100 protein-coding genes and 9 pseudogenes are annotated in these 112002 nt (G+C 71.3%); 47 read left to right on the top strand and 62 right to left on the bottom strand.

Features of this window, described 5'->3' with window-relative positions:
* Nucleotides 1-86: 86 nt before the first annotated feature.
* The 4 genes from ACIRJT_RS17805 to ACIRJT_RS17790 all read right to left on the bottom strand — a co-directional run bounded on the left by ACIRJT_RS17805 (nucleotide 87) and on the right by ACIRJT_RS17790 (nucleotide 2645).
* A complete protein-coding gene (locus ACIRJT_RS17805; protein ID WP_403910195.1) occupies nucleotides 87-581 on the bottom strand; it encodes a DUF6099 family protein in 495 nt (164 codons plus the stop codon).
* A gap of 124 nt (nucleotides 582-705) precedes the next feature.
* The gene (locus ACIRJT_RS17800) at nucleotides 706-1065 is read right to left on the bottom strand and encodes a nucleotide pyrophosphohydrolase (RefSeq protein ID WP_403910192.1); all 360 of its coding nucleotides are present in this window, start codon (nucleotides 1063-1065) and stop codon (nucleotides 706-708) included.
* Between the two features lie 184 nt (nucleotides 1066-1249).
* Complete coding sequence (locus ACIRJT_RS17795) at nucleotides 1250-1651, bottom strand: cell division protein SepF (RefSeq protein ID WP_403910189.1); 402 nt, start codon at nucleotides 1649-1651, stop codon at nucleotides 1250-1252.
* Nucleotides 1652-1847: 196 nt separating this feature from the next.
* Nucleotides 1848-2645, bottom strand: a complete 798-nt coding sequence (locus ACIRJT_RS17790) for a DeoR/GlpR family DNA-binding transcription regulator (protein WP_403910185.1) — start codon at nucleotides 2643-2645, stop codon at nucleotides 1848-1850.
* Between the two features lie 229 nt (nucleotides 2646-2874).
* On the opposite strand from ACIRJT_RS17790, the gene ACIRJT_RS17785 reads away from it, so the two are divergent.
* Both ACIRJT_RS17785 and ACIRJT_RS17780 read left to right on the top strand, forming a co-directional pair.
* Nucleotides 2875-3762, top strand: coding sequence for an SIS domain-containing protein (locus ACIRJT_RS17785; protein ID WP_403910182.1), 888 nt, complete (start codon nucleotides 2875-2877; stop codon nucleotides 3760-3762).
* Nucleotides 3763-3776: 14 nt separating this feature from the next.
* On the top strand, nucleotides 3777-4442 hold the full coding sequence (locus ACIRJT_RS17780) for a DedA family protein (protein ID WP_403910179.1): 666 nt from the start codon (nucleotides 3777-3779) through the stop codon (nucleotides 4440-4442).
* A 73-nt stretch (nucleotides 4443-4515) separates the two neighbouring features.
* Here the strand turns inward: ACIRJT_RS17780 and ACIRJT_RS17775 are convergent, their stop codons facing one another.
* From ACIRJT_RS17775 to ACIRJT_RS17755, 5 genes are all read right to left on the bottom strand, one after another.
* On the bottom strand, nucleotides 4516-5094 hold the full coding sequence (locus ACIRJT_RS17775) for a hypothetical protein (protein ID WP_403910176.1): 579 nt from the start codon (nucleotides 5092-5094) through the stop codon (nucleotides 4516-4518).
* Between the two features lie 58 nt (nucleotides 5095-5152).
* Complete coding sequence (locus ACIRJT_RS17770; protein ID WP_403910173.1) at nucleotides 5153-6229, bottom strand: FecCD family ABC transporter permease; 1077 nt, start codon at nucleotides 6227-6229, stop codon at nucleotides 5153-5155.
* The gene (locus tag ACIRJT_RS17765) at nucleotides 6226-7263 is read right to left on the bottom strand and encodes a FecCD family ABC transporter permease (protein WP_403910170.1); all 1038 of its coding nucleotides are present in this window, start codon (nucleotides 7261-7263) and stop codon (nucleotides 6226-6228) included. The genes ACIRJT_RS17770 and ACIRJT_RS17765 overlap by 4 nt, the downstream gene beginning before the upstream one ends.
* Nucleotides 7264-7313: 50 nt before the next feature.
* Entirely contained in the window at nucleotides 7314-8366 is a 1053-nt protein-coding gene (locus tag ACIRJT_RS17760) for an iron-siderophore ABC transporter substrate-binding protein (RefSeq protein WP_403910167.1), read from the bottom strand.
* A 340-nt stretch (nucleotides 8367-8706) separates the two neighbouring features.
* Nucleotides 8707-9708, bottom strand: coding sequence for a hypothetical protein (locus ACIRJT_RS17755; RefSeq protein WP_403910164.1), 1002 nt, complete (start codon nucleotides 9706-9708; stop codon nucleotides 8707-8709).
* 158 nt (nucleotides 9709-9866) lie between these two features.
* On the opposite strand from ACIRJT_RS17755, the gene ACIRJT_RS17750 reads away from it, so the two are divergent.
* Nucleotides 9867-10091, top strand: a complete 225-nt coding sequence (locus ACIRJT_RS17750; RefSeq protein ID WP_403910161.1) for a hypothetical protein — start codon at nucleotides 9867-9869, stop codon at nucleotides 10089-10091.
* Here the strand turns inward: ACIRJT_RS17750 and ACIRJT_RS17745 are convergent.
* Nucleotides 10071-10907 carry a helix-turn-helix domain-containing protein gene (locus ACIRJT_RS17745; RefSeq protein ID WP_403910158.1) on the bottom strand — a complete coding sequence of 279 codons (837 nt, stop codon included), beginning with the start codon at nucleotides 10905-10907 and terminating at the stop codon, nucleotides 10071-10073. The genes ACIRJT_RS17750 and ACIRJT_RS17745 overlap by 21 nt on opposite strands.
* Nucleotides 10908-11023: 116 nt before the next feature.
* Here ACIRJT_RS17745 and ACIRJT_RS17740 point away from each other — a divergent pair, with 116 nt between their 5' ends.
* Nucleotides 11024-11464, top strand: a complete 441-nt coding sequence (locus ACIRJT_RS17740) for a hypothetical protein (RefSeq protein ID WP_403910155.1) — start codon at nucleotides 11024-11026, stop codon at nucleotides 11462-11464.
* Nucleotides 11465-11548: 84 nt separating this feature from the next.
* Entirely contained in the window at nucleotides 11549-13066 is a 1518-nt protein-coding gene (locus tag ACIRJT_RS17735) for a cryptochrome/photolyase family protein (RefSeq protein WP_403910153.1), read from the top strand.
* Between the two features lie 85 nt (nucleotides 13067-13151).
* Here the strand turns inward: ACIRJT_RS17735 and ACIRJT_RS17730 are convergent, their stop codons facing one another.
* A complete protein-coding gene (locus tag ACIRJT_RS17730; protein ID WP_403910150.1) occupies nucleotides 13152-14495 on the bottom strand; it encodes a PLP-dependent aminotransferase family protein in 1344 nt (447 codons plus the stop codon).
* A gap of 198 nt (nucleotides 14496-14693) precedes the next feature.
* On the opposite strand from ACIRJT_RS17730, the gene ACIRJT_RS17725 reads away from it, so the two are divergent.
* The gene (locus ACIRJT_RS17725) at nucleotides 14694-15338 is read left to right on the top strand and encodes a LysE family translocator (RefSeq protein WP_403910147.1); all 645 of its coding nucleotides are present in this window, start codon (nucleotides 14694-14696) and stop codon (nucleotides 15336-15338) included.
* A 1-nt stretch (nucleotide 15339) separates the two neighbouring features.
* On the opposite strand, the gene ACIRJT_RS17720 is transcribed toward ACIRJT_RS17725, so the two are convergent.
* From ACIRJT_RS17720 to ACIRJT_RS17690, 7 genes are all read right to left on the bottom strand, one after another.
* Nucleotides 15340-16398 (bottom strand): vWA domain-containing protein, encoded by a 1059-nt coding sequence (locus ACIRJT_RS17720; protein WP_073743049.1) that lies wholly within the window; start codon nucleotides 16396-16398, stop codon nucleotides 15340-15342.
* Between the two features lie 167 nt (nucleotides 16399-16565).
* On the bottom strand, nucleotides 16566-19145 hold the full coding sequence (locus ACIRJT_RS17715; RefSeq protein WP_403910144.1) for a collagenase: 2580 nt from the start codon (nucleotides 19143-19145) through the stop codon (nucleotides 16566-16568).
* 297 nt (nucleotides 19146-19442) lie between these two features.
* The gene (locus ACIRJT_RS17710; RefSeq protein ID WP_403910142.1) at nucleotides 19443-20474 is read right to left on the bottom strand and encodes an ABC transporter ATP-binding protein; all 1032 of its coding nucleotides are present in this window, start codon (nucleotides 20472-20474) and stop codon (nucleotides 19443-19445) included.
* Complete coding sequence (locus tag ACIRJT_RS17705) at nucleotides 20471-21544, bottom strand: ABC transporter ATP-binding protein (protein ID WP_403910139.1); 1074 nt, start codon at nucleotides 21542-21544, stop codon at nucleotides 20471-20473. The genes ACIRJT_RS17710 and ACIRJT_RS17705 overlap by 4 nt, the downstream gene beginning before the upstream one ends.
* 1 nt (nucleotide 21545) lies before the next feature.
* Entirely contained in the window at nucleotides 21546-22532 is a 987-nt protein-coding gene (locus ACIRJT_RS17700) for an ABC transporter permease (protein ID WP_403910136.1), read from the bottom strand.
* Nucleotides 22529-23500, bottom strand: a complete 972-nt coding sequence (locus ACIRJT_RS17695) for an ABC transporter permease (RefSeq protein WP_403910133.1) — start codon at nucleotides 23498-23500, stop codon at nucleotides 22529-22531. Before ACIRJT_RS17695 ends, ACIRJT_RS17700 begins: the two co-directional genes overlap by 4 nt.
* Before the next feature lie 20 nt (nucleotides 23501-23520).
* A complete protein-coding gene (locus ACIRJT_RS17690; protein ID WP_403910130.1) occupies nucleotides 23521-25266 on the bottom strand; it encodes an ABC transporter substrate-binding protein in 1746 nt (581 codons plus the stop codon).
* Nucleotides 25267-25732: 466 nt separating this feature from the next.
* On the opposite strand from ACIRJT_RS17690, the pseudogene ACIRJT_RS17685 reads away from it, so the two are divergent.
* A pseudogene (locus ACIRJT_RS17685) lies at nucleotides 25733-26577 on the top strand (M24 family metallopeptidase); the annotation flags it as partial.
* 182 nt (nucleotides 26578-26759) lie between these two features.
* Here ACIRJT_RS17685 and ACIRJT_RS17680 read toward each other — a convergent pair.
* Nucleotides 26760-27146 (bottom strand): annotated as a pseudogene (locus tag ACIRJT_RS17680) (IS5/IS1182 family transposase); the annotation flags it as partial.
* 286 nt (nucleotides 27147-27432) lie between these two features.
* On the opposite strand from ACIRJT_RS17680, the gene ACIRJT_RS17675 reads away from it, so the two are divergent.
* Complete coding sequence (locus tag ACIRJT_RS17675) at nucleotides 27433-28143, top strand: GntR family transcriptional regulator (RefSeq protein ID WP_403910127.1); 711 nt, start codon at nucleotides 27433-27435, stop codon at nucleotides 28141-28143.
* A 78-nt stretch (nucleotides 28144-28221) separates the two neighbouring features.
* Here ACIRJT_RS17675 and ACIRJT_RS17670 read toward each other — a convergent pair whose 3' ends face one another.
* The 7 genes from ACIRJT_RS17670 to ACIRJT_RS17640 are packed head-to-tail and all read right to left on the bottom strand — an operon-like array spanning nucleotide 28222 to nucleotide 35090.
* On the bottom strand, nucleotides 28222-29199 hold the full coding sequence (locus ACIRJT_RS17670) for an ornithine cyclodeaminase family protein (RefSeq protein ID WP_403910124.1): 978 nt from the start codon (nucleotides 29197-29199) through the stop codon (nucleotides 28222-28224).
* Nucleotides 29196-30296 (bottom strand): proline racemase family protein, encoded by a 1101-nt coding sequence (locus ACIRJT_RS17665; protein WP_403910121.1) that lies wholly within the window; start codon nucleotides 30294-30296, stop codon nucleotides 29196-29198. Before ACIRJT_RS17665 ends, ACIRJT_RS17670 begins: the two co-directional genes overlap by 4 nt.
* Nucleotides 30293-31294, bottom strand: coding sequence for a proline racemase family protein (locus ACIRJT_RS17660; protein WP_403910118.1), 1002 nt, complete (start codon nucleotides 31292-31294; stop codon nucleotides 30293-30295). Before ACIRJT_RS17660 ends, ACIRJT_RS17665 begins: the two co-directional genes overlap by 4 nt.
* A gap of 1 nt (nucleotide 31295) precedes the next feature.
* On the bottom strand, nucleotides 31296-32204 hold the full coding sequence (locus ACIRJT_RS17655) for a dihydrodipicolinate synthase family protein (RefSeq protein WP_403910115.1): 909 nt from the start codon (nucleotides 32202-32204) through the stop codon (nucleotides 31296-31298).
* Nucleotides 32205-32213: 9 nt separating this feature from the next.
* Nucleotides 32214-33677 carry an FAD-dependent oxidoreductase gene (locus ACIRJT_RS17650; RefSeq protein ID WP_403910112.1) on the bottom strand — a complete coding sequence of 488 codons (1464 nt, stop codon included), beginning with the start codon at nucleotides 33675-33677 and terminating at the stop codon, nucleotides 32214-32216.
* Nucleotides 33670-33933: a (2Fe-2S)-binding protein gene (locus tag ACIRJT_RS17645; protein ID WP_402024084.1), complete on the bottom strand. Its 264-nt coding sequence runs from the start codon at nucleotides 33931-33933 to the stop codon at nucleotides 33670-33672. Before ACIRJT_RS17645 ends, ACIRJT_RS17650 begins: the two co-directional genes overlap by 8 nt.
* Nucleotides 33930-35090, bottom strand: coding sequence for an NAD(P)/FAD-dependent oxidoreductase (locus tag ACIRJT_RS17640; protein ID WP_403910109.1), 1161 nt, complete (start codon nucleotides 35088-35090; stop codon nucleotides 33930-33932). Before ACIRJT_RS17640 ends, ACIRJT_RS17645 begins: the two co-directional genes overlap by 4 nt.
* Nucleotides 35091-35235: 145 nt before the next feature.
* Between ACIRJT_RS17640 and ACIRJT_RS17635 the strand changes: the two genes are divergently transcribed.
* Nucleotides 35236-36960, top strand: coding sequence for an aldehyde dehydrogenase family protein (locus ACIRJT_RS17635; protein ID WP_403910106.1), 1725 nt, complete (start codon nucleotides 35236-35238; stop codon nucleotides 36958-36960).
* Here the strand turns inward: ACIRJT_RS17635 and ACIRJT_RS17630 are convergent.
* Nucleotides 36944-37250, bottom strand: a pseudogene (locus tag ACIRJT_RS17630) (FAD-dependent oxidoreductase); the annotation flags it as partial. The gene ACIRJT_RS17635 and the pseudogene ACIRJT_RS17630 overlap by 17 nt on opposite strands.
* On the opposite strand from ACIRJT_RS17630, the gene ACIRJT_RS17625 reads away from it, so the two are divergent.
* The 8 genes from ACIRJT_RS17625 (at nucleotide 37237) to ACIRJT_RS17590 (ending at nucleotide 45127) form a co-directional block, all read left to right on the top strand.
* Nucleotides 37237-37875: a TetR/AcrR family transcriptional regulator gene (locus ACIRJT_RS17625; RefSeq protein ID WP_403910103.1), complete on the top strand. Its 639-nt coding sequence runs from the start codon at nucleotides 37237-37239 to the stop codon at nucleotides 37873-37875. The pseudogene ACIRJT_RS17630 and the gene ACIRJT_RS17625 sit on opposite strands and share 14 nt — an antisense overlap.
* Before the next feature lie 103 nt (nucleotides 37876-37978).
* Nucleotides 37979-38626 carry an RNA polymerase sigma factor gene (locus tag ACIRJT_RS17620; RefSeq protein WP_403910100.1) on the top strand — a complete coding sequence of 216 codons (648 nt, stop codon included), beginning with the start codon at nucleotides 37979-37981 and terminating at the stop codon, nucleotides 38624-38626.
* Nucleotides 38623-39654: a CU044_5270 family protein gene (locus tag ACIRJT_RS17615; protein WP_403910097.1), complete on the top strand. Its 1032-nt coding sequence runs from the start codon at nucleotides 38623-38625 to the stop codon at nucleotides 39652-39654. The genes ACIRJT_RS17620 and ACIRJT_RS17615 overlap by 4 nt, the downstream gene beginning before the upstream one ends.
* A gap of 180 nt (nucleotides 39655-39834) precedes the next feature.
* Entirely contained in the window at nucleotides 39835-40356 is a 522-nt protein-coding gene (locus ACIRJT_RS17610; protein ID WP_403910094.1) for a PadR family transcriptional regulator, read from the top strand.
* Nucleotides 40357-40534: 178 nt separating this feature from the next.
* Nucleotides 40535-41845, top strand: a complete 1311-nt coding sequence (gene rfbH, locus ACIRJT_RS17605) for a lipopolysaccharide biosynthesis protein RfbH (RefSeq protein WP_403910091.1) — start codon at nucleotides 40535-40537, stop codon at nucleotides 41843-41845.
* Nucleotides 41842-43239, top strand: a complete 1398-nt coding sequence (locus tag ACIRJT_RS17600; protein ID WP_403910088.1) for an NDP-hexose 2,3-dehydratase family protein — start codon at nucleotides 41842-41844, stop codon at nucleotides 43237-43239. The genes rfbH and ACIRJT_RS17600 overlap by 4 nt, the downstream gene beginning before the upstream one ends.
* Entirely contained in the window at nucleotides 43236-44219 is a 984-nt protein-coding gene (locus ACIRJT_RS17595) for a Gfo/Idh/MocA family protein (protein WP_403910085.1), read from the top strand. Before ACIRJT_RS17600 ends, ACIRJT_RS17595 begins: the two co-directional genes overlap by 4 nt.
* A complete protein-coding gene (locus ACIRJT_RS17590) occupies nucleotides 44216-45127 on the top strand; it encodes an NAD-dependent epimerase/dehydratase family protein (protein WP_403910082.1) in 912 nt (303 codons plus the stop codon). The genes ACIRJT_RS17595 and ACIRJT_RS17590 overlap by 4 nt, the downstream gene beginning before the upstream one ends.
* Here ACIRJT_RS17590 and ACIRJT_RS17585 read toward each other — a convergent pair.
* The 3 genes from ACIRJT_RS17585 to ACIRJT_RS17575 all read right to left on the bottom strand — a co-directional run bounded on the left by ACIRJT_RS17585 (nucleotide 45102) and on the right by ACIRJT_RS17575 (nucleotide 48576).
* Nucleotides 45102-45605: a hemerythrin domain-containing protein gene (locus tag ACIRJT_RS17585; RefSeq protein WP_403910079.1), complete on the bottom strand. Its 504-nt coding sequence runs from the start codon at nucleotides 45603-45605 to the stop codon at nucleotides 45102-45104. The two genes, ACIRJT_RS17590 and ACIRJT_RS17585, sit on opposite strands and share 26 nt — an antisense overlap.
* A 78-nt stretch (nucleotides 45606-45683) precedes the next feature.
* Complete coding sequence (locus ACIRJT_RS17580) at nucleotides 45684-47219, bottom strand: MFS transporter (protein WP_403910076.1); 1536 nt, start codon at nucleotides 47217-47219, stop codon at nucleotides 45684-45686.
* A gap of 52 nt (nucleotides 47220-47271) precedes the next feature.
* The gene (locus ACIRJT_RS17575; protein ID WP_403910073.1) at nucleotides 47272-48576 is read right to left on the bottom strand and encodes a DUF6365 family protein; all 1305 of its coding nucleotides are present in this window, start codon (nucleotides 48574-48576) and stop codon (nucleotides 47272-47274) included.
* A gap of 243 nt (nucleotides 48577-48819) precedes the next feature.
* Between ACIRJT_RS17575 and ACIRJT_RS17570 the strand changes: the two genes are divergently transcribed.
* On the top strand, nucleotides 48820-49221 hold the full coding sequence (locus ACIRJT_RS17570; protein WP_403910070.1) for a VOC family protein: 402 nt from the start codon (nucleotides 48820-48822) through the stop codon (nucleotides 49219-49221).
* Nucleotides 49222-49628: 407 nt separating this feature from the next.
* Here the strand turns inward: ACIRJT_RS17570 and ACIRJT_RS17565 are convergent, their stop codons facing one another.
* From ACIRJT_RS17565 to ACIRJT_RS17555, 3 genes are all read right to left on the bottom strand, one after another.
* The gene (locus ACIRJT_RS17565; protein ID WP_403910067.1) at nucleotides 49629-49880 is read right to left on the bottom strand and encodes an acyl carrier protein; all 252 of its coding nucleotides are present in this window, start codon (nucleotides 49878-49880) and stop codon (nucleotides 49629-49631) included.
* A 113-nt stretch (nucleotides 49881-49993) separates the two neighbouring features.
* The gene (locus ACIRJT_RS17560; protein ID WP_403910064.1) at nucleotides 49994-51019 is read right to left on the bottom strand and encodes a beta-ketoacyl-ACP synthase III; all 1026 of its coding nucleotides are present in this window, start codon (nucleotides 51017-51019) and stop codon (nucleotides 49994-49996) included.
* A gap of 60 nt (nucleotides 51020-51079) precedes the next feature.
* Nucleotides 51080-51331, bottom strand: coding sequence for a hypothetical protein (locus ACIRJT_RS17555; RefSeq protein WP_403910061.1), 252 nt, complete (start codon nucleotides 51329-51331; stop codon nucleotides 51080-51082).
* A 163-nt stretch (nucleotides 51332-51494) separates the two neighbouring features.
* Between ACIRJT_RS17555 and ACIRJT_RS17550 the strand changes: the two genes are divergently transcribed.
* Both ACIRJT_RS17550 and ACIRJT_RS17545 read left to right on the top strand, forming a co-directional pair.
* Nucleotides 51495-52520: a methyltransferase gene (locus ACIRJT_RS17550; protein WP_403910058.1), complete on the top strand. Its 1026-nt coding sequence runs from the start codon at nucleotides 51495-51497 to the stop codon at nucleotides 52518-52520.
* Nucleotides 52521-52543: 23 nt separating this feature from the next.
* On the top strand, nucleotides 52544-54052 hold the full coding sequence (locus tag ACIRJT_RS17545; RefSeq protein ID WP_403910056.1) for an FAD-dependent monooxygenase: 1509 nt from the start codon (nucleotides 52544-52546) through the stop codon (nucleotides 54050-54052).
* Nucleotides 54053-54121: 69 nt separating this feature from the next.
* Here ACIRJT_RS17545 and ACIRJT_RS17540 read toward each other — a convergent pair whose 3' ends face one another.
* Nucleotides 54122-55120, bottom strand: a complete 999-nt coding sequence (locus ACIRJT_RS17540) for an aldo/keto reductase (protein WP_403910053.1) — start codon at nucleotides 55118-55120, stop codon at nucleotides 54122-54124.
* A 208-nt stretch (nucleotides 55121-55328) separates the two neighbouring features.
* Here ACIRJT_RS17540 and ACIRJT_RS17535 point away from each other — a divergent pair, with 208 nt between their 5' ends.
* From ACIRJT_RS17535 to ACIRJT_RS17520, 4 genes are all read left to right on the top strand, one after another.
* A complete protein-coding gene (locus ACIRJT_RS17535) occupies nucleotides 55329-56270 on the top strand; it encodes an SRPBCC family protein (protein ID WP_403910051.1) in 942 nt (313 codons plus the stop codon).
* Between the two features lie 20 nt (nucleotides 56271-56290).
* Entirely contained in the window at nucleotides 56291-57244 is a 954-nt protein-coding gene (locus ACIRJT_RS17530; protein ID WP_403910048.1) for an aromatase/cyclase, read from the top strand.
* Nucleotides 57237-59516 (top strand): AMP-binding protein, encoded by a 2280-nt coding sequence (locus ACIRJT_RS17525; RefSeq protein WP_403910045.1) that lies wholly within the window; start codon nucleotides 57237-57239, stop codon nucleotides 59514-59516. Before ACIRJT_RS17530 ends, ACIRJT_RS17525 begins: the two co-directional genes overlap by 8 nt.
* 228 nt (nucleotides 59517-59744) lie before the next feature.
* The gene (locus tag ACIRJT_RS17520; RefSeq protein WP_403910585.1) at nucleotides 59745-60350 is read left to right on the top strand and encodes a DNA-binding response regulator; all 606 of its coding nucleotides are present in this window, start codon (nucleotides 59745-59747) and stop codon (nucleotides 60348-60350) included.
* Nucleotides 60351-60405: 55 nt separating this feature from the next.
* On the opposite strand, the gene ACIRJT_RS17515 is transcribed toward ACIRJT_RS17520, so the two are convergent.
* Entirely contained in the window at nucleotides 60406-61461 is a 1056-nt protein-coding gene (locus ACIRJT_RS17515; protein WP_403910042.1) for a methyltransferase, read from the bottom strand.
* A gap of 167 nt (nucleotides 61462-61628) precedes the next feature.
* On the opposite strand from ACIRJT_RS17515, the gene ACIRJT_RS17510 reads away from it, so the two are divergent.
* The 3 genes from ACIRJT_RS17510 to ACIRJT_RS17500 all read left to right on the top strand — a co-directional run bounded on the left by ACIRJT_RS17510 (nucleotide 61629) and on the right by ACIRJT_RS17500 (nucleotide 64930).
* The gene (locus tag ACIRJT_RS17510) at nucleotides 61629-63275 is read left to right on the top strand and encodes an FAD-dependent monooxygenase (protein ID WP_403910040.1); all 1647 of its coding nucleotides are present in this window, start codon (nucleotides 61629-61631) and stop codon (nucleotides 63273-63275) included.
* 97 nt (nucleotides 63276-63372) lie between these two features.
* The gene (locus ACIRJT_RS17505; RefSeq protein WP_403910037.1) at nucleotides 63373-64140 is read left to right on the top strand and encodes an SDR family oxidoreductase; all 768 of its coding nucleotides are present in this window, start codon (nucleotides 63373-63375) and stop codon (nucleotides 64138-64140) included.
* Nucleotides 64141-64159: 19 nt separating this feature from the next.
* Nucleotides 64160-64930 (top strand): cyclase family protein, encoded by a 771-nt coding sequence (locus ACIRJT_RS17500; RefSeq protein WP_403910034.1) that lies wholly within the window; start codon nucleotides 64160-64162, stop codon nucleotides 64928-64930.
* Nucleotides 64931-64990: 60 nt separating this feature from the next.
* On the opposite strand, the gene ACIRJT_RS17495 is transcribed toward ACIRJT_RS17500, so the two are convergent.
* From ACIRJT_RS17495 to fabG, 7 genes are read right to left on the bottom strand one after another with little or no spacing between them, the layout of a single operon-like run.
* Nucleotides 64991-65800 (bottom strand): sugar nucleotidyltransferase, encoded by an 810-nt coding sequence (locus ACIRJT_RS17495; protein ID WP_403910031.1) that lies wholly within the window; start codon nucleotides 65798-65800, stop codon nucleotides 64991-64993.
* A 30-nt stretch (nucleotides 65801-65830) separates the two neighbouring features.
* The gene (gene rfbB, locus ACIRJT_RS17490; RefSeq protein ID WP_403910028.1) at nucleotides 65831-66826 is read right to left on the bottom strand and encodes a dTDP-glucose 4,6-dehydratase; all 996 of its coding nucleotides are present in this window, start codon (nucleotides 66824-66826) and stop codon (nucleotides 65831-65833) included.
* 33 nt (nucleotides 66827-66859) lie between these two features.
* On the bottom strand, nucleotides 66860-68491 hold the full coding sequence (locus ACIRJT_RS17485) for an FAD-dependent oxidoreductase (protein WP_403910026.1): 1632 nt from the start codon (nucleotides 68489-68491) through the stop codon (nucleotides 66860-66862).
* Nucleotides 68492-68550: 59 nt separating this feature from the next.
* Complete coding sequence (locus tag ACIRJT_RS17480) at nucleotides 68551-69567, bottom strand: acyltransferase domain-containing protein (RefSeq protein WP_403910023.1); 1017 nt, start codon at nucleotides 69565-69567, stop codon at nucleotides 68551-68553.
* A gap of 20 nt (nucleotides 69568-69587) precedes the next feature.
* Complete coding sequence (locus tag ACIRJT_RS17475) at nucleotides 69588-70838, bottom strand: FAD-dependent monooxygenase (protein WP_403910020.1); 1251 nt, start codon at nucleotides 70836-70838, stop codon at nucleotides 69588-69590.
* The gene (locus tag ACIRJT_RS17470) at nucleotides 70835-71497 is read right to left on the bottom strand and encodes an antibiotic biosynthesis monooxygenase (protein ID WP_403910017.1); all 663 of its coding nucleotides are present in this window, start codon (nucleotides 71495-71497) and stop codon (nucleotides 70835-70837) included. The genes ACIRJT_RS17475 and ACIRJT_RS17470 overlap by 4 nt, the downstream gene beginning before the upstream one ends.
* Before the next feature lie 57 nt (nucleotides 71498-71554).
* Nucleotides 71555-72337: a 3-oxoacyl-ACP reductase FabG gene (gene fabG / locus ACIRJT_RS17465; RefSeq protein WP_403910014.1), complete on the bottom strand. Its 783-nt coding sequence runs from the start codon at nucleotides 72335-72337 to the stop codon at nucleotides 71555-71557.
* Nucleotides 72338-72597: 260 nt separating this feature from the next.
* Here fabG and ACIRJT_RS17460 point away from each other — a divergent pair, with 260 nt between their 5' ends.
* The gene (locus ACIRJT_RS17460; protein WP_403910013.1) at nucleotides 72598-73095 is read left to right on the top strand and encodes a nuclear transport factor 2 family protein; all 498 of its coding nucleotides are present in this window, start codon (nucleotides 72598-72600) and stop codon (nucleotides 73093-73095) included.
* A complete protein-coding gene (locus ACIRJT_RS17455) occupies nucleotides 73092-74234 on the top strand; it encodes a cytochrome P450 (RefSeq protein ID WP_403910011.1) in 1143 nt (380 codons plus the stop codon). Before ACIRJT_RS17460 ends, ACIRJT_RS17455 begins: the two co-directional genes overlap by 4 nt.
* A 216-nt stretch (nucleotides 74235-74450) precedes the next feature.
* Here the strand turns inward: ACIRJT_RS17455 and ACIRJT_RS17450 are convergent, their stop codons facing one another.
* The 4 genes from ACIRJT_RS17450 to ACIRJT_RS17435 all read right to left on the bottom strand — a co-directional run bounded on the left by ACIRJT_RS17450 (nucleotide 74451) and on the right by ACIRJT_RS17435 (nucleotide 78586).
* Nucleotides 74451-74708: an acyl carrier protein gene (locus ACIRJT_RS17450; protein WP_403910008.1), complete on the bottom strand. Its 258-nt coding sequence runs from the start codon at nucleotides 74706-74708 to the stop codon at nucleotides 74451-74453.
* A 46-nt stretch (nucleotides 74709-74754) separates the two neighbouring features.
* Nucleotides 74755-75969, bottom strand: a complete 1215-nt coding sequence (locus ACIRJT_RS17445; RefSeq protein WP_403910006.1) for a ketosynthase chain-length factor — start codon at nucleotides 75967-75969, stop codon at nucleotides 74755-74757.
* On the bottom strand, nucleotides 75966-77237 hold the full coding sequence (locus tag ACIRJT_RS17440; protein ID WP_403910004.1) for a beta-ketoacyl-[acyl-carrier-protein] synthase family protein: 1272 nt from the start codon (nucleotides 77235-77237) through the stop codon (nucleotides 75966-75968). The genes ACIRJT_RS17445 and ACIRJT_RS17440 overlap by 4 nt, the downstream gene beginning before the upstream one ends.
* Nucleotides 77238-77353: 116 nt before the next feature.
* Nucleotides 77354-78586 (bottom strand): sensor histidine kinase, encoded by a 1233-nt coding sequence (locus ACIRJT_RS17435; protein ID WP_403910001.1) that lies wholly within the window; start codon nucleotides 78584-78586, stop codon nucleotides 77354-77356.
* A gap of 633 nt (nucleotides 78587-79219) precedes the next feature.
* On the opposite strand from ACIRJT_RS17435, the gene ACIRJT_RS17430 reads away from it, so the two are divergent.
* Complete coding sequence (locus tag ACIRJT_RS17430) at nucleotides 79220-80017, top strand: BTAD domain-containing putative transcriptional regulator (protein WP_403909997.1); 798 nt, start codon at nucleotides 79220-79222, stop codon at nucleotides 80015-80017.
* A 131-nt stretch (nucleotides 80018-80148) separates the two neighbouring features.
* On the opposite strand, the gene ACIRJT_RS17425 is transcribed toward ACIRJT_RS17430, so the two are convergent.
* Nucleotides 80149-80520, bottom strand: a complete 372-nt coding sequence (locus ACIRJT_RS17425; protein ID WP_403909995.1) for a hypothetical protein — start codon at nucleotides 80518-80520, stop codon at nucleotides 80149-80151.
* Between ACIRJT_RS17425 and ACIRJT_RS17420 the strand changes: the two genes are divergently transcribed.
* Nucleotides 80519-81493, top strand: coding sequence for a DUF6615 family protein (locus ACIRJT_RS17420; protein WP_403909992.1), 975 nt, complete (start codon nucleotides 80519-80521; stop codon nucleotides 81491-81493). The two genes, ACIRJT_RS17425 and ACIRJT_RS17420, sit on opposite strands and share 2 nt — an antisense overlap.
* A gap of 705 nt (nucleotides 81494-82198) precedes the next feature.
* Here ACIRJT_RS17420 and ACIRJT_RS17415 read toward each other — a convergent pair.
* Nucleotides 82199-82351, bottom strand: a pseudogene (locus ACIRJT_RS17415) (chorismate synthase); the annotation flags it as partial.
* A gap of 433 nt (nucleotides 82352-82784) precedes the next feature.
* On the opposite strand from ACIRJT_RS17415, the gene ACIRJT_RS17410 reads away from it, so the two are divergent.
* Together ACIRJT_RS17410 and ACIRJT_RS17405 are read left to right on the top strand one after the other, a co-directional pair.
* A complete protein-coding gene (locus ACIRJT_RS17410; protein ID WP_403909989.1) occupies nucleotides 82785-83018 on the top strand; it encodes a hypothetical protein in 234 nt (77 codons plus the stop codon).
* Nucleotides 83015-84030, top strand: a pseudogene (locus ACIRJT_RS17405) (MFS transporter). The gene ACIRJT_RS17410 and the pseudogene ACIRJT_RS17405 overlap by 4 nt, the downstream one beginning before the upstream one ends.
* Before the next feature lie 85 nt (nucleotides 84031-84115).
* Here the strand turns inward: ACIRJT_RS17405 and ACIRJT_RS17400 are convergent.
* Nucleotides 84116-84976 (bottom strand): annotated as a pseudogene (locus ACIRJT_RS17400) (helix-turn-helix transcriptional regulator).
* 362 nt (nucleotides 84977-85338) lie between these two features.
* Between ACIRJT_RS17400 and ACIRJT_RS17395 the strand changes: the two are divergent.
* Nucleotides 85339-85470, top strand: a complete 132-nt coding sequence (locus ACIRJT_RS17395) for a hypothetical protein (RefSeq protein ID WP_403909987.1) — start codon at nucleotides 85339-85341, stop codon at nucleotides 85468-85470.
* Between the two features lie 77 nt (nucleotides 85471-85547).
* Here the strand turns inward: ACIRJT_RS17395 and trxB are convergent.
* A pseudogene (gene trxB / locus ACIRJT_RS17390) lies at nucleotides 85548-86538 on the bottom strand (thioredoxin-disulfide reductase).
* A complete protein-coding gene (locus tag ACIRJT_RS17385) occupies nucleotides 86535-86948 on the bottom strand; it encodes an arsenate reductase ArsC (protein ID WP_403909984.1) in 414 nt (137 codons plus the stop codon). Before ACIRJT_RS17385 ends, trxB begins: the two are co-directional and overlap by 4 nt.
* A gap of 92 nt (nucleotides 86949-87040) precedes the next feature.
* On the opposite strand from ACIRJT_RS17385, the gene ACIRJT_RS17380 reads away from it, so the two are divergent.
* The 4 genes from ACIRJT_RS17380 to ACIRJT_RS17365 are packed head-to-tail and all read left to right on the top strand — an operon-like array spanning nucleotide 87041 to nucleotide 89644.
* Entirely contained in the window at nucleotides 87041-87349 is a 309-nt protein-coding gene (locus ACIRJT_RS17380; protein ID WP_030585793.1) for a helix-turn-helix transcriptional regulator, read from the top strand.
* On the top strand, nucleotides 87346-88452 hold the full coding sequence (gene arsB, locus ACIRJT_RS17375; RefSeq protein WP_403909981.1) for an ACR3 family arsenite efflux transporter: 1107 nt from the start codon (nucleotides 87346-87348) through the stop codon (nucleotides 88450-88452). Before ACIRJT_RS17380 ends, arsB begins: the two co-directional genes overlap by 4 nt.
* A complete protein-coding gene (locus ACIRJT_RS17370) occupies nucleotides 88452-88592 on the top strand; it encodes a hypothetical protein (protein WP_403909978.1) in 141 nt (46 codons plus the stop codon). The genes arsB and ACIRJT_RS17370 overlap by 1 nt, the downstream gene beginning before the upstream one ends.
* Nucleotides 88589-89644, top strand: a complete 1056-nt coding sequence (locus ACIRJT_RS17365; RefSeq protein ID WP_403909975.1) for an ArsO family NAD(P)H-dependent flavin-containing monooxygenase — start codon at nucleotides 88589-88591, stop codon at nucleotides 89642-89644. Before ACIRJT_RS17370 ends, ACIRJT_RS17365 begins: the two co-directional genes overlap by 4 nt.
* A gap of 17 nt (nucleotides 89645-89661) precedes the next feature.
* Here ACIRJT_RS17365 and ACIRJT_RS17360 read toward each other — a convergent pair whose 3' ends face one another.
* The 3 genes from ACIRJT_RS17360 to ACIRJT_RS17350 all read right to left on the bottom strand — a co-directional run bounded on the left by ACIRJT_RS17360 (nucleotide 89662) and on the right by ACIRJT_RS17350 (nucleotide 91726).
* Nucleotides 89662-89940 (bottom strand): TIGR02391 family protein, encoded by a 279-nt coding sequence (locus ACIRJT_RS17360; protein ID WP_403909972.1) that lies wholly within the window; start codon nucleotides 89938-89940, stop codon nucleotides 89662-89664.
* A gap of 198 nt (nucleotides 89941-90138) precedes the next feature.
* Nucleotides 90139-90495 carry an ArsR/SmtB family transcription factor gene (locus tag ACIRJT_RS17355; protein WP_403909969.1) on the bottom strand — a complete coding sequence of 119 codons (357 nt, stop codon included), beginning with the start codon at nucleotides 90493-90495 and terminating at the stop codon, nucleotides 90139-90141.
* A gap of 151 nt (nucleotides 90496-90646) precedes the next feature.
* The gene (locus ACIRJT_RS17350; protein WP_403909966.1) at nucleotides 90647-91726 is read right to left on the bottom strand and encodes a flavin-containing monooxygenase; all 1080 of its coding nucleotides are present in this window, start codon (nucleotides 91724-91726) and stop codon (nucleotides 90647-90649) included.
* Nucleotides 91727-91840: 114 nt separating this feature from the next.
* On the opposite strand from ACIRJT_RS17350, the gene ACIRJT_RS17345 reads away from it, so the two are divergent.
* Both ACIRJT_RS17345 and ACIRJT_RS17340 read left to right on the top strand, forming a co-directional pair.
* Nucleotides 91841-93238: an NAD(P)-binding domain-containing protein gene (locus ACIRJT_RS17345; protein WP_403909963.1), complete on the top strand. Its 1398-nt coding sequence runs from the start codon at nucleotides 91841-91843 to the stop codon at nucleotides 93236-93238.
* Nucleotides 93235-94518, top strand: coding sequence for an MFS transporter (locus ACIRJT_RS17340; RefSeq protein ID WP_403909960.1), 1284 nt, complete (start codon nucleotides 93235-93237; stop codon nucleotides 94516-94518). Before ACIRJT_RS17345 ends, ACIRJT_RS17340 begins: the two co-directional genes overlap by 4 nt.
* A gap of 160 nt (nucleotides 94519-94678) precedes the next feature.
* On the opposite strand, the gene ACIRJT_RS17335 is transcribed toward ACIRJT_RS17340, so the two are convergent.
* Together ACIRJT_RS17335 and ACIRJT_RS17330 are read right to left on the bottom strand one after the other, a co-directional pair.
* Entirely contained in the window at nucleotides 94679-95188 is a 510-nt protein-coding gene (locus ACIRJT_RS17335) for a hypothetical protein (RefSeq protein ID WP_403909957.1), read from the bottom strand.
* A 184-nt stretch (nucleotides 95189-95372) separates the two neighbouring features.
* A complete protein-coding gene (locus tag ACIRJT_RS17330) occupies nucleotides 95373-96245 on the bottom strand; it encodes a MerR family transcriptional regulator (protein WP_403909955.1) in 873 nt (290 codons plus the stop codon).
* A 166-nt stretch (nucleotides 96246-96411) separates the two neighbouring features.
* On the opposite strand from ACIRJT_RS17330, the gene ACIRJT_RS17325 reads away from it, so the two are divergent.
* Nucleotides 96412-97929 (top strand): alpha/beta hydrolase, encoded by a 1518-nt coding sequence (locus ACIRJT_RS17325; RefSeq protein ID WP_403909952.1) that lies wholly within the window; start codon nucleotides 96412-96414, stop codon nucleotides 97927-97929.
* A 162-nt stretch (nucleotides 97930-98091) separates the two neighbouring features.
* On the opposite strand, the gene ACIRJT_RS17320 is transcribed toward ACIRJT_RS17325, so the two are convergent.
* On the bottom strand, nucleotides 98092-98703 hold the full coding sequence (locus tag ACIRJT_RS17320; protein ID WP_403909949.1) for a TetR/AcrR family transcriptional regulator: 612 nt from the start codon (nucleotides 98701-98703) through the stop codon (nucleotides 98092-98094).
* 128 nt (nucleotides 98704-98831) lie between these two features.
* On the opposite strand from ACIRJT_RS17320, the gene ACIRJT_RS17315 reads away from it, so the two are divergent.
* Entirely contained in the window at nucleotides 98832-99602 is a 771-nt protein-coding gene (locus ACIRJT_RS17315) for a hypothetical protein (protein WP_403909946.1), read from the top strand.
* A 267-nt stretch (nucleotides 99603-99869) separates the two neighbouring features.
* Here the strand turns inward: ACIRJT_RS17315 and ACIRJT_RS17310 are convergent.
* Nucleotides 99870-100686: pseudogene (locus ACIRJT_RS17310) on the bottom strand (MFS transporter); the annotation flags it as partial.
* Nucleotides 100687-101244: 558 nt separating this feature from the next.
* On the opposite strand from ACIRJT_RS17310, the gene ACIRJT_RS17305 reads away from it, so the two are divergent.
* The 3 genes from ACIRJT_RS17305 (at nucleotide 101245) to ACIRJT_RS17295 (ending at nucleotide 105808) form a co-directional block, all read left to right on the top strand.
* Complete coding sequence (locus tag ACIRJT_RS17305; protein ID WP_403909943.1) at nucleotides 101245-102231, top strand: AAA family ATPase; 987 nt, start codon at nucleotides 101245-101247, stop codon at nucleotides 102229-102231.
* Complete coding sequence (locus tag ACIRJT_RS17300; protein ID WP_403909940.1) at nucleotides 102203-104866, top strand: S8 family peptidase; 2664 nt, start codon at nucleotides 102203-102205, stop codon at nucleotides 104864-104866. Before ACIRJT_RS17305 ends, ACIRJT_RS17300 begins: the two co-directional genes overlap by 29 nt.
* A 393-nt stretch (nucleotides 104867-105259) precedes the next feature.
* Nucleotides 105260-105808, top strand: a complete 549-nt coding sequence (locus ACIRJT_RS17295) for an AAA family ATPase (RefSeq protein ID WP_403910583.1) — start codon at nucleotides 105260-105262, stop codon at nucleotides 105806-105808.
* An 89-nt stretch (nucleotides 105809-105897) separates the two neighbouring features.
* On the opposite strand, the gene ACIRJT_RS17290 is transcribed toward ACIRJT_RS17295, so the two are convergent.
* Nucleotides 105898-106401, bottom strand: coding sequence for a DUF4383 domain-containing protein (locus ACIRJT_RS17290; RefSeq protein ID WP_403909937.1), 504 nt, complete (start codon nucleotides 106399-106401; stop codon nucleotides 105898-105900).
* A 380-nt stretch (nucleotides 106402-106781) separates the two neighbouring features.
* On the opposite strand from ACIRJT_RS17290, the gene ACIRJT_RS17285 reads away from it, so the two are divergent.
* Together ACIRJT_RS17285 and ACIRJT_RS17280 are read left to right on the top strand one after the other, a co-directional pair.
* Nucleotides 106782-107372, top strand: a complete 591-nt coding sequence (locus tag ACIRJT_RS17285) for a fasciclin domain-containing protein (RefSeq protein ID WP_371626363.1) — start codon at nucleotides 106782-106784, stop codon at nucleotides 107370-107372.
* A gap of 149 nt (nucleotides 107373-107521) precedes the next feature.
* Complete coding sequence (locus ACIRJT_RS17280; protein ID WP_403909934.1) at nucleotides 107522-109108, top strand: molybdopterin-dependent oxidoreductase; 1587 nt, start codon at nucleotides 107522-107524, stop codon at nucleotides 109106-109108.
* Nucleotides 109109-109486: 378 nt separating this feature from the next.
* Here the strand turns inward: ACIRJT_RS17280 and ACIRJT_RS17275 are convergent, their stop codons facing one another.
* The 3 genes and pseudogenes from ACIRJT_RS17275 to ACIRJT_RS17265 all read right to left on the bottom strand — a co-directional run bounded on the left by ACIRJT_RS17275 (nucleotide 109487) and on the right by ACIRJT_RS17265 (nucleotide 111778).
* Complete coding sequence (locus ACIRJT_RS17275) at nucleotides 109487-109885, bottom strand: hypothetical protein (RefSeq protein ID WP_329355432.1); 399 nt, start codon at nucleotides 109883-109885, stop codon at nucleotides 109487-109489.
* A 505-nt stretch (nucleotides 109886-110390) separates the two neighbouring features.
* Complete coding sequence (locus ACIRJT_RS17270; protein WP_097968112.1) at nucleotides 110391-110642, bottom strand: hypothetical protein; 252 nt, start codon at nucleotides 110640-110642, stop codon at nucleotides 110391-110393.
* A 682-nt stretch (nucleotides 110643-111324) separates the two neighbouring features.
* A pseudogene (locus tag ACIRJT_RS17265) lies at nucleotides 111325-111778 on the bottom strand (GNAT family N-acetyltransferase).
* Nucleotides 111779-112002 lie beyond the last annotated feature (224 nt).

Raw genomic sequence — 112002 nt, 5'->3', positions numbered from 1 at the left:
CCCCGTTTCTTCCCGCGCCTCCCCTGCCGCCCCCTGCCGTCCCCTCAGGCCGTCGCCTCCCCTCTCGGCTGCCCGCCGCCCTCCCCTCAGGGCCCCGCCGCCGATGCCGCGGGGCCGCGTATGCCGCCGTAGGGGCCGTCGCGCTCCCTCTCCGCCAGCCGCCTCAGCATCCCGTGCACGCGTTCCAACGATTCGTCGGCCGCGTCCATGGCCTCGATGCACTGCCAGTACAGACCGTCCTCCCCCGTGTCGCAGGCCACCCCGACCAGGGCGATCCCGGCCTCGCCGAGCAGCAGCGCGAGCCCGGCCAGGACCGGCCGCACATCGGCGATCCCCGACAACTGGGCTGCCCTGGCACCGCCGGAGAGCACCGTCGGGTGGTCCAACGCCGAGCATCCGGCGCCGATCTCCCCCAGCGCCCGCGCCTCGCTCCGTAATTCCACCGGGCCGTACAGCGCCAGCCGACTGCCGATCGCCCGGGCCAGCGCCTGCGCCTGCCAGGCCTCCGCCATGACGTCCAGCGCACCCCGGCTGTCCGCCAGAGCCCGCCGCCCCGCCTCGATGAGTCGCTCCGCTTCCATGCGTCTCCCCCGTCCGTACGAAAACCCGCTCACCTCATTCATTACCCACAGTGAGGTAGACAGCACCGTAAGGCCAGAGGAAATCGGAAATCTGTGGACAGGAAGTCGACTGTGGATATCCCACTCACTCCGAAGAGTGACGATCGAGAGGTTCCGGAGCGCCCGGCAGGGGGAAGCGCTTCTCGTTCCGCTCCAACTTGGCCGCCAGCGCCACCGTCGGATCGATGCCCAATACCTCGCAGAACTGCAGCAGATAGGCGAGCACGTCCGCCACCTCGTCGGCGACCCGGTGGGCCGATGCGGGGCTCTCCATGATCCCCGCCGACTGTTCGGGCGTCAGCCACTGGAAGATCTCCAGCAGTTCGGAGGCCTCGACGCTGAGCGCGGCCGCCAGGTTCTTCGGGGTGTGGTACTGCCCCCAGTCGCGCGCCGCCGCGAACGCGGCCAGCCGCCGCTGGAGTTCTGCCACATCGATGTCTGTCACGGCCCCAGGTCTATCACCGGCCACCGACAGCGCCTCCCCCGCGCGCCACCCGGCAGGGAGGACGGCACGGAGGGCGAGGACGGTGACGGCGCGGCCGGGGGCGGCGGTCCGGTCCGGCTGCCGCCCCGACTGCCGCTTCCTCCTACCGGCCGAGGCCCGCGGGCTACCGGCCGAGACCCGCGGGCTACTGCGCGAGCCCCGCGGGCGTGACCCCTTCGACCTCCATGCCGACCGGCGCGAGCAGGAAGACATTGCGGTCGACGCGGTGCATGCCGCTGCCGAGGCCGAAGACCACACCGCTGCTGAAGTCGAGGATCCGCTTCGCCACGTCCGTTTCCGCCGCCGTCAGGTCGAGCAGCACCGGAACCTGGGCGACCAGGTACTCGGCGACCTCGCGCGCGTCCGCGAAGACCTGCACCCGCAGCACGACGAGGCGCCGCTGTTCGGCCGCGCGCTCGCCCGGGACGGTGCGGTGGTCGATCCGGGACGGCCACTCGTCACGGCCGCGCAGCGGTACGACCTGTGCGAGTCCCTCCCACTGTTCGTCGGTGGCGTCGTATCTGTCATACCTGTCGTACCTGCTCACAGGGCCACCCCGTCGTCGAGCCGGTCGGGTTCCCGCCGGCTGCACTCACTGTTCATCGGGCAATCCTCTCGCCCCTCACCCGTTCGGCGTACCAGCGACACGGCGAAGTCTCCGTCCGTGTCGCTTCCGGTACCCGAAGGACACCGGTTCATGACGACCCGCGCCCCTCGGACGGCGATGAGCCACGCCACACGGATCAGACCGTGATGACCTGGACCCCCGCCTCACCGAAGCGGTTCTTCGCCTCCGCGCCGATGCGGGAGTCGGTGACCAGGACGTCGACCAGCCCGAGGTCGCAGACCCGGGCGAACGCCCGCTTGCCGATCTTCGACGAGTCGGCCGCCACGACCACCCGCTGGGCCCGCTCCGCGAGCAGCCGGTTGACGCTGGCCTCGCCCTCGTGGTGGACGTAGGCGCCCCGTTCGATGTCGATGGCGTTCACCCCGAGGACGGCGACGTCCAGGGTGATCTCGTTCATCACGCCGACGGCGAGCGGGCCCGTCAGCTCGTACGACTGGGGCCTCGCGACCCCGCCCGTCACGACCATCTTGATCTGCGGCCGGATCGCCAGCTCGCTCGCGATGTTGAGGGCGTTCGTCACCACGGTCAGCGTCGGCTGCCCGCCCGCCACCGTCGTCTCGCCCACGATGTCCGGGCGTACCGCGAGCGCCCTGGCCACCTCGGTCACGGTCGTTCCGCCGGTCAGGCCGACGACCTCGCCGACGGCGACCAGGCCGGACACGGCGCGGCCGATGGCCTGCTTCTCCGGCGCGTGCCGGCCCGTCTTGTAGCGGAGCGCCAGTTCGTAGGAGACTCCGTGCGCGACCGCGCCGCCCCTGGTGCGGGTGAGCAGGTGCTGTTCGGCCAGCTGGTCCAGGTCGCGGCGGATGGTGGCGGCCGAGACGTCGAGCGCCGTCGCCGCCTCCTCGACGTCCACCCTGCCGTGCTTGCCGACCAGTTCCAGCAGCGCGTCCCACCGGGCGTCCCTGGACAAGAGCGTCTCCTCACCGTCCGGCGCGGGCACCGCGTTTCGCGGGAACGCGGTCGCCGGTGGCCGGACCGCCGCAAGCGTCGCACAGGGCCTCCCGGGAGCCCTTCACCCACCTGCGGCTTGCTTGTTTTTGCTCGATAACTGCATGTAACGTGCAGAATTCTACATGCGGGCTGATCGGCCCAGCTCAGCCCCGTTCCCGTGGTCCACCTCGTTCCCGTGGAGTGCAGACGTGTCGTATGCCGAGACCGAGACAGCCAGTCAGCCCGCCTGCTGGCGGCGCGCCGCCGCCTTGGCGGGCGGCCCCGAGGCCGCCGCCCTGCCCGTCGCGGGCGAGCGGATCGCGGTCGTCGGCTGCGGTACCTCCTTCTACATGGCGCAGGCCTACGCCGGGCTCCGCGAGGGCTCCGGCCAGGGTGAGTCGGACGCCTTCGCCGCTTCCGAGTTCCCCTCCGGCCGCGGCTACGACCGCGTCGTCGCGCTGACCCGCTCGGGGACCACGACCGAGGTGCTGGAGCTGCTGGAGCGGCTGCGGGGCACCTCCCGCACGGTGGCCGTCACGGCCGATCCCCAGACCCGGGTCAGGGCGGCGGCCGACGACCTCGTCGTCCTGGACTTCGCCGACGAACGCTCGGTCGTCCAGACGCGCTTCGCCACGACCGCCCTCACCCTGCTGCGGGCCCACCTCGGCCTGCACTCCGAGGCCGTGGTCGCGGACGCGGAGACCGCACTGGCCCAGCCGCTGCCCGACGGGCTGCTCGGGAGCACCCAGTTCTCCTTCCTCGGGCGGGGGTGGACGGTCGGGCTGGCCCATGAGGCGGCGTTGAAGATGAAGGAGGCGTCGCTTTCCTGGACGGAGTCCTATCCCGCCATGGAGTACCGCCACGGGCCCATCAGCGTCTCCACCGCGGGAACCGCGACCTGGATGTTCGGCGAGGCCCCCGAAGGCCTGCCCGAGCAGGTGCGGGCGACGGGCGCCCAATGGGTGGACGGCGCCCTCGACCCGCTGGCCGATCTCGTACGCGTACAGCGCCTCGCCCTGGCCCGTGCGGCCGCGCGGGGGCTCGACCCGGACCAGCCGCGCCATCTGAGCCGCTCGGTGGTGCTCGACGGGGCCTGAGGGACCATGGACACATGCACCTGACCCTGTCAGCCGCTCGGGAACCGCTCGCCGCCCCGGATCCGCAGGGGGGCGTCGTCGGCTGGGCCACCGGGCTGGTGGAGACCTTCGGCGGTCCCGGCGCGGGTGCGGCCATCGCGCTGGAGAACCTGTTCCCGCCGCTGCCGAGCGAGGTCATCCTGCCGCTGACCGGGTTCGCCGCCTCGCAGGGGGTGCTCAGCATCGCCTCGGCGCTGTTCTGGACGACGCTCGGCTCGGTCGTCGGCGCGGTGGTCCTGTACGGGATCGGAGCCGTGTTCGGCAGGGAGCGGATGCACGCCTGGTGGGCGAAGCTGCCGCTGGTGAAAGCCTCCGACCTGGTGCGGACGGAGGAGTGGTTCGCCCGGCACGGCACCAAGGCGGTGCTGCTGGGCCGCATGGTGCCGGTGTTCCGGAGCCTGATCTCGGTGCCCGCGGGCGTCGAGCGCATGCCGCTGCCGGTGTTCGTCGGGCTGACGACGGCGGGCAGCCTGGTGTGGAACACCGTGCTCGTGATGGCCGGCTACTGGCTCGGCGACCAGTGGGACGTGGTCGGGGCGTACGTCGGCGTCGTGTCCAGGATCGTGCTGGCACTGGCCGTGGTCGCCCTGGTCGGTTACGTCGCGATGCGCGTCCGGGACCGCAACCGCGAGCGGCCCTGACGGCGCTGCCGGCCACGGCAACGCAGGCCGACTCCCGTGAGACACCCCGGCGGGGTGTCTCACGGGAGTCGGCTCAGGACTCCTCGAAGTAGGCGTCCAGGACGGTGTCCAGCTCGGCCGGCCAGCTCTTGAGCTCGGCGCGGCTCGCCGCCTCGACCTCGGCGTTGAACCAGCGGCGGCTCGACAGATGGACGGTCACCGTGAACCGGCGGCCGAAGCGCGCCGGGGTGGTCTCCACCGCGCCGATCTCCTCCCAGTGGAACTCGGCCTCCTGGTCGTCGAGCGTGAAACGGACGCCTTCCCGGGCCACCCGGATCGAACCGCGCCGGTCGCTGACCTCGAAGACCGGGCCCTCCTCGACGGCATCGCCCTCGCTCTCTGCCTTGCCGTCGCTCTCGGCCCTGCCCTCCGCCGTGGCGTCGCCCGCCGCCGATTCCGTTTCCTGGTCGGCTTCGGCCTCCGCAACGGCCGCGGCGGCCTCGTCGTCGCGGTCCGTCTCCGACTCCGGAGCAACGTCCTCCGGACCGGCCTCCGATTCCGGTTCGGGCTTCCGGGTCGCGACGGGCGCCGCCAGTCCGGGCAGGGGGATGAACGCCGGGTCGGTGCCTGCGGCGAACTCGGGCTTCTTGTTCGAATCTATGCTCTGCTCCACGGCGGGCAGTATGGTCGACGAACCTGTACGTGACCAGTCGTCACCGCCCCGACGCCGCTCAGAGCACGCCCTTGCGCCATTCCCGTACCAGCAGATAGCCGAGGTACGCGCCGCCGATCGCCATGGTGTAGATCCCGACCGGCAGGTCGTCGAAGAGCGCCAACTGCTGGGAGCAGAGGTCCGCGAGCACCAGCAGCAGGCCGCCGGTGAGGGCGGAGAGCAGCAGGTGCGGGCCGGAGCCGCGGGTGAGGCGTCTGGCGATCTGGGGCGCGGTCAGGGCGATGAAGGCGATGGGTCCCGAGACGCTGACCGCGGCGGCCGAGAGGGCGATGGCCAGGACCACGGCCAGCGTCTTGGCCTTCTTCGGCTCGGAGCCGAGCCCCTCGGCGATGTCGTCACCCATCTCGCCGATGTCGAGCCGCCGGGAGATCAGCGCGGTCAGCGGGGCGGCGACGAGCAGCACCAGCCAGATGGTGGTGGCGTCGGTCCAGGAGCGAGCGGTCAGGCTGCCGTTGACGTAGGCGGTGAGGACGGAGGCCTTGTCGCGTTCCAGGGCGTAGACGACGTACTGGGTGACGGCCGCGCCCATCGCGGCGACGCCGATCCCGGCGATGACGAGCCGGGCGGGGTTGCGGAAGCCGGTGCCGGTGGAGACGTACACGAGGGCCATCGCGAGGATCGCGCCGAGGAGCGCCCCGATGGCGACCGGGACCGTGCCGGGGAACATCAGGGCGCAGATCGCCGCGCCCGCGCCCGCCCCGGCGGAGAGCCCGATGACGTCCGGGCTGCCGAGCGGGTTGCGGGTGACGGACTGGAACAGCGCGCCGGAGAGGCCGAGCGCCGCGCCGACCCCGATGGCGACGGTGAGACGGGGGCCGCGCAGCCGGTTGAAGACGAACCGGTCCTTGCCCTCGGCGTCGCCGACGAGCGCCGCGGGCAGGTCGGCGAGGTCGATGCCGAGGCGCCCCCAGGCCAGCGTCGTGACGGCGGCCGCGAGGAGGAGGACGAAGAGCCCGGCACCCGCGAACACGGAGGCCCGGCGCACGGGTATCGCCACGGTGCGGCCGACGACCAGATAGCCGCGGGGCGCCTTGGGAGCCTTGCGTACGGGGGCGGTCTGTTCGGTGACGGTCATGAGGTGCCCCGCATCCTGCGTACGGCGATGAGCAGCGCGGGTGCGCCGATGAAGGCGGTGACGACGCCGACCATGAGTTCGGTGGGGCGCATGACGACCCGGCCCACCACGTCCGCGAGGAGCAGGAGGGTGGGGCCGAGCAGGGCGGAGAAGAGGATCTGGGCGCGGAAGTCGACGCCGACCAGGGCCCGTACGACGTGCGGGACGGCGAGGCCGACGAACGCGATCGGGCCGACGGCGGCGGTCGCGGCGGCGCTGAGCAGCGTGGCGGCGAGCAGTCCGCCGCCCCGGGTACGCCCGGGGTGCGAGCCGAGTGCGACGGCGGTGGCGTCGCCGAGGGCCAGGGCGTTGAGGCCGGGACCGAGGGCGAGGGCGAGCAGGAAGCCGATGGCGGCGAAGGGCAGGACGGACCAGAAAACGTCGAAGTCCCGGCCGCCGAGCGCTCCGACGACCCAGTAGCGGTAGCTGTCGAAGACCTGCGGTTTGCTGAGGGTCACCGCCTGGATGAACGCCATGAGTACGGCGGTGAGCACGGCCCCGGCGAGCACCAGGCGCACCACGCTCGTCCCCGTACCGGCGGAGCCGATGACATGGACGAGGACGCCGGCGACCAGTGCTCCGGGCAGCGCCCACCACATGGTGTCGGTGGCGCCGGAGGCCCCGAGCCAGGCGGTCGCGGCGACGATGCTCGCGGAGGCGCCGGCGTTGATGCCGAGGAGGCCCGGTTCGGCCAGCGGATTGCGCGAGACGCCCTGCATGAGGGTGCCCGCGACCGCGAGGCAGAGTCCGGCGAGGACGCCGAGGACGGTGCGCGGGTAGCGGCTCTCGACGATGACGGTGATGTTGGGGTCGGCGGTGCCTCCGAGGACGTCGACGACCTCACCGAGCGAGGTGCTGCGGCTGCCGAACATGACGCTCGCGCAGAGCGCGACGGCCAGCGCGGCCAGGCCGAGGAGCAGGAGGAACGCCAGCCGAGCGGCGCCGGTACGGGAGGTACCGGCGCCGCTCGGCGGTGCGACCGTGGTGGTTGCCATGGGAGAGGAGTGTGCCTTGTGGGCTCGGCGGTCCGGATACCGGTCCGGAACTACTTGCCGGCGGTCTTGACGGCCTTGTCGATGATCGGCAGGTAGCGCTCGATCGTCCAGGGCACGGTCAGCGGGTTGATGATCGAGGAGGCGGTGACGAAGGAGTTGTCGTCGCTGGCGACGACGGCGCCCTTCTTGATCGCGGGAATCGCGCCGTACAGCTTCTGGCCCTCGATCTCCTTGCGGTTCTTCTCGTCCGTGTAGAACGTGAAGACGAGGTCGCTGTCCTTGAGCTTCTCGGCGTTCTCCAGGCCGATGAGGGCCGAGTCGGTGCCGGGGGTCTCCTTGAAGCCGTTGACGACCGGGTCGACCTTCAGGCCGAGCGAGGAGACCATCTTGACGCGCTGCTCCTCGGGCTTGAAGACGCCGAGGGTGCCGGGGCCGGAGTTGTAGATGTAGGAGAAGGTGACGTCCTTGTAGTTCGGCCGGGTGGCCGCGGCGTCGGCGAGCTGCTTCTCGATCTTCGTCTTGAGGGCGCCGGTGTCCTTCGTCCGGCCGAGCGCCTTGCCGATGATGTCGATCTGCTGGTCCCAGTCGGTGCTCCACGCCTGGTCGGGGTAGGCGACCGTGGGGGCGATGTCCTTGAGGACGTCGTACTGCTTCTGCGTGATGCCCGACCAGGGGGCGAGGATGACGTCCGGCTCCAGCTCGGTGATCGCCTCGAAGTCGATCTCCTCGCCGCCCGTGAACTGCTTGGGGAGCTCGTCGCCGGACTTCTTGACGGCCTCGTTGATCCACGGGAGGTAGCCCGACTTGTCGCTGCCCCAGGGGTAGCTCTCGATGCCGACCGGGGTCTGGCCGAGGGCTATCGCGGTCTCGGCGGAACCCTGGCCGAGGGTGACGATGCGCTCGGGCTTCTCCTCGATCTTCGCGGTGCCGAGCGAGCTCTTGATCGAGACGGGGAAGGCACCGCCGCCGCTCTTCGCCGAGTCCTTCGCCCCGTCCTTGTCGCCGTCGCCGTCCGAGGAGCAGCCGACCAGGGCGACGGCGAGGGCGACGGTGGTGGCCGTCGCGGCGATGGTGTGGCGGCGCACGCGGGTGAAGCCGAGCATGGAGGGTCCTCAGGTTGGCCGAGCAGGTGAAGGTTAGGTAAGCCTAAGCCAGAGGCGTCGGCACCTCAACAAGCCCCCTCCCGCACCGCCGGACCCAAGGGCCCCACAGCGGGTCCGTCAGGCCTCACGCACCTCCTTGGATCGGCGCCCCGAGGTGGAGCGGATCCGCGGACTGGCCCCGAGGGCAAGGTCGTTGCTCACCGAGTCCGCCGGCGGACCCCCTCCGCCCGTACGGCGGGACGCGCCCCACCCGTGTGCTGATCGTTATGGAGTCCGCCCGTCGGGCAAGGCCCTCGACGTGCGCCGAGGCCCGCACGGGCCCGGGACGGACAGGCCGCGCTCAGTGTCCGTGCTCGGCGGATTCCTCGCCCTCCGGCACGGACTCCCCGGCCGCCGCGCCCCCGGTGTGCACGGTGAAGGCGGCCGTACGGACCTTCCCCTCGTGCCGGAAGTCGAGGAAGAGCCGGTAGGCGCCCTTGCTCGGGGCCGTCGCGGTGAAGGAGACGCCCGGTCCGGGCTTCGTCCGGCCGTCGCCCGGTTCGCCGTTCGGGTGGACGTGGAGGTAGGCCAGGTCCCCGGCGCGCAGTGCGACGAGGTGGCCGTACGCGCCGAGGTAGGGCTGGAGGTCGGTCACCGGCTTGCCGTCCTTCTCGACCTCCAGCTTCAGCTCGCTGCCCGCACCGGGGCGCAGCGCCCCGTCGAGCGTCACCTCGTACCCGTCGACGGTCACCGTCCGCTCGGCCTCCGGCAGCGCCTCGGAGCGCGCTTCGCCCGATGCGGCGAGGTCCGCGCCCAGGGTGATGCCCTCGGCGTTCTTCACGTCCGGGGTGAAGTCGGCGAAGACCCGGTAGCCGCCGGCCTCGGGGAGCTCGACGGGGGTGGTCCAGGTGCCGTCGGCGGTCCGCTCGGGGTGCAGGTGCCGGTAGGTCGTGAGGTCGCTCGACGCCACGATCAGGTGCAGTTCCTTGCCGTGCTCGCGGCGGAACGCCGTCACCTTGCGGGAGGTGTCGTCGTCCACGACGGAGAAGCGCAGCTCGGCGGGCTCGCCCGCCTCGACGCGCGGGGTGCCGAGGTCGAGGGTGTAGCCCCCTTGGGAGATCTGCAGGCCGCCGGGAAGCTCCGGGGCCTCCCTCGCGCTCTTCTCCGCCGCTCCCTTCCCCGCGGCTCCCTTCTCCTCCGCTCCCTTCTCCGCGGCCGGGCCATCCTTCGCGCCGTGACCGTCCTGGTGGGACGACTCCTTCGCGGCGACGGCGGGGTCCACGGCCCCGCCCACCGCGTACGCCGACCCGAAGGTCGCCGCGAGCCCTGCGGCGAAGGCCGTGATCTTGAGACCGGTATGCATGGCTCACTCCTCGTCAAGGCCGCCGGATCGCGACCACTCACCGCCCAAGATACCCCCCAGGGGTATGAAGTCAACCAGAGGGCGACCTTGTGGCGAGGGCTCGGGGCAGGAAGAATCCCGCTCACCGGCTCGACCGAAGCGGAGGGGAGCGCGATTCCATGGGGGCATTCGTCGCACTGCTGGCGGGACTGGGCGGGGTGGTCGTGTGGTGCGCGGTGGTGCTGGTCCGGCGCGGGCGTCGCGGGTCCACAGAGAACGCGGACGGGTTGCTGATCGAGCAGGCGGCCCGGCTGCGGGCGCAGCAGATGAAGACCGACGGGCGCGCCTTCCGCGCCCACCCCCACGGCGGGCCGCGCTCGGACTCAGGAGCGCGCCGTCACTGACCCTCGCTCGCGGCCGCCCATCGCCGCCAGAGTGCGCAGCAACGCGTCCGTCCGCTCGTCCATCGGGAAGAACGACTCCACCGCGAGTTCCGAGAGGGTCACGTCGGCGGGGGCGCCGAAGGTGGCGATCGTGCTGAAGAACGCCATGTCGCCGAGCGGCGTACGGATGCGCAGCGGGACGACGATGCCCGTCGGGTCCACCGGTCCGGGGTCGGCGTCGAGGTCCGGCGGGGCGGGGTAGGCGGACACCTCCTCGTACAGCTCCCGCAGATCGCGGTGGCCGGTGGTGTCGGCCTGGTGCCGCAGCCGCCCGAGGGCGTGGGCGCGGACCTGGGCGAAGTTCAGGCACTGGGAGGCGAGGCCCTCCGGGTGGAGGATCAGGCGCATGACATTGCCGCCCGACTCCGTCAAGTGCGGCGGCACGGTGCCGAGCAGGAGGGACATCGCGTCGTTACGGTCGACGATGTTCCAGATCCGGTCGATCGCGGCGGCGGGGTACGGCTCGTGGCCGGCCAGCATCGCCCGGACCGCGGAGCGGACCATGGCCATCCGCTCGCTGCCGAGCGGCGACTCCCGGTATGCGGGGGCGTAACCGGCCGCCAGCAGCAGGCCGTTGCGGTCCCGCAGCGGGATGTCGAGGTGCTCGGCGAGCCGGAGGACCATCTCCCGGCTCGGCCGGGCACGGCCCGTCTCCACGCATGAGAGGTGCCGGGTCGAGGAATCCGCCCGCAGCGCCAGGTCGAGCTGGCTGAGCTTGCGGCGGCGGCGCCACTCCCGGAGCAACAGGCCCACCCGGGGCGGCTCTTCGGTCTCCATGACCTCACCGTATCCAGTGTCCGCCGCCCACGCCCCCATGACCTGGGAGGTCATGGAGTGCGGGCCCCTGTGCGTGGCACGGTGTCACCGACCCCACCGGCCGAAGGAGATCCGAGATGACGCACACCCTCACCCCGTCCGCGACGGTGGCCCCCGCACGGGACGCCGCCCGGTTCCTCCGTCTGGTGCTGCGCGTCGACAGCGCGAGCACTGCCGTGATGGGCGTCGTGCTGGTCGCGGCCGCCGTGCCGCTCGGCTCCGCGACCGGGATGCCGGTGGCCTTCGCCGTGGCGTTCGGGATCTTCCAGATCGGCGGGGCCGCCTCCCTCGCGCTGATCGCCGGCTATCCGGTGATCCCGCCCGCCCTGGCCCGGACCGTCGTCGTCGTGAACGCCCTGTGCGCGGTCGGGTGCGTGGTGACGGCCTTCGCCGACTTCGTGCCGCTCAACGGGTTCGGGGTGGTGTTCCTGCTGATCGGCGCCGTGATCGTGGCGGTCTACTCCGCGCTCCAGTACACGGGGCTGCGGCGGATGACGGCGGCGCCCTCGTCGCGGTAGGCCCGGCGTGGCGTCACCAGGGCCTTCCCGGCCGTCCCTAGCCTGACGAAGGGGTACCACCCGACGGCAGGACAGGCGCACCTCATGGCACCACGCACCCACTGGCTCTTCGGGGACCAGCTCGGCCCCCACTTCCTGGACCCCCACCACGACGGACCGGACGCACACGCCCCCCTCCTGATGATCGAGGCCCGGTCGGTGCTGCGCAGACGTCGCTTCCACCGGGCCAAGGCCCACCTCGTCCTCTCCGCGATGCGGCACCGGGCGGCCGAACTGGGCGACCGCGTCCGCTACGTACAGGCCGAGACCTATGCGGACGGCCTGGCGGAGGCGGGGTTCGATGGACGCGGGAACCGCCTGACGGTCTGCCACCCGACCTCCCGCGCCGCTCTGGACCTCGTGACCTCACGGGAGGAGGTCGACGTCCTCCCGGCCCGCGGCTTCCTGCTGCCACAGGCGGAGTTCGAGGCGTGGGCGAAGGAGCACACGGGCGGCAGTCTGCGGATGGAGGGCTTCTACCGGTGGGTCCGCCGGCGCCACGAACTGCTCATGGACGGCGACGAGCCCGCCGGGGGAACGTGGAACCTCGACCACGACAACCGCGAGCCGCCGCCGAAGGGTTGTACGACCTTGGAGGTGCCGGCTCCGTACCGCCCGTCCGAGGACGAGATCGACGACGAGGTGCGCCACGACCTCGACCGCTGGGAGCGTGAAGGGGCGGTCTCGTTCGTCGGCCGCGACGGCCCCCGCCGCTTCCCCGTCACCCGGCGGGAGGCGCTGGCCGCGCTCCGGCGCTTCGTCTCGCACCGCCTCGGCGACTTCGGCCGCTACGAGGACGCGATGCTCGCGGCCGACCCCACGATGAGCCACAGCCTGTTGTCCGCCCCCCTCAACCTGGGGCTCCTGGACCCCGCCGAATGCGTCGAGCGGGCCGAGGAGGCCTGGCGCGCGGGCAAGGCCCCGCTCAACAGCGTCGAGGGCTTCGTGCGCCAGATCGCCGGCTGGCGGGAGTACGTGTGGCAGCTCTACTGGCACTTCGGCGAGGACTACCGGGGCCGCAACGCGCTGCGCCACACCGCGCCGCTGCCCGACTGGTTCCTCGACCTGGACGCGGACGCGGTCACCGCGAACTGCCTGTCCACCGCTCTGGCCCAGGTCCGGGACACCGGCTGGACCCATCACATCCCGCGCCTCATGGTGCTGGGCAGCCGTGCCCTGCAGGACGGCTGGGACCCGGCCGCCGTGACCGACTGGTTCCACCGGTGCTTCGTGGACGGCTACGACTGGGTGATGCTCCCCAACGTCGTCGGCATGTCGCAGTACGCGGACGGCGGCCGGATGACGACCAAGCCGTACACCTCCGGCGGCGCCTACATCAACAGGATGAGCGACCTCTGCGCCCCCTGCGCCTACCGCCCCACCGACCGGACCGGCGACCACGCCTGCCCGTACACGGCGGGCTACTGGGCCTTCCTGCACCGCCACCGGACCGCCCTGAGCGCCAACCACCGCATGGCGAGGGCGGTCAAGGGCCTGGACCGGCTGAAGGACCTCGACGGACTTCTGGAGGAGACCTCGGAGCGCGGGGACCGGGCCCCCTGAGGGGACCGAGCACGGCTTCCGGCTTCCGGCTTCCGGCTTCCGGCTTCCGGCGTGAGGATCGCGTCCCCCGCCGGGAAGCACGCCCTCACTCCCCCGCGAAGTCGTCCGGATCGGACCGGGCGAGGTCGGCGAGGGTCGCGAGGGCCCGGGAGAGTACCTCCCGGGTGGGTGACGCCAGGCCGAGCCGGATCGCCTGCGGGCCCCGGGGGCGGCCCGAGGTGAACGCCGCGGCCGGAGTGACCGCGATGCCCTGCCGCGCGGCGGCGGCGACGAAGGTGTCGGCGCGCCAGGGGCCGGGCAGCTCCCACCAGCGGTAGTACGAGGAGGGGTCGCTGCGCGTACGGAAGTCCCCGAGGTGCCGGTGGGCGATCTCCTGCCGCGCCCCGGCCTCCCGCTGTTTCGCCCGTACGAGGGCGTCGACGGCGCCGTCCGCCTGCCACCGCGCCATCGCTTCCAGGGGGAAGCGCATGGGCGTCCACCCGCCGGAGCGCAGGGCCCCCGCGACCCGGCCCGCCGTAGCCGCGGGGGCCACGGCGAATCCGAGGGACAGTCCCGGGGACAGGCGTTTGGAGAGGCTGTCGACGAGGACGGTCCGCTCGGGTGCCCGCGAGGCGAGGGGCGCCGCGTCGTCCCGGAGGAAGGCCCAGACGGCATCCTCGATCGCGTGGATCCCCGAGGTCAGCAGCGTGTCGGCCAGTTGGTCGAGCCGCCGCCCGGGCATGGTGAGCGACAGCGGGTTGTGGAGGACCGGCTGTACGTAGACGGCGTGCAGCGGAGCCGCGCGGTGCGCCTCCTCCACCGCTTCCGGGATCAGTCCGTCGCCGTCCATGGCCAGAGGCACGAGGGTGACGCCGAGTCGCGCGGCGATGGCCTTCAGCACCGGATAGGTGAACTCCTCGACGCCCAGCCTGGCGCCCGGCCTGGTCAGCGCGGCCATGGCGGCGGAGATGGCCTGCCGGCCGTTGCCCGCGAACAGGATCCGTTCCGGGTCGGGCCGCCACCGCCCGCGCGCGAGGACTTCGGCGGCCGCCTCGCGGGCGGAGGGGGTACCGGCGGGCCCGACCGGGCGGAGCACCGACTCCAGGCGGTCGGAGCGCACCAGCTCCTCCAGGCCGGCGGCGAGCAGCCCGGCCTGCTCGGGGACGACGGGGTGGTTGAGCTCCAGGTCGATCCGGCTGTCGGCGGGCTCGGAGAGGGCCGGGGCGGGAGCGGGAGCGCCGGGCGCGTCCGTGACGAACGTGCCGCGTCCGACCTGGCCGACGGTGAGGCCCCGGCGGGCCAGCTCCTGGTAGACGCGGGCGGCGGTGGAGTCGGCGATGGCGTGCCGCCGGGCGAACTCCCGCTGCGGAGGCAGCCGTTCCCCGCCCTTCAGCCGCCCCGCCGCGATCTCCTCCGCCACCGCGTCGGCGACGGACCGGAAGTCCTTCACGGGCTTCGCCTCCTCGGTGAGCGTTCGGCGTCGGATCCCTGGTGAGCGGCATCCAAGCACGGCATTGCACCGAGTGCAATGCCTCCTATTGAACCGAGCAAAACAGCGACCCTAGACTCCGATTGCACCGGTCGCGGGGGGCCGGTGCACAGGGTGCCGGACTCGACCGGCACCCCATGAACAGAACGGCGAGCGAGCATGGTTGAGCTGAGCGGGGTGCTGGGGGTCGCGATGGTCGCCCTGGGCATGGTGCTCACCCCGGGCCCGAACATGATCTATCTCGTCTCCCGGAGCATCACCCAGGGGCGACGCGCGGGAGTGGTGTCCCTGGGCGGAGTGGCGGTGGGCTTCCTGGTCTATCTGCTGGCCACGAACCTCGGTCTTTCGGTGGTCTTCCTCGCGGTGCCCGAGCTGTACGTGGCCGTGAAACTGGCCGGCGCGGGCTATCTGGCCTACCTGGCCTGGAACGCCCTGAGGCCCGGAGGCCTCTCCGTCTTCGCACCCGAGGACCTGCCGCACGACTCCACGCGCCGCCTGTTCACGATGGGCCTGATGACGAATCTGCTCAACCCGAAGATCGCCATCATGTACCTCTCGCTCATCCCGCAGTTCATCAGCCTGGAAGCGGGAAACGTCCTGCTCCAGGGCTTTGTGCTGGGCTCCGTCCAGATCGCGGTGGCTCTCACCGTCAATCTGGGCATCGTCCTGGCGGCGGGGGCCATCGCCGTCTTCCTCGCCCGCCGACCCTCCTGGCTCCGCGCCCAGCGCTACCTGATGGGCACGGCGTTGGGCCTGCTCGCCGTGTCGGTGGCGGCGGACACCTCGGCACCGGTCAGAGCATGACTCACAGCATGATGAGCAGGCGGGTATCGGCCTTGAGCTTCCTGTTCACCGAACGGCTCTGCACATAGACCTCCAGCTTGGGGTTGTTGCCGGCCTTCACGGAGACGGTCCCCCGGACTCCCGCTCCGAACAGGAGGTTGCGCGCCGCCTCGCCCGTGTAGGCACGGTCGGTGTCCTTCTCGACGACGATGACCTCCTTGTCGGGCTGCACCTGCACCCGGGTGCCCAACTGGTAGTAGCAGGAGCCGCGTTCGTAGGTGACTCCCGGATGCGAGTCGACGAAGGCGCGGATCTCCACCTCCTTGTCGACCTTCAGCAGCCGGTACTTGTCGGCCGCGACCGGTTCGAGGTTGGCCCGCACGTCGTCGACCGATATGTCCTGGCCGACGGCGAACAGGTTCTTCGTGCCGCGCACGCCCTGTTCGCGACCGCGCAGGAAGCTGGTGGCGGCGGCGCGCACGGTGCCGATCGCGTCCTCGACGCCCTTCTGGGAGTCCGCGTCCCAGATGGCGATGTTGCCCGCCGGGAAGCCGTAGTTCTGGGCGGTGCGCTTCGCCAGGGAGTTCGGCACGAGGATCGCGGAGGTCCAGTGCCCGGGAAGGCCGTTCATCTTCGCGGTGATCCGGTCGAGCCAGGGGCCGAGGATGGTCATGTCGCCGTCGTGCCGACGGTCGCCGCCGGAGGCGTTCTCCTCGCCGTCCGTCACCACGATCTGGAGGAAGCTGTGCTCGCCGTACTCCTCCCAGATGTGCCCCAGGTCGTCCAGGGACTTCAGCGAGGCCTCGATGAGGGCGGTGGCGCCGTTGTTGACCTTGTAGAGCCCCCGCATGGACGGAAGGTGCTTCACGTCCATGTCCCAGACCAGGTTCTCCACCCGGTGGTCGAAGGAGTAGAGGCTGATCCGCGTCTCATGGCCGAGGCTGTCCGACTCGGCCTTCAGCCCCGCCACGAACTCGTCCACGACGCGGATGAGCTGACTCTGGTGCTGGTACATGGAACCCGAGGCGTCCACGACCAGAGCGACGTGATTCACCTTGTGCTGGATCCTGTTGGCGGACATGCTTCTGCTCCTTCGTCCGGTGCTCCCCGGTGCTCCCCCGAGTGCTGCTTCGACTCTATGGGGAGGCACTGACAGTGGAGCCGGGCCGCCGCCGGCCGGGCCTGCGCACGGCCGGGCCGGGGCCGACGCCGATGGCGCCGACCCCGGCCCAGGGGTGAAACAGCGGGTCAGTACTCGGTGGTGACGGTGGCGCCGCTGAAGGCGGCCGCCGCGTGGAGGCTGATGTAGTTGGCGCCGGACGGCGGGTTGTTGATGGTCAGGGTGTGGGAGTTGCCGGCGCCGGTGGCGCGGTTGGTGTGCGCGCCGGTGGTGGCCCAGCTGCGGTTGCTGTAGTAGAGGTCGGCGTTGCCGGTCCCGCCGCTGACGGTGATCTTCAGCGTCTTGGTGCCGGCCGGGATGTTCAGGTAGTGGTAGGCGTAGTTGCCGGTGGTGGCGGAGAGGTTGCCACGGCGGCAGTTCTTGCCCAGCACGCGGGTGTCGGAGGCGGTGCACTCACCGACCGCGGAGCCGCCGGTCACGGTGACCGACCGGGTGGTGGTTGCCGTGGTGCCCTTGTCGTCGGTCACGGTGAGGCGGACGGTGTAGCTGCCCGCGGCGCTGTAGGTCTTGGCGGGGTTGGTCTGGGTGGAGGTGGTGCCGTCGCCGAAGTCCCATGAGCGGGAGGCTATGGTGCCGTCGGCGTCGGTGGAGCGGTCGGTGAGGGTGACCGTCAGGTCCTTGACCGCTGCGGTGAACTCGGCGGTGGGCGCCTGGTTGCCCGGCTGGCCGCCGCCTCCGCAGTCACCGGCGGCGCACGCCGCCAGCCAGGTCTTCCAGTCGCTGTCGTAGCGGGTGCCGATGGTGCTGGTGAGGTAGGTGCGGGCGGCGCTCCACTCGCCGGCGCGGTAGTGGGCGAGCACCTTGTCCAGGTCTGCGGGGTGCTTCTCCAGCATGTACCGCACGGCGAGGTAGCCCCAGCGGTAGACCCGGTTGGTGTCGTGGCTGTAGTCGGTGCTGAAGAGGGTGGACAGGGCGTAGGTGCCCTTGCCCGCCTCGGTCATCGCCGCGGTGTAGGGCTCCTCGCGGTAGTGGTAGGAGATGTACTCCGCGAAGCCCTCGACCCACCAGATGGTGGGAGTGGTCATGTTGTCGGCGAAGTCGCCGTGCATCGTGAAGCGGCCGTCGAGGTAGTGGGTGTACTCGTGGTTGAGGTTCCAGATGTGGAAGTCCGGCCGCAGCCACTCGGCCTCGTAGGCGATGAAGCGGGGCTGGTTGCCCACGACGGAGGGGTCGCCCTCCAGGTACATGCCGCCGTTGTTGGTGTCGATCCCGTACATGGCGCCGGCGTAGGTCTGGTAGTCGTCGCTGGAGTCGTAGGCGATCACCTCGATGGCGGTGTTGTTGTCGTCGGCGACCGGGCCGTTGTCCTTGGCGATCCGGTGGAAGTAGGCGTCCTGCTGGATGAGGCTGGTGCAGCTGGCGCTCAGCTCGGCGGACGTCATCTGCTGGGCCAGGATGCGGATGCTGGGGCTACAGGTGTGGCGGACCGGCAGGACCACGCGCTTGAGGCGCTCCTGGAGGTCGCAGACGCCGTACGTGGCGCAGTTCGCCTTGTCGTAGTAGTCGGCCATCTCCGCCATGCCCACCCAGAGCGGGGCGGTGGGGCCGGTGATGGAGGTGTCCCGGAGCAGGGCGGTGACCAGCGGCCGGACCTTGCTCCGCAGGCTCGTGTGCTGGAGGAACCGGCCCAGTTCACGTCCGGCGTTGGAGGTCAGGTACGCGTGGTCGCCCTCCAGCAGGGAGAGGTGGTCGGCGGCGAAGCGGTGCAGCGAGTCGATGAGGCTCGGGTCCGACTCGACGGCGCTGACGAACGCGGGCACATAGTGGCCCCGGAAGGTCACCGTGTAGACCTTGTTGAGCGCGGCGAGCATCCGTGAGGACGCGTTCCAGGAGGAGTCGTAGTCGGCCAGCATCCGCTTGACGACGGAGATGTACCGGGCGTTCTCCTGGGCGCTGTCGATCAGGACGACCGCCTCGGCGAGCGTGTCGCCGTTGGCGTCGGTGACGTCGCGCGAGCGGGGGCTGGCGAAGAACGCGTCGAGGCCCGAGCGGATCGCGGTCTGGAGGGTGGGGCCGTACGGTCCGACGACGTCCGGGTTGTACCACTGCACGTAGTACCCGGCGCGGAGGTACAGCACGAGCTGCGGGATGCCGGTGCTCCCGTCACCCGGGTAGGAGGCGGCGTTGTCGCGCAGCGCGTAGGCCACCGAGGTCATCTGGGCTTCTCGGAAAGCCAGTTGGGCGTTGCTGCCGGTCAGGCTGAACAGGGTGTTCACACAGTCCGTGGTGGACGCCCTGATGTGCCGGACCAGTTCGGCGCCGGTGCGGCCGGTGAATTCGGCCGGGTCGCACGCGGCGGCCGCCTTCGCCGAGGACTTCTGGCCCGCGCTCTGCTTCGGTGGGGCGTCGTGCTCGCCGTACGCCTCCTTGAGGGGGGACTTGTCGGCGCTCAGCGGGGGGAGCTGGGACGCCTTCAACCGGTCCTTGGCCTGGTGGCCGGGGTCCGAGGTGAGGGACTGCTGCGCCTGCGGCGCGGGGTCGGCCGAGCCGGCGGGGCGGGCCGGCTGGGACGCGTTCGATGCCGTGGCGGCCGAAGGGGAGTTCGGCTGCGCCTGGGCCGGCTGCACGAGCAGCGCGACGCCCATCGCCCCGGCCAGAGCCAGGGGCAGAACGGCACCCACACCTCGGCGGACGAGTGTGGTTCTCACGTTGTTTCCTCCCATGAGGGATCGGAGGCACGCACATGCGTGACCGATGGGATGCACAGGGCGTGGGCCAGGGGGTGTTGTCGTGCCGTGCTGTCGGCCGGACGGATTGGGGTCCATGTCCGGAATTGACATGCCCACGCCCTGTGACATGTACAATGGCACAGGTCACACATCACTGGGAAGGCATGTGGCCGAATCCAGTACGACTTTCTGGTGAACGCGGCCCGGCGGGGAGGGGTAGCCGGGGCCGAGGCGGCCCGCCAGGCGTATGGCGGGCCGCCGGGAGCTCCGGGCCTCTCAGCCCGTCTCGGGGAAGTGGCAGGCCGCCGTACGCGCGCCGCCACCCACGACCTGGAGCAGCGGCCGCTCCGTACGGCACACGGCCTGCGCCTTGGGGCAGCGCGGATGGAAGCCGCAGCCGCTGGGCGGCGAGGCCGGGCTCGGCGGGTCGCCGAGCAGGAGGATCCGCTCCCGGCGGCGCTCCGCCGCCGGGTCGGGCAGCGGGACCGCCGAGAGCAGCGCCCGGGTATAGGGGTGCGCCGGCCTGTCGTACAGCTCGCGCTTGTCGCCGATCTCGACGATCCGGCCCAGATACATCACCGCCACCCGGTCGCACACCCGCTTCACGACCGACAGGTCGTGGGCGATGAAGAGGAACGACAGCCCCAGTTCGGCGCCCAGACGCTCCATCAGGTTGACCACCTGGGCCTGTACGGACACGTCGAGCGCGGAGACCGGCTCGTCGGCGACGATCAGGCGGGGGCCGGTCGCCAGGGCGCGGGCGATGCCGATGCGCTGGGCCTGCCCGCCGGAGAACTGGTACGGGTGCCGGTCCAGGTGTTCGGATCCCAGCCCCACCAGGTCGAGCAGTTCGGCGGCCCGGGACCGGGCCGCCCGGACCGTGGCCCCCTGCACGAGCAGGGGTTCGGAGATGATCCTGGCGACGGTCTGCCGGGGGTTCAGGGAGGCGTGGGGGTCCTGGAAGATGATCTGGAGGTGCTGCCGGACCGGCCGCAGCTCGCGCTGGGACAGATGCGTGATGTCGCGGCCCTCGAACTCGACGGTCCCGGCGGTGGGTTCGAGCAGCCGCACCAGCATCCGGCCCGTCGTGGACTTGCCGCAGCCGGACTCTCCGACCAGCCCGAGGGTCTCCCCCGCGGCGAGCTCCAGATCGACGCCGTCCACCGCGCGGACCGGCGCCGCTGCCCGGCCGAGGACGCGGCGACCGGGGAACGTCTTCACCAGACCGCGTACGGACAGCAGGGGCGCGGCGCCACCCTCCGTCGAACTCGACCGCGGAAAAGGGTACTTGGAGAGGGTGGGTTTCATCGGGCCTCCTCGGCCGGTACGGGGGCCCCGCCGGGCGGACCGGAGTGCGGGACGGTCGGGACGGCCGAAAGGGGCAGGTGGCAGGCGACCAGTCGGCCGCCACCGGGCACACCCGTGGGGCGGGGGCTCTCCCCGGCGCAGCGGGCCCGCTCCGGGGCGGTGGCGGCGGCGGCCCTGGGGCAGCGCGGTTCGAAGGGGCAGCCGGGCCTCGGTTCGGCCGGTGACGGCGGGGAGCCGGGGATCGCGCGCAGCGGTGCGTCGTCCGGGTCGTCCAGTCGGGGCAGGGAGTCCAGCAGGCCCCGGGTGTAGGGGTGCGCGGGGCTGTGGAACAGCTCGTCCACCGGGGCCTGTTCGGCGCCGCGCCCGCCGTACATGACGAGCACCTCGTGGGCGACGCGGGCCACCACACCCAGGTCGTGGGTGATCATCAGGACGCCGAGTCCGCGTTCCTGCTGGAGCCGGGCGATCAGTTCGAGGATCTGCGCCTGGACGGTGACGTCGAGCGCGGTGGTCGGTTCGTCGGCGACGAGGAGTTCGGGTTCGCAGGCGAGGGCCATGGCGATCATGGCGCGCTGACGCATGCCGCCGGAGAACTGGTGCGCGTACTCCCCCGCCCGGCGGGCCGGTTCGGGGATGCCGACCTCGCCGAGCATCTCCACGGCGCGTCTGCGGGCGACGCGGCGGCCGCTGCCGAAGTGGTGGCGGTGGGCCTCCGCGATCTGTTCGCCGACGGTGTACGCGGGGTGCAGTGCGGACAGCGGGTCCTGGAAGACCATGGCCATCCGGCGGCCGCGCAGCCGGCCGAAGCGGCGGTCGTTCAGGCCGAGGAGTTCCTGTCCGGCGAGGGTGATCGATCCACTCACGTGGGCCCGGCGGTGCAGGCCCATCACGGCGAGGGAGGTGACCGACTTGCCGGAGCCGGACTCGCCGACCAGACCCAGGGTGCGGCCGGCCTCCACGGTGAAGGAGACCCCGTCGACCGCCTGGACGGTTCCGGCGGGGGTGTCGAAGGCGACCCGCAGGTCGTGGACGCGCAGCAGGAGGCGGTCCGGTTCGGTGGTGGGCGGCACGTCAGTTCCTCACCCTCGGGTCGACGACGGCGTACAGGAGGTCGATGACGACGTTGGCCGCCACGATGAAGAAGGCCGCGAGCAGGGTGACGCCGAGCACGACGGGCTGGTCGGAGCGTTGCAGGGCGTCGTAGAAGAGCCTGCCGACGCCGGGGATGCCGAAGATGGACTCGGTGATGACCGCTCCGGCCAGCAGGGCACCGAGGTCCATGCCGAAGAGCGTGAGCACCGGCATCATCGCGGACCGCAGACCGTGCTTGACCACGACGGTCCGGGCGGGCAGGCCCTTGGCGCGGGCGGTCCTGATGTACGGCTGCGCCATCGTCTCGATCATCGAACTGCGGCTCTGGCGGGCGTACATGGCGGCGTAGAGCAGGGCCAGGGCGATCCAGGGCAGCAGCAGGTTGGCGGCCCAGGCGAGGGGGTCGTCGGTGAGCGGGACGTAGGCGGGGTAGGGCAGCAGCCCGGTCAGCCGGACCAGGCCGTACAGGAGCATCACCGCGGTGAAGTAGACGGGCAGGGAGGCGGTGGCGACCGCGCCGATCATCAGGGTGCGGTCGAGCAGTCCGCCCTTGCGCAGGGCGGCGGTGACCCCGGCGCTCAGCCCGAGCACCAGCCACAGGCCGGCGGCGCCGAACGCCAGGGAGACGGAGACGGGCAGGCGGTCCATCAGCAGGTCCCACACCGGCAGGGCGTTCTCGTAGGAGTAGCCGAGGCAGGGGAAGCCGCATTGCAGTGCGTGGGGGCCGCTGCCCAGCTCGCGGCCGGCGAAGATGCCGACGAGGTAGTCGCCGAACTGTCGCCAGACGGGCTGGTCGAGGCCCATGAAGTGGCGTACTTCCGCGAGGCGTTCGGGGCTGCACGTCTTGCCGCAGGCCGCCGAGGCGGGGTCGGCGGGCAGCAGGTAGAAGATGACGAAGGTGACGGCGCAGATGGCGAGCAGGACGCCGGCCACACCGAGGAGCCTGCGGACCAGGTAGGCGATCACGGGCGTCCTCCCTGGGGGTCGAGGATGTCGCGCAGCGCGTCGCCGAGGACCGTGAAGGCGAGGACGGCGACGAAGAGGAAGGCGCTGGGGACGATGAAGTACATGGGGTCCGTCTCGTAGTAGGCGACGGCCTCGGCGATCATCTGGCCCCAGGAGGGGGTGGGCGGGCGCACGCCCACCCCGAGGAAGCTGAGCGCCGCCTCCGTGCTGATCATTCCGGGGATCAGCAGCGTGGTGTACGCGATGACGGGTCCGGAGATGTTGGGCAGCACCTGCCGGGTGAGGATGCGCCAGGGCCCGCTGCCGCAGGCGCGGGCGGCCTCGACGAACTCGCGGTTGCGCAGGGAGAGCGCCTCGGCGCGCACCACGCGGGCGATGCCGGGCCAGCCGAAGACGCCGATGACGACGGTCATCAGCACGACCCGGTTGACGTCCTGGGCCACGGACATCATCGCGATCATGAAGATGAGCGAGGGGAAGGACATGGTGAGGTCCATCAGCCGGCTCAGTACGGTGTCGACGCGCCCGCCGAAGTACCCGGCGGCGATGCCCGCGGCGGTGCCGGTGACGACGACGATCGCCGTGGCGGCGAAGGCGATCAGCAGGGACACCTGTGCGCCGTGGACGACGCGGGCGAACAGGTCGCGGCCGGTGACCGGTTCGACGCCGAGCCAGTGTTCGGCGCTGATGCCGCCGAGGGCGCCGTGGGGCAGGCCGCCGAGGTAGGGGTCGATGGCGTCGGCGTCGAAGGCGGTGGGCGACCAGCCGCCCATACGGCTGAGCAGGGGCGCGGTGAGGGCGACCAGGATCAGCAGGGCGGCGGCGATCAGGGCGGTCCGGCTGCCCCGGTCGCCCCACAGGCGGCGCCAGGTGGTCCGCCAGAGGGCGTCGGGCGGGGCGGGTGAGCCGGGTCCGCCGGCTGCCGGGGCGTCGCCCGGTCCGGTGGCCGGGGCGGTGACGGTACTCATGGGAATGCGTCCTCGTCCCCTCAGCCCTTGCTTCGGGACGGGTCCTTGAGACCGACCACGGCGAAGTCGAACTGGCCGGTCCAGGAGGGGTGTCCGAAGGCTCCGGCGATGTTGTCGCCGACGAGCAGCGGCTTGCGCTCCCAGAGCAGGGGGACGGCCGGGGAGCTGCGCTGGATCTCCCGGTCGAGCGCGGTCCACGCCTTGTTGGCGGCGGTCGCGTCGGACATCTCGGCGATCTCGTCCATGCGGCGCTCGACGGCCTTGTCGCGGAACTGGGAGACGTTGCCCTGGTTGCCCTTGGGCTTGATGGTGCGGCCGTCGAAGACGAACGGCAGGAAGGTGGCGGCGGACGGGTAGTCCGGGCACCAGCCGCTGATGGCCATGTCGGGGGCGCCCGCGGTATCGCCGATGGTGTCGTAGTAGACCGAGGGGTCGACGGTCTCGATCCGCAGTCGTATGCCGACCCGGTCCAGGCTCTGCTGGAGTGCCTCGGCGCGGGTCTTGTCCCCGGTGGACACGGTGATCGTCGTGTCGAAGCCGTCGGCCTTGCCCGCCTCGGCCAGCAGCTTCTCGGCCTTCTTCACATCACCGGTGGCGGGCCCGCCGTGGACGGGGGCGGCGGCGCGGCCGCCCGTGAGGGACGGCGGCAGATAGGCGGTGGCGACGTCGTTGAGGGCGGGTCCGCCGTTGGCGGTCACCTGGGCCTCCCTGTCGACGGCGTACTGCATCGCCTGTCGGAGTTTCGGGTCGTCGAACGGCGCCCGGGAGGTGTTCAGCGCGAGCATGTCCGTACAACCGGTGCGCTCGGCGGAGAGCCGCTGCCGGACCTCCGGCTTCGGCAGGACCTTGGCCACGCTGGAGGGCTGGAGGTCGGACCACTCGACCGCGGAGGCGTCGACGCCCGCGCTCTCGATGATCCGGTCGTCGATCTGGCCGCCCTTGAGCCCCTGGATCACGACGATGCGGTCGGGGTAGGCCTTGCGCACCGGGTCGGTCGCCGCGTCCCAGTGGGTGTTGCGGACGAGCACCAGCTTCTTGCCGCGCGCGTAGCTCTCGATGCGGTACGGGCCGGAGGAGAAGGGCCGCAGGTCGTACTGGACGCCCTTCTCGCGGGACTCGGGCACGGGCGAGAAGGTGGGCAGCGTGACCGTGTAGGAGAACTCGGCGACGGGCCTGCGCAGCGAGAAGACGATGGTCCGGTCGTCGGGGGTGCGGATCGAGTCGAGGTGCTCGCCGTCCAGCGGGCCGGCGTACCCCTCGGTGTCGGCCAGATAGCGCTGCGCGTAGTCGGGTCCGCCGGCGAGGTCGGGGGCGAAGGACCGCTCGACGTTGTACTTGATGTCGCGGGACCGGATCGGGGTCCCGTCCTCGTAGACGAGACCCGGCTTGAGGGTGAAGGTCCAGGTGCGGCCGCCGTCGGAGGACCTGCCGAGGTCGGTCGCGAGGTCGGGGACGATCTCGCTGCCCTTCTTCCCGGGTGCGGCGCGGAAGGTGGTCAGGGTGCGGTAGATCAGCCGGGTGCCGAAGTCCATCGTCGGCATGACCCAGTTGCGGGCCGGGTCCAGGTGGGCGAAGTCCTGGTTGGACAGCACGGTCAGGGTGCCGCCCCGCTTCGGCGTGCCGCCGATGACGGTGCCGGTCGCCACACCGGGCTGTCGCTTGTCCGGGTCGCGGTCGTCACCTCCCTGCGTGGAGCAGGCGCCCAGCAGGGCCAGGGCGAGCGAGGTGCTCAGGGATGCGGTCAGCATCCGGGTGCGACGGGACATGGGTGCACTCCTCGTACGGGGAAACGACGCGGCAAAAGCGGGAACAGGCCGGAGGAAAGGGGCGGCGCGGAGGGCCCGGTGCTCCGGGCCGCCGAGCGGCCCGGAGGGCGACTGCTTGCGGAACGCGAGGCGGAGCGGGCCGGAAAAAGCGTCCGCGTCCGTATGGTGTGACCCGTAACATAGTAATGTGAAATTGCATAGCCAAGGCGTGCGCCATCCCGTTACCGAAACGTGTCCCTGCGGCACGGACCGCCCACCGGTCCGTGAGCGCCACGGACACCGGGGCCGACGAACACTCACCGCCCGCCGCCAGGGCGCCCCCACCCGCCCTCGGACCACCCTCGAAGGAGACCCATGACCGGCGGCACAGCCCCCGGCCCGGACGCACACCGGCAGCCACGATCTGCCCGTACCGGCCGCCCTGAACGCCTTCATGCCGGCCGACTGGGCTCCGTCTCCGCCGCCCGCCGGCGTCGACGCCCGGGTGGACGGCCTGCCGGTCCCCCGCTCGCACACACCGGCAGGGAGAGCCGAGTTGGTCGCCGCGCTCGCCGAACTCCGGCTGCGGAAGGACGTCCGGGAGGTCGCCCAGCCCCAACTGGCGGTCGACCGCACCACGGCGGGGTTCGAGGACGCCGCCCGCGCCCCGCCCGGCGCCCTGTGCCACCCCGGGGCGAGCACCGGATCGAGGGCGAGTTCCGGCTGCGCGCCCGGAGCGAGGGCAACGGCACGGGGTACGAGACCATCGCGGCGGCGGGCGCGCACGCCTGCGTCCCCACTGGATCCGCAACGACGGACCGCTCGACCCGCCCCAACTGCCCCTGCTCGACGCGGGGTGGAGACCGACCCCCTCCGCACCGCCGACATCACCCGCACTCTCCCCCTGTCGGGCCGCTTCTCACCGGCCCAGCGCGACGTCTGCGAACTGGTCCTGGCCGCACAGAAGTCGGCCATCGGCGTCCTGCGTCCTGCACCCCGGGGCCCGGGGCCCGGGGCCCGTTTCCGGGACTTCCACCGCGAGGCCATGCGGGTCATCGCGGAAGGGCCGCACGCGTGGGGCATCCTGCCTGTTCCGGCCGAGGAGGCGCTCGCCGACGACAGCGGTCCGTATCCCGCTACACCCTGTGCAGCAGCGGGCACATGCTCGGCATCGTCGTGCACGACTCCGCGCGGGCCCGCGCGGAGACCCATCCCGACGGCGCACTGGAGGAGGGTCACGTCCTCACCGTCGAGCCCGGTCTCTACCTTGAGCCGGACGACGAGACGCCGCCGCCCGAGCTGCGTGGCATGGGCGTGCGCATCGAGGACGAGTGGACGCGGCGCTGGCGTCGCCGCATGGCCAGCGGGTGGCCGCCGATGTCGTCAACTACGCCATCGGCGGTCTGGTCGTCATCAACTATCCGGTGCATCGCCTCTGACGCCTCCAGCTACCTCAACGGCTCCGAACTCGCCGTCGACGGCGGCAGCGCACAGATCCAGGGCTGGTGGGAAAGCGCTGGTCGCAGCGATTCGTTGATGGCTGCGACCAGCACGGTCGCCTCGTAGCGGACGGAGAGCTCGTCATATCTCGTGGCGACAGCACGGTGTCTCTTGAGACGGTTGCCTCCACACTCGACCGCATGGCGCCGACGGCAGTCGACCGGATCGAAGCGCGGCGGCCGGCCACCGCGGGACCCGCGCTTCTGGCGGTCACGGGCCTGGTCAGCCTTGTCCGGGATGGTGCAGCGGATTCCGCGTCGGCGCGGATAGGCGCGGTTCCCGCGGGAGGCGTCGATCAGCTGTCGCCGAGGCCAGACAGGCGGCCGCCCCACCTTCGCCCCCTGCGGCGACAACGGCTCCAGCACTGCCCACTGCTCGTCGGTGAGATCTCCCCGACCCATGAACCGTGATCACCCACAGTCCAAGATCCGCTTTCGATACACGGCCTGGTGCCCGCCCAAGATCATCCCGTGGCTCCTTGGGGCCTACCTCGGCCACCCACGAGCGTTCGCCGACCATGATCAGGTGCTGAGCGTCCCCGGCTGTACCGATGTTCCCCAACCCCGTGGACGGCCCGCCTCCCGGACAGCTGACAGCCGGACAGCTGACAGCGCAGACCTTCGAGCGATGAGGCACCGCGCAACGTGACATTGTATAGTGCGGTGCCACATCATTGAAGGGGAATGCATGAGTGAGCTGAAGTCCCGCAAACTCATCTCGGTGCAGGAGCATCTGCGCGACCAGGTGGCGGGCGCCCTGCGCGCCGCGCTGATCGCGGGGGAGCTCCAGCCCGGCGTGATCTACTCGGCGCCCACCCTCGCCGCCGAGTACGGCGTCTCCGCCACGCCCGTGCGCGAGGCCATGCTGGACCTGGCACGCGAGGGCCTGGTCGAGGCGGTGCGCAACAAGGGGTTCCGCGTCACCGAACTCTCCGAGCGCGACCTGGACGAGTACACCGAGATCCGCGCCCTCATCGAGATCCCCACCATCGGCCGCGTGACCCGCACCGCCTCCCGCGAGCAGTTGGAGGCGGTGCGCCCGGTCGCCGAGGAGATCGTGACCGCCGCGCAGGCCGGCGATCTGATCGCCTACCTGGAGTCGGACCGCCGCTTCCATCTCGACCTGCTCGCCCTCGCCGGGAACGCCCGTCTCGTGGAGACCGTGGCCGACCTGCGCAAGCGGTCCCGGCTCTACGGGCTCACCGATCTGTCCCAGGAAGGGTCGCTGGTGGGTTCGGCTCGGGAGCACACCGTGCTCCTGGACATCATGATCGCGGGGGATGCGGAGGGGGCCGAGGAGCACATGCGCCGCCATCTCGCGCATGTGCGGACCCTGTGGGCGGCCCGGAAGCGGGAAGCCGAACGCGCCGCCCCGTCCCGCAAGCTCGGCGCGCGCTAACGCGAAGTGCGTTCGGGGCGGCGCGCGTTGGTGTCACGGTCCGCCAGGGGCGCGGATCCGGGACGGCGGACGCTCAGCTCAGCTCCGCTCCCCCGGCGCCCCCGCCTTCCCTCCCATCCCTTCCATCCCTTCCTTCCGCTCCTTCCGCCGGTGGGCCGCGACGGCGACCACCAGGTCCTGCCAGCCCATCCCGCACGTCTTCACGACCAGCGGGCGGTCGGCCGGAACGTCCCCCCGTGAACCGGTCAGCTCCGCCAGGGTGACCAGGTCGTCCGGGGCGAGCGAGCCGTCGTGGACCGCCATGACGACGTCGCCCGCCTCGCGGAGGGCGGTCGCGCGGCTCTCCACCAGGACGGTGGCGCGCCCCATCAGCACGCTGTCGAGCTCGCGCGCGTCCGGCTCGTGCGAGCCGACCGCCAGCACCACCGCGCCGTCGCGCACCAACCGCCCGTCGACCACCGGTTCGCGCGCCGACGTCGCGGTGACGACGACATCCGCCCGCCGCACCCGGTCGCCGGCTCCCTCGTCGTCCGCCGACAGGTGCCGGTCCGCCCAGCCCGGCGCGGGCCCCCCGCGCCGGGTGACGACCGTGACGTCGGCCACCGGGACATGGGCCCGGACGGCGGCGGCGTGCCCCTCCCCCTGGGGGCCCGCGCCGAAGACCACCAGGCGCAGCCCCCCGCCCCCGGCGGCGAGCGCGCGCAGCCGGTCCAGGCAGGCCGCGACCGAGACGGCGGGGGTGCGCAGGGTCGTCAACGCCACCCCGTCCAACAGGGCCACCGGCCTCAGCGTCGCACTGTCGTGCAGCAGATACGTGGCGTTGATCCTCGGCAGCCCGCGCGCGGCGTTGCCGGGCGCGACGGTGGCGATCTTCACGCCGAACCAGCCGCCGGACTCCGAGGGCATGAGCAGCCCCTGACCGTGGGCCAGCGGCACGACCGCCCTCGGTACGTCGCCGTCCGGGTCGAGCCCCCCGGCCAGCGCCTCCCGGACCGCGGCGACGGCCCCGGCCGGACCGAGCGCGCCCACGTCCGCCGCGTCGAGCGTCACGGTCATCGCAGCACGAACCCGGGGACGAGGGCGTCGTCGGGGTCGACGGTGAAGCGGCTGGTCCCGGTGGCGTACGCGGTGCCCGTCACGGCCGGCACGACCGCGGACAGGCCGTGGACCGTGGTCGGCCGCTCGATCCGGGCGCGGAAGACGGAGCCCACCACCGATGCGTGCCTCAGCTCGTCGCCGAGGCGCAGCTCCCCGGCGTCGGCGAGGAGCGCGACCCGGGCCGCGGTGCCCGAGCCGCACGGGGAGCGGTCGACCTGGCCGTCCGCGAACACCGTGACGTTGCGGTGGTGCAGCAGCCAGGTGCCGTCGGGCCGTTCGACCGGGGCGCCGGCCTCCTCGGTGAACACGGTCCCGTAGACGCCGGACAGCCGGGCGTCCTCGGGGTGTTCGGCGGCGCGGGCGGCGTTCAGCACGTCGCGGATCTCGCGGCCGGCCGCGACGAGCGCGGTGACGTCCCGCGGCCGGACCCGCAGGCCGAGCCGGTGGACCGGGAGAACGGCGTACATGGCGCCGCCGTAGGCGATGTCGACGGTGACGGTCCCCCGCGAGGTGGCCACCTCGACGCCGCGCGCGTGGACGTGGCCGGGGACGTTGACGAACGTCACGTCCGCGACCTTGCCGCCGACCGTGCGCACGCTCGCCGTGACGCGGCCGGAGGGGACGTCGATGACGACGTCCGTCGTGCCGTCGGCCGGCGCCGGGACCAGGCCGGTGGCGACCGCCCAGGCGCCGAGCGCGATCGTGCCGTGCCCGCAGGCCGTGGAGAAGCCGTCCTTGTGCCAGAAGAGGGCGCCGAGGTGGGCCCCGGCGTCGTCCGGCGGCACCAGGAAGGCCCCGTACATGTCGGCGTGGCCGCGCGGTTCGCCGCACAGCAGGGCACGGGTCCACTGCACCCCTGCGTCGGCGACGGCGACCGTGCGGCGCTCGGCGACGGTGGGCCCGTGCCCGGTCACGGCCGGCGGGGAGGCGGGGACGATCCGGAACGGTTCGCCCCCGGTGTGCCAGTCGACCGTGTCGATCGGCCCGGTGTACGCCGTCCCGGCCGGCCCGGTGTACGCCGGCGCGATCTGCCCGGTGTACGGATCGGAGGTCATACGGTGAATCCCGTCGGGTAGGGGTCCGTGGGGTCGAGCAGGTACTGCGCGGTCCCGGTGATCCAGGCGCGGCCGGTGACGGACGGCAGGACGGCGGGCCTGCCGCCGACCGTGGTCTCCGCCAGGATCCGGCCGGTGAAGCGGGAGCCGATGAAGGACTCGTTGACGAAGTCCTGCCCGGTCTTCAGCAGTCCCCGTGCGTGCAGTTGGGCCATCCGGGCGCTGGTTCCCGTCCCGCAGGGCGAGCGGTCGAACCAGCCGGGGTGGATGGCCATGGCGTGCCGCGAGTGCTCGGCGGTCGAGCCGGGCGCCTCCAGATAGACGTGATGGCAGACGTCGATCGCGGGGTTCTCCGGATGGACCACCGGGTTCCGCTCGTTGATCGCCCCCATGACGGCCAGGCCCGCCTCCAGCAGCCGCCCCTTCTCCGCCCGGTCGAAGGGGATGCCGAGGTCCTCGGTGCGCACGACGGCGTAGAAGTTGCCGCCGTACGCCATGTCGTAGCGGACCTGGCCGAACCCCTCGACCTCGACGACCTGGTCGAGCGCGTGGCTGTAGGAGGCGACGTTCTCCAGGGTGACGGACTCCGCGCGGCCGTCGCGCACGGCGACCCGTGCCGTGACGAGGCCGGCGGGGGTGTCGAGGCGGATGACGGTCTCCGGTTCGACCGCCTCGACCATGCCCGTCTCCACGAGGACCGTCGCCACGCCGATGGTGCCGTGGCCGCACATGGGCAGGCAGCCGGAGACCTCGATGAACAGCACGCCGAAGTCGGCGTCCGGCCGGGTCGGGGGCTGGAGGATCGCTCCGGACATGGCCCCGTGCCCGCGCGGCTCGCACATGAGCAGGGTGCGCAGCCCGTCCCGCTCCGCGAGGAATCGCTGCCGGCGCTCGGCCATCGTGGCGCCCGGCAGAACGCCCACTCCGCCGGTGACGACCCGGGTCGGCATGCCCTCGGTGTGCGAGTCGACCGCGTGGTAACAGACCTTGGAGCGCACGTCAGTTCACCCCGGCGTCGATGAGGGCCTGGGTGGCGGCGCGGACGACGGCCTCGGTCTCGGGGTCCAGGGCCTGCCGGGGCGGACGGCAGACGCCGCCGGTCCGGCCGATCATGTCCTGACCGAGCTTGATGGCCTGGACGAACTCGGTCCTGCTGTCCCAGCGCAGTACGGAGTGGAGCTGCCGGTAGAGCGGGAGCGCGGTGTCGAGATCGCCGGCCAGCGAGGCGTTGTAGAGGTCGAGGCAGGCGCGCGGGAAGACCTGGGGGTAGCCGGCGACCCAGCCCTTGGCTCCGGCGACGCCGACTTCCAGGAGGGTGTCGTCGGTGCCGATGATCAGGTCGAGCCCGGGGGCGAGTTCGTTGATGGCGTAGCACCGGCGGACGTCGCCGGAGAACTCCTTCACGCCCACGATGAATCCCTCGGCGTGCAGCTTGGCCAGCAGCTCCGGGCGCAGGTCGACCTTGGTGTCGATGGGGTTGTTGTAGGCGGTGACGGGCAGTCCGGCGGAGGCGACCATCGCGTAGTGCTCCAGGACGGCGCGGTCGTCGGCCCGGTAGGAGTTGGGCGGCAGGCACATGACGGCCTGGCAGCCGGCGTCCTTGGCGAACCGCGCGTGCCGCCTCGCCTCGATCGCGCCGTACGCTCCGACGCCCGGCATCACGGTGAAGCCCTCGGGCGCGTTCGCGACGGCGGTCTCGACGACGCGGTCGCGCTCCTCGTACGTCAGGGTCTGGTATTCGCCCAGCGAGCCGTTCGGGGCGACGCCGTGCAGGCCCTGTTCGGCGAGCCAGGCAACGTTGTCCCCGTAGGCGCCGTGGTCGACGGCGAGGTCCTGGTCGAACGGGAGGCTCGTCGCGACGATGACTCCGTGCCAGGGCATGCGGGTGGAGGTGCGGTCCAGGTCCATGGGAACTCCTCAGGTGTGGTCGGAAGTGGGCTCGCCGGAGTCGGCGAGCGCACCGAGGGTGACGGGGGTCGCGATCAGCCGTTCGGCCGGGGTGTACGGCTGGTCGCGGGCCACGAGGCAGTGCACGGCGGGCCCGCACATGCGGCCCTGGCACCAGCCCATGCCGGCCCGGGTCAGCTGTTTGACCTGCCGGTGGTCGGCGGCCGAGTCGTGGGCGCGGGCGGAACGGACCGCCCCCGCGGTGACCTCTTCGCACCGGCAGACCGGTGTGTCGTGGGTCAGCCAGGCGGGCCAGGCCGGGGGCAGGGGGTGGGCCCGTGCCATCGCCCGGGCGAAGGCGCGGTGCCGGGCCACCGCCCGGCGCTCCGCGGCCGGGCCGCGGGTGCCGGGCCGGCCCGGGGCGGAGAGGTCGGTGAGCACCGAGACGGCGGCGAGGCGGCCCTCGCTCACCGCGAGCGCGGCCCCGCCCACGCCGCAGGTCTCGCCCGCCGTGTACACCCCGGGCACCGTGGTGCGCTGTCCGTCGTCGACGGCGGCGGCCATGGTGCCGTCGCCCGCGTCGGCGAGGTCGCAGCCGAGCGGGAGCAGCAGGTCGAGCTGAGGGACGAAGCCCCAGCCGACGCCCACGGTGTCGGCCTCGATCCGGCGTTCCGTGCCCGGGCGCGGGCGCCCGTCGGCGTTCAGGGAGGCGACGCGCACGACGGCGACCCGCCCCTCCCCTTCGGCGCCGACGATCGCGGTGCGGGTGCGGACCGGGACGCCGTACCGGGCGAGGGTGCCCGCGTACCGGGCGCCCTCGGCCCACTTGGCGGGGTTGCGCAGCAGGGCCGCGGGGTGGCGCAGCCAGGCCGAGGGCGACGCCGCCTCGCACACGGCGACGACTTTCGCCCCGCGTGCGGCGAGGGCGGCGGCGACCGGCAGCAGGAAGGGGCCCGTGCCGCCGAGGACCACCCGGCGGCCGGCGACGACTCCGCCGCCCTTGAGCAGCGACTGGAGTCCGCCGGCGGTGAGCACGCCGGGCAGGTCCCAGCCGGGGAAGGGGAGTTGGCGGTCGTAGGCGCCGGTCGCCACCAGCAGGGCCGGTGCGCGCAGCACGACGGCCCGCTCCTCCGGCGCCCGGCCGCGGTCCACCGCGTGGACGGTGAAGCCGTCCTCGTCCCGGGCCGTGGTCCACACATGGTGGTTCAGCAGCAGTGTGAGCCGTCCGGTGCGCTCGTGGGCGGAGAGGGTCGCGCACAGCGCCCGGTAGGTGCTCAGCCCGTGGTGCAGATCGGCGGTCGGGAGGGCCTCTCTCGCGTCGAGCGGGGGATGGCGCCAGAACTGGCCGCCCGGGGCGGCGCCCGAGTCGACGAGAACGACCCGCAAACCGCCGTCCAGGGCGGTGACGGCGGCGGCCATGCCGGCCGGTCCCGCGCCCACCACCACGAGGTCACGGGGCTCGCCCACCACCGCGGAGCCACGGGGCTCACTCATCGTCGCCCTCCCCGGTCGTGACGGCCATGCCCGCGCGGGCCTGGACCAGGCAGGCGCGCTGCCCGCCCGTTCCGTCGACGGTCACCAGGCAGTCGTAACAGACGCCGATCCCGCAGAAGATCCCCCGGGGCCGTCGGCCGCCCCGGTTGGTCCGCCAGGCGACCCGGCCCGAGGCGACGAGCGCGGCGGCCAGGGTCTGTCCCGGTACGAACGGCAGGGGTTCGCCGTCCACGGTGAACGCGGTCACTGCGGTCACGTGGGCACACCTCCGGTGTTGAGGAATCGGTCGGGCAGGAGGCCGGTGTGGGCGGCCGGATCGGCGCCGCGCCACGGGTGGCCGAGGAGTTGGGCGGTGACCAGGGCGCCGGTCCCGGGGGCGAGGCCGATGCCGGCGCCCTCGTGGCCGCACGCGTGGACGACGCCGGGGACGCGGGGGTCGGGGCCGATGACCGGCAGGTGGTCCGGGCAGTACGGCCGAAAGCCCCGGTAGGCGCGGATCAGGTGGACGCCGCGCAGGAACGGGAAGAGGCGGCATGCCCGGGCGGCGAGCGTAGCCACCACGGCCGGGTTCATCGAGGTGTCGAAGCCGACGCGTTCGCGGCTGGCGCCGATCAGGATCGTGCCCGCGCCGGTGCCCTCGACGACGCACGAGGTCTCCAGACCCTCGTCGCTGGAGGCGACGTTGGCCACGTAGTCGGCGGAGTAGACCTTGTGCCGGATCATCGGCGGCAGCGGCTCGGTGACGAGGACGAAGCCCCGGCGGGGCAGGATCTCGACGGGGGCGCCGAGTCGGCGGCCGACCTCGCCGCCCCAGGTTCCGGCGGCGTTGACCACGGCGTCGGCGGGCAGCACCGTGCCGTCTGCGGTGCGCACTCCGGTGATCCTGCCGCCGGCCCCGGTGACCGCGGCCGCGGCCTCGCCGGTGTGGGTACGAGCCCCGTGCCGGACCGCGGCACGCAGCAGTGCGGCCGCCGCGAGGACGGGCTGCACCTGGGCGTCCTGCGGGTAGTGGACGCCGCCGGGGAGGCCGGGCGCGCTATGGGGTTCGAGTTCGCCGACGTGCTCGACGGCTTCGGTGCGGACGCCTGCGGCCGCCTGGCGCGCGGCGAACGCGTGCAGGGCCCCGAGGGCTTCGGGCGTGCTCGCGACGACCAGACCGCCCTTGGCCTCCCATTCGACGGTTTTTGGGCCGAGTTCCTCGCCCGCCTCGTCCCAGAGGTCACGGCTGAGCCGGGCCAGCTCCAGTTCGGGGCCGGGCTCCTTGTCGGAGAGAAGGATGTTGCCCTCCCCTCGGCTGGTCGTGCCCGCGCCGACGGGGCCACGGTCGAGGACCGTGACGTCGAGCCCGGCCGCGGCGGCGTGGAACGCGCACGCGGCGCCCACGATGCCCGCTCCGACGACGACGACTTTCATGACCGCTCCCTAGTGCAATGTCACATGCCATTGCTTAGGCTATACATCCGGACGACCCGAGGACAACGCCACCGCCCCGGTGACTTTCACCCGGCACCCGACGACGGCGCGCCGCCCACCGGCGCGCACAGGGAGACGCATCGCTGTGAACCCGACCGGAAACCCCTCTCCGCCCGGGGACTCGTTCCCGCACGGACCCACCCCCCCGAACGACCCCGCACCTCTTGCCGGGAACACACCCCCGACCGGGAACCCACTCCTGGCCGGGCACTCACCCCTGCACGGCCCCGCGCCCCTTGCCGGTGACTCACCCCTGGCCGGGCACTCGCTCCTGGCCGGTCGCGAGGTCCCCGGCACCGGGGACGCCTGGTACGCGGTCGCCGCCGCGACCGGCGAACCGTTCGGCCCCCCGCACCGGGACGCCTCGACGGAGCAGGTCGCCGAGGCGGCCCGGCTCGCCGCGGCGGACGCCCGCGCCTTCCGCGCCCTGCCGCCCGAGCGGCGGGCGGCCTTCCTCGACGCCTGCGCGGAGGAGATCGAGGCGCTCGGCGACGCCCTGCTGGAACTCGCCGCCCGGGAGACCGGACTCCCCTCGGCCCGGCTGACCGGCGAACGGGGGCGAACCTGCGGGCAGTTGCGCCTCTTCGCCGACCTCGTCCGGAGCGGTTCCGCCCTCGGCGCCCGGATCGACTCCGGCCCCTCGGGCACGGACGTACGGCTCCGGCGCGTGCCTCTCGGCCCGGTGGCCGTGTTCGGTGCGAGCAACTTCCCGCTGGCGTTCTCGGTCGCGGGCGGCGACACCGCGTCCGCGCTGGCCGCCGGCTGCCCCGTGGTGGTCAAGGCACACCCGGCGCACCCGGGCACCGGCGAGGCGGTGGCCCGCGCCGTCACGGCCGCCGCCGCGCGCACCGGCATGCCGGCCGGCGTGTTCTCCCTGCTGGTGGGCCGGGGCCACGATGTCGGCCTCGCCCTGGTCGGCGATCCGCGGATCGCCGCGGTGGGGTTCACCGGCTCCCGGGCCGGCGGTCTGGCGCTGATCGCCGCCGCCAGGTCGCGCCCCGTGCCCGTACCGGTCCACGCCGAGATGTCCGCGGTCAACCCTGTGATCATGCTCGACGGGGCCCTCGCAAAACCGGAGCGGGCGGCGGACGCGTACGTGGCGTCGCTGACGGCCGGCGCGGGTCAGTTCTGCACGAACCCCGGCCTCCTGCTGCTGCCGGCCGGACCGGCGGGCGACGCCTTCCTCTCGGCCGCGGCGCGGGCCCTGAAAGCCGCCGAGGGACAGGTCATGCTCACCCCGGACATCGCCCGCGCCTACACCGAGGGCGTACGGCGATGGGCGGACGTACCGGGCGTACGGGAGGTGGCCCGGGGCACGGCCGGGACCGGCCCGTACGCACCGGCCCCCGTCGTCCTGGCGTGCGACGCGGCCGCGTACACCGCGCACGAGGACCTCTCCGGCGAGGTCTTCGGCGCGGCGGGGCTCGTCGTGCGCTGGTCCGGTGTGGACGAACTCCTCCATCTGCTGGAGGAGTTGGAGGGTCAGCTGACGGCCACCCTGCACGCGACCGACGCCGACCGGGCGACGGCCATCGCTCTGCTGCCGGTGCTGGAGGAGCGGGCGGGCCGTGTTCTGTGGGGTGGCTGGCCCACCGGCGTCGAGGTCTGCCACGCGATGGTGCACGGGGGGCCGTGGCCCGCGACGAGCTCGCCCGGAACGACGAGCGTCGGCACCCTCGCCGTCGAGCGCTGGCTGCGCCCGGTCTGCTACCAGTCCTTCCCCGACGCCCTTCTGCCCCCCGAACTCCGCGACGACAACCCTCTGCGGATCCCCCGGCAGACCGGGGCGGCGCTCACGCCGGGAGCCTGAAATCCGGTAGGACCAGTGCCGAATGCGCCGGCCCGCCCCTCCGCCGGGGGCGGCACGGAGTCCAGACCGCGCAGCATGGTGTTGCGCTGCTCCAGCGCCCGGGCGGTGGTCGGGAAGAAGGTGGCCTCGCCCTTGCCGACCTGATCCTGGTTCAGGGTCACGAACGCACGGGTGTCGCGCTCGTAGGCGGCGAAGCCCGCGACGTGATCCCGTTCGGCCGCCAGCGATCCGGCGAGCATGTACGCGCCGGCCAGGGCGAGGCTGGAGCCCTGGCCGGTGAGGAACGAGGGGTCCACGCGGAAGCGGGCCGCCATTCTTTCGGCGGCCCGGGAACTGTTCCTCGCCGACGGCTTCGACCGCTCCAGCGTCGACGCCGTCGCCGCCCGGGCGGAGGTGTCCAAGCGGACGGTCTACGACTACTTCGGCGACAAGCGGACCCTGCTGCGGGCGGTCGTCGACTCCGTCGGCCAGTCGCTGGTCACCACGGTCCGGCGCACCCTCGACGACACCCTTACGGACCTGACCGAGCCCGCCGAACTGGAGGACGGCCTGGTCGCGTTCGCCCTGCGCATCGCGACCGACATGCTCGGATCGGCGGAGTACACGACGCTCCAGCGCCTGGTCCGGACGGAGTCCGGCCACCTGCCGCAGCAGGACTACAACCCCATGGCGGACGCCCCCGACGAGGCGATCGCCGAGCGGTTCGCCGCCTTCGCCGAGGCCGGACTGCTCGACGTCCCCGATCCCCGATTGGCGGCCGACCAGTTCCTCGCACTGACCTTCGGCGTCGCACTGGACCGCCTGGGCTCCGCGAACGCCGCGCAGGACACCCGCGTACGCCCACTGGTCGTCGAGGGGGTACGGACCTTCCTCCGCGCGTACCGGACCGATCGGGGCTCGGGCCTGCCGGCCTGACGCGGGCGGGCACGGGCGTCACGTCCGACGGCCCGGCCGGGTCCGGGGCGTGGAACCGGGCAGCGCCGGCCGATGGGGAACCGCGAGGGCTGTGCGGACACTCATGGGTGTGGAGTCTTCACTGAACGAGCGGATTCGATCCGGCGAGCGCGAGGCGTTCGCCGAGATCTTCGATGAGCACGCGCGCGTGGTGTACGCGCACGCGATCCGAAGTACGGGTGACTGGGCCGCCGCCGAGGACGTGATGTCCCTGACCTTCCTCGAAGCCTGGCGGCTGCGTCACAAGCTCCGGGGCGAGGTCGGGAATGTTCGGGCCTGGTTACTGGGCATCGCCACCAACGTGCTCCGGAACTCGGCGAGGGCGGCCCGGCGGCACAGCCGGGCCATGGCCCGGCTGCCCGCGTCCGGGGACGCACAGGACTTCGCGGACGAAGTCGTCGGTCAGCTCGCCGACGCTCAACGCCTGGCGGCGGCGGCGAAGGCGCTGAGCCGCCTCAGGCGCGGTGAACGCGAGGTCTTCACGTTGGTCGTCTGGTCCGGGCTGAGCTACACGGCGGCCGCCGAAGCGCTCGGTCTGCCCATCGGAACGGTGCGGTCCCGGCTTTCGCGTGCCCGGACGAAGCTGCGCCGGCTGGTGGAGGCCGAGTTGCGGACGGACATCACCGTCAGCCGGGCAGCCGAGCCGGACAGCCGGCGCAGGACAGGAGGACCGGCACCCCAGGTCGTGGACGCATACCGGAGGAAACCATGACGAACCCTTGTGAAGGCAGGGAGCAGGCGGAGGCCCGGAAGGAGTTTCCGCCGCCGCGCCACCCGGACCCGCGCACCGAGGTCGTCGAGCTGCACAAGCGGAATCTCCTCGCGGAGATCGACCGTACGGGGCCGGACGGTCACCGAAGGGCTCGTACGAGGCGATGGACCGCTGTCGCCCTCACTACCGCGGCAGTTGTCGGTGCCGCGGTCGTCGCGGTCACGCTTCCCACCTTCGGCCCCTCCTCGGCGCCGACCGCCCAGCCCGCTTCGGACGCGTCGGTGCGACTCCTGGAACAGGCCGCGCGTACGGCCGCCGCCGGGTCGGCCGACTCCCCGCGCGACGCACAGTTCACGTACGTCAGCGTGACCGGGCACACCACCTCGCTGTCGGAAACCGCGGACGGGGGAATGAAGCGGTCGCGGGAGGACGAGAGTTACGAGCGGTGGACGTCCGTGGACGGCAGCAGCCGCACGGTCCAACGCGAGAGGGGCGGCGCCGCGACTTCACTGGAAGCCCCGGGAAAGGGCAGTCTCGGCTCGCCGACCTACCGCTTCCTCGCCGGGCTTCCCACGGACCCCGAGCAACTGCTCGCCGTCATCCACCGTGACGCGGAGCTGAACCACGGAAAGGGTTCCGACTCCACCACCGGTCCGGATCAGGAAGCTTTCGTCATGATCGGCGACCTGCTGCGGGCGTCGGTGGCGCCGGCCGAGGTGAGCGCCGCCCTCTACCGCGCCGCGGCACGGATTCCCGGTGTGGTCGTGATCCCGGACGCGGTGGACGCCGCCGGACGTCGAGGTGTCGCCGTCGCCCGCGCACACGACGGGGAGCGAAGCGAGTGGATCTTCGACGAGGGGACCACGCGGCTGCTCGGCGAACGGACCGTCCTGATCGAGGACTCCGCCTGGGGCAAGGCCGGAACAACGGTCGATTCGATGGCCGTCATCGACAGCGGCTTCACGGACGGGCCCGGCCAGGAACCGACTCGGACACCGGATGACCACGACACCGGCACGGATGTCTGACCCAGAAGGGCGCACACCTCGGCCTGCCGCCCCGGAATTCCCTTCACCTTCGTTACGGGTGGGCGAAGTTGGCTGACCAGGGGTCCGACACAGGCGCGGCATCCTGTCTTCCTCGACCTGTCGAGGAAGACAGGATGCCGTATCCTTGGACGTCCTGATCCGCACGCAGAAGGAGACCTCATGTCCCTGCGCCACGCGGTGCTCGGCCTGCTCGCGGGCCGTCCGGCGAGCGGCTACGAGCTGGCCAAGCACTTTCAACGCACCCTCCCGCACATCTGGTACGCGCGTAACCACCAGCTGTACCCGGAGCTGAGCCGGCTGACCGCCGACGGGCACGTCGAGATGGGCGAGGAGGGCCCGCGGGGCCGGCGCACCTACGAGATCAACGACAGCGGGCGCGAGGAGCTGCGGCGCTGGCTCGTCGACGTGCCCTCCGACCGCACCGCACGCAGTGAGACCTATCTGCGGGCGTTCCTGCTGTCGGCCGCCCTCTCGCGGGACGACGCACTGCTGGCGCTCGACCGGGAGGTCGGTCACTGGCGGGCCGACCGGGACGAGATGCTCGCGCTGACCAAGCACATGGCCGACGACCCCGAGGCGGACGAGGCCCATCAGTTGGCGGTCAGCATGACCCTCAGGCTGTCGGAGGCCATGCTCGGCTGGGCCGACGAGGCCCGCGAGGCGATCGAGGCGCGGGACTGACGTCGCCGCTGGAGCGGAACCGACGTCGCCGCGGGCGCGGGATTCGAGAGCACCTCCACCGCTCCTCAAGCCCTCCCTGCCAGCCTCGACCTCCGTGATCGGGAACGGAATGGCTCCCGGTTCCGACGAAGGCGAGGACGGATGAACGCGACACGCCCCCTCCCCCGAAGGGCGTCCGATGAGTGATCACCGAGCGCTCGTTCTGGACGAGGTACGCAAGTACCACGCGGAGCAGTCGGGCGGTGGCGGCCCCTTCGTCCCCGGAGTCACGGAGATCTGGCCGTCCGGGGCGGTGCTCGACGAGAGCGACCGACTCGCCCTCGTGGAGGCCGCGCTCGATCTGCGGATCGCCGCCGGGAGCATCTCGCGCCGCTTCGAGAGCTCCTTCGCCCGTCTGCTGAAGCAGCGCAAGGCCCATCTGACCAACTCGGGTTCCTCGGCGAACCTGTTGGCGCTGACCACCCTCACCTCCCCGCTCCTGGAGGACGAGCGGCTGCGTCCCGGCGACGAGGTCGTCACCGTCGCGGCGGGCTTCCCGACAACGGTCAACCCCATCCTGCAGAACGGCATGGTGCCGGTCTTCGTCGACATCGACATACCGACGTACAACGCGACGGCGGAGCGCGTCGCCGAAGCGATCGGTCCGAGGACCCGGGCCATCATGATGGCGCACACGCTGGGCAACCCGTTCCAGGCGCGCGAGATCGCCGAACTCGCCGAGGCGCACGGGCTGTTCCTCATCGAGGACAACTGCGACGCCGTGGGCTCGTCCTACGACGGCAGGGCCACCGGGTCCTTCGGGGACCTGTCCACGGTCAGCTTCTACCCGGCCCACCACGTGACGATGGGCGAGGGCGGCTGCGTCCTCACCTCCAGTCCGGCGCTGGCCAGGATCGTGGAGTCCCTGCGCGACTGGGGCCGGGACTGCTGGTGCGAGCCGGGGGAGAGCGACACCTGCCGCAAGCGCTTCCAGTACCAGCTGGGCACCCTGCCGGAGGGATACGACCACAAGTACGCGTTCTCCCACATCGGGTACAACCTGAAGACCACCGACCTCCAGGCCGCGCTCGGGCTGAGCCAGCTCGCCCGGATCGACGAGTTCGGCGCCGCCCGGCGCCGGAACTGGAGCCGGCTGCGCGACGCCCTCGACGGCACCCCGCACCTGATCCTCCCCGAGCCCACCCCGCTGAGCGATCCCAGCTGGTTCGGCTTCGTCATCACCCTCGCGCACGACGCACCCTTCGCACGCCCGGAGCTGGTCCGCTTCCTGGAGAACCGGAGGATCGGCACGCGTCAGCTGTTCGCGGGCAACCTCACCCGGCAGCCCGCGTACGCCGGACAGCGCTTCCGGATCTCCGGCTCGCTGGACAACAGTGACATCGTCACCGAGCGGACCTTCTGGGTCGGCGTCTACCCGGGGCTCACGGACGAGATGATCGACTATGTCGCGTCCTCGGTAAGGGAGTTCGTCGAAGGAGCGCGGACATGACGGTGACGCGGACCGCGCGTCTCGTCCCCCGGACCGACGCCGCGCTGCCCGGTCGGCTCGCCCGCTCCGCGGCGGCGACCGAGGGCTGGATGATGGGCACGCCACAGGTGTCCGCATGGCTCGCGGAGCGGGCCGGAGCCCACCCCTTCCAGGTGACGCCCGTCCCCTTCGCGGCCCTCGACGCCTGGTCGTTCGAGGCGGGCACCGGCAATCTCGTGCACAGCAGCGGGCGGTTCTTCACGATCGAGGGCCAGCACGCCGTCGCCTCGGAGCCCGAGCCCCGCGCGTGGCACCAGCCGGTCATCAACCAGCCCGAGGTGGGCATACTCGGGCTGCTCGCCCGCGAGTTCGGCGGTGTCCTGCACTTCCTGCTCCAGGCCAAGATGGAGCCGGGCAACCCGAATCTGCTCCAGCTCTCCCCCACCGTCCAGGCGACGCGCAGCAACTACACCGGGGCGCATCAGGGCGCGCCGGTGCGCTATCTCGACCATTTCGTCGAACCGTCGGGCAGCGGTGTGATCGCCGATGTCCTGCAGTCCGAGCACGGCTCGTGGTTCCACCGGAAGTCCAACCGCAACATGATCGTGGAGACCACGCGGGACGTCCCGCTCCACCCGGACTTCTGCTGGCTGACCCTCGGGCAGATCGCCGAGCTGCTCCACCGTGATCTGACGGTGAACATGGACACGCGTACCGTGCTCTCCTGCCTGCCGGGCGGATCGCCCGCCGACGGCGGGGCCCTCCACTCCGACGCGGCACTGCTGTCCTGGATCACGGACGAACGCTGCCGGCACGACGTCACCGCCGAGCGTGTCCCGCTCGCCGGTCTGCCCGGCTGGCGGACCGGCGAGCGGGTCGTGGGGCGGCCGGACGGCCGCTTCTTCCGGGTCGTGGCGGTGTCGGTGCGGGCCGGCAGCCGAGAGGTGGGCAGCTGGACACAGCCGCTGATCGAGCCGGTGGGCGTCGGTGTGACCGCGTTCCTCCGCCGGACCATCGAGGGCCGGCCGCACGTCCTGGTGCACGCGCGCGCCGAAGGCGGCTTCCGCGAGACCGTCGAGCTGGGGCCGACCGTGCAGTGCACGCCCGGCAACTACGGGCCGCCGGGCACGGAGGGCAGGCCGCCCTTCCTCGATCTCGTGCTCGCGGCGGGTACGGACGCGGGCCGGGGCCGGATCCGCTACGAGGCGCTGCACTCGGAGGAGGGCGGCCGGTTCCTGAACGCCACCAGCCGGTATCTGGTGGTGGACACCGACGAGGTGCCGCCGGATCCGCCCCGGGGCTACCGCTGGGTCACTCCGGAACAGCTCAGCGCTCTCGCGGGCCACCGCCACTACGTCAACGTTCAGGCGCGCACCCTGCTCGCCTGCCTGAACGCCATGGGGGCGGCCGGATGAGCGACACGGTGGGGCTGGGGGTGATGGGCTGCGCGGACATCGCCAGGCGGCGCATGCTCCAGGCGTTCACGGCGGAGCCGGGCGCCCGCGTCGCCGCCGTCGCCAGCCGCGACCTGGAGCGGGCCCGCCGTGTGGCGAAGCCGTACGGGTGCCGCGCGGTGCGGGGATACGCCGAACTGCTGGCCGAGCCCGAGGTGGAGGCCGTGTACGTGCCGCTCCCCCTGGCACTGCACGCCGAGTGGGTCGAGGCGGCCCTCCTCGCCGGCAAGCACGTCCTCGCCGAGAAGCCGCTGACGTCCGACCCGGCACGCACCTCGGGTCTGCTGGCGCTCGCCCGCGCGCGCGGCCTCGTCCTGCGGGAGAACGTCCTGTTCGTGCACCACTCCCAACACCGTCGGGTCCGACAACTGCTGAGCGACGGGGTGCTGGGCGACCTCCGCTCGTTCCACGCCTCCTTCACGGTGCCCCGGCTGCCGGCCGGTGACATCCGCTACCGGGCGTCCCTGGGCGGCGGCGCCCTGTACGACACGGGCCTGTATCCGGTGCGGGCCGCGCTCCACCTGCTGGGGCCGCGGCTGAGCGTGGCGGGCGCCGTCCTGACGGCCGGCCCGGGAGACGGCGTCGACACGTCGGGGGCGGCGCTGCTGGCCACGCCCGAGGGGGTCACCGCGCAGCTCTCGTTCGGCCTCGACCACGCCTACCGCTCCCGGTACACGGTGCAGGGCAGCGCGGGCCGGGTGACCCTGGACCGCGCCTTCACACCGGCTGCGGACCACCGCCCCGTCCTGACACTGGAACGGAACGGATCGGCCGAGGAGATCCGGCTGGCCCCCGACGACCAGGTGGCGCGTGCCGTGGCCTCGTTCGTCCGGGCCGTGCGGCGCGGCGACGACGACTCCGGACCGGCGATCGTGCGGCAGGCCGGGCTCCTCGACGAGATCAGGGTGCGGGCCGGCGGCCCGCGGAAGGCCGTGCGGTGAGTGCGCGCGTGGTCCTGGTGCTCGGCGGGGGCGGCTTCCTGGGCGGCCACGTGGGCGCGGCGTTCACGGCGGCGGGCCGCACGGTCCGGTCGGCGGGCCGCGCGGACGCGACTTCCGCCCGGCTGCCCGGACTGCTGGCGGCGGTGCGGCCGGATGTCGTGGTGAACGCCGCCGGCTCCGTGTGGGACCGGACCGAGCAGCAGATGCGCGAGGACAACACACGGTTCCCGGAGCGGCTGCTCTCGGCCCTGACGGCGCTGCGCCGGCCGCCACGGCTCGTGCACCTGGGGTCGGTGCACGAATACGGCCCGACGCCTTCCGGGGTGGTCCTCACGGAGGACCACCCGGCCGCCCCGGTCGGCCCGTACGGCCGTACGAAGCTCGCGGGCACCCGGGCGGTGCTCGGGGCGTTCCAGGAAGGCGCGCTCGACGGGGTGGTGCTGCGGGTCTCCAACGTGTTCGGGCCCGCGGCCCCCGCGGGGAGCCTGGTGGGGAGCGTCGCGGGCCGTCTGCGCGAGGTCCGCGACGCCGGTTCGCGGGGCGCCCCCCACGCGCTGCGGCTCGCGCCGCTCGTGGCCCTCCGGGACTTCGTCGACGTACGGGACGTGGCGGACGCGGTACTGGCCGCGGCGACAGCGTCCGGCTGCTCCGGGCAGATCGTGAACATCGGGGCCGGCCGTCCGGTGCGCGTACGTGAGCTGGTGCTCAGGATGGTCGAGTTCAGCGGACTGGACGTGGCCGTGGTCGAGGACCGCCCCGCGGACCGGAGCCGCGGGGCCGTCTCCTGGCAGCAGATCGACGTCTCCCGGGCCGCCAGGACGCTCGGCTGGCGGCCCCGGATCGGCCTCGACCGGTCGCTGACGGACACCCTGGCCGCCGCCCTCAGCCGGCCGGCGCCCCACGGGTGAAGGAGTTGAGCGAGGCCACGACCTGCTCCTCCTCGTACCGGAAGTGCTCCTCCAGCGAGTCGAAGAGCCGCTCCAGTTCTCGCTGGAGGCGCTCGGGGTCGGTGAGTCCCACGGTGTCGAGCAGCGCGCGGATCTCGCGCAGGCTCCGATCGACGACGCCGTGCTCCCGGCGCAGCCGCGCGAGGGCGTCGGCGAGTTGTGGCACCTCCTTCTCCAGGATGAGGAAGAGGCCGCCGTCCTCCCTGGTGTGATGCCCGTGGAGCGCCTCGCACATGGTCAGGCAGTGCTCCTTGAGGCTCAGGCCCGCCACCGCGTCGGACACCGCGGTGGTGTCGGCCGGGGCGGCCCCGGAGACGACGGCGGCGATCTCCTCCCGGATCGCCGCCATGCGCTCGCGGAACATGTCGTGCACTTCGACCAGTTCGTCCCCGATACCCGTCGCGGGCTGCGCGGCGGCAAGCTGCCGATCCTCTGTCATCTGCGGTTTCCCTTCGTCGATCCCCGCGCGGGCACGGGCTGTTGCGATGGTGCGGCAGGCCTGGTCCGGCCGGTCGTCTCAGTCGGCTTCGACCGGCCGCGCGACCGCGGTCTTCGGCGCGGCGCTCGGGCCGTTCCACTTCTCGATGGTCAGGTCCTTGATCAGTGCCACCCCGGCCAGGACACAGACCGCTCCGACCACGCCCACGATCTGGATGGTCGTCATGATCGCCGAGGTCTGCGCGCCCACGGCGCTCCCTCCGTCGCCCCCGCCGTCGCCCCCACCGGAGTTGAGCAGCCAGACGAGCAGACTCTGCCCCACGGCGAGGCCCACCGCGTTGCCGATGGCCTTGGACAGCATGGTGGTCGATGTCGCGGTGCCGATGTGGGAGCGGGGCACGGAGTTCTGCGCCATGAGTCCGATGGCGGCCATGGAAGGACCCATGCCGAGGCCGAGCAGCAGCATGAAGAGGAAGAGCAGCGGCAGCGGCGTCCCGCCGTCGACGAGGCCGAACAGCGCCGCCCCGGCGCCGAGCAGCACCGCGCCGATGCCCAGCACCCGCTTGCCCCAGCCGCTCTTCCAGATCAGCGGCGCGCAGGCCAGGTTGCTGCCGACGAGGCCGATCATCATGGGAAAGATCATCATGCCCGACGTGGTGGCCTGCATCCCGCGCGTCTGCTGGAAGTAGAGCGGCAGGTAGATGACGGCGGGGAAGAGCGCGATCGAGTAGAAGAACGCGATGGCGACGATCGCGGAGTGGTTCCTGATCCGGAACAGCTGGAGGGGCAGCAGCGGAATGGCGGCCCGTCGCTCATTGACCACGAAGAGGGCGAGGAGGGCGGCGCCGGCCACGAGGCAGCCGGCCACGCCGAGGTCCGTCCAGGGGGTGAGGTCGCCTCCGGGCCCGGTCCGGCTCTTCTGCGTCAGGCCGACCAGCGTGACGGTGATGCAGCCGATGAGCAGCAGCACCCCGGCCACGTCCTGCCGCCCGCGGGGCGCGTGCGGCTCCCGGTAGTAGGGCAGGAGTGTGGCCAGGATCCACAGCGCGGGCAGGCCGATGACGAGGTTCAGCCAGAACACCGAGCGCCAGCCGAGGAGGTCGGTGAGCGCACCTCCGATGAAGGGGCCGCCGATGAAGGACGCCGCCATCATGCTGCCCATGATCATCTGAAGCTTCTTCAGCGCTTCCATGCTGAAGAGCTCCCGGATCAGGGACATGCTCACCGCCAGGAGGGCTCCCGCCCCGAGGCCCTGGACGGTGCGGTAGGCGATCAGCTGGGCCATGGAACCGGCGAGCGCGCACAGCACCGAGCCGAGGAGGAAGGCCGCCAGGCCGATCAGAACGGCCGGCCGGCGTCCGTAGAGGTCGGAGTACCTGCCGTACAGCGGCAGGACCGCCGTGGACGAGAGCAGATAGGCGGTGACCACCCAGGGGTAGAGCGCCTCGGCGCCACCGAGTCCGTCGACCACCCGCGGCATGGCGGTGCTCATCACCATGGCGTCGAGGGAACTGAGGAACGCGGTGGTGACGACGGCGGCGATCACCGCCGCCCGCTGACGGACGGACAGTCGTAGGAAGAGTTCCCGGAGTGGCGTCGCGGGGGGTGTGCCCATGGTCTTCATCACCTTCACCGGAGTCGGGGCGCGTCTGGAAGGAATCACGAAGTCAACCTGTCGTATTATACATGTCAATCTCGACACGTGTAGCTCGAGCGGTCGCGAGCGCACGGCGCACCACCGTCGAAGCGGGCGGCAGTGCGTTGACGGACGCGACGTACTCGGCCCGCGCCCCGGCGCGCTCGCGCCGCTCCTCCGGGTCGTGGAGCAGCCGTTCCATCAGTGCGGTGACGCCGTTCTCGTCCAGGAGTTCGGCCTGTGCGACAGCCGTCGTGTACGCGTTCTCACGCCACAGCGGCGCCTGGAAGGCGAAGGCGCCCTTGGGCCACTGCCGGAAGGGCTCGATCGGGCCGTAGGACGCGAGCCACTTCGTCACCGCCGGCGACAGGCCGCCGAGCGCCCGGTCCGCCGCGTGCGCGTCGGCCTCGTCCCGGACGGTGAAGCTGTTGCTGATCATCAGCGAGGGAACGTCGAGGAACAGCGAGCGGATGACCGTCATCGCGGCCATGCTGAGCGAGACGATCAGGTCGGACGAGGACAGCAGGGCGTGGTAGCGCTCGCGGGGCACCCTGGGCAGCACATGGAGCCGTTCCGCGGGGAACTCGGAGAACGCCGCGAGCGGTTCGCCCACCACGAGGACGTGCGTCGATTCGGGCAGGCCGCGCAGATACCGGACGATCAGCTCGGGGACGCCGGCGGCGAGCCGGTGCACCATGTCGGTGACCATCCCCCGCTTGCCGCGCGGCGGTTGCTGCCACTCCGACACCGGGAACATCACCAGCCGGTCCGAGGCGGTGAGTCCGAGTCCGGCGCGCACGCGCCCCCGCTCCTCGTCGCTCAGCCGGCTCTCCGGCTCGATGACCCGGTACGGAAAGCCCGGGGCGCCGGTCTCGGCCGTGTGCGCCACCGGGACCGGCCGCAGATGGGCCGGCATCCGCCGGATGTGCGGGTCGATCTCCTGTCCGGGTCCGCCGCACACGTCGATGCGGAACGAGGACTCCTCGAGTTCCCAGATGTCGATGGGCAGGACGGGCACCCCCAACTCGTGGATGAACCACGGGTCCGTGCCGAAGCGCTTCTCCAACTGCGACCAGTAGGTGAAGTAGTCGGAGAGGATGATGCCGTCGGGCCGCTGCTCCTTCACGATGTCGCTCAGCAGGCCGCGCACCCGGGGGCCGGCGGACTCGTCGAGCGTCGTGCACCCGAACCCGTGCTGTTCGACGCTCGCCCGCGCGCTCTCGGGAGACACGAAGTGCGCGCTCACGCCCGGCGCGCGCAGTTGGTCGGCGAGGGAGAGACCGATGAGGGTCTCCCCGTAGGTGGCCTGGGACAGGGCGAGATACAGCAGGCGCATCGAGGCTCCTTGGGAAGAGGTGCGGGGCATCGGGCACTTCGCGGGGCACGCCGGGTGGTCGGGCGGCGGCGACAGCGTGCGCCACGGTCCTTGAGGGCGCCTCGGCCCTGGGTCGAGGGCGCGCGGGAGCGTGGCGCGGGCGTCGAAGGTGACACGAGCCGGTGTTGAGCGGGGCTCCGTACGTTGCCGGTGAGAGTCGGCACGCGCGATCGCTCGTCGCCGCAGACTGGAAGGCGGACCACCATGACCACACAGGAATCCGGCCGCAGCAGTGACGCCACCACGGACGGCGAGGGGACGGTCTGTTTCTGGCACATCAGGACCCCGGACGCCGCTGCCGCCCGCGTCTTCTACGAGAAGCTCTTCGGCTGGGAGTTCAAGGCCATCAACGACATCACGTTCGCGGTGCTCAACCGCGGGCGGATGATCGGCTGCCTGATCGGCGACCAGCCGGGGTCCGAGACGCCGGGCAGCGTGCTGTACATCTACGTCTTCGACCTTCCGCAGACCCTGCGGCGCGTGGACGAGCTGGGTGCGAAGGTGCTCTCCGGACCGCAGGCGATCAGCGGCGGCAAGGCGTTCGCCGACGTGAGCGACCCGACCGGCACGGTCATCGGCCTCTTCACGGACAACTGGCACGAGTGACCGACGTTCGCGGTCACGGCGCCTCGCGGCCGGGCGGTCCACACCCCCGGCCGCGGGGCGTCCGTGCTCACGGAGCCGGATCGTCGTGCTGGGTGCGGGAGATCCGCTCGCCCGGAGCGGAGCACGGCGAGCGGCTCGACGAGAAGCTCGCGGGTCCCGGCGGGTCGATGCCGTCGTCCACGGGACCGCGGGCAGCCACGTGGCACGGGCGCGCGAGCCCGGACCCGTGACTTCCTGGCCGTCCTCCCGCCGTACTCCCGGCCGACGCCGGGCGGGGCGCCCCGCGTCGGCCGGGAACGTGGGACCGGCCGGTGATCACCCCGCCCTGGTACGGCGTCCTCGCCTCCGTCCGGAACCCGCTCGCCTCCGTCCACGGCCCGTGGACCCGTGCCGCCCGCTGCGGGCTCTCACGCGGCGCGGGCCGCCGCGGTGACGAAGTCGTACAGCTCGGCGACGGTCCCTCCGGACCCGAGGTCCTCCGTGGGCACCTCGAAGCCGAACCGCTTCTCCACGATCAGCCCGACCTCGATGACGGCCAGGGAGTCCAGCTCGATGTCCTCCAGCATGGCCCCGGGGACGATCAGATGGCGCGGTACGTCGAACTTCTCCGCGATGACGTCCGCGATCTGCTCGAACGTCGGCTGCGTGATCTCACTCATGTCGGTCGCCTCTCCAGATGGTCGAACTGCGGTGTGCGGGGCTTTCGTCGGGCGGGTCGGGGATCGGCCCGCCCCGCGCGTCCGGTCGGCGTGCGCTGTTCGCACGTCGCCGCTCAGGTGGTCTTCAGTACGGGCCAGGTCAGGGCCGTGGCCCCCCAGGTCGCGCCGCCGCCGAAGGCGCTCAGCACGACCCGGTCCCCGGGGCGGAGCTCACCGGTGGACTGCGCGTGGGCCAGGGCGAGCGGGATCGACGCGGCGGCCGTGTTGCCGACGCGGTCGAGGTGGATCACGATCCGGTCCCGGGGGATGTCCAGCCGCTCCCCCACCGCGTGCAGGATGCGCGCGTTGGCCTGGTGTCCGACGAGCCGGTCGACCTCGTCGGTGCGCCACCCGGCGTCGGCGATCGCCGTGCGCGAGGCTCCGGCCATACGGGTCACCGCGTGGAAGAACACCTCCTGGCCGGCCATGGAGAAGTGGGCGTCGGCGCGGCTCGGCGGCACGTCCGTCGAGCGGGTCGCGGAGCCGCCGGCCCGCACGGTGATCAGGTCGGTGAGCGACCCGTCGGCGCCCAGTTCGACGCGGCCGACCGCGCCCGGCTCCCCGGTCCCGCCCGCGCGCAGCACCACCGCGCCCGCGCCGTCCCCGAACACCACGGCCGTCGAACGCTCCTCGGGGTCGACGATCGTGCTGAAGGCGTCGGCGCCGATGACGAGGATGTGGTCGGCCGCCCCGGAGGCGATCAGCCCCGCGGCCGTGGCGACCGCGTAGAGGAAGCCGGTGCACACCGCCGACACGTCGAAGGCGGGCCGTCCCGTGAGCCCCAGTTCATGGGCGACCAACGGGGCCGTGGCCGGGCACGGGCGGTCCGGCGTCGTGGTGGCGAGCACCACGGCGTCCACGGAGTCGAGCCCGGCGGACTCCAGCGCGCGTGCTCCGGCCTCGGTCGCCAGCCGCGAGGTCGGCATGCCCGGGGAGACGAAGTGACGGGTGCGGATGCCGGTGCGGGAGCGGATCCACGCGTCGGAGGTGTCGATGCGGGTGGCCAGCTCGTCGTTGCTGACGGCGCGGGGCGGCAGCCACGCGCCCAGCCCGCAGACGACCGCGGCCCGCCCGCCCTGTTCGGAGGGTGAAATAGGCATGCCAGGAGCATCGTCAGCGGCGCTGCACGGGAACTCGACACCCGCTCGAAGCCGCCCGGCTCACTCCCGGCGCAGCATCTCCTCCAGTTCGGCGACGGACACGTCCGCGGGCCGCCGCCCGGGCGACCCGTGTACCGCGGCCGCGGGGCGCGGCGAGAGCGGCCAGCCCGCCGCATACACGGCCTCCTGGCTCCAGACCGCCTCGCCGGCCATGAGCGTGCCGTGGGTGACCAGGGCCTCCCAGACCGATCCGGCACACCGGCCGAGCAGCGCGTGCGCGCGGTTCGACCACGTCTTCCCCTGTCCAGCCATCCCTGCCTCCTAGCCGGGCGGCCTTCGCCGCGCTTCCGAGGGACGGTGCGCCGTGCCACTCGTGCGGTGCTCGACGGGAGGCCTCTCCTCCATCGGGTCTTGACGCCGGTTCGAGTCCTGGGTGCGACCTTCGACGCCCACTGCCGGTACCACGGAGGAGACCATGCCCGACACCGACGTCCCGGTCAGCCGCGAACGGCTGCTGGAGATGATGACGGCCTTCAAGTCGACCTATCTGCTACGTGCCGCGATCCGTCTGGGGGTGTTCGACGCCCTGGCGGCGGGGCCCGCCGATCCCGACGACGTCGCCGCGATGCTGCGGGCCGACGCCCGGGGCACCCGTGTCCTGCTGCGGGCGCTGGCGGCGGCCGGACTCCTGAAGGCGGACGGGGAGCAGTTCACCCTCCCCGAGGGAGCGCGGGAACTGCTGGTGACGAGCAGTCCGCAGTACGCCGGAGGGGTCGTCGACGTCGCATCGAGCGACTGGGAGTGGGACGCCATGCGGGACCTCGCCGAGGTCGTGCGCAACGGCGGCACACTGCTCGACGCCAACGGGGAGTCGGCGGACTTCCCGTACTGGGCCGACTTCGCCACCCACCTGACCTTCGCCACCCGGCCCGGCGCCGCGTTCGTCGCCGACACGGTCCTGCCGTGGGCGAAGGAGCGGGAGTCCCTGGACGTCCTCGACGTCGGCTGCGGGCACGGTCTGTTCGGCTTCGCTCTGGCCGAGGGCGACCCCCGGGCCACGGTGACCTGCCTCGACTGGCCGAAGGTCCTCGATGTCGCCCGGCGGCACGCGGAGCGTGCCGGACTCGGCGACCGCGTCCGCTACCTCGCCGGCGACGCGTTCGAGGTGGAGCCGGACGGCACGTACGACGTGGTGGTCCTCGGCAATTTCCTCTTCCAGTTCTCCGCCCGCCGCTGCGTCGAGCTGGTACGGCGGCTGGCCGGGCGGCTCAAGCCGGGCGGACGGGTGGTCGTCGTCGGCTTCACCACGGAGAACGGTCCTCCCGCGGCGGACTACCACGCCCACATGCTCAACCTGCTGATGCTGGCCTGGACCCGGGAGGGCGAGCTGCACTCCACCGCGATGTACCGCAAGATCCTCGCCTCGGCGGGGCTCACCGATCCTTCGACCGCGGAGCGGCCCGGACTGCCGCTGCGCATCGTGCTGGGCCACCAGGCATGACGACCGACGACAAGGGGCAGCACATGACCGCGCGAGCGGAGCGGAACGCCGGAGCGGACTCCGGCGCCGACATCACCACGGACGTCGTGATCGCGGGCGGCGGCCCGGTCGGCCTCATGCTCGCGTGCGAGCTGGGTCTCGCGGGTGTGCGCACGGTGGTTCTGGAGCGCGCCGGGGGGCGGCCCACCGTCGCGCGGGCCTGGGGGCTGCACGCCCGTACGGTGGAGACCCTCGACCGGCGGGGGTTGCTGGACGGGCTGACGCACGAGAAGGCGCCGTGGCCGAAGATGCCCTTCGCCGGGCTGTGGCCGCTGCTCGCGCTCGACCGGATCGACGCCGACCACCCGTATCTGCTGAACGTGCCGCAGACGAGGGTCGAGGAGGTCCTCGAAGCACGGGCCGGAACGCTCGGTGTGCGGGTCCTGCGGCAGCACGATGTGGTGGGGCTGGCGCAGGACGCCGACGGAGTGACCGCCACGGTCGCCGTGCCCGGCGGTGAACTCCGGGTGCGCGGCGGCTATCTGGTGGGCTGTGACGGCGGGCGCAGCGTGGTCCGCAAGCTCGCCGGCATCGGCTTCCCGGGCACGGGCCCGACCGTGGGCGGCATGCTCTGCGACTGTTCGCTGCCGACGATGGCCGAGGAGCGGCGCGGCATCACCCGCACCGACGTCGGCACGGTCAACATCAATCCCCGGCCCAACGGTGTCGTACGGATCGTCACCAACGAGTTCGGGCGGCCCCACCCGGACCGCGACGCGCCCGTGACGTTCGAGGAGTTCCGCGGGGCGGTCCGCAGGATCCTCGGCCGGGACCTGGCGATCGCCGACCCCACCTTCATGACGCGGTTCGGCGACACGACGCGGCTGGCCGACCGGTACGCCGCCGGGCGGGTGCTGCTGGCCGGTGACGCCGCCCATGTGCACTTCCCGTACGGCGGTCTCGGTCTGAACCTCGGTCTTCAGGACGCGGCGAACCTCGGCTGGAAGCTCGCCGCGCGGGTGCGGGGGTGGGCGCCCGACGGGCTGCTCGAAAGCTACGAGGCGGAGCGGCGGCCCGCCGCCGCCGGCGTCCTGGACTACAGCAGGACCCAGCTCGCCCTCCTCGACCCGTCCCGCAACGTGACCGCGCTGCGGGAGCTGTTCTCCCGGCTGCTGGAGATCCCCGAGGTCAACCTGCGTCTCGCCCGGTTGGCGACGGGCGCCGGCCTGCGGTACGACCTGGGCGACGGGCACCCGCTGACCGGTTCGTTCGCCAGGGACCTCGCCCTCACCGCCCCGGACGGCGACACGACCCTGGTCCGGCTTCTCCACCCGGGCCGGGGCCTGCTCCTGGACTTCTCGGGCAAGGCGCAGGGCGTCGCGGCGCCCTGGTCGTCGCGCGTGCGGGTGGTGCGGGCGGAAGGTGTGGAGCGTCCGCCGGCCGACGCCCTCCTGATCCGTCCCGACGGCTATGCCGTCTGGGCGGCGGGACCCGGGGACGCGGAGACCGAGGGGCTGCGTGCGGCCCTCACCACGTGGTTCGGGGTCGCCTGAGCGCTGTCCGCGCGGCGGGGGGTGGTCCGGGCGTGGCCCCGGACCACCCCCCGCTCGCGCGTGCCGGTGTCAGCCGTCGCGGTCGGCGCCGGCCTGCTCGCGGTGCGCGGGGTGGCGGGCTCCCGACACCCGCTCCGGCCGGAAGATGCCCTCCAGACGGGCGACCTGGTCCGGGGACAGGACCAGGCCGGTGGCGGCGGCGTTGTCGGTCAGGTGGGCGTGGCGCCTGCTGCCGGGGATCGGGACGATGTCGTCGCCCCGGGCCAGGAGCCAGGCCAGGGCGAGGCGGGCCCGGCTGACGCCGAGTTCCGTCGCGATGTCCGCCGCCTCGTCGACCATCTCGCGGTTGCGCAGGAAGTTCTCGCCCTGCCAGCGCGGGTGGTTGCGCCGGTGGTCCCGCTCCCCCAGCTCGACGGGGCTGTGCAGGGTGCCGGTCAGGAAGCCCTTGCCGAGCGGGGTGTGGGCCAGCAGCCCCACGCCCAGCTCGCGGGCCGTCGGCAGGATGTCGTCCTCGACGTGCCGCTCCCACAGCGAGTATTCGCTCTCCAGGGCGGTGACCGGGTGCACGCGGTGCGCCCGTCGCAGGGTGTCGGCGGACACTTCCGACAGGGCTATGTGGCCGATCCTGCCCTCGGCGACCAGCTCCGCCAGCGCGCCCACGCTCTCCTCGACGGGTACCCGCGGATCGACCCGGCCCAGGCAGTAGACGTCGATCCGCTCGACGCCGAGCCGCCGCAGCGAAGCCTCGCACGCCCGACGCAGATACCCGGGGCTGCCGTCGATCGCGACGGGCGGGCCGCCGGGGGTGCGGGAACGGACGCCGCCCCGGGTGACGATCACGGCCTCGTCGCGGCGGCCGGACAGGGCCCTGCCGAGAAGCCGCTCGTTGTCCCCGTCCGCGTAGAAGTCGGCCGTGTCGAAGAGGCTCACCCCCAGGTCGAGGGCGTGCCGGACGGCTCGTACGCACTCTTCGGGCGGGGTGGCGCCGTACCCTCCCGACATCCCCATGCAGCCCAGCCCGATGGCGGAGACCTCGGGTCCGCCGATTCCCAGCTTCCGTCGATTCATGGTGATCCCGCTCCCTCGTCGATGGTGTCGCCCTCACGTTCACCACCGCGTCTCGAACCGGGCTCGAAGCACGCCGCCCCCGGCCGGCCCCGAGCGGCGGTGTCCAGCACGGATGGAGCCGGTTTCGAGCGGGCCTTGCCAGATTCCCTCCCGTGCGCCGCATGTTCGTGCCTGCCGTCGCGGCGCCCGGGCGCAGAGGAGCGCATCCGTGTCGAGCACCATCAAGCATTCCGTCCACTCCGTCAGCGTCGACGCACCCGTCGACGCGGTCTTCGACCTGATCGCCGACGTGGAGCAGCACCGGCGGATCTTCCCTTCGGTCCTGCACACGGCGTACGTGGAACGTGACGACGCCGGCGACCGCGTGGAGCGGTGGTCCTGGGTCCAGCCGCTCGACGCGGTCAGGACGTGGCGGGCCCGCCGTGAACTCCACCGGGCCGCCGGGCGGATCACGTTCGCGCACGAGAACCCGGCCGCGCCGCTGACCGCCGCGTCCGGCGAGTGGTCGTTCACGGCCCGGTCCGACGGCTCCACGGAGGTGGAGCTGCGCCACGCGTACGAGCTCGACGCCTCGGCGTCCGGCGGCGAGGAGGCGGTCGCCCTGCTCGACCGCGGCGCCGCCGCGCAGCTGGAGCAGCTCAAGGGCTTCGTCGAGGCGCGTGAGGACATCGCCGAGCTCGAAGTGTCCTACGAGGCGCGGCTCGTCATCGACGAGCCGATCGAGGACGTCTACAACTACTTCTACGAGGCGGACCGCTGGAACGAGCGCATCCCGCACTGCCTCAGCGCCTCCGCCCAGGAGGACGTCGAGCACCTCCAGGTCGTCGTCATGGATGTCCAGGTGCCCAGCGGCGCCCTGCACACCACCAAGCAGGCCCGGGTCTGCTTCCCCGGCGAGAAGATCGTGTGGCGCCAGCTGGAGGGGCTGCCCCCGTTGGACGACATGCTCTACGGCTACATGGCGTTCGAGCAGACGCCCGAGGGCGTGCTGGTGCGCACGGGTCAGACGGAGCTGCTCAAGCGCAACGGCGTGGCCAAGCGCGGCTGGACCGTGGCGGAGGCGAAGGAACACGTCGCCGAGGTCCGCGGTGGCCGCAACCTCGACTCCCTCAAGAGCGCGCAGGAGTTCCTGCGGCGCCGTCACGCCTGACCGGGAAGGACATCGACACCATGGTCGAGTCAGCGGCACGACGCGTACGGCACTCCGTCACCGTGAAGGCACCGGCAGACACGGTCTTCGACCTGGTCGCGGACGTGACGCGGTGGCCCCTCCTGTTCCCTCCGACCGTTCACGCCGAGCAGTTGGAGCGCACCGGTCCCGACGAGCGGATCCGGCTGTGGGCGCTCGCCAACGGCGAGGTGAAGACCTGGACCTCGCGGCGGAGCCTGGACCGCTCACGGCTCTCCGTGCGGTTCCGGCAGGAGATCAGCCAGCCTCCGGTGGCGTCGATGGGCGGCGAGTGGTCGCTCGAAGCCCTGTCGGAGCGGGAGACGCTGGTCGTCCTGCACCACGACTACCGGGCACTGGACGACGACCCCGAGGGCCTGCGCTGGATCCGGCAGGCGGTCGACCGCAACAGCCGCGCCGAACTGGACCGGCTGCGCGACGCCGTCGAACTCGACGGTGGTGGCGAGGAGTTGGCGCTGAGCTTCGAGGACTCCGTACGGGTGAGGGGCGCAGCAGGCGATGTGTACGCGTTCCTCGCGGACGCCGCACGGTGGCCCGAGCGGTTGCCGCACGTCGCCCGGCTGGAGCTGCGCGAGGACACGCCCGGCGTGCAGGAGATGGAGATGGGCACCCGTGCCGTCGACGGCACGACCCACACGACCCGTTCGGTGCGGGTCTGCTTCCCCGAGCACCGCATCGTCTACAAGCAGACCGTGCTCCCCCTGGCCATGGCCGGCCACACCGGCGAGTGGCTGATCCGGGAGCGGGAGGACGGCGCCCTCGAGGTGACCTCGCGGCACGTCGTCCTCATCGACACCGTCGGCGCCGCGAAGGCGCTGGGCGAGCGGACCACCGTGGAGCAGGCCAAGGCGGTCGTCCGAACGGCGCTGGGCAAGAACAGCCGCACCACCCTGGAGCACGCACGGGCCTACGCGGAGGAGCGCGCCCATGGCTGAGCCCGTCACCACCGTCGACGACCTGCTCTCGGCCGCGGCGCGCGCCCACCCGAGGAAGACCGCGATCCGCGCCGACTACGGCGACATCACGTACGGCGAGATCGACCGGGCGGCGACGATGTGCGCCGCCGCCCTCCGGGGGCTGCTGGGCGAGGAGCGGTGCGTGATCGCCGTCGCCTCGCCCCCGCACCCCGACTTCATGGTCGGGTTCTACGGGATCATCCGCAGCGGCAACATCGCCGCGCCGATCAACCCGCTGCTGCCCCCGCACATCCTGCATCACCTGTTGTCCTCGTCGGGGGCCCGGCTGGCCTTCGTCACCAGCGACCTCTTCACCCAGCTGCGCGGGATCAGGGACAGGCTCCCGCGGCTGCGCGAGGCGGTCCTGGTAGGTCCCGGCCCCGTCTCGGACGCCAACGACATCCGCACCATCGACGATCTGAGCGCGGCGTACGAGGTGCGCGGCAACGCGATGGCGCCGCCGCCCGCCCTGTCCGCGGACGACGTGGCGTGCGTCCAGTTCACCAGCGGTACGACCGGTCTGCCGCGCGGGGTGCTCCTGAGCCACCGCAATCTGACCGTCAACGCCGCCCAGGTGGCCGAGGCACACGGACTCGGCCCCGACTCCGTGGTCCTGAACCATCTGCCCAAGTTCCATCTGATGCACATGAACGGCGTGGTACACGCGGGCGCCGTCCATGTGCCGTGCACCGCGCCGGAGGACCGGGCCGCCGTCGAGGCCGCCAACGACGCGCGCGCCAGCCACTTCTACACCATCCCGATGAAGCTGAACCGGCTGGCCGCCGACCCGGAGCTGCCGAACCTGCGGCTGGACACGGTACGGATGATCGCCTCCGGGGGCAGCGCGCTCCCGCCCCGGGTCGGCACGCTCCTGGCGGAGCACTTCGGCATCCCGGTCTTCCAGGGGTACGGGCTCGCCGAGACGTCCCCGCTGACCCACTCGGCGGGACCGGAGGACCCGCGGCCGGGCTCGGTGGGCCGCACCGTGCGGGACACGGAGTGCCGCGTCGTGGACCTGGAGACGCGTCGGGTGCTGCCGGCCGGTGGCCGCGGTGAGGTCCTCGTACGCGGGCCGCAGGTGATGAAGGGATATCTGGACCCCGACGAGCCCACCGGCATCGACGCCGACGGCTGGCTGGCCACCGGGGACATCGGTTACGTCGACGAGGACGGGTTCCTGCACGTCGTCGACCGGATCAAGGACCTGTTCACGTGTGACAACAACCTGGTCTCACCGGCGGAGATCGAAACCCTCCTCGACGCGCACCCGCTGGTGCGCGAGTCGGCCGTCGTCGGCTATCCCGACGGGACCAGTGGCGAGGTCGCCCACGCGTTCGTCGCGCTGAGCGAGGTGCCGGACGATCCCTCGGAGGTGCCCGCGGTCCTCGCCGGGATCGCCGAGGAGGTCAACCGGGACCTGCCGTACTACCAGCGGGTGCGACACGTCGAGGCGGCCGACGCCCTGCCGCGCTCCCCGAACGGGAAGGTCCCGCGCCGGGAGCTGCGCGCGGAGCTGATCACCCGCAGGGAGCTGACCGTGCGGCCCGCCGGAGGGCGGGGTGGCGGCGGCTGGCGGCCGGGCGTCGTGGACGAGGCACGGGACCTGAGCGGCCTGGTGACGGCCGTGGGCCGGTTCACCGCCAAGGGCGACCCGAAGGACTTCGAGATGTTCTTCCTGGAGCACGTGGAGTTCATGCGGGCCCAGGAGGGCTTCGTGTCGCAGCACGCGGTCCACCTGGCGGACGACCCGTCGGTCTACCTCAACTTCGGCTGGTGGACCGACCAGCAGGCGTTCCTGCGCGTCGTGCGGAGCGCGGAGTTCCGTGCCCACCAGGCGACGATGCGGTCCATGCTCGAGGACGCGGAGGTGGACGCCTGCAAGAACCTCTTCCGGGTCCGCCCGCCGCGGCCTGCCGGTGAGACCGACGAGGCGCTCGCGCCGCTGGTCGAGGTCACGTCCTACCGGCTGACGGGTTCGGCCGAGGAGTTCGAGGCCGCCTTCGTGGAACACGCCAGGAGCACACGGACCCTGCCCGGCTTCGGGTACGCGGATCTCAGCCGCTCGCTACAGGGTTCCGGCCGCTACACGGGCATCGCCTACTGGTGGGACGCCGCGGCCCGCGACCGTGCGGTGGAGGGCGCCGCCTGGCGGCGGTTGAGGCGCTTCGCCGAGGTGCGCACGGAACGGGTCGAGCATGTCGCCCGGAGCGGTCCGGCGGGCCCCTCGGGCACGCGGGAGGACGGGCGGTAGGGGCGGGCAGGGGCGGTAAGCACTCCGAGGTGAGGACGGTGCCCGCGGTCGGTCCGCGGCACCGTCCGGCGCCGGGACGCGCGAGGGGGCGGTGCTTATCACACAGGGAGGACGCCGCGGGAGCACTCACCGCATGAGGCGGTCTTGTGGCTCACCCCGGCCCTTACGAGAATTGCGAACAGAAATTCGAGAACGGATGAACTGTGAACGGGGGGAATGACCCGAATGATGGTTCGAGTGCTCATCGCTGAAGACGAACGGCTGCTCCGCAAGGCTCTCGTGTCGCTCATCGGCCTGGACCCGTACATCGAAGTCGTGGCGGAGCTGAGCGACGGGGCTCAGGTCGTGCCGCGCGCACAGGCGACGCGCCCGGACGTCGCGATCCTGGACATCGGCATGCCCGGCATGGACGGCCTGACCGCCGCCGCGACCCTGCACACCGCGGTCCCGGAGTGCCGCACCATGATCCTCACCAGCATCGCCCGGCCCGAGCATCTGCGCCGCGCGCTGGCGGCGCACGTGCACGGCTTCCTGCTGAAGGACAGCGACCCGCAGGCCCTCACCGACGCGATCCGCTCCGTCGCCGCGGGGCGGCGCGTCATCGACCCGGAACTCGCCCTCGCCGCCCTGGACTCCCAGCCACCGCCGCTGACACCGCGCGAACTGCAGGTGCTGCGCATGGCGTCCGAAGGGGAGGGCTCCCGCCAGATCGCCGCACGGCTGAGGCTGGCGGGCGGCACCATCCGCAACTACCTGTCCACGGTCGTGACCAAACTGGGCGCACGCAACCGCGTCGACGCCATCCGCATCGCCCGCGAGTCCGGCTTGCTGTGACGGACGGCGGCACCGGATCCAGCCCACCGGTGCCGCCGTCCCCGCCGTCGAACGGTCAGGCCGGCACCGCCTCGATGACACCGACGGTGGCCTCACCGGTCCACGCGGGCCGGGCGGGCACCGCCCGCACCAGCGTGAGCCCGGCGCCGGCCAGCAGATCGGCGTACTCCTGCCCGCTGCGCTCCGCGCCGCCGCCCAGCAGCATCCCGATGTGGCTGTAGGCGGCGAGCCGGCTGGCCACGCCCGTGTCGAACCGGGCCGGCCTGACGGTCTCCACCAGCAGCACCTTGCTGTCCGGCTTCATGGCGTCGCGAATGTTCCGCAGCAGGGTCAGGGAACGCTCGTCGTCCCAGTCGTGCACCACGTTCTTGAGCAGATACGCGTCGTGGCCGGCGGGCACGGAGGTGAAGAAGTCCCCGCTGAGGACCTCTCCGCGCCCCGAGAGACCGGCCTCGGCGAACGTGCGCGCTCCCGCCTCCGCCACGACCGGCAGGTCGTAGAGGACGCCGCGCAGCCCCGGGGTGGCCCGGAGGATGGCCGCGAGCAGGGAGCCCTCGCCGCCGCCGACGTCGACGAGGGTGTCGAACCGTCCGAAGTCGTACGCCTCGATGACCGCCTGTGAGGTGTGCCGGCTGAACAGCGTCATCGCCCGCTGGAAGATCGCGGCCATGTGCGGCGGCATCTGGGCGAACGGGTTGGCTCCCTCCTCGGCGCCCCTGGTGCGCGGCGCCGACCTCATCAGCTCGCCCAGGCCGAACAGGCGTTGGATGTGCCCGGGGCCCGCGTGCATCAGCGCGACGGCGTGCAGCGAGTCCTCACCGTCCTGGCGCAGCAGTTGCCCGGTCTCGGTGAGCGCGAAGCGCCCCTCTCCTTCGTCGCTGACGAGCCCGGCGGTGGCGAGCAGGCTCAACAGCCGCAGCAGCGGCTCCGGATGGGTGCCTGTCCGCTCCGCCAGCTCGGTATGGCCGACAGCGGTGTCCGCCATGGCGTCGGCCAGGCCGAGGCCGGCCGCCGTGTGGATCGCGGTCGACAGATAGTGCCCGGTGATCATCTGGAACACCGCGGTCATCGTGGTGGGCGTCTCGGGGGCGGAGGTGTCCGCACGCGTCATGGTCGCTCGCCTTCCCTCGGAAGTATGCGACCGCACTCTCGGGAACCGCGCTCGACACCGGCTGGAGTGTGCCTCGACACCCCGCTCTCAAGCGGCTCTCGACAGGTTGTTGAGATGCCCCGGGGAGAGTCCGGACAGTCGCCACATCGCTCGCAGGAAGGCTGAGAATGTCGCAGGAACACTACCCCGTCCTGGTCGTGGGTGCGGGTACCGTCGGCCTGTCCATGGCCGCAGCTCTCTCCCACTACGACGTGCCCGTGCTGCTCGTGGAGCGGCACGCCGGCACCACCACCCGCCCCCGTGCCACCGGGGTGCAGCCGCCGGTGAAGGAGTTCTTCCGCAGCATCGGGCTCGACGACCCGATCCGGGCGGCCGGCGCCGATCTGCTGCCCAGCAACGGCAAGGTCGACATCGTCACGATCGCGGGCTCGGACCTCGCCGCGGCACCGCGCATCCCCACCCCGCCCAAGGACGTCGCCGAGCTGACCGCGCGGATCAGCCCCACGCCCGTCGGACCCATCGCACAGGACCGCATCGACCAGGTGCTCGGCGAGGCCTGCGCGGCCCGGGGAGCTGTGGTCCGCTTCGGCACCCGGCTCGAATCCGTGGTGCCGGACGACTCCGGTGTCACGGCGACGCTGGTCGGCCCCGACGGCGAGTCCTCCACCGTCCGCGCCGACTACCTGGTCGCCGCGGACGGCTCGGCCAGCACGGTGCGCCAGGCGCTCGGCATCGAGATGAAGGGGCCGACCGGCCTCGGCAACCCGATGATCAACGTCCTGTTCACCGCCGATCTCAGCGAGGTGGTGAAGGGGAACGAGTTCGCCTTCGCCCAGATCAACAACCCCGATTCCGAGGGCATCCTGCTCACCATCAACAACCGTGACCGGTGGATCTACCACATCAGCTACAAGGAGGGCGAGGAAGTGCTCTCCGACTACCCGGACGAGCGCTGCGTGCAGCTGATCAAGGCCGCGATCGGGCGCGACGACATCCCCGTCGAGATCGTCAGCACCATTCCGTGGCGGATGTCGGCACGGGTCGCCGAGCGGCTCGTCGAGGGGCGGGTGATCCTCGCCGGAGACTCCGCGCACACGATCCCGCCGATCGGCGCCTTCGGCATGAGCAGCGGTGTCGCGGACGCCTGCAACCTGGCCTGGAAGCTGGCCCATGTGGTCAAGGGCGACGCCGGGGCCGGCCTTCTGAAGAGCTACGAGGTGGAGCGGCTGCCGATCATGCGCTTCACCCGGGACCAGGCGCTGCTGCGCTTCTCCCACCTCGACCTGCACTGGGACGCGGAGAAGTACGGCGAGCGTTCGGCGGTGGAGATGGCGGACCCGCTGATCACCTCGCTCGCGTACCAGTACGACGACGGTGCGCTGATCGACCCGCCGAAGGGACTGCGGTCGCTGGTGCGGGCCGACGAGAACCTCGACGGGGCACCCGGCACACGCGTCCCGCACGCCTGGGTCGAGCACGACGGCGAGCGGATCTCGATCCTCGACCTGGTGCCGGAGGGCAACTTCGTGCTGCTCGCCGGTCCCCGGGGCGGGGACTGGGTCGCCGCCGCCCGGGCCGAGGCCGCCCGCAGCGGCCTCGACCTGCGGGCCCATCGCGTCGGTCCCGGCTGCGAGGTGGACGACCCGGACGGCGCGTGGTCGGCCTCCGCGGGACTGGAGCCCGACGGTGCCCTCCTCGTACGGCCGGACATGTTCGTGGCCTGGCGCTCCGCGGGGGCGCTGGAGGAGCCGCGCCGGGTGCTCACGAGCGTCCTCGACCGCGTGCTCGACCGGGCGTCGCAGCCCGCGCGCTGACCCGCCGCGCCGTCGTGCGCCGTGCCCGTGTGCCGGACGGCACACGGGCACGGCGCACCCGGCACCGGACCTGTCCACCTACTTGCCAGGAGCTGATGTGACGCACCGTCCACTGATGTCCGACGCCCGGGGACGCACCGCGGTGGTGACCGGGGGAACCAGCGGTGTGGGTCTCGCCGTGGCCCGCAGACTCCGCGCGGCCGGCGCCCACGTGATCCTCGACTACGCCCATGACGACGCGGCCGCCGCCGAGGCGGTGGGCTCGCTCGACGGGCTGCCCGGCAGCGCCGTCGCGGTGAAGGCCGACGTTTCCGACCCGGCGGCGCTCGACGGGCTGCTGACCGAGGTCCGGGAGCGTTTCGGCGGCCTCGACTTCTTCGTGCACAGCGCCGCCTTCTTCACCCCGTCGCCGACCCTGGGCACCTCGTCCGAGGCCGTCGACCGCTCCCTGTCCGTCGCGCTGGGACCGCTGCTGTACGGGGCCGAGGGGCTGTCCGCCCTGATGGCGGGCCGCTCCGGCCGGATCGTCGCCGTGTCCAGCCTGGGCGCCCGGCGCGTCGTGCCGGGCTATGTCAGCGCCGGCGTCGCCAAGGCCGCGCTGGAGGCTCTGGTGCGCTATCTGGCGACCGAGCTCGCGGGCAGCGGCATCACCGTGAACGCCGTGTCGACCGCGAAGATCAGCAAGGGGAACGGCACCGCCCCGCGCCAGATGCTCGAAGCGCTGGCCGCACGGACCCCGGCCGGCCGGCTGACGACACCGGACGACGTGGCCGCCGTGGTCGCGCTGCTCTGCTCCGACGAGGCCGCGTGGATCCAGGGCCAGGTCATCACCGCCGACGGCGGCTTCACCCTGCCGGCCGCCTGAGGAGAGAGGAGGCACTCGCATGCGCATCATCGATCTGTCCTCGCCGGTCGACGCGACGGCCTGGGAGCCCGATCCCGTGGTCCACGAGGTCCTGTCGCCGGCGCAGGGCGCCGTGCACATGGCCGAGGAGATGAGGAAGCATCTGGGGGTGGAGTTCGATCCGTCCGTGCTGCCGGGCGGCGAACTGCTCTCGCTCGACACCTTCACCCTCACCAGCCACACGGGCACCCATGTCGACGCACCGTCGCACTACGGCTCGGTCGCCGACTACGGCCGACCGCGCCATATCGACGAGATGCCGCTGGACTGGTTCCACCGGCCCGGGATCCGGCTCGACCTGCGCGACCAGCCGGTCGGCGCCGTCGGCGCGGAGGTGCTCGCGAAGGAGCTGACCCGCCTCGGCCGCACCCCCGAGCCGTACGACATCGTCCTGTTGCACACGGGGGCCTCCGCCCGCGTGGGCACCCCGGCGTACTTCAGCGATTTCACCGGCCTCGACGGTGAGGCCGTCGACTATCTCCTGGACTTCGGCGTCAAGGTGATCGGCACCGACGCCTTCAGCCTCGACGCGCCGTTCGCCGACATGATCGGGCGGTATCGGAGGACGGGCGACAAGGGAGTGCTGTGGCCCGCCCACTTCGCGGGCCGCCGCAGGGAGTACTGCCAGATCGAGCGGCTGTGTCTGGACGACCTGCCCGGCCCGTACGGATACACGGTCTCCTGCTTCCCCGTGAAGCTGAAGGGGGCCGGCGCGGGCTGGACCCGCGCCACCGCCCTGCTCGACGACTGACACACGCGTGCGTGCGGACGGCCCATGCCGTCCGCACGCACTTTCGTGCCCGCCCCTCGGTCAGCCGCCCGTCCTCACCGGCGCGGCCGGCAGGTAGCCCATCTCCCGGGCGATGTCGTCGACCCGGCCCACCGGGCGGCCCTGCCGTTCCTCGCCCCGGACGAACACCGACGCCTCCAGGAGGCTCTCGTGCGTCCCGGTGTCGAACCACGTCGCCTCCTCGCCGAGCGGTACGAGCCGGGCCGTGCCGCTCTCGACGAACGTACGGTTGAGGTCGGTGATCTCCAGCTCGCCCCGGTCGGACGGTTTCAGCTCCGCGGCCCGGGCCAGGGCCTCGTTGTCGTAGAGGTACAGCCCGACGACCGCCAGGTTCGAGCGGGGCCGGTCGGGCTTCTCCTCCAGTGACACGACCTGTCCCGACGCGTCGAGCTCCGCCACCCCGAAGCGCCGCGGATCGGGCACCGGACAGCCGAACAGGGTGCAGCCCTCCAGGCGCCGGCGCTCCTCCCGCAGCAGGGCGCTCAGGCCGGGACGGACCAGTACGTTGTCGCCGAGCGTCAGCGCCAGCTGGTCGTCGCCCACGAACTCACCGCCGATCAGCAGGGCTTCGGCGAGTCCGCGCGGCTCGGGCTGCGCCGCGTACTCCAGGCGCAGCCCGAGGTCCGCTCCGGTGCCCAGGAGTCGGCGGTAGGCGTCGAGGTGGTGCGGATTGCTGATGACGAGGATGTCCCGGATCCCCGCCTGCATGAGGACGGACAGCGGGTAGTAGACCATCGGTTTGTCGTAGACGGGCAGCAGCTGTTTGGAGACGGCTCGGGTGACCGGGTCGAGTCGGGTGCCCGTGCCCCCGGCCAGGATGATGCCGCGCATGGCACTCCTCGGGTCATGGCCCTTCGTGACTCACGGTCGGTTCCGGGCGATCTCGGCGGCGGCCTTGAGCGGCTCCCACCACGTACGGTTCTCGCGGTACCAGCGGATCGTCGCGGCGAGGCCCTCCTCGAAGCCGATGCGCGGGGTGAAGCCCAGCGCCCGCAGCCGTTCGCCCTCGATCGAGTAGCGGAAGTCGTGGCCCGGCCGGTCCGGTGCGTACGCGTAGCTGTCCGCGGGGCTGCCGCAGAGCCGCATCAGCCGGTCGGCGATGTCGCGGTTGGACAGCTCGGTGCCGCCGCCGACGTTGTAGACGGTGTCGGGCAGCCCCTTCTCCAGGACGAGCTGGACGGCACGGCAGTGGTCCTCCACGTGTATCCAGTGGCGGACGTTGAGCCCGTCGCCGTACAGCGGGATCAGTCCGCCCTCCAGGAGACGGGTGAGGGAGAGCGGGATCAGCTTCTCCGGATACTGCCGGGGCCCGTAGTTGTTGCCGCAGCGGGTGATGGACGCGTGGAGACCGTGGGTGCGGGCGAACGCGGACACCAGCATGTCGGCCGCCGCTTTCGTCGCCGCGTAGGGCGAGTTGGGCAGCAGCGGGCTGTCCTCGGTCCAGGAGCCGTGGGCGATGGAGCCGTACACCTCGTCCGTCGACACCTGGACGAACCTCGGCAGCCGGGCGTCCAGGGCCGCTTGGAGCAGCGCGTGGGTGCCCACGACGTTGGCGTGGACGAAGTCCTGCGAGCCGGCGATCGAGCGGTCCACGTGGCTCTCGGCGGCGAAGTTGACGATGGCGTCGTGTCCGGGTACGAGCTTTTCGAGCAGGGCGTCGTCGGCGATGTCCCCCTCGACGAAGGTCAGGCGCGGATCGTTCATGAACGGGGCCAGGTTCGACAGGTTCCCCGCGTAGGTGAGCTTGTCCAGGACCGTGACCCGGACCTCCGGCGGCGCCGGGATCAGGCCCGACAGCAGGCCGCACACGTAGTTGGACCCGATGAACCCGGCGGCTCCGGTGACGAGTAGACGCACGAGGTTTCCTCCCCGTCTCGTAGTGGTGGAGTGTCAGCCGCCGCGACGCGGCTCTGAGGACGTGGACGTGTCGCGTCCGGGCGGGTGGAGCGGTGAACGGGGCCGGCCGGTCGCCGCGGCCAGGGCGGCGGCGAGCGGCATCCGGTCGGTCGCGGTGCCGCGCGCACTGACGTAGCCGTCCGGCCGCACCAGCGACCAGCCGCCCCCCACGAGGCCCAGGGCGGCGGCGAGCGGCGCGTCCGCGTCCCGGAGGACCCGGGTCTCCAGCCAGTCGCCCGCCCCGTCGGCGAGCCCGCTGATCCGTTCGCCGGGCTCACCGGACGTGAACAGGGTCCACGCCGGGCGGCGCAGCTGGTCGACCAGGGTGCGCAGCGCGGAGGCGTCCGCGGCGAGCCGGACGGACACGGCGCGCTCACCGGGACCGGGGCCCGCGCCCGCCGCGGTGTCCTCGCCGGTCAGCGGGGTGTCCGGATAGGCGACGCGCAGCCCGGACACCCCGCCGAGCACCTTGCGCTGGATCGTGACGCGGAGCGCCGGCAGGGCGCGTACCACCGAGAAGACGACGGGCAGCGCCACACCCGCGAGGGCGTTCTTCAGCTGGACCAGGAACGTGGCCCCCTTGGTGGACTTCAGCAGCGCGCGGCCGACCGGCACCCGCTCCTGCGAGTAGCTGTCGAGCAGCCGTGCGTCCGCCTGTCCCTCGATGACCATGGCGAGCTTCCAGCCGAGGTTGAACGCCTCCTGGATGCCCGTGTTCATGCCTTGTCCGGAGGCCGGGCTGTGCACATGGGCCGCGTCGCCCGCGAGCAGCACCCGGCCCGACCGCATGTTCTCGATCATCCGCTGCTGGAAGGTGAAGACGGACACCCACACGGGTTCCGCGACCTTCACCGGACGGCCCAGGCCGCGGCTCAGTTCCTTGCTGAAGCGCGCGGCGACGGCGGCCGGGCGGCCGTCCCGGGAGACGGTGTCCAGCAGCCGCCACCGGCCCGGAGTGCTCATCGGGACCATCATCAGCGTGACCCCGCCGGACCGTACCCAGTGGATGCTGTTGCGCGGCAGGTCCACCTCGATGTCGGCGTCGGCGATCAGCCAGGTGTCGCTGGCCTCGCCGAGCAGCGGCATGGCCAGCTTCTTGCGAACGGCGCTGTGCCCGCCGTCGCAGCCGGCGAGCCACGCGGCGCGTACGCTCTCCCGTCCGCCGTGCGCCGTGCCGAGGATGATGTCGACGCCGTCGGCGTCCTGCTCGAAGTCCTCGCAGCGTACGCCCCACTCGACCTCCACGCCGAAGGCGCCGAGCGCGGCGCGCAGCACCTCCTCGGTGCGGACCTGGTCGATGCAGAGGGTGAACGGATAGCGGGTGGGCATCTGCGCGTAGTCGGCGTCGAGCCGGGCCAGGAGTCGTCCGTTGTGGTGCAGGGTGAACGCCTGGATGCGCTGTCCGCGGGCCACCATCTCGTCGACGACGCCCATCTGGTCGTACGTCTCCAGGGTCCGGGGGTGGGTGGCGATCGCCCGGCTCGTGGTGGCGGGCCCCTCACTCGCGTCGACGACGCGGACGCGCAGGCCGCGGCGCAGCAGTTCGTGCGCCAGGGTCAGTCCTACGGGCCCGGCCCCCACCACGAGCACCTGGGGGCTCCGGGTCGGGTCGGCTGGGTTCGGCATGGTCGGGTCTCTCCTCGTCGGGAACGGTGGAGGCGTCGCCCCGGGTGCGGGGCCGGAGTTCAGGCGGGTACGCGCCGCAGGCGGTCGCAGGCCGCGCGGAAGTGGGCCGTCTCGTCGCCGGGCCGGTCGGTGCGGGGTCCGAGGAGGGCCAGCACCTCCACCTGCCCCGACCGGACCGCCGGGTGCCGGCGGGCGAGCGTGATGAGCCCCTGTCCGGGGCCGCACTCGACGAGCAGCCGCACGCCCGGGGCCAGCGCCGTCTCCAGGGCGGGCCAGAACATCACCGGGTCCACCGGGTGGCGTGCCCAGTACGCGGGGTCGGTCACCGTGGGCATGTCCAGCCGGGCGGCGGTGTAGCCCGAGACCATGGGGATGCGGGGCGGCCCCAGGCGGGTGCCGCTCAGGGCACGCAGCCCCGTACGCACCACGGGTTCGAGCACCGCGCTGTGGAACGGGGTGCGGGAGGGGACGTCGGCGCAGACGAAGCCCGCCCCGCGCAGCTCGGCGGCGGCGCGGGCGAGCGCATCGGCCGGACCGGCGACCACGGTCTGGCGCGGGGCGTTGACCGCGCCGACGTCGACGCCGGGCGGCAGCCTCCCGGCGAGTTCGGCGACGGAGGCGGCGACCGCGAGCATCCCGCCGGCGGGGGCGGACGTCAGGTCCGCCACCCGGTCGAGGACCAGGCGCACCGCGTCGTCCAGGGCGAAGACCCCGGCGAGCGTCGCCGCCGCCACCTCGCCGATGCTGTGCCCGAGCAGCGCGTGGCAGCGCACGCCCCTCGCCAGCAGGACCCGGCCGAGCGCGTAGTCGAGGGTGAACAGCAGCGGCTGGGAGCGGGTGACGTGGTCCATGGGCACGGCCGGCCGGCCGGCGAGCCAGTCGGCGCGCAGCGCGTCGCCGGTCGCGCCCATGGCCCGGAACACCTCGTCGGCAGCCGCAGCGAAGTCGGGCTCGTCACGGTAGAGGCCGGTGCCCATGCCCGGGTACTGCGCTCCCTGCCCGGGCAGGAGGAGCACCGGCTCGGGGCCGCGGGGTGCGGCCCGTTCCCCCGCGGGGCCGGGCGTCGTCTGGAGCATCGCGGTGTGTCTCCTCGGTGTCAGCGGCGTACGAAGTGGTCTTCGGCGACGGCGATGCCCTGGTCGCCGTAGGCGACGTGCCGCAGGATGGCGCGGAACAGCGGGGTGCGGGAGACGACGCCGGCGATCCTGGGCCGCACCCGGGCCGCCACGGGGTTCTGCGAGAGCATCGCCTTGCTCTGGAGCGCCTGGAAGCGCATCACCCTGCGCACGGCGGGCCGCCGCCTGCGGGTGAACCGCTCCAGGACCTCGGCCCGGGCGTCCCGGTGTTCCAGGGCCGTCATGAGCACCGGGTGCAGTGCCACGGCGTCCTGGACGGCGAGGTTGATCCCCTGTGCCCCGATGGGGCTGTGGGTGTGCGCGGCGTCGCCGAGCAGGACCAGTCCGTCGGCGGTCCAGTCCCTGGCCTCCTGGGTGAACACGTCGAGGAGGGTCAGGTCCGACAGGCCGCCGAGCCGCGCGGCGATCCGGTCCGCGTACATCGGAAGGGACGTGGCGATCTCCGCCGCGATGTGGTCGATGCCCCGTGCGGCCTCCGCCCGGTACCCGCCGTGGGGCAGTGTCCAGCCGACCTGGAGGGTGTCGGGGAAGGACCGGTAGGCGAGGACGGGATTGCCCCCGCCCCGGAAGATCCGCACCTGGCTTTCCGCGTCGCCGTCCGCGTCGCCGTCCGCGGGCAGTCTGAACCACAGCACGTCGTGCGCGAAGGCCTCCGCGCGGTCCACCTCGATCCCCGCGAGACGGCGGATCTTGGAGTACCGCCCGTCGGCGCCCACCACGCAGTGGGCGAGTACCTCGACGCGTTCGGCGCCGGTGGTCCTCACCCCGCGCACCGCGCCCCGTCCGTCCCGCAGCAGTTCGCTCGCCCGCTGCCCGGACAGGTACCGGAAGTCCGCGAACTGCCCGCACTGCTCAAGCAGTTCCTCCAGAAGGTGGCGCTGGGGCAGGCTCAGGAGCTGGTTGTAGGGTCCGGGAAGCCGGCGGTAGTCCGCGACGAGCAGCACCCGCCCGCGGTCGGTGAACCGGAACCCGGTGTGCTCGTGCGCGCCACGCCTGCGGGCCCCCGCCAGCACGCCGAGGCGGTCCAGGAGGGCCGCGCCGCCGGGCTGGAGGATCTCGCCGCGGTACTCCCGGTCGAGGGACCGGCTGCGCTCCACCACCGTCACCCGGACCCCGGAGCGCAGCAGGAGCAGAGCGAGGGTCAGACCGGCGGGCCCGCCGCCGACGACACAGATGTCGGCGTGCACGCTCCGGGTCCCGGCGTGCGTCACTTCGTGTCGTCCTCTGCTCCGGGTCCGCGGTTCCACGCCAGGTGCCGGACGCGCTCCACGGTGACGCCGCCGGCCAGCTCCTCCAGCGTCCGGTACGTGGGGTGGGCGACGGCGGCGGGCCGTGCGGACGGGTCCCACCAGTAGGTGATGCCGGTGTAACGGCCCGGCTTCTGCACGGACTTGTTGAGGTCGGCGTAGCCGAAGCCGTGCACGGCCCGGGTGTGTTCGGCGTGGGCGGCGAAGGCTTCCTCGAAACGCTGTTCGTTCCCGTCGACCTGGAAGACGGTGACGGTCATCAGCGGTGTGCCGAAGTCCTCGCGGCGGCCCGCCGATTCGGCGGCGTTGACCCGGAACAGGTTGCGGCACAGGTCGAGCTCCGCGTGGTCGAGCAGGGTGTGCATGACGCCCTGGTGCTTGCGGAACTCCTCGCTCCGCGCCACCTTCTGGAACGCCTCCTTCGACCGCCACCAGCCGAAGTTCACGTAGACCGAGGGGTCGTCGGCGAGGATGACCGCCTGATGGGCGCCGAACCCTTCCTGGGCGCGCATGTACTCGACGTGCTCCAGGAAGAACTCCTCGAAGTCCTTGGGGTCGCCCTTGGCGGTGAACCGGGCGATCACCGTTACGAGGTCGGTCAGGTCGTCGTTGCTGTCAGCCATGGTGCGTACCTCCGTCGTGGTGCGGTGCGGGTCCGGCCGTCGTCGGCCGGGGCGCGGTCAGTAGTTGCCGAGGCCGCCGCAGATGTTGATGGCCTGGGCCGTCACGGGAGCGGCGGCGTCGGAGGCGAGGTAGGCGACCATCGCCGCCACCTCGTCCGGTTCGGTGTAGCGGCCGAGCGGGATCTTGGCCCGGAAGCGTTCAAGAACCTCCTCCTCGGAGATCCCCCAGTGGTCCGCGTAACCCTGGCGGACCCGCGCGGCCATCGGGGTCTCGACATAGCCGGGGCACACCGCGTTGACGGTGATGCCGGTCTTGGCCAGTTCGAGGCCCAGCGCCTTGGTGAATCCGACGACCCCGTGCTTGGACGCCGAGTAGGGGGCTCCGAGCGCGACGCCCTGTTTGCCTCCGGTGGAGGCGATGTTGACGATGCGTCCGTGGTCCTGCTCCCGCATCCGGCCCGCCGTCAGAACGGCGCGGGTCATCCGGAAGACGCTGTTGAGGTTGGTGTCGATCACGTCGTACCAGAGCTCGTCGGTGATGTCGGCGGTGATCCCGCCGCCGCTGCGCCCGGCGTTGTTGACCAGCGTGTCGACGGGGCCCATGCGCTCGACCGCGGCGGCGACGAAAGCGTCGATCTCCTCCTGCGACCTGATGTCGCACGTCCGGCCGGCGACCTCGTGGCCACGAGCCGTCAGGTCCTTCACCACGGAGTCGAGTCCGTCACGGTCACGGGCGCAGGCGAAGACGCGGAATCCTTGTCGGGCAAGCGCGGTGGTCACCGAGAGGCCGATCCCTCTCGTGGCCCCGGTGACGATCGCCGTACGTGGCTTCGGGTTCATCCCATCTCCTTGTCGCGCGGTTGCTCCCCGGCTCGGCGAGAGCGTGCGGGCCGGTGCTCGAACCCGGCTCAAGGAGTGTTGGACCCCGGCCGGAGGGCCGCCCGGCCACCCGGGCCGCGAGGTCGCCGGGCCCAGCCGCTCGACGGCGCGTTGAGCGTTCCTCCAGACGTCGTGAGGAAGCTCCCGTTCGTGGGCCACTGCGACGCGGTGGGCCCGAGACCGACCGAACAGGCCCGCAAAGGGAGCCGAAGGGAGCCGGTATGACGCTGCCGTCGCAGGACACGGAACGATCAGAGCAGGCGGAGCACGCACCAGACACGGAACGGTCCGTCACCGCGGACCTGTACCACCAGGTCCACAGCTTCTACGCACATCAGATGCAGCTGCTCGACTCCGGGCAGGTCGAGGCGTGGGCCGAGACGTTCACCGAGGAGGGTGTCTTCAGCGCGAACGCGCACCCGCGGCCCACCCGGGGGCGCGCGGCGATCGTCGCCGGTGCCAGGGCCGCCCGGGCCCGGCTGGCCGAGCAGGGTCTGCGCCACCGGCACTGGCTGGGCATGGTCGACGTGGAGCCGCTCGCGGAGGACCGGTTGCGGGTGCGCAGCTACGCGCTCGTCCTGGCGATCGCGCAGGGCGGCCCCGCCACCGTCCACGTCCACACCACCTGCGACGACACGTTGGTCCGGGTGGGCGGCCGGTGGCAGGTCAGCACACGGCTCGTGGCCCGCGACGACCTGACGGCGGAGCCGGCGCGGTGACCGGGCTGCTGCGGGTACCGCTCGCCGAGAGCCCGATCGCGGTCGCCGATCCCTATCCGGGCCTGGACCGGCTGCGCGAGGCGGGGCCCCTGGTGCGGGTGGAGACCACGTTCATGGGCGAGGTGTGGCTCGTGACGCGGTACGACCTCGCCCGTGAACTGCTCGCCGATCTGCGGTTCAGCCGGCGCAGGGACGACGACGGGCCGGTGGCCGCCGTCGACTCCGACCCGCCGGACCACACCCGCATCCGGCGCCTGGTGCGCAAGGCGTTCACCCAGCGCCGCGTCGAGGAGCTGCGGGACTGGGTGCAGGGGCTCGTGGACGGCATGCTGGACGGTCTGGAGACCGACCGTCCGATCGACCTGCTCGACCGGTTCGCGTATCCGCTGCCCATCGCGGTCATCTGCGAGATGCTCGGCGCCCCGGCCGAGGACCGCGCCGATGTGCGGGCCCGTACCGAGAAGATCCTCGCCGGTGAGGTCGAGGAGAACCGCGAGGACGTCTACGACCGGACCAAGGAGTACATCGTCGACCTCATCGCGCAGAAGCGGCGCGATCCGGGGGACGATCTGATGAGCGGGTTGATCGCGGCACGGGACGGCGGGGAGCGGCTGAGCGAGCCGGAACTCGTCGAGCTGGGCATCGCGCTCATCGCGGCCGGCTACGCCACCACGACGAATCTGATCGGCAACGGCGTCCACGCGCTGCTGACCAACCCCTCTCAGCACGCCCTGCTCAGGGAGCGCCCGGAGCTGATCGGTTCGGCGGTGGAGGAGTTCCTGCGCTACGAGAGCTCCTTCAGCGCCGCCGGGCAGATCGCCCGGGAGGACGTGCAGGTCGAGGACATGTCCATCCGCAAGGGCGACGTGCTGCTCGTCTCCTTCTGCGGCGCGAACCGCGACCCCGCGAAGTTCCCCGATCCGCACCGCCTCGACATCACCCGCGAAACGGCCGGGCATCTGGCCTTCTCGCACGGGATCCACCACTGCCTCGGCGCCCCGCTGGCGCGGATGGAGGCGCAGGTGGCGATCGGCACACTGGTGCGGCGCTTCCCCGGCATCCAGTTGGCGGGCCCCACCCGGTGGCGGGAGAACATCATGCGCGGGCTGCACGAGCTCCCCGTGGTCCTGGAGGGCTGAGGGTTCCCGGCCGGGACGTGACACAGCACGGTGCGGGCCGGAAGGAGACCTCCTTCCGGCCCGCACCGTTCCGCCGAAGAAGACCGGCGCGAAGGCGGCACACCCCTGGGCCCGCTCGTCGGGGGGGGCGAGGGACGCGCGGGTGCGGTGACCGGCGCGGCGGACGCCCCGCGCCGGTCGCCTCTCCCCCGCCCGTCCACAGCTCCCCGCGCGCCCTTACGCCCGGTCGAGAGCGTGTCCGTTGATGTACTCCACCAGCTGCCGGGGAGTCGTGACGTCCTTGAAGACGTCGTCCGGGAGCGTCACGCCGTACACCCGCTCGACGCGGCTCTGTGTCTCCAGCAACGCCAGTGAGTCGTAACCGAGTTCCGTGAACAGGCGGTCCGGCACGTCCTCCAGGGAGGTCGCGGTCTCGTCCTCCCCCGCGCACTCCCGCATGATCTCGTGCAGCTCCGGCAAGGTGATCTCTCGCATGACTGACTCTCCTCGGGGTCGTGGTGGGCTCGGCGTCGTAGGCGCCTCAGTGCGCTCCGCGCAAGACGGTCGCGGCGTTGAATCCGCCCGCTCCGCGGGCCAGCACCAGGGCGGCGCCCGACCGCCACGGCCTGGGCGCGCCGGTGACGAGATCGATGTCGTACTCGGGCGCGGCCGGGCCCACGTCCGCGGTCGGCGGAATGACCTTGTCGCGCAGGGACAGCAGGGCGCAGGCGACGTCGACCGGCGCCGCACCGGAACTCATGCGTCCGGTCAGTGCCTTGGGGACGCTGACGGGGACCCCCCGGGGCCCGAAGACCGCGGTGACGGCCTCGGCCTCCGCCCGGTCGGCCGCCGGGGTGCCCGCCCCGTCGGCGAAGACCACGCCGATGTCCGAGGGGTCCGTCCCACTGTCCGCGAGCGCCTCCTCCATCGCGCGCCGCAGTCCGCAGGCGCCGCCGTGCCGGGGTGCGGCGTCGAACGTCGCCGCGTATCCGGCGATCTCGCCGTACACCCGGGCCCCCCGGTCCCTCGCCCGGCCGGCGTCCTCGACGACGAGGATGGCCCCGCCCTCGCCCGGCACATGGCCGTCCGCTCCCGGAGCGAAGGGGCGGTAGGCGTTCTTCGGGTCGTCGCTGGTGCTCAGGCCCCCGCCGGCCATGCGCGCCACCCAGCCGTACGGGTTCAGGGAGCTCTCCACACCTCCGCACAGCACCATCGGGGTGCCCTTGCGGATGTTCCGGCGGGCCTGCTCGAACGCGTCCAGGCCACCGGCCTGGTCGCTGACGAGGACGCCCGACGGCCCACGCATCCCGTGCCGGATGGACAGCTGGCCGGAGTTGACCGCGTAGAACCACGCGAAGGACATGTAGACGCTGACGTGGGCCGGGCCGGAACTCCACAGCGCGGCCAGCTCACGCTGTCCGTACTCGAAGCCGCCCGACGCCGCACTCGTCGCGACGCCCATCTCCTGCGTCTCGTACGTCCCGGGGCGCACTCCGGCATCGGCGAGCGCCCAGTCGGAGGCGGCGAGGGTGAGCTGGGTCATCCGGTCGGTCTGCGGGATGAGCCTGCCGGACAGGTGCTCCTCGGGGACGAAGTCGGCGATCTCGCCCGCCAGCGTGGCGGGATACCTGCTCGCGTCGAACCGCCGCACCGGCCGGATGCCGGACCTGCCCCGCAGGGTCGCCTCCCAGAACGGTCCGAGTTCGAGACCGGTGGGTGCGGCGACACCTATCCCGGTCACCACTGCCGCTGTCACGCTTCCCCCTTCTCCGGACGGGCCAGCACCATGGCGCTCTGGAAGCCGCCGAATCCGCTGCCGACGCTGAGCACGGCCGAAAGCCGCCGGTCGCGGGCCACGAGCGGCACGTAGTCGAGATCCAGTTCCGGGTCCTGCTCATGGAGGTTGGCGGTCGGCGGAATGACGTTCTGCTCCATGGCCAGGGCGCAGGCCGCGATCTCGATCGAGCCGATGGCGCCCAGGGAGTGGCCCACCATCGACTTGATGGAGCTCATGGGCGTCCGGTAGGCGTGCCGGCCCAGACCGGTCTTGACTGCCGCCGTCTCGTGGCGGTCGTTCTGCTTGGTGGCGGTGCCGTGCGCGCTGACGTAGTCGATGTCCTGCGGGTTGAGGCGGCTCTCGTCGAGCGCCGCGGTGATGGCCGCCGCCAGCTCCGCGCCGTCGGGACGCAGCCCGGTCATGTGGTACGCGTTGCTCCGGGACGCGAAGCCGGTGATCTCGGCGTAGACGCGCGCGCCCCGTGCGCGAGCGTGTTCCAGCTCCTCCAGGACGAGCATGGCGGCGCCCTCGCCGAGCACGAAGCCGTTACGGGTCCGGTCGAAGGGCCGCAGCGCGTGCTCCGCGTCGTCGTTGCGCGCCGAAGTCGCCTTGATGGCGTCGAAGCAGGCCACCGTGATGGGGGTGATCGGGGCGTCGGTGCCCCCGGAGACCATCACGTCGGCGCGGCCCTCCCGGATCAGGTCGCAGGCGTGCCCGAGCGAGTCGAGCCCCGAGGTGCAGCCGGCCGAGACGACCGTGACGGGCCCTTGGGCGTTGACCTCCCAGGCCACCTCGGCGGCGAGCGAACTGGGCACGTAGTAGTCGTGGAGGTGCGGGGTCGCGTACGCGTCGTCGACGAGCCAGTCCTGCCCGGTGTCGCTGAGGACGACGTACTCCTCCTCCAGACGGACGGTGCAGCCCACGGCGCTGCCGACGCTCACGCCGACCCGTGCGGGGGTGAGACCGCCCACCTCGACACCGCTGTCGTCGAGTGCCTCACGGGTCGCGACGAGCGCGAACTGCGCGGCGCGGTCGAGCCGGCGGATCTCGCGGGCGGAGAGCCCTTGCCCTGCCGGGTCGAAGTCGACCTCCGCGGCGATGCGGGAGCGGAAGGCCGACGCGTCGAAGGCGGTGATCAGCCTGGTCGCGCTCCGTCCGGCACTGATCGTCTCCCAGAACGCCTTGGCGCCCACCCCGCCCGGAGCGACCACGCCGAGGCCGGTGATCACGACCCTGCGGCCGCTCATCGCTCCCTCCCCGCGGTACTCGTGCTGCTCTGCATCCCCATGGGCCTCTGCTCTCGTGATCGTCGAGGAAGTGACGGATCGAGCCTGCGTGCGGCCCCTGGAAGGTCACTCGAAAATCACAGGAGGTCGGCACCGCGCGCCGCTCGCTCCCGGCCTCGCCCATGCTTCACGGGCTGCGACAGCCGTATGCGGCCGAAGCCCGCGCCCGTGGTCAGCGGCACCCGGACGGCCAGCTCGAAGGTCCCCTTCTCGGGGGCGTTGACCGCGAAGACACCACCGAGCGCCTCCACCCGGGCCCGGAGGTTGCCGATGCCGCTGCCGCCGCCCTTGTCGAGGGCGCCCAGGACGCCGGGCTTCGCGTCGACGCCGTCGTTCCACAGGACGAGCCAGACGTGCCCGTCCTCCCGCCAGGCGTCGATCCGGCAGGTCTTCGCCCCGGCGTGCCGCAGGATGTTGGTCAGCCCCTCGCGCAGCACGGTGGCGAGCAGCACATCGACGGTGGGCGGCGGTTCGCCTGCCTCCACACGGCTCTCCAGACGGATACCGAGAGCGGCGAAGAGGGACTCCATCATCCGCAGTTCGGTGGCGAGTGACATCGCGACATGCCCCCGGGCCACGGCGCGGACGTCGGCCATGGCCCGCCGGGAGGCATGCAGGACGTCGCGTACCTCCTCCCGGGCGCGTTCGTACTCCTCCGGTATCAGCCGGTAGGCCAGCTCTCCCTTGACCGTGATCGTGGAGAGGCTGTAGCCGAGCAGGTCGTGCAGGTCCCTGGAGACGCGCAAGCGCTCCTGCTCGATGACGAGTTCGGCCAGTTCGACACGTGCCGCGTGCGCCTCCCGGACCAAGCGGGTCAGGCGCGACATACCGAAGACCACGGCGTTGGTGAGCACCGTGGCGACGGTGGTGCAGGCGATGTCGCCCAGCGCGTGGCCGAGCGCGACGAGGGCCAGCCCCGAGGCCAGGACGACGAGGAAGAAGAGCGACCAGGCCAGGGCCGGTCTCAGATGCAGCAGAATCGATCCGGCGAGGAAGCCCGGCATGCCGAGCCACGCGTCGTGGAGGAAGAGGAAGGGGACATAGGTCAGGACGGCCTGGGCGGCGAGCGCCAGGACGACCCACCGGCGCCCGGCCGGCCGCAGCCCCGGAAAGGTACTGCCGACCTGGAGCACCAGGAGCAGTGCGAGCAGGAACAGGTCCGTGCAGGTTTCGAGCGGTGAGGGGCCGGCCCGCAGGACGAGGGTGACGGCCACTCCGAAATGGCCCAGCAGAATGATTCCAGTGATGGACACAGCGATGCGCGGCGCCGGATCGTGCGCCTCCGCGGTCTTCGAATCCGGTACGTTCATGAGCCTGCGAACCCCCACCTAGGGCCTCTCGTTCGGATCATGCCGGGCTCGCGGGCCCCGGCACGTGCACCTGCGGCGCTGTCGTCAGTCGCCCATGCTCCGCAGTGACTCCCCCCTCCGCCTCGCAGCCGCACGCACCGGACCCCGCTCCTGGATCAGGCCTGGTCCGGCCCGATCCGAACGAAAGACCCCAGTAAGCGTGTTGTGTGGCTGATACCGACATCTGACAGGCCCGCGCACCGGCGGTGCGGCGCCCGGCGGGCCGTAGCCGGGCGGGCCGGGATCAGGACGCGACCGGCGCGCTCTCGGAGGGGATGGGGATCTGCGCGGTCGGCGGCGGGTCGGTGCGGTCGTTCAAGAAGACTCCTGTGCCACGTGGGGAAGTTGTGAATCAACGCGCAGGTCACCCGAGTCTGCACCGGATCCGGCCATCCGCACCAGTGCGCTCGTCACACCCGCCGACCGGGAGAACGTCACGGATCCGTCCGGTGGATTCCCCGGGGGCGTCCGGGACACCGGCACTGGTGGAAATCTTGAGGTCGGGTGGAGGCTCGGTGAGGGCACCGGCCGTGACAGCGGCCGCGGCCCCGACCACGAGTCGCCGGCGCGAACTACCACCCCGGACGGAGTTCCATGAGGTTCAGCCTGCTCGGCCCCTTCGAGATCCTGAGTGACGAGGGAAGGCCGTTCGCCCTTCGCTCCCCCAAGGTTCGGCAGGTGCTGGCCCTGCTGCTCGCGCAGCCGCACGGGGTGGTCCCGGTCGAAACACTGATCAGCGAGCTGTGGGGCGAGCACCCCCCGCGCAGCGCTCTGACCACGCTGCAGACGTACGTCTACCACGCACGCAAGGCTTTCAGCCACGAGGGCATCGCACCGGGTCGACAGCTGCTGGTCACGTCACCGCCCGGCTACCGCATGGACGTCCACGACCACGAGGTGGACAGCATCGTCTTCGAGAACCTCGTCAACCAGGTCAGGACGGAGCTGCGCGACGGCAACGACGAGGCGGCGGCCCGCCATCTGCGGCACGCGCTGGGGTTGTCCCGCGGCAGGGCGCTCGCCAACATCGAGGTCGGCGAGGTGCTGTCGGCCCACGTCGCCTACCTGGAGGAGCTGCGCCTGCGGGCGACGGAGCTGTCCATCGAGACGGACATCAGGCTGGGTCGGCACCGGGAACTCCTGCCCACCCTGCGGGCTTTGGTCAAGGAGCATCAGCTCAACGAGTGGTTCCACGGCCAGCTGATCTCGATCCTCAGCATCTCCGGCCGGCGGGCCGAAGCCCTGAAGGCGTATCAGGACCTGCGCCGCGTTCTGGACACCGAACTGGGCCTCGAACCGTCGGAGGAACTCCAGCGACTGCAGCGCGCGGTACTCGACTCGTCGGGCGTCGACAGGCCGGACCTGATACGGCCGTACTCCATGCACTCCTGATGGCGGACCCGGGTGGATGCCGCCGGTGAGCAGAGAATCATCGGTCAGGGCCCGGCCGGTGAAGCGGCCGAACCATGGACGCGCCCCGCTTACGACGACGTGGTGTTCGGCCTCCCCGCCTGGCTGGGTGGCTACGGGGCCTTCGACCTGTGCCGCCAAACGGCATGCTCCAGTGCACCCTGGTCGTGCCCGAGAAGCGCGGCGGCTTCCTCGTACACCGTGCGCAACCGGTCGTACGGGAGATCCGGAACACCAGCATCCACGGCGAAGGCGCGCAGATGTACGTCAACGGCGACGTGCGAACGGCCGACGAGATTGGCCATGTAGTCGACGCTCTTCGGACCCACCCCCCGCACCGTGCGCAGAGCGGCGCGATTGGCCTGACGATCGAGCCACGCGTGGAGGTCCTCGCGGGTATCGACCTCAGTGAAGAGCGCCGAGCCAGCCGTCCGACTCACGCAACGCCCCGTGCAGATCGCTCCCTTGTGGAAGAGTGCGACCATGGCGATAGAGAGTCTCCGCGCCCTGTGCACGGCCATGGACACGGCAGCGGTAGAGACCTGGGGGCGCATCGAGTTCGGGCGTCTTCCCGGGCGCAGGTTCGATGAGACGGCTGTCACGGACAACCTGCTCTTCACGCTCCAGAACCAAGTCCCTGGATTGCTGACTTACCAGAGCAACCAGGTGCAGGAGCGGAATACGGGCGCAGACTGGGAGTGGTGGATCGGAGACGACCAAGCGGGGTGGATCTGCCTTCGCATCCAGGCCAAGCGTGTCTACGAGGACAACACCTACCGGATGCTGAAGCACCGTGGAGCTGGCGAAGACGCTTTCCAGTACGACACGTTGATCAAGGGATGTAACCCTGATCAGGCCCGCTACGCGTTTCACGTCTTCTACAACGGCTGGCCCGAGGGCACTTTCGAGGAAGGGACGTACTGGGCGCCACCGGCCCAGTGGAACGCCTGCCCGGGGCTGAGTTCGTACAAGGACTGCAAGCACGCCGAGCCTCGCCACTACGGCTGCGCCATCATCTCCACCCCGGACGTCAAGAAGCTCAGCGACGTCGACGTCGACAGCGCCGCACCCGCCGCTACCAGATTTCGCGTGCAGAGGTACCTGTCAGCGGCCGTCCCCTGGTCGTACGCCTTTGGGTTCCCGCCTTGGGACTCCAAGCGGGAGGAGGAGCGCTGGCACCCCAGGTTGGACCGCGGTGACTGGGTCGACCGTATCCACGGAACGCTTGATGTGCTCACCCGGCGAGGTGGTGCCCGCGGGGCACGGGACGCCTCGGGGCACCTCGGAGAGATCCCGATCGATCGAGACCAGCGGACCTTCGAGCTTCCGCCGTACGTCGAGGCGATGCGCAGGAGCGCCCCGGGGCGCTTCGAGCCGACTTCCGAGGACGAGGCGCCTGCCGCGCCTCAAACGGTGATCGTCGAGCGGAAACCGAAGCGGGCACGGAAGCGGAAGTAGGAGCACTTGGGTGGAGGAGGATCGCCCGACGCGGTCGAGGACGGCACGCGAAGTCGAGGCTGGAAGTCACCGGACGCCGGACCGGACCAATATGCCCCCAGCAGAAGAAGCGTGGCCCCCGCTGCAACGGAAATCGCCTTGTCGCCCCTACTGCGCCCGGGCGAAGCCGAGCATCCTGCCCAACGGGAGTGGGCATACGCCCGCAACTTCCTTGCCCGCCATGACGGGTCCGCAATTCCGGTCTATTTTTTATTTCGGTGACGGATGATCAAAGTGGAAACAAAGACGAAGGCCAGGCAAATGGCCAGTATGGGGAGAGCCCACCCCTCGGGCACCCATGACCCTTTTCCTTCGGATGCGAAAACCCACATGGAGTTCCTCTCGTAAAAGCCCGAGGGGCGGGCCCGTTTCCCACCCTCCAGAGCGACCCCGATTCCACCGCCGGTCGCCGCACCTCGTAGGCATGTGATGTCGACTGCTGTACCCGCTGCGAGACCGAACGAGATTCCCGCTGCCCTGCCCAGGTCTCCGTAAACTCGCGCGTTCCAAGTTCTTCCTACCGTATCGGCATCGTGTGCGGCCTGGCCGGAGAGGTCGGGAGGGCAAGCGGGCCCGAAGAACCGCACCTCGGCGTTGACCGCCCGGTGCAGGAGGGTGAACCCGTCGTAGGGACGAGATGAGACCAACCGGCACGGGAACGCCGCACCGGACTCCACGCCCATGGCCGAGACGTCGCAGGGCCGGATGGTCCGCTACCGCCCGTGTGGTGATGGGGACGCCGGCGGGCAGCCCTTGCGAGGTCGCCACCAGTGCGGGACCGCGGGACTCTCCCGCGGCAGGCCAGCACAAGCTGCTCAACGGTGCCACCCCTCCAAGACAGGCCGCGGACCGTCACGGGCACCGTTGTCCACGTTCGTGCGCACGCCGCTGCCCCTGCACATTTCCGCTATCAGGAAGGCCAGTTCGAGCGACCGCCCCCCGCCGCCGTCCAGACGTGATGCCGGGGAGGGGCAGGGTGACGCCCCATTTGGGCTGCGCGAGCGGGGAGCGGTCGCTGGAAGGCAGGAGTGGTGAGGTCCTCTCCTGGTGGCGGTACGCCCCGAGGACACAGCGACGGGAGCGGCGGGTTCAGCATCACGCTCTCCGCGTCTCCCGAACCAGCCAGGCGTTGATCCCCTTACTCGCCCTAACAGGACCAACGCCTGGCTGGCTGGCCTTCGCCCGGAGCGCCAGGGTTGTCGAGCCGACAACCGGATGGCCCCCGGATCCCGCTCGAAAGGCAACCCGTCCCATGGACAGTCCTTCCACACCTCCCGTAGCCGCCGCAGTCCAGGCGCGGTTACGCCGGGGTCCGTACGCCTCGGTCTTCCTCCTGTTGTTCTTGTTCGGGACCGAGACGTTCCTCGTATCCCCGCTGCTGCCGACGATCGCGGACGACCTCGACATCTCCGAGCAGGCGGCGGCGTACAGCGTCACCGCGTACGTACTGGTGTACGCGGTTTGCGCGCCCTCCTCGGCCTGGTGAGCGACCGCGCCGGACGCCGTCGCACACTGCTGGCCGGTTCGGTGCTCTTCCTTCTGTCGAACGTCGCGGCCGCGCTGTCCGACGGGTTGACGCTGCTGATCGTTTCGCGTGCGCTGGCAGGTGTCGCGGCCGCTGCGGCCGGTCCGGCGATCTGGGCCCCTATCTCGGAGACCACCGAGGACACCGTGTGGGGACGAGCCCTGGGCATGGCTTCTCCTGCGGTCAGGTCCTGGGCGTGCCGCTGGGCAGCTTCCTCGCCGGATTCGCCGGCTGGCGTGCCGCCTTCCTGGCCATGGCCGTCGGCACAGTCCTGGTCGTCCCGTTGCTGCTGAAGCAGATTCCGGTCAGCGCGATCCAGGCCGCCGCGACCACCGGGGCCCGCGCGGTGTTCGCCGGCTGGGGACACAGCGCGCTCCGCAAGTCACTGCTGGTCAACACCGTCTTCAACGCGGCCAACCTGGGCGCCTACACCTTCATGGGTGTGGTGCTCGTGCAGCGCTTCGACCTGTCCGTCACCGTTCTCGGCCTCGTCGGCATCCTCGTCGGCATCGGCAGCATCGTCGGCTCGACGGCCGGCGGGCGACTTGGCGACCGGGCCAGGGCCCAGGGCCGTGCGCACCTTCCCGTGCTCGCCGTATGGGGCCTCCTCCTCGCCGTGGGCATCGCGCTGGCAGTCTGGGGTCCGGGGCTGATCCTGACCCTGGCCGGGGTGACCATCTGGTTCGTGGCCAGCGGTGGGTTCGTCACCGACCAGCAGAGGCTCGCGGGTACGGCCGCTCCTGAACTGCGGGCGACCTCCAGCGCCTGGCTCACCTCGACGATGTACGCCGGTACGGGCGTGGGCGCCTGGGCGGTCGGCCTGTTCTCCGACCTGGCGCTCGGCACAGCGGTGATCGGCGTCGTCCTGGCCTTTGCGGCCGCTCTCGGTGGACTGATGGTCAGCGCTCAGCTGCGCCGGAGCAGCGGAAACGGGCCGCGCGTCGAGACTCCGGGCATGGCGGAGAAGGCCTGAGCCCGCCCGCTCGGCGGCTCGATGAGGAGAACTCGTCCTACGGCAGGGCTGAAGGCGCGGCAACCGCTCCCCCGCGGTCGCGCCCTCAGCCCGCCTTTCGTGTCGGCCCGACCGACCGCAGTGGCCGGCTCACCAGGGCCGACACCTTGACGCTGTCCTCGTGGCTCGCCGGTGTGAACAGCAGAATGAGCGCCGCCGGGTCGTCCACCGGGCGCATCGACGACAAGGACACCTTGATCGGCTCACTGCCCACAGGCGTCACCGTGACGACGCGGGTGGTGAGCTCCCCCACGGAGTGGCAGCTCCACCAGTGGCTCAACTCGGGCGCGTCCGCTGCCAGACGCCGGTACAGCTCGGCGGTCCGCCCGTCCGTCAGGTTCAACCCCGCTTGGGCGCGTCAGTGCCGGAAGACACTCATGGCAAACGGCTCCCAGTCGGTCTCCCGCAGGACGCCGCGCAGGTGATCGTCGGCCGCGACGAGCCACATCGGGTTCCGTCGGTCGGCGGGCACGACCGACGGTTCGCCCCACACCGCCGACCACGCGGCGTTCCAGGAGACCAGGTCGAAGTTCCGGTCGATCACGGCCGGGCTGGTCGGCCAGGAATCCAGGACAGGCTGGAGGGAACCGCTCGACGGGGCACGGGGAGAGGCCGACTCCGGCTCGTAGTAGCCAGCCAGACGCAGGGCATGACGCACCTCGGCGTCATCGAGGCGAAGCACTCGGCCGACGGACTCCAGCACCTGCCGCGAAGCGCTGACCTTTCCCTGCTCCAACCAGGTGTACCAGGCGATGCTGACACCGGAGAGGGAGGCGACCTCCTCCCGGCGCGGGCCCGGGGTCCGGCGACGGGACGTGGCGGGCAGGCCGACGTCCTCGGGCTTGAGCAGCGCGCGATGGGCCCTGAGAAATGCGCCGAGCTCAGGGCCGCCGGGAGGAGTTGACAGGTAGGTGGCCCCTTAGCGGGCGCCGGGGAGGAACCCGACCATCGTAGACCGCACGGCGACGGCCCGGCTGTTCTCCCGCACGTGGAAGGACCAGCCGGGCCGTTCTACGGCTCGGACGCGACGCAGGTCGTGTCCGAGAATTCCCGACCGGCTCGCCATGCCCCAGGACGGACGGCGACACCTTGCCGGTCACAGCGCCGGCTCAGCCGCGTGCGGTCAGGCGCCAGAGCCGGACCGGCATGTCGCTGGCGTGTCCCCGCTCCTGCCGGCGTCGCCGTGCGGCGTCGCCCTCCGGCTCCGAAGAAGGCCGCGCGCTTGTGAGGTTTGACCAGACTGCTGTAGTGGTCGCCGAAGGTCGCGGCGTGGAAGTGCTCGTACTCGGCCGCGCTGTCGACCCGTACGACGGCGTCGCGTTCCTCGGTGGCGACGATCCGCAGGTCCCGCCCCAACGACTCCTTCAGGCCGGCGCCTCGACTTGGCAGGACGCGGCATGAGGTCAGCCTCGCGCACTTCGTCATCGGGCGGGAGGCTCTCCCGACGAATCGTGGTCGGCCTCGTTCCGCCGGGCCGCTCAGACGGCCGCCGGCGTCTTTTCGGGCTCCGCGTCCGCCTCGGTGTCGGTGAGGGCCGCGAGGTAGCGCTCGGCGTCCAGGGCCGCCGCGCAGCCGGAGCCTGCGGCGGTGATCGCCTGGCGGTAGGTGTGGTCGACCACGTCTCCCGCACCGAACACGCCGGGGATGTTCGTACGGGTCGAGGGGGCCTCGGCCTTCAGATAGCCCTCGTCGTCCAGGTCCAGCTGACCGGCGAAGAGCTCCGTGCGCGGGTCGTGGCCGATCGCGACGAACAGGCCGGTGGCATCGAGGTCGCGCGTTCGGCCGCTGAACGTGTCGCGCAGGACGAGGCCGGACGGTGTGCCGCCCTCCGCCTTGATCTCCGCGATCTCGCTGTCGAAGGCGAAGGAGATCTTGTCGTCGGCGAACGCGCGGCTCTGCATGACCTGGGAGGCCCGCAGTGCGCTACGGCCGTGGACGACCGTGACGGAACGGGCGAACCGGGTGAGGAAGGTGGCCTCCTCCATCGCGGTGTCGCCGCCGCCGACGACCACGACGTCGCGGTCCCGGAAGAAGAAGAAGCCGTCACAGGTCGCGCAGTAGGACGCCCCGGCCCGACAGTTCGTCCTCGCGGTCCAGGTTCAGCTTGCGGTGCTGCGATCCGGTGGTCACGATCACGGCGCGGGCCCGGTGGACTGCCCCGCTGGTGTCGGTGACCGTCTTGATGTCGCCCGTGAGGTCGACGGCGACGATGTCGTCCGGGACCAGTTCGGCGCCGAACCGTGTCGCCTGGGCCCGCATGTTGTCCATGAGGTCCGGACCGACGACGCCCTCGGGGAAGCCAGGGAAGTTCTCGACCTCCGTGGTGTTCATGAGCACGCCGCCCGCGGTCACGGAGCCTTCGAAGACCAGCGGCTCGAGGTCGGCACGCGCCGTGTAGAGGGCGGCGGTGTATCCGGCGGGACCGGAGCCGATGACGATGACGTTGCGGATGTCCGTGCCGGCGCTCACTTGGACGTCTCCGGCGAGATCTCCTCGATCAGGCCCTCGACCATGGCCCTGATCTCGTCGCGGATCGGCCGCACCGCTGCCACACCCTGACCGGCCGGGTCTTCGAGCTTCCAGTCGAGGTAGCGCTTGCCGGGGAAGACGGGGCAGGTGTCGCCGCAGCCCATGGTGATGCAGACGTCCGACTCCTTGACGGCGTCGACCGTGAGGATCTTCGGCTGTTCGGCGGAGATGTCGATGCCGACCTCGGCCATCGCCTCGACGGCGGCCGGGTTCACCGCGTCCCCGGGGTTGGACCCGGCGGAGCGGACCTCGACGCGGTCCCCGGCGAGGTGGTTGAGCCAGGCGGCGGCCATCTGGGAGCGGCCGGCGTTGTGGACACAGACGAACAGAACAGAGGGCTTCTCGGACATCAGGAGGTCTCTCTCGTCACACGGTCGAATCAGGCACACATGACATCAGCGCCCGGTGGCTTCAGCATCCACTGATGTGAAAGTATCAGCCCATGATGACGTCAGTCGACACTGAACTGATCCGGGTGCTGGGCGATCCGCTCCGGCTGCGGATCGTGACCCTGCTCGCCCGCGAGACGCTGTGCACCAGTCACCTGGTGGAGGAGACCGGTGCGAAGCAGACCAACCTGTCCAACCACCTGAGGGTCCTGCGCGAGGCCGGGGTCGTGGAGACCGAACCGTGCGGCCGCTTCACGTACTACAAGCTCCGCCCGGACGTCATCGCCCAGCTCGCCGGCCAGTTCGCCGACCTGGCCGAGTCCGCCCGTACCGCCGCCGAGAACAAGAGGGCCTGTCCGTGACCCCCACGCAAGCACCCGCGACGACCGAGGAATCCTCGGTCGTCCAGAAGCTGTCCACCCTGGACCGCTTCCTCGCCGTCTGGATCCTCCTGGCCATGGCCCTCGGTCTCGGCCTCGGCCGGCTGATCCCGGGCCTGAACGACGCGCTGGCGAAGGTGGAGGTCGGCGGCATCTCGCTGCCCATCGCCGTGGGCCTGCTGATCATGATGTATCCGGTCCTGGCCAAGGTCCGCTACGACAAGCTCGACGCGGTCACCGGGGACCGCAAGCTGCTGGTCTCCTCGCTGGTCATCAACTGGATCATCGGCCCGGCCGTCATGTTCGCGCTGGCCTGGATCTTCCTGCCGGACCTGCCCGAGTACCGCACCGGCCTGATCATCGTCGGCCTGGCCCGCTGCATCGCCATGGTCATCATCTGGAACGACCTCGCCTGCGGCGACCGCGAAGCCGCAGCCGTCCTCGTCGCCCTCAACTCCGTCTTCCAGGTCATCGCGTTCGGCCTGCTCGGATGGCTCTACCTCGACCTGCTGCCCGGCTGGCTCGGCCTGGGCGAAGGCGAGACACTCGACATCTCCATGTGGAAGATCGCCCTCAACGTCGTCATCTTCCTCGGCGTCCCCCTGCTCGCCGGCTTCCTCACCCGCCGCCTGGGCGAGAAGAAGATGGGCCGCGAGTCCTACGAGGCGAGGTTCCTGCCGAAAATCGGCCCCTGGGCCCTCTACGGCCTGCTCTTCACGATCATCATCCTCTTCGCCCTCCAGGGAAAGACGATCACTTCGCAGCCGCTGGACGTCGTCCGGATCGCGCTCCCGCTCCTCGTGTACTTCGCGATCATGTTCTTCGGCAGCTTCCTGCTCGGAAAGGCCATCGGCATGGCCTACGACCGCACCACGACGCTGGCCTTCACCGCCGCCGGGAACAACTTCGAGCTCGCCATCGCCGTGGCCATCGCCACCTTCGGCGTCACCTCCGGCCAGGCGCTCTCCGGCGTCGTCGGCCCGCTCATCGAGGTCCCCGTCCTGATCGCCCTCGTCTACGTGGCCCTGGCCTGGCGCAGGAAGTTCGCCCCGTCCGCGATCACCACCAGCACCACGCAGCACTGATGCCCCACCTCGCCCCCCGCCCGCACCCCACCCTTCACGCCCTGGCCCGCTCCGCCATCCGGCCGACGGTGGAAGCAGCGCTGCGCGGGGATGTGGCGGGAGCCGAGGTGCCCGGCGTCGACGCGGCGGTGACCTGGTGACGCGAGCGGTGGACGTAGTGGTGATCGGCGGCGGCCAAGCAGGGCTCGCCGCCGCCTACTACCTGCGCCGCCAGAACCTCGACTTCGTCATCCTCGACGCCCAGCCCACACCGGGCGGCGCATGGCAGCGCACATGGGACTCACTCCACCTTTTCTCCCCGGCCGCGTACTCCTCCCTCCCGGGCTGGCTGATGCCCGTCCAGAACGGGGCGGAGTATCCGGACGCGGATCACGTCGTCCAGTACCTGTCCGCGTACGAAGAGCGCTACAACCTGCCCGTCCAACGACCGGTCCACGTAAAGGCCGTACACCGTGCTGGTGAGCAGTTGCGGGTGGAGACGGACACGGGCGCCTGGTCCGCCCGTGCCGTCGTGTCGGCGACCGGGACCTGGTGGCGACCCTTCCTCCCCGCCGTCCCCGGCCGCGAGACGTTCGCAGGCCGTCAGCTCCACACCGTGCAGTACCGCAGCCCTCGCCAGTTCGCAGGGCAACGGGTCATCGTGGTCGGAGGCGGCAACTCCGGCGCACAGATCGCCGCAGACCTCGCCCCGCACACCGATCTGACCTGGGTCACCCAACGGCCCGCGCGTTTCCTGGCCGACGACATCGACGGCCGCGCACTCTTCGACGCCGCCACCGCCCGCCGCCGCGCCCTGGACACCGGGGACACGGACACCGGGGGCGTCGCCTCGCTGGGCGACATCGTCGCCGTCGCACCGGTCCGTGCCGCACGGGATGCCGGGCTTCTCAAGGCCCAGCCGATGTTCGGCTGTCTCACCCAGGACGGTGCGGAGTGGGCGGACGGAACGAGAGCGGAAGCCGCAGCGGTCATCTGGTGCACCGGCTTCCGTCCCGCCCTGTCTCACCTCGCCCCGCTGGGCCTGCGCGGCGATCGCGGCCATATCCCCACCCACGGCACCCGGGCGGTGGGCGAACCGCGCCTGCATCTCCTCGGCTACGGCGATTGGACGGGGCCCGCCTCGGCCACGCTGATCGGCGTCGGCCGCCCCGCCCGGGATGCCAGCCGGGAGATCGCCGCCCTCCTGGGCTGACGCTTCCCCGGCCGTGGTCAGGGTGCGTCGAGGGCCGCTGTGTCCACCCAGCGCGCCAGGACGCTGAAAACCGCAAGCTGTTCCAGGGCCTCGTGCTCCGGCAACTCCGGCAGCCCGTCCTCATGGCTGTTGGGGTTCCGGATGCCCGCGAAGCAGCCCTCGGCGAAGGACATCGCGCCGCGGTGCACACTGCGGAAGGTGTCACTGCCGTCGTCCGCCATCAGACGAAGGCGAGGCTGACCGGGCTTGGCCGCGTCCTTGGAGAACACGCTCCGGAACAGGGCGGTTTCGCTCACGTCGCGTCGGGGGCCTTGTTCTGGGTCTCGGCTTTGGCCTTCCGCGCGGCGGCCGTGACCGCCTCACGGAAACGCCCACTGCAAGGCTGGACAGCTCGGCGCGAACCCATGCGATAGCGAGCTCATCAGGGCATCGTCCATGCGGCCACTGACACCGCGCAGGCGCGTTCCCAGCAAGAGTGACGACTACCGGGGACGTCAGGCCGCAGCAGACAACAGCTGGCCCATGGCCGCGAGGACGGAGGGTTCCACGCGGTAGTAGACCCACGTCCCGCGCCGCTCGGAAGTGAGGAGGCCGGCCTCCCGCAGCTTCTTCAGGTGATGGGAGACCGTTGGCTGGGAAACGCCCACGTCGGAGATGTCGCAGACGCACGCCTCTCCGCCCTCGTGCGAGGCGACGGCGGAGAAGAGGCGCAGGCGGACAGGGTCGCCGAGCGCCTTGAACATCTTCGCCGCTCGCTCGGCCTCCTCCGCGCTCAAGGGCCGTTCGGTCAGCGGCGGGCAGCACGGCACGACGGCCGGCTCCAGCACGGGCAACGACCTGGGATTCGACATACGCCTATGTTGACACACATCGAATCAGCGAGCGAGGGGGAGGCAGCCCGCGCCCGCGCCCCTGCGAGACGGTCGGGCGGGGGGGGCGAGCCAGGGGGACGCCCTGCCCCTGACTCGCCCCCACTCGCCCCCAGCCTCGCGGGTCGGCGGCTCAGAGGCCGGCGGCGGCCGGTGCCTTGCGGATATGGGCGGCCAGAGGAGGAATGACGTATTCGGCGTCGCGGCCCACACCGCGCAGGGTGTTGGAGGCGAAGGACCGCTGGAATTCCAAGCCCAGGTAGACCAGGCCGGGATGGGTCAGGGACAATCCGCCGCTGTGCAGCGGCATGCCGTCGGCGTCCAGGGCGCCGAGCGGCTTGAGATAGTCCAGACTGGGCCGGTATCCGGTGGCCAGCAGCACGGTGTCGGTCTTCTCACGGCTGCCATCGGCCCATACGACCGCATCGCCTTCGAGGGCAGTGAACATCGCGCGCCTGGCCAGATGACCGCTCTCCAGGGCCTTCCGGTAGCGACCGCTGTCCAGGACGAGGGTGCCGCCGACGTAGTGGATCAGCCAGGCCGGCGGCAGCTGGTCGAACCCGGTGGACGTCAGCCAGTGATGCACGTCCCGGCCCTCCCGTATCTGCGAGAGGAACTGCACAGGGTTGCGGCTGGCGAGCGTTACCTCAGCCACCTCCGCGAGTTCGTAGCCGACCTGGACAGCTGTATTGCCACCGCCCACGACTACGACCCTCCTGCCCGCATACGGTGCGGGGCTGCGGTAGTCGGCGGCGTGCACCACCTCACCGGTGAAGCCCTCCTGGCCAGGCAGGGCGGGCAGCAGTGGATTGCCGAAAGCGCCCGTGGCCGCGACGATCCCGGCCGCCCCCACGCTCCGGCCATCGGCGGTTGTCACGCTGAACCCGCCCCCGTCCCCGTCGCGCTCGACGCTGACGGCGCGGGTGCGCGTACGAACTTCGACTTCCAGGCGGTCCGCGTAGCGGCTCAGGTAATCGACCACCTCGTCCCGGTGGGGATAGCGGTCTCCGTCGCCGCCGAACGGCAGGCCCGGCAGGGCACTGAACCTCGCCGGGGAGAACAGGGTGAGGCTGTCGTAGTACCGCGGCCATGAACCGGCCGCATGGTCCGAGGCTTCCAGAACGACCGGCTGGAGACCCTCCCGCACCAGAGCTTCGGCGGCAGCAAAGCCGGACTGCCCACCGCCGATCACCACAACATCGCATTGCTCCATCACGCACTCACACCATTCGGGTTCGATGAATGTCTATGTTGACGTCTATCAATACAGGTGCCATGCTGGCCGTGCAAGCCATCGACGGACGTCGAAACAATCTGGGGAGTCACCGTGAACGCGCCCACCACCGCCCTGCCCACCGTGGTGATCGGAGCCGGCCCCGCCGGCCTTGCTGCCGCCGCCCACCTCACCGGACGCGGCATGGAATTCCTGGTCCTGGAGGCCGGCCCCGCAGCGGGCCGTGCGGTGCGCGACTGGGGGCACGTACGGCTGTTCTCGACGTGGTCCGAGCTCGTGGACCCGGCCGCCGAGAAGCTCCTGTCCCCGACCGGCTGGACCGCGCCCGACGGCACCACCTACCCCTCCGGCGCGGACTGGGCCGAGCAGTACCTCCAGCCGCTCGCCGACGTCCTCGGTGACAAGGTCCGCTACGGCACCAGCGTCACCGGGGTCTCCCGCCTCGGCCGCGACCGCATCGTCGACGCGGACCGTGAGCAGCAGCCCTTCACCGTCCGCACCAGGAGCACGGACGGCACAGAGGCGCGCATCCTCGCCCGGGCGGTGATCGACGCCTCCGGCACCTGGTCCACGCCCAGCCCCATCGGCGCCGACGGACTTCCCGCCCTCGGAGAGCACGCCGCCTCGGCCCGCATCTCCTACCGCATCCCCGACCTCAAGGACCCCGCCGTGCGCGCCCGGTACGCCGGCAAGCGCACCGCCGTCATCGGCTCCGGCGCCTCCGCGTTCACCGCGCTCGCCTCGCTCGCCGACGTCGCCGAGGACGAGCCCGGCACACACTCCGTCTGGATCCTGCGGCGCGGGATCAGCGGCTCCACCTTCGGCGGGGGCACCTCCGACCAGCTCCCCGCCCGCGGTGCCCTGGGCCTGGCGGCGAAGGCCGCCGTCGACGCCGGGCACGCCGACGCCATCACCGGTTTCCGCACGAAGGCAGTCGAACGCGGTGACGACAACCGTCTGATCCTGGTGGCCGAGGACGGGCGCCGCCTCGACCCGGTGGACGAGGTCATCGTCCTGACCGGCCTGCGCCCCGACCTTTCCTTCCTGTCCGAGCTCCGCCTCGGCCTGGACGAGCGCCTTCAGGCGCCCACCGAGCTGGCCCCGCTCATCGACCCGAATCAGCACTCCTGCGGCACCGTCTACCCGCACGGCCATCGCGAGCTGTCCCACCTCGAGCAGGGGGTGTACCTCGTCGGTATGAAGTCCTACGGCCGCGCCCCCACCTTCCTCGCCATGACCGGCTACGAGCAGGTCCGCTCCGTGACCGCCGCTCTCGCGGGTGACACCGAGTCCGCCGACCGCGTCGAACTCACCCTCCCCGAGACCGGAGTCTGCGGCGGCGCCGGACTCTTCGACGCCCCTGCCACGACAGAGACGGACGGCGGAGGCTGCTGCGCCCCTGAGCCTTCCGTGGTCCGGATCGGTGCTGCCGCGCCCGCCGGAACCGCGGCCGCCGAGGAGCCCACGCCGGCCGGTGGCTGCTGCGCGTGACCGAGACCGACGCCCGCGGGGCCGCGACCGGAACAGGGGACCGGTCGCGGCCCCGCGCCGTGCTCCCAGCCCTGTGTGCGACGCAGATCACCAGCTGGGGCATCGTCTTCTACGCCTTTCCCGTCCTCAACCCGCAGATCACCGAGGACACCGGCTGGTCGGCCGGGGCGACCACGGCCGCGTTCTCCCTTGCTCTGCTCGTCTCCGCGTTCGCCGGAATCCGCGTGGGCCGGATCATCGATCACCGCGGTCCCCGCACCGTCATGACGGCCGGCTCCGTCCTCGGCGTGCTGAGCATCCTCATCGTCGCCGCCGCCCCGAACCTGCCGCTGTTCTTCACCGGTTGGGTGCTGGCGGGCTTCGCCATGGCGGCCACCTTCTACCAGCCCGCGTTCGCCGCCATCACCCGCTGGTGGGCCCCCGACCACGTGCGAGCGCTGACCGTCGTGACACTCGCGGGCGGACTGGCGTCGACCTTCTTCGCACCTCTCACCGCAGCGCTGGCCGACCACCTGTCATGGCGCATGACCTACACGGTGCTCGCCGCCGTCCTCGCGGCCGTCACGATTCCCGCCCACGCACTGGCACTCGGAGCCCCCTGGCCTTCAGCGCCATCGCCCTCGACGGCCCACGCCGGCCAGTCCGCTAAGACAGCGGCCCGCAGCCGCCCCTTCCGTATGCTCGCGGTGGCACTCACGCTCTCCGCGTTCACCGTCTCGGCCGCGGTCGTCGCCCTTGTTCCTCTCCTGCTGGAACGCGGCTACTCCACCAGCGAGGCAGCATGGGCGCTCGGTCTGGGCGGCGCCGGGCAGACCCTGGGACGCACCCTGTACGCGGCCATCGCCCGCCGCACCGAAGTCACCGCCCGCACAACCACACTGATCGCACTCGGCGGCCTCACCACCGCGGCACTCGCGCTCGCCCCCGGCCCGTACGCCCTTGTGATCGCTCTCTCGGCAATCGCCGGGATGGTCCGCGGCAACCTCACCCTGCTCCAGGCCACCGCGATCACCGACCGATGGGGCACCAACCACTACGGCCGCCTGTCCGGCCTCCTCGCGGCACCGACCACCACCGCCTCCGCTCTCGCGCCCTTCGCCGGGGCCGCACTTGCGATACCACTGGGCGGCTACCCACAACTGTTCGGAGCGCTGGCGGCGGTTTCCGTTCTAGCTTCCGTATCCGCACTGCGCACGGTTCCACGAACGACGTCGGACGGCGGTACGCTCCTGCGGCGGCCCAGCGTGCCTGCGGGTCCCCCGCCCACCCAGCCTCCTTGATGCTGGGCCCCGCCCCCGACTGGAAGCACTCAGACGCGACAGCCCGCAGAAGCCGACCCGATGAACGGGCACATGACCAACGCGTGACCAACAGCGTTGTGGGCACGGCCGGGCAGCGCAGGCGAGATCCGACCCGCCCCCGGCCGGCGCCAACCAGGGCTCACCCCCTGGAAGCCGCCGCCAACCAGGCCCGCCGGACATGACGCGTATTCGGCACCTCGGGGCGGTCCAGGAGCCAGAGAATGTACCCGGCATGGCGCTGTGCCCATGGATTGTCCGAACGGGCGGCTGTTTCCAGCCTGGCGCGCAGGTCGTCACCGTCCACAGCCCTGGCCGCGCGCACGTACTCGCGGTCCTTGCACCGGTAGGGCCGCTGGACGACGATCTCGATCAGGTCGGCGAGCTTGGTCCTGACCGTCTCATCGTGGTGAGCGACAGCCACGTCTCGGATGAGGCTCTGTTTCGTTCCCCATGCCTTGGCATGCCGTGTCCACTCCTGCGGATATCTCGCCTCCCACTCCAGGAAGAGCAGTGCGTAGGGGATACCCGGCCACCCGACGATGTCGGGACCGGCCGGCCGGTCCCGACATCGTCGGGCAGCGCATGCTCGCGGATCTCCTCGTAGTTCCTGTTCGCCGCCTTCCGCCTCAGCGAATACCTCCGTCGCCACGTCCTGTTGTACCGGTCCAAGGCATCCCGGGTGTTCCTCTCGGCGTCAGCCAGACGGACGAGCGCCGCAGCACGTACAGCAGGATCGCTCGCTATCAGCCCGTACGCCCAACCCAGCCGCTCGTCCCACACACCGACACCATCGATGCCCACGCCCGTATCCGTCTCCGTCATCACCTGGTAGATCATGCTCTACCTCTCACCGCCGTCATCCCATCAGAAGGGCCGCCCTGATGGGATGACGGCGACGCAGGCCACAATGCGCGAGACCCCTGTGCCGTTGAGGAAGGTGTCCGCGCCTCGACTCCATCGCTCAGGTGTCTCGTCGGTCTCTCCGTGGTGTCGTCCTCGAAGAGGATCGCGTGGACGCGTCGCAGCACGTCGAGATGGGCGCGGTTGTAGTACTCGACCAGCGCGCGCACGACGACCGACTCGGCGACCGCCGCCTCCCGGTGCGAGGACGAACCCAGGTCGGCCAGGCCGGGATGGTCCCTGTGCTGTTGGCGGACATCGGGCGCCATTCGTTCCGCCAGCCGCTGCCGCACTTCGTCGGGGGCGTCCTCGTCGAGTGCCGCGAATTCCGCTTCGAGATCCCCGCGAGGTCCCGCGAGCAGTTCTTGGAGGGCTGCCATCGCCACGGGTGTGAGGATGCTGGAGTAGGCCATGAGCAGGGACCGCTGGGTCTCGGGCAGGTCGTCGGCGAGCGTCTGGAAGTCCTGGGGCATGTCGAGCGCGGCCCGGTTCTCCAGGATGGCCGCCAGTTCCCGCCGCATCCGCTGTCGGCGTTCGATGTCCGCCGCGAGTTCGGCGTCCAGGTCCCGGAGGATCTGCCGCGCCTCCTCGTCGCCGCTCTCGATCGAGGGGACGTCCGCGAGGGCCACGCCGAGGTCGGTCAGTCTGCGGATGCGCAGCAGGCGGACCAGATGGCCGACCTCGTACCGTTTGTAGCCGTTGGACGCCCGTTCCGGCTCTTCCAGCAAGCCGATCTCGTGGTAGTGCCGCACGGTCTTGGTCGTCGTGCCCGCGAGTTCCGCCAGCTGACGCGTACTCCACGCCACCAGAAGCCCCTCCTCCAGCGTTCTCCCCGACGCCCATTCAAGACCGTGCCCCCGGGGCACGGTCAACCACCGGCCGGTTCCACGTCGGCCCTTGTTGACCCTGCCCCAAGGGCACGGAGTGGAATGGTCGCGACCACGACCACGAACCGGTATGCGGAGACTGGACATGAAACGACAAGGCAGTGCAGGTCAGAGCCTGGCCCTCTTGGTGGTACTCAGCCTGGGCGGCTCGCTGGCCGCCGTGCCCGCCGCCGCCGATGAGTCCAGAACGCCGCAGGTGGAGTGGGGCCAGTGCCCCGACGACGTCGTGGCCGAAGCCGCTCCGACCGAGCTGCGGTGCGCCACCGTACCCGTCCCGCTGGACTACGCCGACCCGCAGGGCACGCAGGGCACGCAGATCGACCTCACCGTCTCCCGGCTGGCCGCCGCCGACCCGGACAAGCGGCGCGGCCTCCTCATGCTCAACCCGGGCGGCCCCGGCGGGTCCGGGCTGGCGCTGTCGGCGCTGCTGGTGGCCCAGGGCCTGCCCAGCAGCGTCACCGACCGCTACGACCTGATCGGCATGGACACCCGCGGCATCGGCCGTTCCACACCGGTCAGTTGCGGCTTCACCACGGGCAGCCCCTACTACTCCAACATCCCGCCCTACGCGGTCGACGACGCCGCGGTCACCGCACAGGCGGAGATCGCCGAGCAGACGGCCGGGCAGTGCGCGGACAACGACAACGGCATGCTGCGCCACCTCACCACGGCGAACACCGCCCGCGACCTGGACCGGATCCGGGCCGCGCTCGACGAGGAGAAGACCAGTTACCTGGGTTACTCCTACGGCACGGCACTCGGCGCCGCCTACGCGTCGATGTTCCCCGAGCGCGCCGACCGGATCGTGCTCGACAGCAACATCGGAGACACCCACCTCGATCGCGACGGCCTGCGCCGCTACGCGCTCGGCATGGAACAGACCCTGCCGGACTTCGCGAAGTGGGCCGCCCGTCGGCACGACAGCTACGGACTGGGCCGCACCCTCGAACAGGTGCGGGCGTCCTACCTCACCATCGCCGGCACACTCGACGACACTCCGGTCGCGGGGATCGACGGCAGCCTCTTCCGGCTCCTGACGTTCGGCCACCTGTTCAAGCAGTCGCAGTACCCGAAGCTGGCGCAGACCTGGCAGGCTCTGCTCGAAGGCGACGAGGCGGCGGCCCGCGGCCTGGCTGCCGTCCCCAAGGGATCGGCGGACGGGGCGTTGTCGCCGAACGACAACGCCCTGACCGTGTTCCTCTCCGTCACCTGCAACGACGTCGAGTGGCCCGAGGACGTCAACACCTACCGGCGGGGCGTCGCCGAGGACCGCGAACGCTACCCGCTGTTCGGCGCCGCCACCGCCAACATCACACCGTGCGCCTTCTGGCCGTACACCCCCGCCGAACCGCCGGTGAAGATCGACGCCGAGGGTCCGCGCAGCGTGCTGCTCCTGCAGAACCGACGGGACGCGTCGACCCCGCACCGGGGCGGGAAGATGATGCGCGAGAAGTTCGGCGACCGGGCGCGGCTGGTCACTGTCGACGACAGCGGTCACGGCGTGTACGTCCTGGGCAAGAACTCCTGCGCGCTGAACACCGCCACGCGCTACCTCGTCGAGGACGAGATGCCCGGGAAGGACACGTTCTGCCGCGCGGACTGAACTTCCCCGGAGGCCGTCACCGTTCGGCTGCGGCTTCTCACGGAGCGAGTCCGCGTAGGCGTCCATCCCACTGGGGCCGAGGACCGTACCGAGGACGGTGACGAGAGAGCTCGCGCCCCTACCCGCCAGATGGAACCGGCGCAGAGGGGTGGTTGGTTCGGTTCACGGCCGAGTCGGTCCGGCGGATGGTGCGGGGCCGGCGGAGAGGACGTGGTCGACGGCGGCGTTGAGGGTCTCGGTCTCGGAGATGAGGACGGATTCGCCTGCGGGCAGGGCACGTTGGACCGAGAGTCCGTTGAGGACGGTGAGAAGGAACCTGACGTCGCGGGTGTGGTCTCCCGGAGGCAGTGCGCCTTCCTCGGCGAGCACGGTCAGCCAGTGTTCGACCCGGCGCTCCGCCTCCCGTTCATGGCCGAGGTACGCAGCGCGTACTGGTTCGGTCGGCTCGGGTTCGATGAAGGCCCGATACATCGTGCCCCACGCGGTTCGCGCGTCCTCGTTGGTGCCGAGCGGTGCGAGAACCTGCCGCAGGCAGTTCAGCAGCCGGTCGCGGGGCGGCAGCGTCCGGTCCCCGATCGGGTCGCCGGGCAAGAGGTGTTCGTAGATCCGCGCGAGCAAGCTGTCCTGCAGGGCGCGCTGGGTGGGGAAGTGGAACCTCAGCGAGCCGGTGCTCACTCCCGCACGCGCGGCGACCGCTCGCACGCTCAGCTTCGCCGTCATGTCCTCGGCGATCATCTCCGCGGCGGCCTGGAGGATCTTCTCGCGTGTTTCCATGCCTGCTCCCCTTCGCTTCTCCCAGCCTCCCTACTGTACTAGCACGCCGTACTAGTACAGCGTGCTAGCGTTTACCTAACACGCTGTACTACTGGTGGTGCGGCTGATGTGCGTAGGAGGGGCGGAGCATGGCCTGGAAGCAGTGGGCGGCGCCCAAGCGCCTCAAGCCGGGTGACGGCAGGGAACTGCAGCGGTTCCGCCGGTGGCAGCTTCCTCTGCGCTCCCTGTTCTGGCTACGGCTGCCCGGTGCCGGCGGGCACGCCCGCCTGTACGCCGTCGACGTACGGCACTGGGCGCGCCTGGACAACAGCAGGATCCGGGCGCATCTGTTCCTGGACGGCAGGCACGTGGCCGAGTCGAGACTGCCTGCGGCCTTCCCAGTCGACGGGGGTGTCATCGAGGTGGCGATGAGCAACTACGGCATCAGGCGCTGCCACTACCGCCCCTTGGGCGGACAGCCGCAGCAGCTCACGTCCGACCCGGCCTCGGCGGAGGGACGGCGGGCGCGTTTCGGCACCCGCCATCCGGGACTCAGCAGGGCGATCGGCATCGGATCGGTGTTGCTGCTTGTCATCGGTGTGGGCCTGAACCTGTCGCAGCTCGCTAAACCCGTCTCTCAGATTCCTCCCGTCGCGCAGCGGGTCGGAACGTTCGAATCGCCGATACATCTGCCGATCTGGCTGAACCTCGCACTCGGGGGCGGGGCCGTTCTGGCGAGCATGGAGCGCGCGCTCCGCCTGCGGTACTCCTCTTCTCCTCGACACGGCGGGGCACTGACCCCTCGCAGCGAGGAAGGCACAACCACGTCAGCCCTTTTCGGCCGGCCCGCCGCGCGACCGGCACGGCCCGGCCGCACCGAGACCGCCCCCTACTGCGCCGTGGTTGCGAGGCTCACCTGACGCACCATAAGAACGAGCGTCAGATGAGCGTCGAGCCCGCCGTACACCATTCCCGACGAAGGCCGCCGCAGACTGCTTGCTCTGCGCTCCTGGGAAAACCGCAGGTCAGGCACCCTTTGTGGCAGGTTCAAGGATCGCCACGCACTCCACGTGATGCGTCATCACGAAACACGTGGAACAAAAAACCTGTGGAAGTTGCCGCAGTTCAGCGGCCCGCATGGGAAAAACCGGACCATTTGCCTTTGTGCGTTACGGGCGCTGTGGGCGCTACGGGCGCGAAACTGACGCACGCCGCTGGTGCGACCGTCCGCACGTCAGGGACAAACGCAAGGCGCTTGCGGAGGCGGCGGCAGCCAGGCTCGCAGCCGCAAGGGACGCGACGGAGAGCACGGTGGACATGTGCGGGTAGCCGCCCAAGATCTCGGCGAGGCTCGCACCCGCCCAGGGCGCGATGGCTGCGGCGACGGTCGCAGGTGCAGCCAGTAGGCCGGAGAGAGCCGTAGCGGGTGACGCCCCAGCGATCGGTGACGGCGGTGGCTTGGAGGAGCGTGAGGTTGCCGCGAACCCTGCCGGCGGCGACGACCCGAACCACGAGGAGGGGAATGGGTCCGGGAGCCAGGCCCAGGGCGAGGGTGGTCGCACCGCCCGCAGCGATGAGGAGCACTGTGCGGGTGGTGGCCGTGGTGTGCCTGGCGAGACGTGCCTACAAGGTGCGGCCCAGGGTCTGGCCTGCACCACCACGTCCCAAGGCCCATGCGGCCGTTGTGGAGCTTGCGCCGCGTTCGGTCAGGAGTGGGACGAGCCCGATGACGACCGCGTAGACCGCGAATCCGGAGAGGGCGAAGGCAGCGGCGAGTAGAAGAAAGGAGCGTGACAGGGCGACCGTGTCCTGCTTGTTCGAGGAGGTGGCGTGGGTGGGTGGTTCTGGTGGCGGTGGCCATGGGGCGCGTAGGGCGAGTGCGTGGGCGGGGACGGTGATCAGAGCGAGGATCGCGGCCAGGATCGCGTATGTCGTGCGCCAGCTGAAGTAGTCGGCGAGGGCGGCCGTGATGGGTGCGAAGACGGTGGAGGCCAGTCCTCCGGCGGTTGGCTCGCGCCACCACGAGCCCACGCCCCGGCCCACGACATCGGCCACCGCACCGACTCCCACTCTCACCCCCACTGCGACGCCCGCAGAGTCCTCGCCCATCCCGTCGGCGAAGCCCGCGTCTCCCGGGCACCCGCCCCACCCGAAGGGCGGACCGGGGAAGGACGGCAAGGGGGCCGGGAAGGAGCCCAAGCACCCCTGACACCGCCTCGCCGCGAGTCCCGTGTGTACCGCTGTGCAGGGCTCAGGGGCCCGGTGCGAGCCCGTGGCGCGCTGAAACGCTGGGTGCGTAGGTTTCCTGCGCTCGGTCCCGAACAGGACACATGGTTCGGACATCACCGGCAGACTGCCCTACTGCTGGCCTGGGTGAGAGGGGTCCCACGCCAGCTGACCGTTCGGTATTCTCGCGCTGCGATTCACTCATTCGGACATCTCAGTCAGCAGAGGATCCGGGCAGCAGCCTGGTGCTCAGGGCCGTACGATGCAGGCGCAGGGGCCCGCTGATTTGGGTAGACCTCTTCTTATAGGCAGTCCACATCGGAGGGTGACAGGCGTATGGCGGCGAACGCCGATCACCTGAAAGCTCTTGTGCGGGCGCACTCCGAAGCCAATGACGACCTCTTCTACAGCGTCGCGCTGCAGGTGGCGGCGAAGTCCGCCCGCCAGGGGCAGGGAAAGTTCGCCGTAGAGCTGCGTGAGCTGGTCGAGGCCGCCCAGCAGCGGCAGGGGAAGCAGGACACCCAGCGTGGCCCTACCCCGGTGGTGCAGCCCCGCGGTGAGCTGACCAGTCTCCTGACGGCAGGCTATCCGGACACCCAGCTCGACGACATGACCCTGGACGCCGGACTGCGGGCCTCGCTGGATCGTGTACTGCACGAACAGCGACAGCGTGCACGGCTTGAGCGTTTCGGCTTTACCCCGGTGCACCGCATTCTGCTGTCCGGGCCTCCCGGGACGGGCAAGAGCATGACGGCAGCGGCCCTGGCCGGAGAGCTGAAACTGCCCCTGTTCACCATTCGCCTGGACGGTCTGATCAGCCGGTTCATGGGCGAGACAGCCGCCAAGCTGCGTCTGGTCTTCGACGCCGTGGCTCAGACCCGTGCGGTCTACCTGTTCGATGAATTCGACGCTCTGGGAGCCGAACGGGCAGCAGGCAACGACGTCGGCGAAGCCCGCAGGATCCTCAACTCATTCCTGCTGTTTCTCGATGAGGCACCCTCCGAGAGTCTCGTGGTGGCCGGTACCAACCACCACCAGCTTCTGGACCAAGCTCTGTTCCGCCGCTTCGACATGATCGCCACCTACGGCCCTCCCACCGGGGAGGAAGCTGTACAGGTGGTGCAGCGGCGCCTAGCCGGAATGGACACCAGCACACTACGGTGGGGCCTCGTGACAGAACGTGCATCGGGCCTGAGTCACGCCGAGCTGGTCAAAGCGGCGGAAGCAGCGGCCAAACGAGCCATCCTGGCTGACCGGGACGTGGTGGACGAGCAGCTGCTCCTGGAGGCCCTGAATGAGCGACACGCCTCCCACCATGCCTGAGCCCGACTCTTCCGCACGATTCAGTCCGCACCTGATCGTGCCCTGGGAGGCCACCACCCTCACGCCGCGCTCCGAGCCTGCTGGCGGAAACGGCCCCTCCCTGGTCCAGCACACGGACCGGCAGGGGCACGCCGATGCTTTGGTGGATGGGCTGGAGAAGGCCCGCCGTGAGGCAACCCAGTCCATGCAGCAGACGGCCGAGGACCGCCAGCCTGACGGTTTCGCGGTGCGTATCGAGGCGGCTCGTGACCATCCGCTGAGCCTGGAGCGCCTGGACGCATCCGGCCTGACACTCATGAGCAGCCACCCGCAGACCGAGAGCAGTCAGCAGGACGCGCTGGTCTGGATCCCGTTCGACAAAGTCGCTTCGTTCACCCAGCGGATCGCCGACTTCACGGATGACACCCCCGGCGGCAACCCCAAGCAGGCCGTGCTGGTGGCCAATATGGAACAGGTCCAGCGGGCTCTGCTGGAGCATCTCTGGCAGGAGCGGCAGGATCTGCCGCCGCTGGACGAGGAGCGGTGGTGGGAGTTGTGGTTCGATCCGCGGATCTCGCCGGCGGCGGTTGCCACCTTGCGTTCTCTGGCCGAAGAGCGTCGCTGGCGGGTCAGTGAACGGGCGATCCATGTCGGGGAACGCCTGGTGGCGCACGTCGCGACGACCGGTAACGAGCTGGCGTTCCTGTTGGCCACGAACGCCTGCCCTGCTGAGATCCGCAGCCCTACCTTCGCCGAGGGCCTCTACGCCGTCGACCGCGAGTTCCGCGTGGACCTCGTCAAGGATCTCGCCGCGCGCATCGAGCCGGCCGCACCGGAGGCCCCGGCGGTATGCATCCTGGACACAGGGATAGCCCAGGAGCACGCCCTGCTGAAGCCCGCGTTGCACGAGCGCGCCTACAGCGTGCTTCCTGGGAGTACCCCGGCCGACCGGATCGGGCACGGCACGCAGATGGCCGGGCTCGCCCTCTTCGGGGACTTCGCCGCAGCCCTTGAATCACAAGGTCCCGTCGTTCTCAGTCACGGTCTTGAGTCCGTGAAGATCCTCAACGACGCTCACACACCCGGCGTGTCCCCGCGGACCTGTGCGGAAACGACCGCGAACGCGGTCGCGACCGCTGAGATCGGCAACGGAGGCCCCGCATCATCGGGACGGGTCTTCTCGATGGCCGTCACCCGACAGTCCGGGGAAGGGGAGAACGGCGTAGACGGCACTGCGACCCTGTGGTCAGCCACCCTGGATGCCCTGGCAGCAGGCACGGACGTCACCGTCCGGGACGACCGCATCGAACTGATCGGAGCACCCGATCCCGAAGCGTCACGCCTGATCATCGTCAGCGCCGGCAACATCCGCGGTGCCGTCCCCCACCAGATGCGCCGCGACGACGGCACGCTGGATCCGCTGCTTCTCTCCGACCTGTCGCGCATCGAGGAACCCGCCCAGGCGCACAACGTACTCACCGTCGGGGCGTGCACACATATGGACGCCGTCCCCGATGCCGCCCTGTTCCGGGGATACCGTGCGCTGGCGGCGCCGGGCGCACTGTCCCCCTTCAGCCGGACCTCGGTGGCGCTGACCAACGCGGCCATCACCAAGCCCGACATCGTTCTGGAGGGCGGCAACATGCTCGTCGCCCCAGACGACAGCGTCCTGGACGCCCACGATCTGGTGAGCGTGGCGACCACCCACCACGACCCCGCGCGTCAGCTGACCTGGACGAACGCCACGAGCGCTGCCACGGCCCAGGCGGCTGCTCTCGCCGCCACAGCGATGAGCGCCTACCCCGGACTGCGACCGGAGACGGTTCGCGCCCTTCTCGTGCACGAAGCCCAGTGGACCCCGGCCATGGTCGAGCAGGGCCTGTTCAAGAAGACCGGCGCCCCCAAACTCGCCAAGGGCGACATGATGCGACAGGTGATCCGCCGGTACGGATGGGGCATGCCCACCGCCGAGCGTATCCGCAGCAGCGCCTCGAACGCCGTCACCATGATCATCCAGAACACCCTGGTGCCATACAAGGTCAAGGGCGGACAGGTTCGCCTGGCCGAACTCAAGCTGCACGAGCTGCCGTGGCCCCTGGAACAACTGCGTGACCTGGCCGAGACCACCGTCGACCTGCGGGTGACGCTCGCCTACATGATCGAGCCCAATCCCGGCCGGCGCGGCATGCTCGGCCGCTACAGCTACGCCTCACACGGCCTCCGCTTCGCCATCAAAGGCCCCACCGAATCCAGCGACTCCTTCCAGAGGCGCCTGGCCGAACAGGCCGAACACGAGAGCGACGGCCTCGGCAACCCCAGGGCATTCGAATCCAACAGCAAGTGGCTGGTCGGCCCCCGAGCCCGCAACCTCGGCTCCCTGCACGCCGACATCTGGCGCGGATCGGCGGCCGAACTCGCCGACTGCGGCACGCTCGCCGTCTACCCCGTCGGAGGCTGGTGGAAGGCGAACAGGCGCAACGACCGCATCGGCCTGCCCGTCAGCTACGCCCTCCTGATCTCCCTGCGCACACCAGAGGTCTCCACCGACCTGTATACGCCCATCGCCACCCAGCTCGGCGTGTCGATCGGCGTGGCTCCACAGGCCCAGACCGAAATCGTGGACGGCATTCCCATTCAGATGGAATTCGGCTGGTAGCTGCCGGGAGGCTCCGAGGCATTCCGGGTCTTGGTCGGGTCAGCGGAAACAGAGGGCCGGCACAGCGTTGAGGGCCGGCAGATGGTGTAGCAGTTCCTTCGGGGCCCCACCAGCATGTTCCACAGGCAGGCGCCCGCGCCCGAGAACTCGTCCACCAGGACACCCCCATCAAGGCCGCCCGCCGCCGGGTCCTCAACTTCATAAACACCCGGTAGAGCGGGACAACCGGAAAAGACCCGGTGCCTCGGCTCCGGCACTGGGGGCTTCGCCCTCTATCTGGCCAGCAGCAACAGCTACCGGGCCAACATCCTGCCCAGCGGCCTGCCGATCGGATCCCCGGAGGAAGCCCTCGACTGCGCAGGCAACCTCTACCTCAACGCTCTCGCGCCGGCCATCCGGATTCCGGCAGGACTTGTCGTCCTCGTCGGCCCGCCGGCCTCCGGCAAGACCAGTTTCGTTCGGGCGCTGATCGAGAGCGGGCAGATCGACGCGGAAGCCGTGGTGTCAAGCGACGAGATCCGCGCGGAGCTTTTCGGCACCTCACCCGCACAAGCGGAATCCGGCGCGGCGGACGCACGGATCTTCGAGGAACGTGACCGCAGGATCGTCGCCAGGCTCGCGACCGGGCGCAGCGCAGTCGCCGAGTCAACGAACGTCACCCCGCAGGCACGCGAACGACTCATCGCCATCGCCAGCCGCTTCAACACCCCGGTGACCATGCTGCGATTCAACCCGGACGTCACCGACCTCCTCCAGCAGTACACCGAGCGAGGCCGCACCGACCTCACCGCCGCAGACGTCCACGCCTACGCCGCGGCTATGGCCCGAGACGCCAGTGCCGATCAGCTCCGCTCCGAGGGCGCAACCGCCGTTCACGATGTCCCCGGACGTCGCCAAGCGACCACGCCTGCCGAAGCCGCCGCGCACTTCTCCTTCGCCTGACACATCCGACGTGTCCAGACTCGAAGAGGTCGCACCGAAGCACTCCGGCAGGCTCAAGGCCGTAGTCCGGACCGCGCGAACTGTTCGGGCTAGCTGCCCGGGTTACGTGCCTTCCAGTAGGGGTTGTCGTGGGGAAGGCGCCCGCTGACCCGGCCATACATCCCGAAGGTCATCAGCACGACGCCGACGACGAAGCTGAACATGACGTTCTGCAACTGGAAGGCGAGAACGTTGTAGTCGGTCCTGAGCAGGGCGAGGTTCACGAAGCCGCTGAGGACGAACCCGATACCGATGATCATGTTGAGGGTGGACGCGCGGTTCCCGCCGACGATCGCCCCGACCAGGAGCAGGGCGCCGAACACGATGGACAGGGTGCTCAGGGCCCCGTTCGTGTTCAGACCGATGACGGTGTCACCTCCGGTACCGAAGAAGCCGATCCGGTGCATCAGACCAAGGACACCGAACGCGATGAGGAATGCTCCGAAGATTCCGGCCCCGGCGCGATAGACGCGGCTCAGACGATGATCCACCTGCACATGCTTGTCGAGCCTGACGCGCGTCCGCGGCACGTGCCGTCCATGTGTGACTGCCATCGTGCGGCCCTCCGGTCCCAGCTCACCGACATCCGCCCGGCACGAGGGCACCGGACGCCCCGGTCATCGGCCTGTCACAGATGATTCGGAGCTGCCCCGGCAAAGGATGGGTACCAGAACCCCGGAAACCCGCTCAACCGGACCAGCCGCTGCCGGACGGGGACCACGAGGACGCGGACGGCAGTGCCCTTCGCTCCGGAGAGGCGGGAGACGCATGTTTCTGTAACGATGAGAGACGTGACCGTGGTGGCTTCGCAGCCGTCCGAGAGGCAATCGGCGAACCGGCTGAGGAGAAGACACCACCATGTGGCCCCTCTGGCCGTCGCACACTCCACCTGACTCTCGTGGGCTGCTGCCCACCGCAGAGGAGGAATCATCTCGTGAAGAGCCTTCGTTTGTCGCGCACCGTGATCTCCGGTGCCTCCGCAGTGATTCTGCCGGTCACGCTCGGCGTGATGGCCCCGCAGGCGTTCGCGGACACCGCGAGTGCCCCAGCCGATCCCTACGGGCCGGCCTGCGCATCGGTGCCCAAGGAAGGTTCCGGCAGTCTGACGGGTATGGCGAAGGATCCGGTGGCGACCGCTGCGTCGAACAACCCGGAGCTGTCGACCCTGACGGCCGCGGTCAAGAAGGCCGGACTCGTCGACACCCTCAACAACGCGAAGAACATCACCGTGTTCGCTCCGTCCAACGAAGCGTTCGCGAAGATCCCGAAGGCGGATCTCGACAAGCTCCTCGCCGACAAGGCCCAGCTCACCAAGGTGCTGACCTACCACGTCGTCGGCGAGAAGCTGACACAGCAGCAGCTGTACAAGGGCTCGTTCAAGACGCTGGAGGGCGGCACGCTCACCACGGCCGGTTCCGGGGACAGCATCACGGTCAACGGCACCTCAAAGATCGTGTGCGGAAGTGTCCCCACGGCCAACGCCACCGTCAACATCGTCGACACGGTCCTCATGCCCCCGAAGTAGTGACCCCAGGCAGCCACCGCGGGCGGGTCCGGCGCCGGTGAGGCGCTGGGCCCGCCCAGGCACGGTCGAATGGCGCATGCGGGTGGCATCCGGTCCCAGAAGCCCGACGGGTCAGGCAAAAGCAGACGCGGTGGGTTCGAATCAGCGGTATGACGACTTCTCCCCGGCTCGTGGTCCGTCTGCCGCTCGGAGCGCTGAGCGGGCTGCTCGCGGGATTCGCGGCACTCGCGGTCGCCGAGCTGGTCTCCGTCGCCGTCCGCCCGGAGGCCGGGCCGCTCACAGCGGTCGGCGGGGCGGTGGTCGACCGTACGCCGACGCCGGTGAAGGACTGGGCGATCCGCCACTTCGGCGAGGACGACAAACTGGTCCTCCAACTGGGGATTCTCGCCGCGCTGGCCGCGTTGGCCATCGTGCTGGGCGTGGTGGCACTCCGGTTCCGGCGGGCCGGCACCGCAGGGGTCCTGATCTTCGGGGTGATCGGCGCGGCCGCCGCGCTGACCAGGCCGGACTCATCGGGGTTCACCGACGCGCTCCCCTCGGTGGTCGGCGCCGTGGTGGCAGCGACGCTGCTCTACTACCTCATCGGGCGGCTCACCCAGCCACCTCGCGCCGGCAGGACCACGGCGGACCCTGATCGCGGAGCGGGCTGGGACCGCCGCGGGTTCGTCATCGGCGCCTCGGCGGCGGCGGTCACCTCCCTCGGCGTGGGAGCGCTCGGACGCTACCTCACCGGCAACGCCTCGCAAGCGGCGGTCGAGTCACGGAACGCGGTGAGACTGCCCGCACCGGCTTCGCCCGCGCCTCCGCTGCCGCCCGGCACTCAGTTCAAGGTTCCGGGTATCAGCCGCTTCACCACGTCGAACAAGGCGTTCTACCGCGTCGACACGGCGCTGGTCGTGCCGAAGGTGGACGCCGACACCTGGCGGCTGCGCATCCACGGCAAGGGTGTCACCCGCCCGGTCACCCTCACCTTCGAGGACCTGCTGCGGCGTGAACTGATCGAGCGGGACATCACCTTGACCTGCGTATCCAACGAGGTCGGCGGGCCGTACGTCGGCAACGCACGGTGGCTGGGCGTACGGCTGGCCGACGTGCTGGCCGAAGCCGGTGTCAGACCTCCCTCGAAGGGTGGTCCCGCCGATCAGCTCGTCTCTCGCTCCGTCGACGGTATGACGCTGGGCCCCCCGGTGGAGGCCGCCATGGACGGGCGTGACGCGATGCTGGCGGTCGGGATGAACGGGCAGCCGCTGCCCTTCACCCACGGCTTCCCCGTCCGCATGATCATCCCGGGCCTGTACGGGTACGTCTCGGCCTGCAAGTGGATCGAGGACATCGAGCTCACCACCTTCGCCGACTACGACCCGTACTGGGTCAAACGCACCTGGGCCCGCAAGGCTCCCATCAAGACGGAGTCGCGGATCGACGTACCCAAGCCGCTGTCCCGCTCCAAGGCCGGGACGGTGATGGTCGCCGGGGTCGCCTGGGCCCAGCACCGCGGTATCGACCGTGTGCAGGTACGGGTCGACGACGGACCCTGGCAGGACGCCGACCTCGCGACCGAAGCCACGATCGACACCTGGCGGCAGTGGTCCTACCCGTGGAAGGCGACCTCCGGCAGCCACACCCTGACCGTCCGCGCCACCGAACGCGGCGGCCGAGTCCAGACGGAGAAGCGCACCGGCACAGTCCCCGACGGAGCCAGCGGCTGGCCCTCCGTCGTCGTCACCATCGACTGAACAGCCGGACCCGCCGGAGACAGCCCCTGCCGCTGTCCGCGCGAGACGCAGCCCGATACCATTCCGCCGGACAAAAGATGTCACCGGCGGGCAAGAGGCGCTCCGCTCTCCGGCTACCGACAGCCGGTTTTCGGTAGCCGGTAGCCGGTAGCTCCTGGATTCTGTCGGCGGATCCCGGTGGCCATCCCGGGAAAAGTGGTGATGGTGTCCGGACACCGGGAGGGCGTCCGGACACCATCACCCTCCGTCCTCAACAGACTTGAGGTCTCCGCACCTCAAGAGCCGCCGGGAACAGGTTTTTCATGAGCTGTCACGGTGGCAATCACCGGGTTGGCCGCCGATTGGAGCGGCGGCCAACCCGGTGTTCCCCGTGCCGGCTCAGGAACGCGCGGCGGTCTGGGAGGACGAGGCGCCATTCGGGCCGGCCATCTTGTCGCTGTCGATGTAGAAGGCTTCGCCGTCGCGGTCGAAGCCGGAGGCGACCAGCTTGGACGAAGCGCCCCACGGGCCGGCCTTCTTGTGGCTCTTCGCGAACACGGGACCCGAGTCGTGGTTGCCGTCGTTGCGGTAGTCCCGGTCATTGCCGTTCCGCATGCCGGAGCGGTCGCCACCGAGGAAGCCGCTCAGCAGGCTGCCGGACTCCGCACCGTTGCGGTCGGCCGACTGGTACTGGCCCGCGAACACCGGGCCGGAGTCGGCAGCGGCCAGGCCGGCCGCACCCAGAACCAACGGCACGGCGGCCGCAGCAACGGTCAGAGCCTTGACGATCTTGCGCATGAACTGTGTCCTTCGATCGGTGCGAGCAGCGAGTTCCCCGCCCGGCGGACTTGCATCCATCCGGGCGGTGGCGACCAGGTCCTCCTCGCTCAACCCGGCCGTCACTCGTCATCCGTGGCTGCACAGCGTCCGGATCGGTCAAATCCGGAATAAGACCTCATGTGAACCCATTTGGCGTAATTTGAGCTATCTGGCATGGCCTCAAGGCCTGTACGCGGGCGCTTCAGCTGCCCGCACGCCGCGTCCAGAAGGAAGCGCGGCCGGAACCCCGTGATCACGAGCCGAACGCTCCGGAACCCGCTTCGCCCGGGGCCGGATCGTTCCAGGTCACCGATCCGGTCCCGGGCGGGAAAAGGAGCGCACCCGACGCGACTCGCCCTGCCGGACAGGTGCTCCCCCGGTCCCTCGTCGTCGCCGCTGGCGTCCCGCTGGCCGCCACCTCTTCGCCAAGCGGCACGCGCGCAGGGCCCGCCCCCCGAGGGACGGGCCCTGCGACTAGCGATTCCTAGCGGCCGTGCAGGTACTGGGCGGCGAAGTAGCCGCGCTCGGCCTCGAAGTGCTCCCTGTTCTCGTTGGCGTACGTGATGCCGTACGGGCCGCCGAGGTTCAGGTACTCGGCGCTGGCGCGGTGGCCCTCGACGTGCTGGTAACCGGCCTCGGCCTTGCCGCCCTCCCAGTCGTTGGCGACGGCGGGAGCGGTGGCGACGAAGCCGGCGGCGGCGACGGTGGCCAGGGTGAACGCGATACGACGAAGCATTGTGCTCCCTCTTGAAGGCGTAACAGGTAGTGGACAGCGCGAACTCTTACAGCCCCGGCATCGACCATCAGACCGCCTCGCCCTGCTGGGCACCGAAAACACCCTTCTGGAGCCATAGTTGAACCTGCTAGCACTCGATCCACCACAACTGAAGAGTGGACCGCCCGGTGAGGAACAGGCACGGACAGCGACATCGACCGCCGGGCAAGCCCGAGTGCCACGGATGTGCCGGAGCAAGAAGCGCCGTCCGGGGATCGGACCGACAGGTCGGCCCAGGCGCGCGCCTGAGCGTGTCCGTCTTCAGCCGCCGCACCGGTTGGTTGTCGCTGCCGCACCTGCCTGCCACAAGCCACCGCGGACCGGCGGACTCTGCGGCGCCGGCCGTCGGGCCGCGCCCTGCGGTCGCGCTGACGCGGTGGCGCCGCTGCGGGTCGTCGAGCACCTGGTTCTCGACGACCTCGCCGCCTACGCGGACGACCGGGGCTGGGTCGTCCCGGCCGGCTGCGCGGTCGCCGACAACGGGCCGCCCGCGGAGGCCGACCGCCGCGCTTCGACCCGGACGACTACCGCAAGCGCCAGTCCGTCGAGTGCGGCATCAACCGCCTCAAGAGGAATCGTGCTGTCGCCACACGCTACGACAAGCTGGCAGTTCGCTATGAGGCGACAGTTCTCGTTGCTGCCATCAACGAGTGGTTGTGACGTACTGGTCCGATGACAGTTCGAACACCCGCACTCGACGACCACAACTGGGATCGACGGTCTCACCGACCGGATGCATCCCCAGTTTCGTCACGATTCGTTCAGAGGCGCCGTTGTCGAACTGGACGATGCCGCCAATCCGGCCCAGCCTGCAGCCGCAGCGGCCTCCGTGGCCAGGCCCTGCCCCCAGTAGGCACGCCCCAGCAGCCAGCCAATCTCAACCGCAGGCAAGAGCTCCGGCATGAAGTCGGGAACCGAAAGACCGGTGACCCGGCCTGTTCGCCCGTCGAGCGGATCTCCATGGCGAACAGGCCGAAGCCCGGCCTGTCCCACTCGCGCTCCATCGCCTCAACCTCACGGCGAGTCTGCTGTTCGTCACGGACACTGCCATCACCGATCCACCGCATCACCTCGGGATCCGCATTGAAAGCAGCCATGGGAACAACGTCATCCGCGCGCCAACGACGCAGGACTAACCGGGGGTCTCGAACAGGGCCATCCGAGCGTTCTGACCCACAGATGTCCCTCGAACATCTCTTACCTGAGACTTCCGATACACGCCCTAATCTTCTGAGTCAGGAATTCTGTTCAGATATGAGGCGAGGCGTTCGAGGATCTCGTCCGCGGTCTTGGTCCAGACGTAGGGCTTGGGGTCTGTGTT

Source organism: Streptomyces sp. NPDC102283 (assembly GCF_044766265.1).
Lineage (GTDB): Bacteria > Actinomycetota > Actinomycetes > Streptomycetales > Streptomycetaceae > Streptomyces.
Note: the sequence above shows the minus strand (reverse complement) of the source record. Positions and strands in the feature narration are given on the sequence as shown.

Bases quoted from the DNA above. Each gene is read 5' to 3' on its own strand.
- ACIRJT_RS17805 (WP_403910195.1), bottom strand. From the start codon at position 581: ATGGAAGCGGAGCGACTCATCGAGGCGGGGCGGCGGGCTCTGGCGGAC.
- ACIRJT_RS17780 (WP_403910179.1), top strand. From the start codon at position 3,777: ATGCACCTGACCCTGTCAGCCGCTCGGGAACCGCTCGCCGCCCCGGAT.
- ACIRJT_RS17770 (WP_403910173.1), bottom strand. From the start codon at position 6,229: ATGACCGTCACCGAACAGACCGCCCCCGTACGCAAGGCTCCCAAGGCG.
- ACIRJT_RS17765 (WP_403910170.1), bottom strand. From the start codon at position 7,263: ATGGCAACCACCACGGTCGCACCGCCGAGCGGCGCCGGTACCTCCCGT.
- ACIRJT_RS17760 (WP_403910167.1), bottom strand. From the start codon at position 8,366: ATGCTCGGCTTCACCCGCGTGCGCCGCCACACCATCGCCGCGACGGCC.
- ACIRJT_RS17755 (WP_403910164.1), bottom strand. From the start codon at position 9,708: ATGCATACCGGTCTCAAGATCACGGCCTTCGCCGCAGGGCTCGCGGCG.
- ACIRJT_RS17750 (WP_403910161.1), top strand. From the start codon at position 9,867: ATGGGGGCATTCGTCGCACTGCTGGCGGGACTGGGCGGGGTGGTCGTG.
- ACIRJT_RS17745 (WP_403910158.1), bottom strand. From the start codon at position 10,907: ATGGAGACCGAAGAGCCGCCCCGGGTGGGCCTGTTGCTCCGGGAGTGG.
- ACIRJT_RS17740 (WP_403910155.1), top strand. From the start codon at position 11,024: ATGACGCACACCCTCACCCCGTCCGCGACGGTGGCCCCCGCACGGGAC.
- ACIRJT_RS17735 (WP_403910153.1), top strand. From the start codon at position 11,549: ATGGCACCACGCACCCACTGGCTCTTCGGGGACCAGCTCGGCCCCCAC.
- ACIRJT_RS17725 (WP_403910147.1), top strand. From the start codon at position 14,694: ATGGTTGAGCTGAGCGGGGTGCTGGGGGTCGCGATGGTCGCCCTGGGC.
- ACIRJT_RS17720 (WP_073743049.1), bottom strand. From the start codon at position 16,398: ATGTCCGCCAACAGGATCCAGCACAAGGTGAATCACGTCGCTCTGGTC.
- ACIRJT_RS17710 (WP_403910142.1), bottom strand. From the start codon at position 20,474: ATGAAACCCACCCTCTCCAAGTACCCTTTTCCGCGGTCGAGTTCGACG.
- ACIRJT_RS17695 (WP_403910133.1), bottom strand. From the start codon at position 23,500: ATGAGTACCGTCACCGCCCCGGCCACCGGACCGGGCGACGCCCCGGCA.
- ACIRJT_RS17690 (WP_403910130.1), bottom strand. From the start codon at position 25,266: ATGTCCCGTCGCACCCGGATGCTGACCGCATCCCTGAGCACCTCGCTC.
- ACIRJT_RS17675 (WP_403910127.1), top strand. From the start codon at position 27,433: ATGAGTGAGCTGAAGTCCCGCAAACTCATCTCGGTGCAGGAGCATCTG.
- ACIRJT_RS17670 (WP_403910124.1), bottom strand. From the start codon at position 29,199: ATGACCGTGACGCTCGACGCGGCGGACGTGGGCGCGCTCGGTCCGGCC.
- ACIRJT_RS17665 (WP_403910121.1), bottom strand. From the start codon at position 30,296: ATGACCTCCGATCCGTACACCGGGCAGATCGCGCCGGCGTACACCGGG.
- ACIRJT_RS17655 (WP_403910115.1), bottom strand. From the start codon at position 32,204: ATGGACCTGGACCGCACCTCCACCCGCATGCCCTGGCACGGAGTCATC.
- ACIRJT_RS17650 (WP_403910112.1), bottom strand. From the start codon at position 33,677: ATGAGTGAGCCCCGTGGCTCCGCGGTGGTGGGCGAGCCCCGTGACCTC.
- ACIRJT_RS17640 (WP_403910109.1), bottom strand. From the start codon at position 35,090: ATGAAAGTCGTCGTCGTCGGAGCGGGCATCGTGGGCGCCGCGTGCGCG.
- ACIRJT_RS17620 (WP_403910100.1), top strand. From the start codon at position 37,979: ATGGGTGTGGAGTCTTCACTGAACGAGCGGATTCGATCCGGCGAGCGC.
- ACIRJT_RS17615 (WP_403910097.1), top strand. From the start codon at position 38,623: ATGACGAACCCTTGTGAAGGCAGGGAGCAGGCGGAGGCCCGGAAGGAG.
- ACIRJT_RS17610 (WP_403910094.1), top strand. From the start codon at position 39,835: ATGTCCCTGCGCCACGCGGTGCTCGGCCTGCTCGCGGGCCGTCCGGCG.
- rfbH (WP_403910091.1), top strand. From the start codon at position 40,535: ATGAGTGATCACCGAGCGCTCGTTCTGGACGAGGTACGCAAGTACCAC.
- ACIRJT_RS17600 (WP_403910088.1), top strand. From the start codon at position 41,842: ATGACGGTGACGCGGACCGCGCGTCTCGTCCCCCGGACCGACGCCGCG.
- ACIRJT_RS17595 (WP_403910085.1), top strand. From the start codon at position 43,236: ATGAGCGACACGGTGGGGCTGGGGGTGATGGGCTGCGCGGACATCGCC.
- ACIRJT_RS17585 (WP_403910079.1), bottom strand. From the start codon at position 45,605: ATGACAGAGGATCGGCAGCTTGCCGCCGCGCAGCCCGCGACGGGTATC.
- ACIRJT_RS17580 (WP_403910076.1), bottom strand. From the start codon at position 47,219: ATGGGCACACCCCCCGCGACGCCACTCCGGGAACTCTTCCTACGACTG.
- ACIRJT_RS17575 (WP_403910073.1), bottom strand. From the start codon at position 48,576: ATGCGCCTGCTGTATCTCGCCCTGTCCCAGGCCACCTACGGGGAGACC.
- ACIRJT_RS17570 (WP_403910070.1), top strand. From the start codon at position 48,820: ATGACCACACAGGAATCCGGCCGCAGCAGTGACGCCACCACGGACGGC.
- ACIRJT_RS17565 (WP_403910067.1), bottom strand. From the start codon at position 49,880: ATGAGTGAGATCACGCAGCCGACGTTCGAGCAGATCGCGGACGTCATC.
- ACIRJT_RS17560 (WP_403910064.1), bottom strand. From the start codon at position 51,019: ATGCCTATTTCACCCTCCGAACAGGGCGGGCGGGCCGCGGTCGTCTGC.
- ACIRJT_RS17555 (WP_403910061.1), bottom strand. From the start codon at position 51,331: ATGGCTGGACAGGGGAAGACGTGGTCGAACCGCGCGCACGCGCTGCTC.
- ACIRJT_RS17550 (WP_403910058.1), top strand. From the start codon at position 51,495: ATGCCCGACACCGACGTCCCGGTCAGCCGCGAACGGCTGCTGGAGATG.
- ACIRJT_RS17545 (WP_403910056.1), top strand. From the start codon at position 52,544: ATGACCGCGCGAGCGGAGCGGAACGCCGGAGCGGACTCCGGCGCCGAC.
- ACIRJT_RS17540 (WP_403910053.1), bottom strand. From the start codon at position 55,120: ATGAATCGACGGAAGCTGGGAATCGGCGGACCCGAGGTCTCCGCCATC.
- ACIRJT_RS17530 (WP_403910048.1), top strand. From the start codon at position 56,291: ATGGTCGAGTCAGCGGCACGACGCGTACGGCACTCCGTCACCGTGAAG.
- ACIRJT_RS17525 (WP_403910045.1), top strand. From the start codon at position 57,237: ATGGCTGAGCCCGTCACCACCGTCGACGACCTGCTCTCGGCCGCGGCG.
- ACIRJT_RS17520 (WP_403910585.1), top strand. From the start codon at position 59,745: ATGGTTCGAGTGCTCATCGCTGAAGACGAACGGCTGCTCCGCAAGGCT.
- ACIRJT_RS17515 (WP_403910042.1), bottom strand. From the start codon at position 61,461: ATGACGCGTGCGGACACCTCCGCCCCCGAGACGCCCACCACGATGACC.
- ACIRJT_RS17510 (WP_403910040.1), top strand. From the start codon at position 61,629: ATGTCGCAGGAACACTACCCCGTCCTGGTCGTGGGTGCGGGTACCGTC.
- ACIRJT_RS17500 (WP_403910034.1), top strand. From the start codon at position 64,160: ATGCGCATCATCGATCTGTCCTCGCCGGTCGACGCGACGGCCTGGGAG.
- ACIRJT_RS17495 (WP_403910031.1), bottom strand. From the start codon at position 65,800: ATGCGCGGCATCATCCTGGCCGGGGGCACGGGCACCCGACTCGACCCG.
- ACIRJT_RS17485 (WP_403910026.1), bottom strand. From the start codon at position 68,491: ATGCCGAACCCAGCCGACCCGACCCGGAGCCCCCAGGTGCTCGTGGTG.
- ACIRJT_RS17480 (WP_403910023.1), bottom strand. From the start codon at position 69,567: ATGCTCCAGACGACGCCCGGCCCCGCGGGGGAACGGGCCGCACCCCGC.
- ACIRJT_RS17470 (WP_403910017.1), bottom strand. From the start codon at position 71,497: ATGGCTGACAGCAACGACGACCTGACCGACCTCGTAACGGTGATCGCC.
- fabG (WP_403910014.1), bottom strand. From the start codon at position 72,337: ATGAACCCGAAGCCACGTACGGCGATCGTCACCGGGGCCACGAGAGGG.
- ACIRJT_RS17460 (WP_403910013.1), top strand. From the start codon at position 72,598: ATGACGCTGCCGTCGCAGGACACGGAACGATCAGAGCAGGCGGAGCAC.
- ACIRJT_RS17450 (WP_403910008.1), bottom strand. From the start codon at position 74,708: ATGCGAGAGATCACCTTGCCGGAGCTGCACGAGATCATGCGGGAGTGC.
- ACIRJT_RS17440 (WP_403910004.1), bottom strand. From the start codon at position 77,237: ATGAGCGGCCGCAGGGTCGTGATCACCGGCCTCGGCGTGGTCGCTCCG.
- ACIRJT_RS17435 (WP_403910001.1), bottom strand. From the start codon at position 78,586: ATGAACGTACCGGATTCGAAGACCGCGGAGGCGCACGATCCGGCGCCG.
- ACIRJT_RS17430 (WP_403909997.1), top strand. From the start codon at position 79,220: ATGAGGTTCAGCCTGCTCGGCCCCTTCGAGATCCTGAGTGACGAGGGA.
- ACIRJT_RS17420 (WP_403909992.1), top strand. From the start codon at position 80,519: ATGGCGATAGAGAGTCTCCGCGCCCTGTGCACGGCCATGGACACGGCA.
- ACIRJT_RS17425 (WP_403909995.1), bottom strand. From the start codon at position 80,520: ATGGTCGCACTCTTCCACAAGGGAGCGATCTGCACGGGGCGTTGCGTG.
- ACIRJT_RS17410 (WP_403909989.1), top strand. From the start codon at position 82,785: ATGGACAGTCCTTCCACACCTCCCGTAGCCGCCGCAGTCCAGGCGCGG.
- ACIRJT_RS17385 (WP_403909984.1), bottom strand. From the start codon at position 86,948: ATGTCCGAGAAGCCCTCTGTTCTGTTCGTCTGTGTCCACAACGCCGGC.
- ACIRJT_RS17380 (WP_030585793.1), top strand. From the start codon at position 87,041: ATGATGACGTCAGTCGACACTGAACTGATCCGGGTGCTGGGCGATCCG.
- ACIRJT_RS17370 (WP_403909978.1), top strand. From the start codon at position 88,452: ATGCCCCACCTCGCCCCCCGCCCGCACCCCACCCTTCACGCCCTGGCC.
- ACIRJT_RS17355 (WP_403909969.1), bottom strand. From the start codon at position 90,495: ATGTCGAATCCCAGGTCGTTGCCCGTGCTGGAGCCGGCCGTCGTGCCG.
- ACIRJT_RS17350 (WP_403909966.1), bottom strand. From the start codon at position 91,726: ATGGAGCAATGCGATGTTGTGGTGATCGGCGGTGGGCAGTCCGGCTTT.
- ACIRJT_RS17325 (WP_403909952.1), top strand. From the start codon at position 96,412: ATGAAACGACAAGGCAGTGCAGGTCAGAGCCTGGCCCTCTTGGTGGTA.
- ACIRJT_RS17320 (WP_403909949.1), bottom strand. From the start codon at position 98,703: ATGGAAACACGCGAGAAGATCCTCCAGGCCGCCGCGGAGATGATCGCC.
- ACIRJT_RS17315 (WP_403909946.1), top strand. From the start codon at position 98,832: ATGGCCTGGAAGCAGTGGGCGGCGCCCAAGCGCCTCAAGCCGGGTGAC.
- ACIRJT_RS17305 (WP_403909943.1), top strand. From the start codon at position 101,245: ATGGCGGCGAACGCCGATCACCTGAAAGCTCTTGTGCGGGCGCACTCC.
- ACIRJT_RS17300 (WP_403909940.1), top strand. From the start codon at position 102,203: ATGAGCGACACGCCTCCCACCATGCCTGAGCCCGACTCTTCCGCACGA.
- ACIRJT_RS17290 (WP_403909937.1), bottom strand. From the start codon at position 106,401: ATGGCAGTCACACATGGACGGCACGTGCCGCGGACGCGCGTCAGGCTC.
- ACIRJT_RS17280 (WP_403909934.1), top strand. From the start codon at position 107,522: ATGACGACTTCTCCCCGGCTCGTGGTCCGTCTGCCGCTCGGAGCGCTG.
- ACIRJT_RS17275 (WP_329355432.1), bottom strand. From the start codon at position 109,885: ATGCGCAAGATCGTCAAGGCTCTGACCGTTGCTGCGGCCGCCGTGCCG.
- ACIRJT_RS17270 (WP_097968112.1), bottom strand. From the start codon at position 110,642: ATGCTTCGTCGTATCGCGTTCACCCTGGCCACCGTCGCCGCCGCCGGC.